The 111161-nt window shown below is 70.6% G+C and carries 109 protein-coding genes and 1 pseudogene (1 of these 110 only partly in view); 77 read left to right on the top strand and 33 right to left on the bottom strand.

Annotated elements, in window-relative coordinates:
- On the bottom strand, positions 1 to 1340 hold the 5' portion of the coding sequence (locus ABTU82_RS10485; RefSeq protein WP_407173382.1) for an HNH endonuclease signature motif containing protein. The gene continues 85 nt to the left of window position 1, outside the view; the window shows 1340 of its 1425 coding nt (coding positions 1-1340); its start codon is at positions 1338 to 1340; its stop codon lies beyond the left edge, outside the window.
- A 393-nt stretch (positions 1341 to 1733) separates the two neighbouring features.
- Here ABTU82_RS10485 and ABTU82_RS10490 point away from each other — a divergent pair, with 393 nt between their 5' ends.
- The 4 genes from ABTU82_RS10490 (at position 1734) to ABTU82_RS10505 (ending at position 5576) form a co-directional block, all read left to right on the top strand.
- Positions 1734 to 3116 (top strand): TrkH family potassium uptake protein, encoded by a 1383-nt coding sequence (locus ABTU82_RS10490; RefSeq protein WP_407173383.1) that lies wholly within the window; start codon positions 1734 to 1736, stop codon positions 3114 to 3116.
- Positions 3109 to 3807: a potassium channel family protein gene (locus ABTU82_RS10495; protein WP_205781251.1), complete on the top strand. Its 699-nt coding sequence runs from the start codon at positions 3109 to 3111 to the stop codon at positions 3805 to 3807. The genes ABTU82_RS10490 and ABTU82_RS10495 overlap by 8 nt, the downstream gene beginning before the upstream one ends.
- A gap of 63 nt (positions 3808 to 3870) precedes the next feature.
- On the top strand, positions 3871 to 4224 hold the full coding sequence (locus ABTU82_RS10500; protein WP_407173384.1) for a PadR family transcriptional regulator: 354 nt from the start codon (positions 3871 to 3873) through the stop codon (positions 4222 to 4224).
- Positions 4221 to 5576, top strand: a complete 1356-nt coding sequence (locus tag ABTU82_RS10505) for a hypothetical protein (RefSeq protein ID WP_407173385.1) — start codon at positions 4221 to 4223, stop codon at positions 5574 to 5576. The genes ABTU82_RS10500 and ABTU82_RS10505 overlap by 4 nt, the downstream gene beginning before the upstream one ends.
- 70 nt (positions 5577 to 5646) lie before the next feature.
- Here the strand turns inward: ABTU82_RS10505 and ABTU82_RS10510 are convergent, their stop codons facing one another.
- The gene (locus ABTU82_RS10510) at positions 5647 to 6087 is read right to left on the bottom strand and encodes an SRPBCC family protein (protein ID WP_407173386.1); all 441 of its coding nucleotides are present in this window, start codon (positions 6085 to 6087) and stop codon (positions 5647 to 5649) included.
- A gap of 138 nt (positions 6088 to 6225) precedes the next feature.
- Positions 6226 to 6546 (bottom strand): hypothetical protein, encoded by a 321-nt coding sequence (locus ABTU82_RS10515; protein ID WP_407173387.1) that lies wholly within the window; start codon positions 6544 to 6546, stop codon positions 6226 to 6228.
- 157 nt (positions 6547 to 6703) lie between these two features.
- Here ABTU82_RS10515 and ABTU82_RS10520 point away from each other — a divergent pair, with 157 nt between their 5' ends.
- Both ABTU82_RS10520 and ABTU82_RS10525 read left to right on the top strand, forming a co-directional pair.
- A complete protein-coding gene (locus ABTU82_RS10520) occupies positions 6704 to 7645 on the top strand; it encodes a DMT family transporter (protein ID WP_407173389.1) in 942 nt (313 codons plus the stop codon).
- 9 nt (positions 7646 to 7654) lie between these two features.
- Positions 7655 to 8098: a GNAT family N-acetyltransferase gene (locus ABTU82_RS10525; RefSeq protein WP_240606890.1), complete on the top strand. Its 444-nt coding sequence runs from the start codon at positions 7655 to 7657 to the stop codon at positions 8096 to 8098.
- 5 nt (positions 8099 to 8103) lie between these two features.
- Here the strand turns inward: ABTU82_RS10525 and ABTU82_RS10530 are convergent, their stop codons facing one another.
- The 3 genes from ABTU82_RS10530 to ABTU82_RS10540 form a co-directional block, all read right to left on the bottom strand.
- Positions 8104 to 8325, bottom strand: a complete 222-nt coding sequence (locus tag ABTU82_RS10530; RefSeq protein ID WP_116647706.1) for a hypothetical protein — start codon at positions 8323 to 8325, stop codon at positions 8104 to 8106.
- A 101-nt stretch (positions 8326 to 8426) separates the two neighbouring features.
- Positions 8427 to 9401, bottom strand: coding sequence for a DNA-3-methyladenine glycosylase family protein (locus tag ABTU82_RS10535; RefSeq protein ID WP_116647707.1), 975 nt, complete (start codon positions 9399 to 9401; stop codon positions 8427 to 8429).
- Between the two features lie 9 nt (positions 9402 to 9410).
- Entirely contained in the window at positions 9411 to 9977 is a 567-nt protein-coding gene (locus ABTU82_RS10540) for a TetR/AcrR family transcriptional regulator (RefSeq protein ID WP_407173391.1), read from the bottom strand.
- Positions 9978 to 10030: 53 nt separating this feature from the next.
- Here ABTU82_RS10540 and ABTU82_RS10545 point away from each other — a divergent pair, with 53 nt between their 5' ends.
- Entirely contained in the window at positions 10031 to 10750 is a 720-nt protein-coding gene (locus ABTU82_RS10545) for an MBL fold metallo-hydrolase (protein WP_407173393.1), read from the top strand.
- Between the two features lie 37 nt (positions 10751 to 10787).
- Here ABTU82_RS10545 and ABTU82_RS10550 read toward each other — a convergent pair whose 3' ends face one another.
- Positions 10788 to 11507 carry a winged helix-turn-helix domain-containing protein gene (locus ABTU82_RS10550; RefSeq protein ID WP_407173395.1) on the bottom strand — a complete coding sequence of 240 codons (720 nt, stop codon included), beginning with the start codon at positions 11505 to 11507 and terminating at the stop codon, positions 10788 to 10790.
- Positions 11508 to 11983: 476 nt separating this feature from the next.
- Here ABTU82_RS10550 and ABTU82_RS10555 point away from each other — a divergent pair, with 476 nt between their 5' ends.
- The 10 genes from ABTU82_RS10555 to ABTU82_RS10600 all read left to right on the top strand — a co-directional run bounded on the left by ABTU82_RS10555 (position 11984) and on the right by ABTU82_RS10600 (position 21535).
- On the top strand, positions 11984 to 12994 hold the full coding sequence (locus ABTU82_RS10555; protein ID WP_116647711.1) for a LacI family DNA-binding transcriptional regulator: 1011 nt from the start codon (positions 11984 to 11986) through the stop codon (positions 12992 to 12994).
- A gap of 116 nt (positions 12995 to 13110) precedes the next feature.
- Positions 13111 to 14424 carry an ABC transporter substrate-binding protein gene (locus ABTU82_RS10560; protein ID WP_407173398.1) on the top strand — a complete coding sequence of 438 codons (1314 nt, stop codon included), beginning with the start codon at positions 13111 to 13113 and terminating at the stop codon, positions 14422 to 14424.
- A gap of 115 nt (positions 14425 to 14539) precedes the next feature.
- Positions 14540 to 15514, top strand: coding sequence for a carbohydrate ABC transporter permease (locus tag ABTU82_RS10565; protein WP_116647713.1), 975 nt, complete (start codon positions 14540 to 14542; stop codon positions 15512 to 15514).
- Positions 15514 to 16428, top strand: coding sequence for a carbohydrate ABC transporter permease (locus ABTU82_RS10570; protein WP_116647714.1), 915 nt, complete (start codon positions 15514 to 15516; stop codon positions 16426 to 16428). The genes ABTU82_RS10565 and ABTU82_RS10570 overlap by 1 nt, the downstream gene beginning before the upstream one ends.
- A complete protein-coding gene (gene yicI / locus ABTU82_RS10575; RefSeq protein WP_116647715.1) occupies positions 16428 to 18659 on the top strand; it encodes an alpha-xylosidase in 2232 nt (743 codons plus the stop codon). The genes ABTU82_RS10570 and yicI overlap by 1 nt, the downstream gene beginning before the upstream one ends.
- Positions 18656 to 20086, top strand: a complete 1431-nt coding sequence (locus tag ABTU82_RS10580) for a GH1 family beta-glucosidase (protein ID WP_407173401.1) — start codon at positions 18656 to 18658, stop codon at positions 20084 to 20086. The genes yicI and ABTU82_RS10580 overlap by 4 nt, the downstream gene beginning before the upstream one ends.
- Positions 20087 to 20134: 48 nt before the next feature.
- Positions 20135 to 20434, top strand: coding sequence for a GNAT family N-acetyltransferase (locus tag ABTU82_RS10585; RefSeq protein WP_116647717.1), 300 nt, complete (start codon positions 20135 to 20137; stop codon positions 20432 to 20434).
- A 32-nt stretch (positions 20435 to 20466) separates the two neighbouring features.
- Entirely contained in the window at positions 20467 to 20877 is a 411-nt protein-coding gene (locus ABTU82_RS10590; RefSeq protein WP_116647718.1) for a DUF1622 domain-containing protein, read from the top strand.
- Positions 20878 to 20955: 78 nt separating this feature from the next.
- On the top strand, positions 20956 to 21192 hold the full coding sequence (locus ABTU82_RS10595) for a hypothetical protein (RefSeq protein WP_240606891.1): 237 nt from the start codon (positions 20956 to 20958) through the stop codon (positions 21190 to 21192).
- 1 nt (position 21193) lies between these two features.
- Positions 21194 to 21535, top strand: coding sequence for a hypothetical protein (locus ABTU82_RS10600; RefSeq protein WP_407173403.1), 342 nt, complete (start codon positions 21194 to 21196; stop codon positions 21533 to 21535).
- Between the two features lie 78 nt (positions 21536 to 21613).
- Here the strand turns inward: ABTU82_RS10600 and ABTU82_RS10605 are convergent, their stop codons facing one another.
- A complete protein-coding gene (locus ABTU82_RS10605; RefSeq protein ID WP_407173404.1) occupies positions 21614 to 22144 on the bottom strand; it encodes a hypothetical protein in 531 nt (176 codons plus the stop codon).
- A gap of 69 nt (positions 22145 to 22213) precedes the next feature.
- On the opposite strand from ABTU82_RS10605, the gene ABTU82_RS10610 reads away from it, so the two are divergent.
- The 5 genes from ABTU82_RS10610 to ABTU82_RS10630 all read left to right on the top strand — a co-directional run bounded on the left by ABTU82_RS10610 (position 22214) and on the right by ABTU82_RS10630 (position 28615).
- Complete coding sequence (locus ABTU82_RS10610) at positions 22214 to 22528, top strand: DUF2277 domain-containing protein (protein ID WP_407173405.1); 315 nt, start codon at positions 22214 to 22216, stop codon at positions 22526 to 22528.
- A 118-nt stretch (positions 22529 to 22646) separates the two neighbouring features.
- The gene (locus tag ABTU82_RS10615; RefSeq protein ID WP_407173406.1) at positions 22647 to 23801 is read left to right on the top strand and encodes an exonuclease SbcCD subunit D; all 1155 of its coding nucleotides are present in this window, start codon (positions 22647 to 22649) and stop codon (positions 23799 to 23801) included.
- Entirely contained in the window at positions 23798 to 26845 is a 3048-nt protein-coding gene (locus tag ABTU82_RS10620) for an AAA family ATPase (RefSeq protein WP_407173408.1), read from the top strand. Before ABTU82_RS10615 ends, ABTU82_RS10620 begins: the two co-directional genes overlap by 4 nt.
- 22 nt (positions 26846 to 26867) lie before the next feature.
- Positions 26868 to 27050, top strand: coding sequence for a hypothetical protein (locus ABTU82_RS10625; RefSeq protein ID WP_116647725.1), 183 nt, complete (start codon positions 26868 to 26870; stop codon positions 27048 to 27050).
- Positions 27051 to 27109: 59 nt separating this feature from the next.
- Entirely contained in the window at positions 27110 to 28615 is a 1506-nt protein-coding gene (locus ABTU82_RS10630; protein ID WP_407173409.1) for an MFS transporter, read from the top strand.
- On the opposite strand, the gene ABTU82_RS10635 is transcribed toward ABTU82_RS10630, so the two are convergent.
- From ABTU82_RS10635 to ABTU82_RS10645, 3 genes are read right to left on the bottom strand one after another with little or no spacing between them, the layout of a single operon-like run.
- Complete coding sequence (locus ABTU82_RS10635; protein WP_407173411.1) at positions 28603 to 29160, bottom strand: phosphorylase family protein; 558 nt, start codon at positions 29158 to 29160, stop codon at positions 28603 to 28605. The two genes, ABTU82_RS10630 and ABTU82_RS10635, sit on opposite strands and share 13 nt — an antisense overlap.
- 12 nt (positions 29161 to 29172) lie before the next feature.
- Entirely contained in the window at positions 29173 to 29304 is a 132-nt protein-coding gene (locus ABTU82_RS10640) for a hypothetical protein (protein WP_259460095.1), read from the bottom strand.
- A gap of 6 nt (positions 29305 to 29310) precedes the next feature.
- Positions 29311 to 29505: a hypothetical protein gene (locus tag ABTU82_RS10645; protein ID WP_116647728.1), complete on the bottom strand. Its 195-nt coding sequence runs from the start codon at positions 29503 to 29505 to the stop codon at positions 29311 to 29313.
- 87 nt (positions 29506 to 29592) lie between these two features.
- Between ABTU82_RS10645 and ABTU82_RS10650 the strand changes: the two genes are divergently transcribed.
- The gene (locus ABTU82_RS10650) at positions 29593 to 30087 is read left to right on the top strand and encodes a DUF427 domain-containing protein (RefSeq protein ID WP_407173413.1); all 495 of its coding nucleotides are present in this window, start codon (positions 29593 to 29595) and stop codon (positions 30085 to 30087) included.
- A gap of 19 nt (positions 30088 to 30106) precedes the next feature.
- Here the strand turns inward: ABTU82_RS10650 and ABTU82_RS10655 are convergent, their stop codons facing one another.
- Both ABTU82_RS10655 and ABTU82_RS10660 read right to left on the bottom strand, forming a co-directional pair.
- Complete coding sequence (locus ABTU82_RS10655; RefSeq protein ID WP_407173415.1) at positions 30107 to 30739, bottom strand: LysE family translocator; 633 nt, start codon at positions 30737 to 30739, stop codon at positions 30107 to 30109.
- Between the two features lie 46 nt (positions 30740 to 30785).
- Positions 30786 to 32840 carry an NAD(+) synthase gene (locus ABTU82_RS10660; RefSeq protein WP_407173417.1) on the bottom strand — a complete coding sequence of 685 codons (2055 nt, stop codon included), beginning with the start codon at positions 32838 to 32840 and terminating at the stop codon, positions 30786 to 30788.
- Between the two features lie 98 nt (positions 32841 to 32938).
- Here ABTU82_RS10660 and ABTU82_RS10665 point away from each other — a divergent pair, with 98 nt between their 5' ends.
- A complete protein-coding gene (locus tag ABTU82_RS10665; protein ID WP_407173418.1) occupies positions 32939 to 36481 on the top strand; it encodes a TM0106 family RecB-like putative nuclease in 3543 nt (1180 codons plus the stop codon).
- A gap of 37 nt (positions 36482 to 36518) precedes the next feature.
- On the opposite strand, the gene upp is transcribed toward ABTU82_RS10665, so the two are convergent.
- Positions 36519 to 37151, bottom strand: coding sequence for a uracil phosphoribosyltransferase (upp, locus tag ABTU82_RS10670; RefSeq protein ID WP_116647733.1), 633 nt, complete (start codon positions 37149 to 37151; stop codon positions 36519 to 36521).
- A 42-nt stretch (positions 37152 to 37193) separates the two neighbouring features.
- Here upp and tadA point away from each other — a divergent pair, with 42 nt between their 5' ends.
- Complete coding sequence (gene tadA, locus ABTU82_RS10675) at positions 37194 to 37658, top strand: tRNA adenosine(34) deaminase TadA (RefSeq protein ID WP_407173421.1); 465 nt, start codon at positions 37194 to 37196, stop codon at positions 37656 to 37658.
- Positions 37659 to 37671: 13 nt separating this feature from the next.
- Here tadA and ABTU82_RS10680 read toward each other — a convergent pair whose 3' ends face one another.
- From ABTU82_RS10680 to ABTU82_RS10690, 3 genes are read right to left on the bottom strand one after another with little or no spacing between them, the layout of a single operon-like run.
- Positions 37672 to 38604, bottom strand: a complete 933-nt coding sequence (locus tag ABTU82_RS10680) for an LLM class F420-dependent oxidoreductase (protein WP_407173422.1) — start codon at positions 38602 to 38604, stop codon at positions 37672 to 37674.
- Between the two features lie 4 nt (positions 38605 to 38608).
- Positions 38609 to 39544, bottom strand: a complete 936-nt coding sequence (locus tag ABTU82_RS10685) for a cation diffusion facilitator family transporter (RefSeq protein WP_407173424.1) — start codon at positions 39542 to 39544, stop codon at positions 38609 to 38611.
- Between the two features lie 23 nt (positions 39545 to 39567).
- Positions 39568 to 40680 carry an alpha/beta hydrolase gene (locus ABTU82_RS10690; protein WP_407173425.1) on the bottom strand — a complete coding sequence of 371 codons (1113 nt, stop codon included), beginning with the start codon at positions 40678 to 40680 and terminating at the stop codon, positions 39568 to 39570.
- Positions 40681 to 40814: 134 nt separating this feature from the next.
- Here ABTU82_RS10690 and proC point away from each other — a divergent pair, with 134 nt between their 5' ends.
- Positions 40815 to 41660, top strand: a complete 846-nt coding sequence (proC, locus tag ABTU82_RS10695; protein WP_407173426.1) for a pyrroline-5-carboxylate reductase — start codon at positions 40815 to 40817, stop codon at positions 41658 to 41660.
- Between the two features lie 3 nt (positions 41661 to 41663).
- Here the strand turns inward: proC and ABTU82_RS10700 are convergent, their stop codons facing one another.
- The gene (locus tag ABTU82_RS10700) at positions 41664 to 42335 is read right to left on the bottom strand and encodes a potassium channel family protein (protein ID WP_116647738.1); all 672 of its coding nucleotides are present in this window, start codon (positions 42333 to 42335) and stop codon (positions 41664 to 41666) included.
- Positions 42328 to 43770, bottom strand: a complete 1443-nt coding sequence (locus tag ABTU82_RS10705) for a TrkH family potassium uptake protein (protein ID WP_116647739.1) — start codon at positions 43768 to 43770, stop codon at positions 42328 to 42330. Before ABTU82_RS10705 ends, ABTU82_RS10700 begins: the two co-directional genes overlap by 8 nt.
- A gap of 67 nt (positions 43771 to 43837) precedes the next feature.
- Here ABTU82_RS10705 and ABTU82_RS10710 point away from each other — a divergent pair, with 67 nt between their 5' ends.
- The 6 genes from ABTU82_RS10710 to ABTU82_RS10735 all read left to right on the top strand — a co-directional run bounded on the left by ABTU82_RS10710 (position 43838) and on the right by ABTU82_RS10735 (position 45711).
- Positions 43838 to 44230 (top strand): ArsR/SmtB family transcription factor, encoded by a 393-nt coding sequence (locus ABTU82_RS10710; RefSeq protein WP_116647740.1) that lies wholly within the window; start codon positions 43838 to 43840, stop codon positions 44228 to 44230.
- 122 nt (positions 44231 to 44352) lie between these two features.
- Complete coding sequence (locus ABTU82_RS10715) at positions 44353 to 44544, top strand: helix-turn-helix domain-containing protein (protein WP_116647741.1); 192 nt, start codon at positions 44353 to 44355, stop codon at positions 44542 to 44544.
- 83 nt (positions 44545 to 44627) lie between these two features.
- Entirely contained in the window at positions 44628 to 44726 is a 99-nt protein-coding gene (locus tag ABTU82_RS10720) for a 30S ribosomal protein bS22 (RefSeq protein ID WP_003792170.1), read from the top strand.
- Between the two features lie 75 nt (positions 44727 to 44801).
- On the top strand, positions 44802 to 45095 hold the full coding sequence (locus ABTU82_RS10725) for a rhodanese-like domain-containing protein (RefSeq protein WP_116647742.1): 294 nt from the start codon (positions 44802 to 44804) through the stop codon (positions 45093 to 45095).
- Positions 45096 to 45133: 38 nt separating this feature from the next.
- Positions 45134 to 45412 (top strand): glutaredoxin family protein, encoded by a 279-nt coding sequence (locus ABTU82_RS10730; protein WP_116647743.1) that lies wholly within the window; start codon positions 45134 to 45136, stop codon positions 45410 to 45412.
- On the top strand, positions 45409 to 45711 hold the full coding sequence (locus ABTU82_RS10735; protein WP_116647744.1) for a Dabb family protein: 303 nt from the start codon (positions 45409 to 45411) through the stop codon (positions 45709 to 45711). The genes ABTU82_RS10730 and ABTU82_RS10735 overlap by 4 nt, the downstream gene beginning before the upstream one ends.
- Here the strand turns inward: ABTU82_RS10735 and ABTU82_RS10740 are convergent.
- On the bottom strand, positions 45699 to 46889 hold the full coding sequence (locus tag ABTU82_RS10740; protein ID WP_407173451.1) for a mechanosensitive ion channel family protein: 1191 nt from the start codon (positions 46887 to 46889) through the stop codon (positions 45699 to 45701). The genes ABTU82_RS10735 and ABTU82_RS10740 overlap by 13 nt on opposite strands.
- Positions 46890 to 47048: 159 nt before the next feature.
- On the opposite strand from ABTU82_RS10740, the gene ABTU82_RS10745 reads away from it, so the two are divergent.
- Positions 47049 to 47453, top strand: coding sequence for a Rho termination factor N-terminal domain-containing protein (locus ABTU82_RS10745; RefSeq protein ID WP_407173452.1), 405 nt, complete (start codon positions 47049 to 47051; stop codon positions 47451 to 47453).
- Positions 47450 to 48202, top strand: coding sequence for a ParA family protein (locus tag ABTU82_RS10750; protein ID WP_116647747.1), 753 nt, complete (start codon positions 47450 to 47452; stop codon positions 48200 to 48202). Before ABTU82_RS10745 ends, ABTU82_RS10750 begins: the two co-directional genes overlap by 4 nt.
- Positions 48203 to 48269: 67 nt before the next feature.
- Here the strand turns inward: ABTU82_RS10750 and aspS are convergent, their stop codons facing one another.
- Positions 48270 to 49613, bottom strand: a complete 1344-nt coding sequence (gene aspS, locus ABTU82_RS10755) for an aspartate--tRNA(Asn) ligase (RefSeq protein ID WP_116647748.1) — start codon at positions 49611 to 49613, stop codon at positions 48270 to 48272.
- A 119-nt stretch (positions 49614 to 49732) separates the two neighbouring features.
- On the opposite strand from aspS, the pseudogene ABTU82_RS10760 reads away from it, so the two are divergent.
- The 7 genes and pseudogenes from ABTU82_RS10760 to ccsB form a co-directional block, all read left to right on the top strand.
- Positions 49733 to 50194 (top strand): annotated as a pseudogene (locus tag ABTU82_RS10760) (DUF6264 family protein); the annotation flags it as partial.
- 123 nt (positions 50195 to 50317) lie between these two features.
- The gene (locus tag ABTU82_RS10765) at positions 50318 to 51013 is read left to right on the top strand and encodes a DedA family protein (protein ID WP_407173455.1); all 696 of its coding nucleotides are present in this window, start codon (positions 50318 to 50320) and stop codon (positions 51011 to 51013) included.
- Between the two features lie 71 nt (positions 51014 to 51084).
- Positions 51085 to 51729 carry a histidine phosphatase family protein gene (locus tag ABTU82_RS10770; RefSeq protein ID WP_116647751.1) on the top strand — a complete coding sequence of 215 codons (645 nt, stop codon included), beginning with the start codon at positions 51085 to 51087 and terminating at the stop codon, positions 51727 to 51729.
- Positions 51729 to 52319, top strand: coding sequence for a TlpA family protein disulfide reductase (locus ABTU82_RS10775; protein ID WP_116647752.1), 591 nt, complete (start codon positions 51729 to 51731; stop codon positions 52317 to 52319). The genes ABTU82_RS10770 and ABTU82_RS10775 overlap by 1 nt, the downstream gene beginning before the upstream one ends.
- Positions 52316 to 53068 carry a cytochrome c biogenesis CcdA family protein gene (locus ABTU82_RS10780; protein WP_407173456.1) on the top strand — a complete coding sequence of 251 codons (753 nt, stop codon included), beginning with the start codon at positions 52316 to 52318 and terminating at the stop codon, positions 53066 to 53068. The genes ABTU82_RS10775 and ABTU82_RS10780 overlap by 4 nt, the downstream gene beginning before the upstream one ends.
- Positions 53049 to 54785 carry a cytochrome c biogenesis protein ResB gene (gene resB / locus ABTU82_RS10785; protein ID WP_407173458.1) on the top strand — a complete coding sequence of 579 codons (1737 nt, stop codon included), beginning with the start codon at positions 53049 to 53051 and terminating at the stop codon, positions 54783 to 54785. Before ABTU82_RS10780 ends, resB begins: the two co-directional genes overlap by 20 nt.
- Entirely contained in the window at positions 54782 to 55819 is a 1038-nt protein-coding gene (gene ccsB / locus ABTU82_RS10790) for a c-type cytochrome biogenesis protein CcsB (protein ID WP_116647755.1), read from the top strand. Before resB ends, ccsB begins: the two co-directional genes overlap by 4 nt.
- Positions 55820 to 55902: 83 nt before the next feature.
- Here ccsB and ABTU82_RS10795 read toward each other — a convergent pair whose 3' ends face one another.
- From ABTU82_RS10795 to ABTU82_RS10805, 3 genes are all read right to left on the bottom strand, one after another.
- Positions 55903 to 56805 (bottom strand): endonuclease domain-containing protein, encoded by a 903-nt coding sequence (locus tag ABTU82_RS10795; RefSeq protein ID WP_407173460.1) that lies wholly within the window; start codon positions 56803 to 56805, stop codon positions 55903 to 55905.
- A gap of 158 nt (positions 56806 to 56963) precedes the next feature.
- Entirely contained in the window at positions 56964 to 58931 is a 1968-nt protein-coding gene (locus ABTU82_RS10800) for a YhgE/Pip domain-containing protein (RefSeq protein ID WP_407173461.1), read from the bottom strand.
- Positions 58928 to 61699: an MMPL family transporter gene (locus ABTU82_RS10805; RefSeq protein WP_407173463.1), complete on the bottom strand. Its 2772-nt coding sequence runs from the start codon at positions 61697 to 61699 to the stop codon at positions 58928 to 58930. The genes ABTU82_RS10800 and ABTU82_RS10805 overlap by 4 nt, the downstream gene beginning before the upstream one ends.
- Before the next feature lie 117 nt (positions 61700 to 61816).
- Here ABTU82_RS10805 and ABTU82_RS10810 point away from each other — a divergent pair, with 117 nt between their 5' ends.
- Entirely contained in the window at positions 61817 to 62455 is a 639-nt protein-coding gene (locus ABTU82_RS10810; protein WP_407173465.1) for a TetR/AcrR family transcriptional regulator, read from the top strand.
- On the opposite strand, the gene ABTU82_RS10815 is transcribed toward ABTU82_RS10810, so the two are convergent.
- Positions 62436 to 63431 (bottom strand): o-succinylbenzoate synthase, encoded by a 996-nt coding sequence (locus ABTU82_RS10815; RefSeq protein WP_407173467.1) that lies wholly within the window; start codon positions 63429 to 63431, stop codon positions 62436 to 62438. The two genes, ABTU82_RS10810 and ABTU82_RS10815, sit on opposite strands and share 20 nt — an antisense overlap.
- Positions 63432 to 63464: 33 nt before the next feature.
- Between ABTU82_RS10815 and ABTU82_RS10820 the strand changes: the two genes are divergently transcribed.
- Positions 63465 to 64265, top strand: a complete 801-nt coding sequence (locus ABTU82_RS10820) for an LLM class F420-dependent oxidoreductase (protein WP_407173469.1) — start codon at positions 63465 to 63467, stop codon at positions 64263 to 64265.
- A 9-nt stretch (positions 64266 to 64274) separates the two neighbouring features.
- Here ABTU82_RS10820 and ABTU82_RS10825 read toward each other — a convergent pair whose 3' ends face one another.
- On the bottom strand, positions 64275 to 64889 hold the full coding sequence (locus tag ABTU82_RS10825) for a Fic family protein (RefSeq protein WP_407173471.1): 615 nt from the start codon (positions 64887 to 64889) through the stop codon (positions 64275 to 64277).
- A 168-nt stretch (positions 64890 to 65057) separates the two neighbouring features.
- On the opposite strand from ABTU82_RS10825, the gene ABTU82_RS10830 reads away from it, so the two are divergent.
- The 3 genes from ABTU82_RS10830 to ABTU82_RS10840 all read left to right on the top strand — a co-directional run bounded on the left by ABTU82_RS10830 (position 65058) and on the right by ABTU82_RS10840 (position 68223).
- Positions 65058 to 65960 carry a 1,4-dihydroxy-2-naphthoyl-CoA synthase gene (locus ABTU82_RS10830; protein WP_116647763.1) on the top strand — a complete coding sequence of 301 codons (903 nt, stop codon included), beginning with the start codon at positions 65058 to 65060 and terminating at the stop codon, positions 65958 to 65960.
- A gap of 64 nt (positions 65961 to 66024) precedes the next feature.
- Entirely contained in the window at positions 66025 to 67173 is a 1149-nt protein-coding gene (locus ABTU82_RS10835; RefSeq protein ID WP_407173473.1) for an AMP-binding protein, read from the top strand.
- A 78-nt stretch (positions 67174 to 67251) separates the two neighbouring features.
- Entirely contained in the window at positions 67252 to 68223 is a 972-nt protein-coding gene (locus ABTU82_RS10840) for a 1,4-dihydroxy-2-naphthoate polyprenyltransferase (protein WP_407173474.1), read from the top strand.
- Between the two features lie 38 nt (positions 68224 to 68261).
- Here ABTU82_RS10840 and ABTU82_RS10845 read toward each other — a convergent pair whose 3' ends face one another.
- Positions 68262 to 68555, bottom strand: coding sequence for a DUF4229 domain-containing protein (locus ABTU82_RS10845; RefSeq protein ID WP_407173475.1), 294 nt, complete (start codon positions 68553 to 68555; stop codon positions 68262 to 68264).
- A 64-nt stretch (positions 68556 to 68619) separates the two neighbouring features.
- Between ABTU82_RS10845 and ABTU82_RS10850 the strand changes: the two genes are divergently transcribed.
- The 6 genes from ABTU82_RS10850 to ABTU82_RS10875 all read left to right on the top strand — a co-directional run bounded on the left by ABTU82_RS10850 (position 68620) and on the right by ABTU82_RS10875 (position 74869).
- Positions 68620 to 69039: a PLD nuclease N-terminal domain-containing protein gene (locus tag ABTU82_RS10850; protein WP_116647767.1), complete on the top strand. Its 420-nt coding sequence runs from the start codon at positions 68620 to 68622 to the stop codon at positions 69037 to 69039.
- A gap of 1 nt (position 69040) precedes the next feature.
- Positions 69041 to 70813 (top strand): 2-succinyl-5-enolpyruvyl-6-hydroxy-3-cyclohexene-1-carboxylic-acid synthase, encoded by a 1773-nt coding sequence (gene menD / locus ABTU82_RS10855; RefSeq protein ID WP_407173476.1) that lies wholly within the window; start codon positions 69041 to 69043, stop codon positions 70811 to 70813.
- A 112-nt stretch (positions 70814 to 70925) separates the two neighbouring features.
- A complete protein-coding gene (locus tag ABTU82_RS10860) occupies positions 70926 to 71963 on the top strand; it encodes a permuted SH3 domain-containing protein (protein ID WP_407173477.1) in 1038 nt (345 codons plus the stop codon).
- Positions 71960 to 72706: an ABC transporter ATP-binding protein gene (locus ABTU82_RS10865; RefSeq protein WP_407173478.1), complete on the top strand. Its 747-nt coding sequence runs from the start codon at positions 71960 to 71962 to the stop codon at positions 72704 to 72706. Before ABTU82_RS10860 ends, ABTU82_RS10865 begins: the two co-directional genes overlap by 4 nt.
- Entirely contained in the window at positions 72703 to 73956 is a 1254-nt protein-coding gene (locus tag ABTU82_RS10870) for an ABC transporter permease (RefSeq protein WP_407173479.1), read from the top strand. Before ABTU82_RS10865 ends, ABTU82_RS10870 begins: the two co-directional genes overlap by 4 nt.
- Before the next feature lie 58 nt (positions 73957 to 74014).
- Positions 74015 to 74869: a PPK2 family polyphosphate kinase gene (locus ABTU82_RS10875; protein WP_407173480.1), complete on the top strand. Its 855-nt coding sequence runs from the start codon at positions 74015 to 74017 to the stop codon at positions 74867 to 74869.
- 9 nt (positions 74870 to 74878) lie between these two features.
- Here the strand turns inward: ABTU82_RS10875 and ABTU82_RS10880 are convergent, their stop codons facing one another.
- The gene (locus ABTU82_RS10880) at positions 74879 to 76162 is read right to left on the bottom strand and encodes an isochorismate synthase (protein ID WP_407173481.1); all 1284 of its coding nucleotides are present in this window, start codon (positions 76160 to 76162) and stop codon (positions 74879 to 74881) included.
- A 102-nt stretch (positions 76163 to 76264) separates the two neighbouring features.
- Here ABTU82_RS10880 and ABTU82_RS10885 point away from each other — a divergent pair, with 102 nt between their 5' ends.
- The 6 genes from ABTU82_RS10885 to ABTU82_RS10910 all read left to right on the top strand — a co-directional run bounded on the left by ABTU82_RS10885 (position 76265) and on the right by ABTU82_RS10910 (position 82234).
- Complete coding sequence (locus tag ABTU82_RS10885; protein WP_116647774.1) at positions 76265 to 76828, top strand: DUF402 domain-containing protein; 564 nt, start codon at positions 76265 to 76267, stop codon at positions 76826 to 76828.
- A gap of 22 nt (positions 76829 to 76850) precedes the next feature.
- Positions 76851 to 77567 carry a class I SAM-dependent methyltransferase gene (locus ABTU82_RS10890; RefSeq protein WP_407173483.1) on the top strand — a complete coding sequence of 239 codons (717 nt, stop codon included), beginning with the start codon at positions 76851 to 76853 and terminating at the stop codon, positions 77565 to 77567.
- A 33-nt stretch (positions 77568 to 77600) separates the two neighbouring features.
- Entirely contained in the window at positions 77601 to 78665 is a 1065-nt protein-coding gene (locus ABTU82_RS10895) for a polyprenyl synthetase family protein (RefSeq protein WP_116647776.1), read from the top strand.
- Between the two features lie 60 nt (positions 78666 to 78725).
- Positions 78726 to 80099: an FAD-dependent oxidoreductase gene (locus tag ABTU82_RS10900; protein ID WP_116647777.1), complete on the top strand. Its 1374-nt coding sequence runs from the start codon at positions 78726 to 78728 to the stop codon at positions 80097 to 80099.
- Between the two features lie 202 nt (positions 80100 to 80301).
- A complete protein-coding gene (locus tag ABTU82_RS10905) occupies positions 80302 to 81129 on the top strand; it encodes an endonuclease domain-containing protein (protein ID WP_407173486.1) in 828 nt (275 codons plus the stop codon).
- 127 nt (positions 81130 to 81256) lie between these two features.
- On the top strand, positions 81257 to 82234 hold the full coding sequence (locus tag ABTU82_RS10910) for an alpha/beta hydrolase (RefSeq protein WP_407173488.1): 978 nt from the start codon (positions 81257 to 81259) through the stop codon (positions 82232 to 82234).
- A 10-nt stretch (positions 82235 to 82244) separates the two neighbouring features.
- Here the strand turns inward: ABTU82_RS10910 and ABTU82_RS10915 are convergent, their stop codons facing one another.
- The gene (locus ABTU82_RS10915; protein WP_407173490.1) at positions 82245 to 82880 is read right to left on the bottom strand and encodes an NADPH-dependent F420 reductase; all 636 of its coding nucleotides are present in this window, start codon (positions 82878 to 82880) and stop codon (positions 82245 to 82247) included.
- Positions 82881 to 83222: 342 nt separating this feature from the next.
- Between ABTU82_RS10915 and ABTU82_RS10920 the strand changes: the two genes are divergently transcribed.
- Genes ABTU82_RS10920 through ABTU82_RS10935 form a run of 4 tightly spaced genes read left to right on the top strand, consistent with a single transcriptional unit; the run spans position 83223 to position 86066 of the window.
- Positions 83223 to 84020 (top strand): sulfite exporter TauE/SafE family protein, encoded by a 798-nt coding sequence (locus tag ABTU82_RS10920; RefSeq protein ID WP_116647940.1) that lies wholly within the window; start codon positions 83223 to 83225, stop codon positions 84018 to 84020.
- A 56-nt stretch (positions 84021 to 84076) separates the two neighbouring features.
- Positions 84077 to 84526, top strand: coding sequence for an FAS1-like dehydratase domain-containing protein (locus ABTU82_RS10925; protein ID WP_407173492.1), 450 nt, complete (start codon positions 84077 to 84079; stop codon positions 84524 to 84526).
- On the top strand, positions 84523 to 84927 hold the full coding sequence (locus ABTU82_RS10930) for a MaoC/PaaZ C-terminal domain-containing protein (RefSeq protein ID WP_116647782.1): 405 nt from the start codon (positions 84523 to 84525) through the stop codon (positions 84925 to 84927). Before ABTU82_RS10925 ends, ABTU82_RS10930 begins: the two co-directional genes overlap by 4 nt.
- A 2-nt stretch (positions 84928 to 84929) precedes the next feature.
- The gene (locus ABTU82_RS10935) at positions 84930 to 86066 is read left to right on the top strand and encodes a UDP-N-acetylmuramate dehydrogenase (RefSeq protein WP_407173493.1); all 1137 of its coding nucleotides are present in this window, start codon (positions 84930 to 84932) and stop codon (positions 86064 to 86066) included.
- 78 nt (positions 86067 to 86144) lie between these two features.
- Here the strand turns inward: ABTU82_RS10935 and ABTU82_RS10940 are convergent, their stop codons facing one another.
- Complete coding sequence (locus ABTU82_RS10940) at positions 86145 to 87362, bottom strand: pyridoxal phosphate-dependent aminotransferase (RefSeq protein WP_407173494.1); 1218 nt, start codon at positions 87360 to 87362, stop codon at positions 86145 to 86147.
- A gap of 147 nt (positions 87363 to 87509) precedes the next feature.
- Between ABTU82_RS10940 and glsA the strand changes: the two genes are divergently transcribed.
- The 4 genes from glsA (at position 87510) to ABTU82_RS10960 (ending at position 91322) form a co-directional block, all read left to right on the top strand.
- Positions 87510 to 88448, top strand: a complete 939-nt coding sequence (gene glsA, locus ABTU82_RS10945; protein ID WP_407173495.1) for a glutaminase A — start codon at positions 87510 to 87512, stop codon at positions 88446 to 88448.
- A gap of 77 nt (positions 88449 to 88525) precedes the next feature.
- Positions 88526 to 89545, top strand: coding sequence for a hypothetical protein (locus ABTU82_RS10950; protein ID WP_407173496.1), 1020 nt, complete (start codon positions 88526 to 88528; stop codon positions 89543 to 89545).
- 50 nt (positions 89546 to 89595) lie between these two features.
- On the top strand, positions 89596 to 90174 hold the full coding sequence (locus ABTU82_RS10955; protein WP_407173497.1) for a TetR-like C-terminal domain-containing protein: 579 nt from the start codon (positions 89596 to 89598) through the stop codon (positions 90172 to 90174).
- The gene (locus ABTU82_RS10960) at positions 90171 to 91322 is read left to right on the top strand and encodes a GDSL-type esterase/lipase family protein (protein WP_116647788.1); all 1152 of its coding nucleotides are present in this window, start codon (positions 90171 to 90173) and stop codon (positions 91320 to 91322) included. Before ABTU82_RS10955 ends, ABTU82_RS10960 begins: the two co-directional genes overlap by 4 nt.
- 70 nt (positions 91323 to 91392) lie before the next feature.
- Here ABTU82_RS10960 and aceB read toward each other — a convergent pair whose 3' ends face one another.
- Together aceB and aceA are read right to left on the bottom strand one after the other, a co-directional pair.
- Positions 91393 to 93024 carry a malate synthase A gene (gene aceB / locus ABTU82_RS10965; RefSeq protein ID WP_407173498.1) on the bottom strand — a complete coding sequence of 544 codons (1632 nt, stop codon included), beginning with the start codon at positions 93022 to 93024 and terminating at the stop codon, positions 91393 to 91395.
- A gap of 87 nt (positions 93025 to 93111) precedes the next feature.
- Entirely contained in the window at positions 93112 to 94428 is a 1317-nt protein-coding gene (aceA, locus tag ABTU82_RS10970; protein ID WP_407173499.1) for an isocitrate lyase, read from the bottom strand.
- Positions 94429 to 94566: 138 nt separating this feature from the next.
- On the opposite strand from aceA, the gene ABTU82_RS10975 reads away from it, so the two are divergent.
- The 6 genes from ABTU82_RS10975 to ABTU82_RS11000 all read left to right on the top strand — a co-directional run bounded on the left by ABTU82_RS10975 (position 94567) and on the right by ABTU82_RS11000 (position 102430).
- On the top strand, positions 94567 to 96045 hold the full coding sequence (locus ABTU82_RS10975; protein ID WP_407173500.1) for a helix-turn-helix domain-containing protein: 1479 nt from the start codon (positions 94567 to 94569) through the stop codon (positions 96043 to 96045).
- A 214-nt stretch (positions 96046 to 96259) separates the two neighbouring features.
- Positions 96260 to 97522, top strand: a complete 1263-nt coding sequence (locus tag ABTU82_RS10980) for an extracellular solute-binding protein (RefSeq protein ID WP_407173501.1) — start codon at positions 96260 to 96262, stop codon at positions 97520 to 97522.
- 4 nt (positions 97523 to 97526) lie between these two features.
- Positions 97527 to 98468 carry a carbohydrate ABC transporter permease gene (locus tag ABTU82_RS10985; protein WP_116647792.1) on the top strand — a complete coding sequence of 314 codons (942 nt, stop codon included), beginning with the start codon at positions 97527 to 97529 and terminating at the stop codon, positions 98466 to 98468.
- A 13-nt stretch (positions 98469 to 98481) separates the two neighbouring features.
- Positions 98482 to 99378, top strand: coding sequence for a carbohydrate ABC transporter permease (locus ABTU82_RS10990; RefSeq protein ID WP_116647793.1), 897 nt, complete (start codon positions 98482 to 98484; stop codon positions 99376 to 99378).
- Positions 99379 to 99407: 29 nt separating this feature from the next.
- Positions 99408 to 101291, top strand: coding sequence for a glycoside hydrolase family 3 protein (locus tag ABTU82_RS10995; protein WP_407173660.1), 1884 nt, complete (start codon positions 99408 to 99410; stop codon positions 101289 to 101291).
- A complete protein-coding gene (locus ABTU82_RS11000) occupies positions 101291 to 102430 on the top strand; it encodes a LacI family DNA-binding transcriptional regulator (protein ID WP_116647794.1) in 1140 nt (379 codons plus the stop codon). The genes ABTU82_RS10995 and ABTU82_RS11000 overlap by 1 nt, the downstream gene beginning before the upstream one ends.
- Before the next feature lie 79 nt (positions 102431 to 102509).
- On the opposite strand, the gene ABTU82_RS11005 is transcribed toward ABTU82_RS11000, so the two are convergent.
- Positions 102510 to 104048, bottom strand: a complete 1539-nt coding sequence (locus ABTU82_RS11005) for a PucR family transcriptional regulator (protein WP_407173502.1) — start codon at positions 104046 to 104048, stop codon at positions 102510 to 102512.
- A gap of 133 nt (positions 104049 to 104181) precedes the next feature.
- Between ABTU82_RS11005 and gabT the strand changes: the two genes are divergently transcribed.
- The 5 genes from gabT to ABTU82_RS11030 all read left to right on the top strand — a co-directional run bounded on the left by gabT (position 104182) and on the right by ABTU82_RS11030 (position 110871).
- A complete protein-coding gene (gene gabT / locus ABTU82_RS11010) occupies positions 104182 to 105534 on the top strand; it encodes a 4-aminobutyrate--2-oxoglutarate transaminase (protein ID WP_407173503.1) in 1353 nt (450 codons plus the stop codon).
- Positions 105535 to 105645: 111 nt separating this feature from the next.
- Positions 105646 to 107049, top strand: a complete 1404-nt coding sequence (locus ABTU82_RS11015) for a flavin monoamine oxidase family protein (RefSeq protein ID WP_407173504.1) — start codon at positions 105646 to 105648, stop codon at positions 107047 to 107049.
- The gene (locus ABTU82_RS11020; RefSeq protein WP_116647798.1) at positions 107046 to 107933 is read left to right on the top strand and encodes a universal stress protein; all 888 of its coding nucleotides are present in this window, start codon (positions 107046 to 107048) and stop codon (positions 107931 to 107933) included. The genes ABTU82_RS11015 and ABTU82_RS11020 overlap by 4 nt, the downstream gene beginning before the upstream one ends.
- Positions 107930 to 109513, top strand: coding sequence for an APC family permease (locus tag ABTU82_RS11025; RefSeq protein ID WP_407173505.1), 1584 nt, complete (start codon positions 107930 to 107932; stop codon positions 109511 to 109513). Before ABTU82_RS11020 ends, ABTU82_RS11025 begins: the two co-directional genes overlap by 4 nt.
- On the top strand, positions 109510 to 110871 hold the full coding sequence (locus ABTU82_RS11030; RefSeq protein WP_407173506.1) for an NAD-dependent succinate-semialdehyde dehydrogenase: 1362 nt from the start codon (positions 109510 to 109512) through the stop codon (positions 110869 to 110871). Before ABTU82_RS11025 ends, ABTU82_RS11030 begins: the two co-directional genes overlap by 4 nt.
- Positions 110872 to 111161: the final 290 nt, after the last annotated feature.

Raw genomic sequence — 111161 nt, forward strand, 5'->3', positions numbered from 1 at the left:
AGCCATCGAGGCGCCCTGATCCATGGCACGCCGCGCACCATCCGGATCTCCCACCCGGCGGTCTCGATCGTCCGATGATGGTGCCAACACAGCAGGACGCCGTTGTCGGTATGGGTCGGGCCGCCCTGCGCGGCAGGTCTCACGTGATGCACCTCGCACCACGCGGCGGGAACGTGGCATCCGGGAATGATGCACTCCCCGTCTCGCACTCCGATGGCGCGCCGCGTGTGAGCGGGGAAGATGCGCTGCGGCGACCCGAGCTCGACGATGCGCCCGTCGGGTGCGATCACGAGGCGTTGCACCGCTCCGGCGCACCCGATGTGGCGGGCGACGGAGATCGGCACGGCGCCGGCGTCGCGCGCTCCCGAGACGAAGGCGACGCCGTCGTCGCGGGCGAGCTGTTCTTCTGACGCGGTCACGACGAGAGTCGGGGCGGCGCCGCCCAGGAGCGGCGCGTCTTTCGCTCCCGCGGCGACGTGAAGCACCCCGGACAGAGCGTCGTGGCGCCGCTGGGCCTGCGTGCGCGGGTCGATCAACGGGTCGTCGCTGTCGAACTCCGCGTCGTCGGGGACGAAGGTCGGGCCGGCCGTCACGCGAGGGTTGAGGTAGGCGTCGATCATGCGCTGGAGCTGCGCGGCGACCTCGGGCAAGAGGTCGCCCCGCATCGGAACGATCCCGTCGCGCTCGCGGCCGATCGAGAGGGATCGACGACGTTCTGCGCGATCGCGGTCGGGCAGGGCGCCGTCGGGGTCGAGGTGGAGCGCCCAGACCTTGGCCATGATCGAGACCTCGTCGGCAGAGACTGCCGGTGATGCGATCGTGCCCGCCGCCGCGTCGACGAGGGCCTGCTCGGCGGCATCGATCTCGTCCGCGGCGACACCGCGATCACGAAGCGGGATGAGCGCGTCGGCGATCGCGGCTGCTGCGTCGGTGCCGATCTCACCCGAGAGCACAGCGGCGCGCACATGGTCGAGAGGCGCCGGCAGGCCCTCGCCCGTCAGCGACGTTCGGCGGCGCAGGGGAGGCGCGGCCTTCAGGCGTCGTCGTGCCGTTGCGCTCGAAACGAGCGTCACTCGCTCGATCAATTCGGACGCCGACCGGCATCCGCGAACCCGGGAGAGGATCTCGTCACCGCGTTCAGGCCGCGATCGGTGGCCGATCTCTCCCGCGATGTCGAGCCGCAGCGCATCGATGAGTCGTCCGAGAGATTCGGCATCGGCGGCCAGGTCGAGCAGGCGGTCGTCGTCGGCCCCACGGATGCCGTCGCCCTCGAGCATCGGCGCGAGCGCGCTGCGGAGCGCATCGAGGGCCTCGCCGATCTCGGTTCGCCGGTGTGTCATGCATACATTCTGGCGGGGGCCTCCGACATCGTCAGGCCCAGATCAGAGGCACAATCACCCCTGTGGAAAACGCGGCGCACGGGCGGCCTGGGGAGGAGAGGAAGACGCGTCGCCGGGAACAAGTAAGGGCCGGTCGGAGAGGCTTCCGACCGGCCCTTGTCCCTTGCACCAAGAGTGTCCTGCAATCACATGTTCGGTAGCTGCCACAGCAAAACAACTACCGTTCCTGAACTCTATAACGGAGAGGTAACGGAAGGGAAGGGCTGCCGTTATGTTTCTGTGATTATTTCGAGATGATGCTCGTGACGTCGGGTTGCGGGCGCCACGGTGCGCGCCAGGTGCGTGATGCGCCGAACACGGAGGGAAAGCCGTGAGATCGTTGGCTGTGCGTGGATGGCAATGGCCGAAGGGGTCGCGGTAGCGCGGATGGCGGTCACTCGATTTTCCACGGCGCTGTCCCGGATCCGGCCCGGTCAGGCGATCACCATCGCGTTCGGCGCGGTTCTCGCCGTCGGAACGGCGCTTCTTCTGATGCCGATCTCGGTGCAGGGGCGCGGGGCGACCTTCATCGAGGCGCTCTTCACCGCCACCAGTGCGCTGTGCGTCACCGGACACATCATCGTGGATACGCCGCTTTTCTGGTCGCCGTTCGGGCAGGTCGTGATCCTCGCCCTCATCCAGATCGGTGGCTTCGGGGTGATGTCGCTCGCGACTCTTCTGGGGCTCCTCGTCGCGCGGCGGCTCGGGCTGCGAACACGGCTCACCGCCGTCAGCGAGACGCATACCGTCGCTGTCGGCGACGTTCGCCGCGTGCTCAGCGGTGTTGCGCTCATCACCCTCACCATCGAGGTCGTCGTCGCGCTCGTACTGACGCTGCGGTTCTGGGGCGGCTACGGCGAAGAGCCGGGGCGGGCGATCTGGCTGGGCGTCTTCCACGCCGTGTCGTCGTTCAACAACGCCGGGTTCGCACTCTTCAGCGACAACCTCATGGGGTTCGTAGCTGATCCGTGGATTTGTCTGCCGATCTGCGCCGCGGTCATCCTGGGCGGGCTCGGTTTCCCGGTCATCATGGAGCTGCGCAAGCGGCTGGTCGTGCCGCGCAAGTGGACGCTGAATACCATCACCGTCGTCATCGGCACGCTCGTGCTTCTGGTGGCCGGAGCCATCGCCCTGACGGCGCTGGAATGGGCGAACCCCGCCACTCTCGGTGCGCTCGACCCGGCAGGCCGCGTGCTCGCCGGTTTCACAGCATCCGTCATGCCCCGAACCGCCGGATTCAATTCGATCGACGTCTCGCAGATGCGCGACGAGAGCTGGTTCGTCACCGACATCCTCATGTTCATCGGCGGGGGGCCGGCGGGAACGGCGGGAGGGCTGAAGATCACCACGTTCGCGGTGCTGTTCTTCATCGTGATCGCCGAACTGCGCGGCGACACCGCCGTCAACATGTTCGGCAAACGCCTCCCGCGCTCCACCCACCGCGAGGCGTTGACCGTCGCGCTCCTGTCTCTCGCCCTCGTGGTCGCGTCGACCCTCGCGATCATGCTGATGAGCCCCTACGGATTCGATCGCGTCGTGTTCGAGGTCATCTCGGCCTTCGCGACGGTGGGCCTGTCGACCGGGATCACCGCGAGTCTTCCGCCCGCCGCGCAGCTCATCCTCATCGTGCTGATGTTCATCGGCAGGCTCGGGCCTGTTCTGCTGGGCTCGGCCTTGGCACTGTCCATTCAGAAGCGTCAGTACGAACTCCCGAAGGAGCGTCCGATCATTGGATAAGTCGACCCACCTCTTCACGCGACGCCGCGGGCGCCCCGGCTCTGCGTCCTCCGTGGTCGTGATCGGCCTCGGACGCTTCGGCGGTGCCCTGGCCACTGAATTGGCGCGGTCCGGCACCGAGGTGCTGGGCATCGACGCCGACGAAGACATCGTGCAGTCGCTCAACGGCGTGCTGACCCACGTCGTCCGCGCCGACTCCACGCGGCAGGTGGCGCTCGACCAGCTCGGTGTCGCCGACTTCGATCGAGTCGTGGTCGGTATCGGCTCCGACATCGAGGCGAGTATCCTCACCGCGTCGCTCCTCAAGCGCATGGGAGTCCGCTCCATCTGGGCGAAGGCCATCAGCGAGCAGCACGGCCTCATTCTGGAACAGCTGGGTATCGAGCACGTCATCTTCCCCGAGGCCGACATGGGCCGTCGCGTGGCGCACCTGGTGCGCGGCTCGATGCTCGACTACGTCGAGTTCGACAACGACCTCGTCGTCGCCAAGACGATCGCCCCGCAGGAGATGGTCGGGCAGACCCTCGAGCAGTCCGCCGTCCGTCGGCGCCACGGCATCACCGTCGTCAAGATCAAGTCGTCGGATGGGCAGTGGCATGCCGCGGGTGCGTCGTCGCTCGTGTCTGAGGGTGACACCCTCATCGTGATCGGGCCCGTGGAGCGCACCGAGCGTTTCGCGTCGCTCGTCTGAGCCGTCTCATCCCGCCGAAGCCTCGGATGGCAATACTCCTCCCCATGGAGTATGGTCGCTGGCATGAGCGCACCCCTGACCCCGCCGGTCTTCTGGATCCTCACCTCGTTGGCGTCTCAGCGGCGCCACGGCTACGACATTCTTCGTGCGACCGAGGAAGCGTCGGGCGGTGACGTCTCCCTGCGGGTCACGTCGTTGTACGCCGCGCTGGAGCGCATGGAACGCGAAGGTCTGATCGTCGTCGACGGCGAGGAGGTCGTCAACGGGCGCACTCGGCGATATTTCCGAATCTCGCCGACCGGCTCTTCGCGACTCGACGCGGAAGTCACGCGGATGGAGAGCGCGGCGAGAGCGGCGCGAGCGAGCATGGCGACACGCGCGCCGGCCTGGGGTGCCTCGATGGTGATGCCCGCATGACCCCGTCGACGGAAGATCGATACCGGAGCCTGCTGCGCTGGTACCCGAAAGCCTGGCGGGCAGAGAACGAAGACGTCGTGGTGGGAACGCTGCTCGATGTGGCCGATAGCCGTGGGGGCGACCGACCGTCTGCGCGCGAACGAGGGTCGGTGATCGCGCACGGTCTCGGCACGCGTATGGACGTGCGTTCCGCGCTCGGCGCCGCGCTGGCCGGGCTCCTCCTCGCGGCGGTCGCCGGCGGCCTCGCGGTCTGGGGCACGGAGCCCCTCACGGAGTCGGGTCTGTCGTGGCTTCTCCCACTCCTCACCGTGGCCGCGATCCCCCTCCTCGCCGCGTTCGGGTTGATCGCGATCGTGCGTCAGCGCGGGCTGGTCTCTCCGCCCCGCGCGATCATCGCCCTCGGCCTGGCGTTCGTCGCGTTCTCGCTCGCGTTCGTCGCGTACATCGCGTGGAGTCTCGCGTTCGACTTCGCCGACGCGGGAGAGCCCACCACGGGTCTCGCCGCCGTCTTCGTGCCGATCTTCACCGCTGCCTGGCTGGCCGGTGCGGCGGCCGTCGCCGCGCTCTTCGGCGCGATCGTCGCACGGGCCGGGATGCGGCCGGGGGTCGCTCTTCTCGTCGCCGCGGCCTGCGGCGTGGTCACCGCGCCTGCCCTGGGCGTGTCCCTCGTCTCGCCCACGGTCCCCACGATCGCGGCAGCAGGAGTCGCGATCGCGTCTCTCGCTCTCCTCCGTCCCCGACGTGGCGCCGCTCGTGCGCGACAGGCGACGTCGCCGGTGCCCGTGAGGACTCTCCGACTCGCCCGAGGTCTCGCGGTCATCAGCCTCGCGGGAAGCCTTCTCGGCATCGCCTACGCGGTGACCGGTGCGTCGTGGTCGCCCGGCGCGGCCGATGGCACGGAGGCGATGGGCCACGGCATCACGATCTCGGTCTTGTCGGGCATCCCCCTGCTCGCCGCGTTCGTGGTGATCGCCTCCGCGCGTCGGGGCAACGCTCCGGCCACCTGGGGCCCGCTGGCGCTGCTCGCAGCCTCGCTCTGCGCGATCGCCGCGGCCTATGTGCACGCGCCGTCGTGGAACGCGATGGCGCCGGCGCTCGCCGTGTCGGCCGCGCTCGGAGGGGCCGCGGTCGCGTGGTGGCTCGCCGCCCGCCTGCGCGGCCCTCTGGCCGCACGGATCGTCACCGCCGCGCTGCTCGGACTCGGGTACGCCTCGTTCCTCGGCACGATACTCGCGCCGGCGTTGGCGTTCTTCGTGCCGATCGCGGCGTTCGTCTCCGCGATCTGGGTGACGCGCACAGCGCCGCCGCGCCTTTCCGCGCCCGGTGCCGCCGAAGGCCCGATCCAAGCCTGACCCGCTGCCGCGCAGCTCCGGCAGCGGCGCGACGGGTGGCTCGAGGAGCCAGAGGCGGCGGATGGCGACGTCAGGAGCTTCCCGACTCCAGCAGTTCGCGGGCGCGGGCCAGGCCCGCGGCGAGTGTCGACGACGCGGTCTGCGCCACGATGGGCTCGACCAGCCGCAGCATGCCCGCCGGGCTGGCCTCGATCGTCGCCGTCACGCGGCACCCGTCTTCATGCTCGGCGAAGCTGAATCGAAGCGAGGTCGGCATCGTGCCGGACGTGCTCGTCGCGGCCATGGTCTGCGGCGGATGGAACGCCGTCACGCGCCAGCCGAAGGTGAGGGGCCGACCCATCACGTTCATCCGCGTGCGGATGGCGCTCCCCACCGTCACGGGTGGCGGTGTCAGCAGCTCCTCGGAGATGACCGAGGCATCCCACCGCGCCCGGTTCGCGGGGTCGGTGAGGAAGGCGAAGACCTCGCCGCGCTCGCGACCAATGTCGATGTGCTCGGTGATGGTGAACATGCGCCCCTCCCGTGATCTCAGCCTGGCAGAGATCGATACGGGCGGGGTCACCGCGTCGCAGGCCGGCGCAGCATCGGCGCAGGGCGGGTACCGCCGGTCGTCGTGATGCGTGCCGCGGGGATCGCGACCCGACCGCTCTCAGTCGGTCGTCGGGCCGTCGATGATCTCGCGCATCGTCTGCAGCGAGATGGCCTCGGGCTGTCCGTCGGTCAGCTCGTGGATCGCGATGGCGAGCCCGAGCTGCTCGAGCAGCGTGATCGTCTTCTCCAGGCGCGGCACGACGTCGATGTGGTCGGGGCCGAACAGCTCCGCGACGAACACCGGCTCTGCGACGGAGATCGCGCGGCGCAGCTCGACGGTCGAACGGCCCGTGGTGCGGTAGAGCGCCGTGAGGGCCTCGCCCGGCAGGTCGGGCGTGCCGACGATGGAGACGGACAGGGCGGTCGAGGGCTCGTTCACCCGTCCATCCCACCACGCGCGGCGGGTCGCGATGCACAGACGCCTCGCCGCAGGCGTGGGGCGCGCGCCGGGTTCGATGGCGACGAAGGCCACGGGCGCACGAGTGGCCACCTCCGTCGACGCGGTCGGCATCGCCCGCATCCGGCACACTCGGACGATGTCATCCCCACGCCCCGCATCGTCCGCGACCCTCGCGCGGGGCCTGGGGTGGGGGATGCTGGGTGTGACCGCCTTCTCGTTCACGGTGCCGCTCACGCACATCGCCGTCGAGGCGCTGCCGCCCGTATTCGTCGGTGCGGGGCGAGCGGTGGTTGCAGCGGTCCTCGCCGCCATCGCCTTGGTCGTCACACGGCAGCGTCGGCCCTCGGCCCGGCAAGGGGCCCGGCTCGCCGTGGTCGCGGCGGGCGTGGTCGTCGGCTTCCCGATGCTGACCTCCCTCGCGCTGACCTCGGCATCGGCCAGCCACGGCGCGGTCGTCATCGCCGTGCTGCCGGCGGCGACCGCCGTCGCCGCGGTCGTGCGCGGACGCGAGCGCCCCTCCCGATCGTTCTGGATCGCGGCGGCTCTGGGCGCGGTCGCCGCCATCGCGTTCGCGGCGCTCAACGGAGGGGCGTTCGCTCCTCTGCAGGGATCCGACCTGCTGCTGCTCGCCGCGGTGGTCGCCGCGGCGATCGGATACGCCGAGGGAGGGATGCTGGCGCGCGAGCTCGGATCGTGGCAGACCGTGTCGTGGGCGCTGGTGCTCGCCTCGCCGCTCATGATCGTGCTCACGGCGGGATCGGCGTGGGCCGCCGCGCCCGTCTCCGCGCCGCCGGAGGCATGGCTGTCGCTCGCCTACCTGTCGGTGGTGAGCATGTTCCTCGGTTTCTTCGCCTGGTACCGCGGGCTCGCGATCGGTCCGATGGCACAGGTCAGTCAGGTGCAGCTCGTGCAGCCCGTGCTCACCCTGGCGTGGGCGGCGCTCATCCTGCACGAGCACATCACGGCGCTCACCGTGATCGGCGGGCTGGCGGTGATCGCGTGCGCCGGCATCGCCGTGCGCACCCGCGCGCGTCCGTCGGGCGGGCGTCGCGACGAACGCCGCCCCGCCGCAGGGTAGCGTCGGAGCGTGACCGTCGACTACCTCCTCGCGCCCGTCGCCGAGATGGATCCGCTGGCCCTCTACCGCGTGCTGTGGCTGCGCGTCGGCGTCTTCGTCGTCGAGCAGGAGGCGGCCTATCCCGAGATTGACGGGCGCGACATCGAGCCCGGTGCGGAGGTGATGTGGGCCGAGGCGGACGGCGATGTCGTCTCGACGCTGCGGGTGCTCTCCGAGCCCGACGCGATGCGCATCGGTCGGGTCGCGACGGCGGCGGCGGCGCGAGGACGAGGCGTCGCGGCCGAGCTCATGCGGCGCGCGGTCGCGCGATGCGAGGAGCGGGCGCCGGGCCTGCCGATCGTGCTCGACGCGCAGGCGCAGCTCGAGGGGTGGTATGCCCGCTTCGGCTTCGCGGTCGCGGGCGAGCCGTTCTCCGAGGACGGCATCCCGCACCTCCCGATGCGTCGGGGCTAGCGTCGCTACAGCTCGATGCCGTTGCTCTCGTCGTTGACACCGGAGTTGCGGCCGCGCCAGGACTCGTAGGCGATGAGCCAGCCGATGGAGACGACGGCTGCGAGCACGAGACCGAGCCAGACGTTGCCGAAGACCATGCCGAACAGCACGCCGAGCGCGAGCACCAGCACCGTTCCGAGAAGCCAGTTCGTGCGGCCGCGGGGCCATCCGGTGCGGGGTTCGCTCATGCGCCCAGCTTAGAGCGAAGGGCGGCATCCGTTTCACCGGCTGCGGCACAGACGGCGGGTCTCACCGGCGGCGGCCCGGTGCGTTCAGGATCGAGCGGGGGTCACCGGTCGCGGTGGTCTTCGGGGTGCAGGCGCGGGCCGCGTCGGGGCTCGATCACGCCGCTCGCGTAGATGAGCCGGATCACGCGCTGACGGTGACCCGCCCACGGGGCGAGCAGCTCCAGCATCCCGTCATCATCGACCCGTGAGCCGGTGAGGGCGTATCCGACGTGATGGGCGAGGTGGTAGTCGCCGACGCTGACCGCATCGGGGTCACCGAATGCTCGGATGCGTGTCTCCGCCGAGGTCCACGGTCCGACCCCGCGCAGACTCGTCAGGACGCGCTCGCGGTCGTCGGCATCGAAGGCGGATGCTGCGGCGCGCGCGATCGCGTCGCCGCGGCGCGCGGCCTCGACGATCGTGCGGGCCTGCGGAGGTTCGAGGCCTGCGCGGTGCCAGGCCCACGACGGCACATGGCGCCAGCCTTCGACCGTCGGCGGCACGAACATGGGCTTCGGCGTGGGTCCTGGCGCGCGCTCGCCGTACCAAGTGACGATCCGACGCCACGCGGCGAAGGCCTGCATGCCGGTCACCTTCTGCTCGATGATCGCGCTGACGAGGGCGTCGAAGACGAGGTCGGTGCGCCCGATGCGCAGATCGGGATTGCGCCGATGAGCCTCGGCGACCAGCGGGTGCGAGCCGGGATCGAAGCCGGACGGCTCATCGTGCGCGCCGCAGAGCGCGGGAAGCTGGTCGAGGGCCCAGTCGGCGCCGGGCCCCCAGGCGGCGGCGCGCACGACACCGTCGGGTGCACCCCGGAGAGCCAGGGTGGCGGGGCCGTCGGGCGTGCGGCTCGTGCGCCAGATCACCGGGCCCGCGGTCGTCATCGTCGGGTCGCCGGCCCCGTGACGCTGGGGCAGTACGGCCCGGGCGAGATCGAGCGGGTGCGATGGGCGGTACTCGGTCTCGCGGGGCCGAGGATGCGTCGGTCGCCCGTCGCGGGCGCTCGACCGTGCGCGCACCCCGGTCGACCTCATGCCGACACCCTACGTCTGGTCGGCGACATCGCGGCCGGCAGTCAACGCCGCCACGATCGTGGTCACCCCGAAGTCCCATGCCTCGTCGACGTCGCCGCCGAGGTTGAATCCGCCGTTCAGCTCCATCGAGATGAAGCCGGTGGCCCAGGCTGTGAGCGTGCGCGCCGCCTCGAGGGCTCGCTCCGAGCCCGCTAGTCGCGACGAGAGGAGCAGGATCGGCTCGCTGGCGGCGGCGCCGAACTGCGGCCGCGCCACGGGCACGCCCGCGCCCGGTGACATGACGAGCCGGAACGCCGCGGGGCGCTCCGTTGCGAACTCGCGCAGGATGTCGGCCAGCCGTCTGGCGTCACCCTCGGGACCTGCCTCGAGGCGCAGGGTCAGCTCGACCAGAGCCGCCTCGGCGACGAGCTGCAGCAGATCGTCGCGGCTGGCGACCCTCTTGTAGAGGGAGGGCGCGCGCACGCCCACGCGATGCGCCACCGCCTGCATCGTGACTCCGGCGAGGCCGTCCTCTTCGAGCAGGGCGCTCGCCGCGCGCACGATCGCGTCGAGCGAGGTTCGTTCGGGAGTGGGCACACCTCGAGTATAGCTATTGACCATAGCCATGATGGCTATGTAGCGTAGCCATCATGGAACTCGAACCGGGCCTGCATCGCATCGGCAACGACATCGTCGCCGCCTACCTCGTCGTCACCCCTGCGGGGGTGACGGTCATCGACGCCGGTCTCGCCGGCCATTGGCGTGACCTGCTGTCGGAGCTGGCATCGATCGGGCGCAGCCTCGGCGACGTGAAGGGCATCATCCTCACCCATGGCGACTCCGACCACGTGGGCTTCGCCGAGCGCCTGCGGCGGGAGCACGGCGTTCCGGTGTACATCCACCCCGATGACGCCGGGCGGGCCAAGGGCGGGGACAAGCCGGCGAACGCGAAGCAGTCGATGAAGCTCGGCGCCACCGCCGGATTCGCGCTGTACTCGCTGCGCAAGGGCGGGCTCCGCACGACATGGCTGACCGAGACCGTCGACGTCCGCGACGGCGACACCCTCGACCTTCCCGGCGCCCCGCGGATCATCGGGCTCCCCGGGCACTCTGCCGGCAGCATCGCTGTCCACGTCCCCGACCTCGACGCCGTCTTCGTCGGCGACGCGCTCACGACCCGCCACGTGCTCACGGGTCGTGTCGGTGCTCAGCCGGCGCCGTTCACCGACGAGCCCGATCGGGCGATCGCGTCGCTCCGCGCGCTGCTTCCGACGCGGGCAACGTGGGTTCTTCCCGGGCACGGCGCTCCGTGGCGCGGCGGCATCGAAGCCGCGGTCGCGTCGGTCGAGAAGGCGGCCGCCGCACGCTGAGGCCTGCGCCGCAGCATCCGACGGAGAAGGGCGTTGCTCAGAAGCGGTCGGGCGAAGGCGTGCCGTGGCCGTAACGGATCGCGACGTCGGCGTGACGGTCGAAGCGGTAGCCGACCCCCCGCACGGTGCGGACGATGTCTTCGTAGGCGCCGAGCTTCGCCCGGAGGCGCCGCACGTGCACGTCGATCGTGCGCTCGCCGGGCGCCTCGTCGTCGGTCGAGCCCTCCCAGAGCGACGAGACCAGCTCGGTGCGCTCGATGGTGCGACCCTCGCGCAGCACCAGGTACTGCAAGAGCTCGAACTCCTTGAACGTGAACGCGGCCGATTCGCCGTCGATGAGCACGCGCTTGCGCGAGATGTCGACCACGACGCCGCCGGGTGCGCGATCCTCGTCGGCGGGGTCGTCCTTCGTGCGGGCGATCGCCGACGGCTCGTGCAGTGCCAGGCGCACGACGTCGACGTCGCGGCCGCCGGCACCCACGGGGGCGAGGGCGACGGTCGCATACGTCTCGGCGGCGGGGGCCAGCTCGTTCAGGGTGCGGCGCAGTGCGTCGACGAGCACACCCAGGCTGACGCCCGCGCTCGCGGCGGTCGCCTCGTCGAGGCCGACGTAGAGGGCGAAGCCGCGCGGAGTCGTTCCGGCGGGGAGGGCGGCACGCGGTGCGGGAGCGGCGGGGGCGGATGCTTCGCCGCCGGTCACCGCGCGGAGGTGACGGGTCTGAGCGGCCGGGCGTTCGAGGAGAGCGGTGTTCGACATGAGAGGTGGAGGTCCTTGCGTGGGAACCCGGGCTGAGCCTCGCGGGTTCGGAATGTGTGCGGGACGGCCGTGCGGGCCGGTGGCAAGACGGTCGGATACGCGTGATCGACGCGAGACCGATGTCTCGGTGGACGAGCGCTCGGGGATCAGATGTCGAGCGGCGTCCTGGCGGGGGTCACCGAGTCAGCGACACATTCGACAGCACATCGCAACGCGGTCGGCCATCATGCCGACGGTTCCGTTCGCCTCCACGGCGGACAGAGTGCGTGCGTTGAGAGTCATGCTGGCGATTATCGCTGAGGCGGCCGATCCGCGTCAACTTCATGGCGCCAGTCGGAGGAGGTTTATTTGTTGTCAATTGCTGCAAATGGCTTGCGTGTGGTGGAATCTGGGTCTACATTTCATGTCGAAGCGCTTCGCGGAAACGCTTCGACGGCAGATTCTCCGGAGCACGACGGTCAGACGATGGGGTCCGAATGGTGAAGATCAACGAGGTTGCGAAGGCCGCCGGCGTGTCGATCAGCACCGTTTCGTACGCGCTGAGCGGCAAGCGCCCGGTCTCGCGATCCACCAGGGAACGCATAGAGCGGGCGGTTGACGAGCTGGGCTACAGCCCGAATGCGGGCGCTCGGATGCTGGCCGGACGCCGCACGCAGATCTTCGCCCTCACCGAGCCGCTACGCACCGACACGCATGCGCCCACCCACATGTCGTTCGTGCTCGCCACCGCGATCGCCGCGCGGCGCAACGACTACGACATCCTGCTGCTGACCGACGAGCAGGCGCGCGACGGGATGAGCCGGGTCGCAGCATCCGGCCTCGTCGACGCGATCCTCGTGCTCGACGTCGCACCCGACGACGACCGGGTGCCGCTGGCGCGCGCCATCGCGACACCCACGATCTTCATCGGCGTGCCCGATGACAGCGACGGGCTGGTGTGCGTCGACCTCGATTTCGAAGCCGCCGCGCGGATGGCGGTCGACCGGGTGGCCGATGCCGGTCACCGGCGGATCGGACTCGTCGGCCAGACCGACATCGCCTACGTGAAGTCGAACTTCCCGCCGCGCGTGCGTTCGGCAGCCCGCGCGCGTGCCGCCGAGCGCGGAATGCACTTCGACTTCCGCTCGTCGGGCGCCGTCATGCCCGACCTCGTAGAGGTCGTCCGCGCAGCGCTGGAACTGGTCGACCAGGGGGCGACGGCTCTCCTGCTGCACACCACGGCCGAGGCCCACGACGCCGTGCTCGCTGCCGTCGCCGAGCGGGGGATGTCGGTACCCGGCGACCTCTCGGTGATCGCGATCGGCGCCTCGTTCGACACCGCGGTCTCGCCTACTCCCGTCGACACCATCCCGCTCGTCCCGCAGGAGTCGTGCGATCTCGCTGTCGACCTGGCCGTGCGCTCCCTCGGGGCCGAACGGCCCACCCCCGATCTCTACCTGGTCCCGCCCACCTACGTGTCGCGGGGCACGGTCGCCACGCTCGTCTGATCCCGCACCACCACAACTGCATAACCACGTCGTTTATCGAAGCGCTTCGACAGGCTCCGGCAATCACCACGAACCCTGTCCCGAAGACCAGGGTCATCACGAAAGGAGTGCCGACGATGGCACGAATGACGAAGATCACGACGCGCCGCGCAGCCGCGGCCGTCGCCACCGCCGCAGCGGCCGCCCTGACCCTGTCCGCCTGCGCCGGCGGATCGGGCGGAGAGTCCAGCGGCGACAACACGCTGACCCTCTGGCATTACGAGAGCCAGACGAGCGCCATGGGCATCGCCTGGGCCGAGGCGATCAAGGTGTTCGAAGAGGAGACCGGCGCGACGGTCGAGTTCGAGGAGAAGAGCTTCGAGCAGGTCCGCTCGACCGCGAGCCAGGTGCTCAACTCCGATGAGGCGCCCGACCTCATGGAGTTCAACAAGGGGAATGCGACGGCGGGGCTCCTGGCCAGCCAGGGCCTGCTCACCGACATCACCCCGGCCGTCGAGGAGTACGGGTGGGGCGACAAGCTCGCCCCCGCCCTGCAGACGACCGCGCGCTACAACGAAGACGGCGTCATGGGCTCGGGCGCGTGGTACGGCATCCCCAACTACGGCGAGTTCGTCACCGTCTACTACAACAAGGACATGTTCGCCGCGGCCGGGCTCGAGATCCCGACCACGTACGAGGAGTTCACCGACGTGCTCGACGCGTTCGTCGCGCAGGGCGTCACGCCGCTGGCGGAGGCCGGTCTGGAATACCCGATCGGTCAGCTCTGGTACCAGCTCGCACTGAGCCAGGCCGACCGCCAGTTCGTCAACGACTACCAGCTCTACGAGAACCCCGTCGACTGGAGCGGTGACGAGATCACCTACGCCACAGAGACGCTCAAGGAGTACGCCGACAAGGGGTACTTCTCGACCGATGTCACCGGTGTGAAGGCCGAGGATGCCGGTGTGTCGTTCATCAACGGCACCTCGCCGATCTTCGTCTCGGGCAGCTGGTGGTACGGCCGCTTCGTCGACGAGGTCGCGGACTTCGACTTCGGGCTCTTCCCGTTCCCCGGCAGCGAGATGACCTTGGGATCGTCGGGCAACCTGTGGGTGGTGCCCGAGCGCGCGCAGGACAAGGAGCTGGCCTACACGTTCATCGACATCACGATGCGACCGGAGATCCAGGCGCTTCTCGGCAACAACGGCGGCCTCCCCGTCGCCGCCGACGAGGCCGACATCGCCGATCCGAAGAGCCTCGAGCTGATCCAGGCGTTCAACGCCGTCAACGAGAACGACGGGCTGGCCTTCTACCCCGACTGGCCGACGCCCACGTTCTACGACGTGCTCGTCTCGCAGACGCAGGAACTGATCAACGGCACGAAGACGCCGGCCCAGGTGCAGGAGGACCTCGGCGCCGAGTACGACTCGTACGTCGACGACTTCCGTTGACATCTCGGGGCCCTGCCGCACCCTGGCAGGGCCCCTCCGAACCGCCGCCCCGCGGCACGCCCGTCCGAGCGCGCTCGGCGAGGCGAAGCATCCGATCACTCTCGAGGAGGCGGCGATGACCGCTGTTCCCTTCGTCCGCGCGCCGCGGGCGAAACTCCCCCCTGAAGAACCGCTGATCCCGCAGCGAGGTCGCGGCGCAAGCGCCGCCTACTGGTTGTACCTCGTCCCGGGCCTGGTGCTGGTCACGCTGATCATCGTCGTGCCACTGGTCTGGAACGTCTATCTCAGCTTCACCGAATGGCGCGGCATCAAGCCGCCCGAGTTCATCGGCCTGGACAACTGGGTCGAGCTGATGGGCGATGCGACGTTCTGGACGTCGTTCCTCAACAGCATCTGGATGATCATCGCGATGGTGATCGTGCCGACGCTGATCGGGCTCGTCCTCGCGGCGCTGCTCTTCGACGTGATCGGACGCAAGTTCGGCGGGCGGTTCGCGAGCTTCCTACGGGCGACCTACTATCTGCCGCAGATCCTCCCGGTCGCCGTCGCCGGCATCGTCATCGGATGGATCCTGCGACCGCAGGACGGTGCGCTCAACCGCATCCTCGAGAGCATCGGCCTCGGCTCCCTCGCCCACAACTGGCTGGGCTCGCCCGACACGGCGCTCATCAGCATCATGGTGGTGCTCGTCTGGATCCAGATCGGCTACCCGGTCGTCATCTTCATGGCGGCCCTCCAGCGCGTCGACCCCGAGCTCTACGAAGCGGCTGAACTCGACGGTGCGAACTGGTTCCAGCGGTTCCGCGCGATCACGGTGAGCATCATCCGCCCCGAGATCTACGTCGTCGCCCTCACCAGCACGATCGCCGCGCTCAAGGTCTTCGGTCCCGTCTACATCCTGACCCGCGGCGGCCCCGGCACCTCGACGATCGTGCCGGCCTACTACGCCTATAGCGAGTTCTTCCAGTCGCAGCAGGTCGGCTACGGCGCGACGATCGCGACGGCGCTCACCCTCGTCGTCACCATCGTCGCGGTGCTGTTCATCCGCAGCCAGAACGCCGCGGAACGAAAAGAAAGGGCGGGTCTGTGATGGTCGCCACCATGGCCGTGACCACGGCGAAGCCGGGCGCGAAGACCGGCGCGAAGCCCCCTCGTCGGGGCACGTCCCGCGGCGGCATGACCAGGCGTCGGGGCGTCGACTGGCTGATGCTCGCGTTCGTGATCGTCGCGGCGATCGTCATCGTCGCGCCGTTCTACCTGATCTTGGTCAACTCGTTCAAGTCGCCCACCGACTACTCCAACGGCGGCCCGCTGGCGCTGCCGACGGAGTTCTACTTCGACGGCATCGCGGCCTTCTGGGAGCGCGTGAACTTCCCCGAGAAGGTGTGGAACTCGATCTTCATCTCGGGCGTCGTCGCCGTGCTCGCGGTGCTGCTCTCGGTACTCAACGCCTTCGCGATCGGAATCGGGCGCGTCAAGGGCCGCTCATGGATCGTGCTGCTGTTCCTGCTCGCGAACCTGCTGCCGCAGGAGGCGCTGCTGTACCCGCTCTACTACATGTTCAAGGCCGTCGGCCTCTACAACAACATCTGGTCGGTGATCATCGTCTTCACCGTGATCCAGGCGGCGTTCGGTACCTACCTGCTCGCATCGGTCTACGGCACGTTCCCCAAGGAGGTGCTCGAGGCCGCGGCGATCGACGGCGCGAGCCGGTGGAAGATCCTGTGGCGTGTCATCTTCCCGATCAGTCGCCCGACCCTGTCGGTGCTGCTCATCTTCTTCTTCATCTGGACGTGGAACGAGTTCCTGATCCCGCTGACGTTCCTCGTCTCGAACGAGAACCAGACCGTTCCGGTGGCCATCAGCGTGCTGCAGGGCGACCGGCTCATGGACGTCACCACCACGAGCGCGTCGGCCCTGCTCGGGCTCATCCCCACCCTTCTCTTCTTCCTCATCTTCCAGCGCACCCTCACGCGCGGCATCACCGCAGGAGCAGTCAAGTAATGAAGTTCACCGATGGTTTCTGGCAGCTGCGACCCGGCGTCGCCGCGCTCTATGGCCAGGAGGCCTACGACATCTGGGAGACGGCCGACACCCCCGACGGACCCGGGCTCGTCGTCACGGCCCCCACCAAGGTCATCGCCGGACGCGGCGACACGCTCAACCGGGCGACTCTGACCGTCGCGCTCTCCTCGCCCGCCGAGGGTGTCGTGCGCGTGCGGATCGCGCACCACGTCGGCGGTGCGGCTCCTCTCTCGTTCGACCTGCCCGGGGAGTCGTCCGCCGGCGAGACCGTGGTCGACGCCACCGGCGGGGAGCTGCGCACCGGATCGCTCGTCGCGCGCGTCGAGCAGGGGGCCCCGTGGTCGCTCTCGTTCTCGTCGAACGGGCGTCGGCTGACCGGCAGTGGCGCGAAGGCGCTGGGGTACATGACCCTCGCCGACGACGCGCAGGTCGACCCGGGCATCGTCGGCAACGCCCGCGCGGGCACGCCCGTCGGGCGCCCCCGCACGTTCGTGCACGAGCAGCTCGACCTCGGCGTCGGCGAGCTCGTCTACGGTCTCGGCGAGCGGTTCGGCCCCCTCGTCAAGAACGGTCAGACGGTCGACATCTGGAACGCCGACGGCGGCACGTCGAGCGAGCAGGCCTACAAGAACGTGCCGTTCTACCTCTCGAGCCGCGGCTATGGCGTGCTCGTGAACGACCCCGGTCATGTCTCGTTCGAGATCGGCTCGGAGGCGGTGGAGCGCGTGCAGTTCTCGGTGCCCGGCGAGGTACTGGAGTACTTCGTGATCGACGGTCCGACCCCGAAGGACGTGCTCGGGCGGTACACCGCTCTCACCGGACGGCCTCCGGTCGTGCCCGCGTGGTCGTACGGGCTGTGGCTCTCGACGAGCTTCACGACCGACTACGACGAAGCGACGGTCACCTCGTTCATCGATGAGATGGCCCGTCGCGAGCTGCCCGTGTCGGTCTTCCACTTCGACTGCTTCTGGATGCGCGAGTTCAACTGGTGCGACTTCGAGTGGGATCCGCGGGTCTTCCCCGATCCCGACGGGATGCTGCAACGCCTCCACGAGCGGGACCTCCGGGTGTCGGTGTGGATCAACCCCTACATCGGGCAGCGCTCGCCGCTGTTCGCCGAGGCCGCCTCGCAGGGTTTCCTCGTGCGTCGCGCAGACGGTTCGGTGTGGCAGTGGGACCTCTGGCAGGCGGGGATGGGGCTGGTCGACTTCACCAACCCCGACGCGACGCGCTGGTACCAGGACAAGCTGCGCGACCTCATCGCGCAGGGCGTCGACTGCTTCAAGACCGACTTCGGCGAGCGCATCCCGCTCGATGTGGAGTACTTCGACGGCAGTGCACCCGACCGCATGCACAACCTCTACACGCATCTGTACAACAAGGCCGTCTACGACGTGCTGGTCCAGTCCCGCGGTCAGGGTGAGGCGGTGCTGTTCGCACGGTCGGCCACGGCCGGCGGGCAGACCATGCCCGTGCACTGGGGAGGAGATTCGACCTCGACCTTCCCGTCGATGGCGGAGACCCTGCGCGGCGGTCTCTCGCTCGCTCTGAGCGGCTTCGCGCACTGGAGCCATGACATCGGCGGCTTCGAGGGCACCCCCGACGCGACGGTGTTCAAGCGGTGGACCGCCTTCGGGATGCTGGGCACCCACAGTCGGTTCCACGGCTCGCAGTCGTACCGTGTGCCGTGGCAGTTCGACGACGAGGCCGTGGAGGTCACCCGCATCTTCACGCGGTTGAAGATGCGGCTGATGCCCTACCTCTTCCAGCAGGGGTTGGATGCGGCGGCCACCGGGGTTCCGGTGATGCGGCCCATGGTGCTGGAGTTCCCCGAAGACCCCGCGGCGGCCTATCTCGACCGGCAGTACATGCTGGGCGCCGACCTGCTCGTCGCGCCCGTCTTCTCGGAATCCGGCGAGGTGGAGTTCTACCTTCCTGCGGGGGAGTGGACGTCTCTGCTCACGGGTGAGACCGTCCATGGGGGAGGATGGCGTCGCGAGACGCACGGCTTCGACAGCATCCCGCTGTACGTGCGCCCCGGCGGGGTCATCCCGTGGGGGGCGCGCTCCGACAGGCCGGACTACGACTATCTCGACGGGCTCACCCTCCGGGTGTTCCCCGGCGGCGAGGGTGAGGCAGAAGTGATGGTGACCACTCCCGACGGGAGAAGCGAGACGTTCCACGCCGACCGCGGGGACGTGACGCGATGAGGGCGGGCAGCGACGACTACCGCGACAGCGGGCTCGTCTTCCCCGAGGGGTTCACCTTCGGATCGGCGACCGCGTCGTACCAGGTGGAGGGCGCAGCCCAGGAGGACGGGCGTCTGCCGTCGATCTGGGACACGTTCAGCAAGACGCCCGGGCGGGTGTGGAACGGCGACACCGGCGACGTGGCCTGCGACCACTACCACCGCTGGGAGTCCGACCTCGATCTGATGAAGGATCTCGGCCTCGACGCCTACCGGTTCTCGATCGCATGGCCCCGGATCGTGCCCGCCGGTACGGGCGCGGTGAACCAGGCGGGTATCGATTTCTATTCGCGGCTCGTCGACGGACTGCTCGAGCGCGGAATCCGTCCCGTCGCGACGCTGTACCACTGGGATCTGCCGCAGCCGCTCGAGGACGCCGGCGGATGGCCGGTGCGAGCCACGGCCGACGCCTTCGAGCGGTACGCCGAGATCATGGGCGCGGCGCTGGGCGATCGCATCCACACCTGGACGACCCTGAACGAGCCGTGGTGCTCGGCCTACCTCGGCTACGGTCAGGGCGGGCACGCCCCCGGGCGCGCCGAACCCGCCGCCGCGCTCGCCGCCGTGCACCACCTGAATCTTGCCCACGGGCGGGCGGTGCAGGCGCTGCGCGCCACCTCGACGGGCGATCCCGACTACTCCGTGACCCTCAACTTCCACGTCGCTCGCGGTCGCGGTCCGCAGGCCGCGGAGGCGGTGCGCCGCGTCGAGGCGCTCGCGAACCGCGCGTTCACGGGGCCGATGCTGCGCGGGGAGTACCCCGCCGACCTGCTGGAGGACACCGCATCCGTCACCGACTGGTCGTTCGTGCAGGACGGCGACCTGGAGGCGATCCATCAGCCGATCGACGTGCTCGGGGTCAACTACTACTCGACCGTGACGGCGCAGCTGTGGGACGGCGTCTCGCCGCGTCAGATGAACGACGGGCACAAGGCCGTCGCCGGCGGCACCGCGTGGCCCGGCAGCGATGGTGTGCTCGAATTCCTCGAGCAGCCCGGCCCGTACACGGCGATGGGGTGGAACATCGCCCCCGAGGGACTTGAGGAGCTGTTGCTGTCGCTGCGCGAGCAGTTTCCCGACCAGGCGCTCATGGTGACCGAGAACGGCGCCGCATTCGACGATGAGGTCGCCGACGACGGCTCCGTTCCCGACCCCGAGCGACTCGACTACCTGCGTCGCCACTTCACGGCCGCGCACCGGGCCATGCAGCAGGGTGTAGACCTGCGCGGGTACTTCGTCTGGTCGCTGCTCGACAACTTCGAGTGGGGCTACGGGTACGCCAAGCGGTTCGGCATCGTGCGGGTCGACTTCGACACCCTCGAGCGCACCGTCAAGCAGAGCGGTGAATGGTACGCACGACTGGCGAAGACAGGCACCCTTCCGGAGTAGGTCGTCGCCGCAGCATCCGCTCGTTCCGGTCGGGCGTAGCCTGGAGTGATGGCTGATCTGCGATTCACCGATGAGAAAGACGCCTCGCGGTACACACTGCACAACGGCGACGACCTCGTCTCGGTGCTCGACTATCGTGACGACGGGCGCACGGTCGCGATGACCCGTGCCTACACGATCCCCACCTTCCGCGGGCACGGTTACGCCGGCGAGCTCGTCGAGCGTGCGGTCGCCGAGCTCGAGCGCGACGGCTCGCGTCAGGTGAGCCCGGTGTGCTGGTACGTGAGCGACTGGTTCGGCGCCCACCCCGAGCGCGCCGGCATCCTCGAAACCCGCGCCGGAGTGTAGACGGGCCGTCGCCCTACACTGGCGACGTGCACATGGAGGATGCCTTCACCGCCGTCGCGGTCGGATTCGAGTCGATCGGCGCGCTCGCCATGACGGCGGGCTTCGTGGTCGCGGTGGTGCTCGGCATCCGTTCCCTCCGCCGCGGCGAGGGCGGGTCGCGGGCCTTCACCGTGCTGCGCACGACTCTCGGCGGGGCGATCCTCCTCGGTCTCGAGGTGCTCGTGGCTGCCGACCTCATCCGCACCATCACGTCTAAGCCGTCGGTCGAGGACGCCCTCATCCTGGGCCTCATCGTGCTCATCCGCACCGTGCTGTCGATGTCGATCCAGATCGAGATCGACGGGGTGCTGCCGTGGCGGCGCGCCCTCCTCACCAGCGGCGGGCAGGTGGTCGCCGGTGCAGTGGCCCGTGACCGGGCCGCCGGCAGGGCCGCCGACGACTGACCCCCCGCACCCGGGGCGTCAAGCCCCCTCGCCTCCGGCGCCGCTGCGGCCAGAGTGGAACAAACGAGAGGAGCGGTGATGAGCGATCAGAACCTGCCCGAGGGTGTCATCAACGCCAACCCGCCCGGCGGCTACGAGAGCGGCGATGTCGCCGACGGCGAGACGGCGGAGCAGAACCGGGATGCTGCGGGCTCGCCCGGGCTCTCGGAGTCGGGGCTGTCCCCGCAGGGCGGCGATGAGCCGTCCGACCCCATCGAGTCCCCCGACGCCAGCCAAGGCGCCGACCCCGATCTCGCCGCCGACGAGGAGAGCTGACATGTCCGAGAACCACGACACCGACCGCAACGAGGGCGTCGCCGCGAACGCCGACCAGGTTCCCGGTGCGGGCGCCTCGGCGTCCGACTCCTACGGCGGAGCGGTCTCCGACGACCCGACTCCCGTGACCGAGCCCGGCACGCAGAACGAGCCCGTGCAGGACATGCACGACACGACCGACGAGGACAAGATCATCGGCATCGTCGCCCAGACCCGCCAGGACGTCGGCGGCAAGGGCGAGCGTCGCATCGCCGAGGTGCTGCGCCAGCGCTTCCGCGAGACCGGCGTCGACGTCGCCGACGATCGCATCGCCGCCCTGGTCGCCGAGGTCGCCCGGGGCTGACGCGGTCTCCCCGCGAAGTCTCGCGGCGTTCCCTTCGTCTCGACGGGGTTTGCCCGGCGCTTGCGCCGGCCGGTGCGGCTAGCGGGTCGATGCTCGCCATACTGCGGCTGCGGCAGTGATGCGCGTCGCACGGAGCCCGCGCAGACCCCCTTGCGCAGAGAGGACGGCGAGAGAGTCTGCGAGGAGGTCGTCCCACACGGCTCCAGCAAGAGCTCCGATGTCGCGCCAGCCTCGTGACTGCCGGTGGCTCGTCTCGGCGATGACGATCGAGGCGACTCGCGTGCGCTGGTCGGGTGTGAAGTGCGCGCGCGCAAGTCGGCGCATGAGTTGCTCGGCGAGGTAGCCGGACCGAAAGCAGCGCGGCGCGGTCTCGAGGTAGCTGAGAGCCACCTCGATCGCTTCTGGGTCGCCGACTCGAACCTGTTCCGGCAACTGTTCCACTGGCGTGAAGAACGCCTCGAGCGCCTGCACGAACCAGCCGAGGACGATCTCGTACTCTCGCGTTCGCAGCGAGGGATCCACCCAACCGCGGCGCCACTGGGCCCGCACGTTGTCGCTCGCCTCAGCCACAGCATCCGCTCGTGCACGCAGTTCCGGATCGACCCCCATGAGCACAACGTACTGTTTCGCCGTTCCCGGGTCTGGAAGCGGGCGAGGGGCGGGCGTATCGTGTGGCGCATGTGCCGCAACATCGTTCCGCTCCACAACTTCGAGCCCGCTGCGACCGACGCGGAATGCCATGACGCCGCGCTCCAGTTCGTCCGCAAGATCGCCGGGACCACCAAGCCGTCCCGCGCCAACCAGGCGGTGTTCGACGAGGCCGTCGAGCAAATCGCTCACGCCACCCGTCATCTCGTCGACGGTCTCGTCACCACCGCCGCGCCGAAGACCCGCGAGCACGAGGCGGCCAAACGCCAGGCGCGTTCGGCCGAACGCTACGAGGCCATCCGCGTGTACCAGCAGGAGAAGCGGGCCGCCCGGGCCGCATCCTGATCCCTTCGTCGGGGGAGGAGGCGCCGGGCGGGCGACTTCCGGCCGCCTCCCGGCCTCGCGTGGGTGCTGCGCGGGGAGTCTGAACGCCCGTGTCGGTGGCGGCACGTACCGTGTCGGTATGCGCATCCTGCACACGTCCGACTGGCACATCGGCCGGTCGTTCCACGGCCACAGCACGCTCGACGCGCTGCGTGGCGTGCTCGACGTGCTCGTCGCCCAGGTGAGCGAGCACGGCGTCGATGTCGTGGTGCTCGCCGGCGATGTCTTCGACTCCGCGGCGCCGGCGCCGGCGTGCTACTCGCTCCTCACCGACACCCTCGTGCAGCTCTCCGACGCGGGCGCCCGGGTGATCGTCACGAGCGGCAACCACGACTCCGCCGCGCGCCTCGGGTTCCAGTCGGCGCTCCTCCGGTCGGGCATCAGCGTGCTCACCGATCCTGCCGCCATCGGCACCCCCGTCACCATCGACGATGTCGACGGCCCCGTGCACTTCTACGGCATACCCTACCTCGAACCGGCGATCGTGCGCCATCGGTGGGAGGGCGTCGAGCTGCGAAACCAGGCCCAAACCCTCGGTCACGTCATGGGTATCGTGCGCGACGACCACGCTGAGCGCGGCGGTCGGTCGGTCGTCATCTCCCACTGCTTCACCGCGGGCGTCGAAGCGACGCCGGGGGTCGAACGCGAGATCCGCCAGGGTGGTCTCGACGTCGTGCCCCTATCGGTCTTCGACGGCCCCGACTACGTCGCACTCGGGCACATCCACGGCCGCCAGACCCTCTCCGACCGCGTGCGCTACGCCGGAGCGCCCCTGCACTACAGCTTCGGCGAGGGCGACAAGCCCCGGGGGTCGTGGCTCGTCGACCTGGATGCTGCGGGCCTGGCATCCGTCGTGTGGCTCGGCCTGCCGGTGCCGCGCCCTCTCGTGACGCTCCGCGGCACGCTCGACGAGCTGCTCGGCGACCCCCGGTTCGCCGAGCACGAGCAGTCGTGGGTGTGCGCGCAGTACACCGATCCCACACCGCAGCTCGACCCGATGCGCCGCCTGCAGCAGCGGTTCACCCATTGCGCGACGGTCGTGCACGCGCCCATCGGCGCGGTCGCCGACGACGGGCGAGACTACGCCGGGCGCGTCCGGGCGGCGCGTGACGACGTCGAACTGGTCGACGCCTTCCTCGCCCACGTCCGCGCCGGCGAGGGTGCCTCCGCCGACGAAGTGGCGCTCATGAGAGAGGTCGTCGACGCCCGCACCCTGACCGAGGCGACGGCGTGAAGCTCCACCGGCTCGAGCTGGCCGGGTTCGGTCCGTTCCTCGCGCGCCAGAGCGTCGACTTCGACGCGTTCGCCGACGACGGCATCTTCCTGATCGCCGGTCGCACCGGAGCCGGCAAGTCGAGCGTGCTCGACGGGGTGTGCTTCGCCCTCTATGGCAGCGTGCCGCGATACGAGTCGGGCGAGAAGAGACTGCGCAGCGATCATTGCGGCCCCGAAGACCCCACCGAGGTCGCGCTCGAGTTCACCGCCGAGGGCAGCCGATGGCGGGTCACCCGCTCGCCGGAGTACGAACGCCCGAAGAAGAATGGCGGCGGATTCACCACGCAGGCACCCCAGGCGCTTCTGGAGGAGTTCTCCTCGGGCTCATGGACCGGCGTCGCCGCCCGACCTCGCGACGTCGCCGCGCGGCTCGACGAGATCCTCGGACTCACGCAGCAGCAGTTCCTGCAGGTCATCCTGCTCGCGCAGAACCGCTTCGCACGGTTCCTCCTCGCGCGAAACGACGAGCGGCAGGCGCTCCTGCGCACCCTGTTCGCCACGCGCACCTACGAAGACTACGAACGCGACCTCGAGAGCCGTCGCAAAGAGGCGGAGCGCGCCGTGGCCGCCGAAGGCGACACCGCCCGCGTGCTGATCGACGAGGGCGAGCTCCTCGCGCGGGAGTCCGACCTCGACCGCGCGGCGCACGGCACGACAGACGGCGCAGAGCCGACGGATGCTGCCACGCCACCCGACAGCGACGCCGCGGCCCGGCCCCTCGCCGACCGGGTCGCGGCGCTCGTGCGCGCTGTCGAGCGCGCCGAGTACCGCGTCGATACGCTCGCCCGCGCGCGCGACGCTGCCGACGCCGAACTCGCGGCAGCGACCGAGCGCGAACGGGCCGCGGCGGCGTTGCGGGCGGCACAGGAGCAGCGCCTCACCGCACGGGCCGCCCTCGACGCACTCGACGCGCGTGCCGCCCGGGTGGCCGAGCAGCGCGCCGAGCTGGCGCTCGCGAACGCGGCCGAAGCCCTCCGCTCGCCGATCGAGAGCGTGGAGCGTGCCGAAGTATCGGCGCAGCGAGCCGCCGACGCCGAACGCGACGCGCTCGCGCAGTGCTCGGCGCTGGGCGAGGCGTCGCTGACGAACGCCTCCCTCCGCGACCGCGAAGACGAATTGGCCGCGACCATCGCGGCGAGTGACGCCGCCCTCGCGGCCGAGGGGGAGCGCGCCGCGCTCGACGTGTCGCTCCGCGAGGCGCGTGACAGCGAGCAGGCGATGCTGCGCGAGATGACCGAGCTCGACGACCGCCGCCGCCCCGTCCCCGTCCTCCTGGCGCAGCTGTCCGAGCGCCTCACCGCCGTGGCGGGTGCCGCCCGGGGTGCCGAGTCGGCGCGGGCGATCCTCGTCGACACCGAACGCAGGCGCGCCGCCGCGCACGAGGCCGTCGCGCTCGAGGCGACCGTTCGCGCGGCCGAACGCGAGGCGCTCGAGCGCGCAACGGCCGTGACGACGACGGCCGCGCGCCTGACGGCGCTGCTCCAGCGCCGGCTCGACGGCGCGGCGGGCGATCTCGCCGCCACCCTCGTCGACGGCGAGCCGTGCCCCGTCTGCGGCGCCGTCGACCACCCGCACCCCGCGCCCGGGTCGGACGACCCCGTCGGCGACGATGAGATCGCCGCCGCCGAGGCCGAGAAAGACGCCGCTATCGACGCCGACCGGGTAGCGGCCATCGCGTGGCGTGCGGCCCGCGACGCCCATGCCCTCGTCGCGGCTCGGGCAGGGGGCGACGACGTCGCCACGCTCGACGCGGCCGTGGAATCGGCGACGGTCGCGCTCGCCCGCGCCGAGGCCGACGTAGCCGAGGCGGGGGCGCTGACCGCCGAGCATGCGGAGCTCTCGGCGCTCGCCGAGGCGGCCGCGCTCGAGCACGCGAGACTGACCGACGCGCTGACCGAGGTGCGCCAGCGGGTCGCCCTCGACGAGCAGCGCGCGACGGCCGCCGCCACGATCGTCGAGGCCGCCCGCGGCGAGTTCGCCACGGTAGCCGAGCGCCGAGCCGACGCGATCGGTCGACGTGACGCGGTGCGCGCCCTCGCCGAGGCCGGGGCAGAGCTCGCGCTGCGGACGCAGGTTCTCGCCGATGCTCGCGCCGACCGCGACGCCCGTCTCGCCGCGTCCACGTTCGACGGTCCGTCCGCCGTCGAGGCCGCGCTTCGCGACCCCGCCGTGCGGGCGCGGCTCGACGATGCCGTGCGCGAGCATGAGAGCGCCGCCCGCGCGGCGAAGGAGCGCCTGCTCGAACTCGAACTCGCCCTCGTCGACGCCCCCGACGAACTCGTCGACCTCGACGGGCCGGCGAGGGCCGTCGCCGACGCGCGCGACGCCTTCACGTCGGCGATCTCCGTGTTGACGGCCGCGACGGGGGTCGCCGAACGCCTCCGCGATCTCACCCAGCGCGCCGATGCCGCCGCCGAGGGCATCGCCGCCCTCGCCGACCGGCACGCGGTGATCGCCCGACTGGCCAACACGGTCGCCGGGCGCGCGCCCAACACGCACCGCATGACGCTCGAGACGTTCGTCCTGGCCGCCGAGCTCGAAGAGATCGTCGGCGCGGCCAACCTGCGCCTCGCCGAGATGTCGTCGGGGAGATACCGCCTGCAGCATTCCGACGCTCTCGCGGCCCGCGGCGCAGCATCCGGTCTCGGTCTCGAGATCATGGATGCCTTCACCGGCCAGGCGCGTCCGCCCCAGTCGCTCTCGGGCGGCGAGTCGTTCCTCGCGTCCCTCGCGCTCGCCCTCGGCCTCGCCGAGATCGTCACGGCGCGCGCCGGCGGCCTGCGGCTCGACACGCTCTTTATCGACGAGGGCTTCGGGTCGCTCGACGACGACACCCTCGACCTCGCGATGCGCACGCTCGACGAACTGCGCCAGGGCGGCCGTACGGTCGGAGTGATCAGTCACGTCGCGTCGATGAAGGAGCAGGTTCCCGCTCAGCTGCTCGTCGAGGCGACGCCGCAGGGGCCGAGCGTGATCCGGCAGCAGTCCACCGTCGCCGTCTGAGACGCACGGGTAGGCTGGGGGTATGAACAAGTCGACGATCTGGTCCATCCTCGGAGTCATCGTCGCGATCGTCATCGCGTGGTTCCTCGTGAACATCCTGTTCTCGGTGCTCGCGTTCGTCTTCAAGCTGCTCATCGTCGCGGTGGTCGCCGCTGTCGTGTACTTCGCACTGCGGGCGCTCTTCGCCCGCGACCGCGAGGTCTGATTTCCACGGAGTGAGCAAGAGGGCCGCTCGTGTGCGATCCGTGGCTACTCTGAAGGGTGATGTCTGACGCGCCCTCCACCCAGAACCGGAAGGGCGCACACCCTCCCACCCAAGACATTCAGCTGAGCCCGAGCCATCGGTGGCGGGCCTACTGGATCGCCGTGTCGGTCGCCGCCCTCACGATCCTCGACCTCAGCAAGGTCAACGTCGCTCTTCCTTCGATCGAGTCGGCGCTGGGCGCGGGGCCGACCGAGCTGCAGCTCATCGTCTCGGGCTACATCCTCACTTTCGGTCTCGTGCTCGTGCCCGCCGGGCGTCTCGGCGACCAGCGATCACGCCGAGCGCTCTTCCTTATCGGCCTCTCGCTCTTCCTGGTCACCAGCCTCGCCTGCGCGCTCGCCCCCACGGGGCCCATCCTGCTCGTGTCGCGCCTGGCGCAGGGCATCGCCGCGGGAATCCAGATGCCGCAGGTGCTCGGTCTCATCCAGCAGCTGTTCCAGGGCAAGGAGCGAGGCCGCGCGTTCGGACTCTTCGGGGCCACCATCGGCATCGCGACCGCGTTCGGCCCGACCCTCGGCGGTTTGATGATCGCCCTCGGCGGCGACACCGACGGGTGGCGGCTCATCTTCTGGATCAACGTGCCCCTCACGCTCATCGTGATCGTGCTCGCGGCCTTCTTCTTGCCGAGCACGCGCACGAAGTCTCACCGCAAGGTGCAGCTCGACCCCGTCGGCGTGCTGCTCTTCGGGCTGTCGGTCGCCGGTCTCATGCTGCCGTTCCTGCTCACGACGGGCTCGCCCGACGACAACCCTGCGCGGTGGTGGCTCATCGTCGGCGGAGCCGTGTTCGTCGCGGCCTTCATCGCGTGGGAGCGACGCTATTCCGCGCGTGGGCGCGTGCCGCTCATTCCGTTCGAGGTCTTCGCGCACGCTTCGTACCGCAACGGCGTGCTCATCTCGACGACGTATTTCGCCGCGCTCCCGGCGACGTTCATCCTCACGACGCTGTTCCTGCAGAGCGGGCTCGGTCTCGAGCCGGTGTTCGCCGGCATGGTGACGATCGGTTTCGCCATCGCCTCGGCCATCTCGTCGTGGATCGGCGGGAACCTGGTCACCCGTCTCGGGCGACCTCTCGTGGTCTGGGGCGTCGCGGGGCTGCTCGTGAGCATCGTGGGCATGGTCTCCGCCGCGATCTTCCTCCCGCCGGAATGGGCACTTCTCGGAATGGGATCGATCCTGGCCGTCGGCGGGTTCGCGGGAGGGCTGGTCATCTCTCCGAACCAGACGCTCATGCTCGCCGACATCCCCGTCGCGCAGGGCGGGCTCGCCGGTTCCGTCGGTCAGCTCAGTCAGCGCATCGGAACGGCCATCGGCACGGCCGTCGCGCTCGCGCTGTTCTACTCGACGGTCTACGCCGAGCAGGGCACGCGCACGACCCTCGACGTCTACCACGACGCGTACCTCTACGGCATGATCTCGGTCGCGATCTTCCTGGCGCTCTCGCTCATCGTCGGCGTCGTCGACCTCGCGGGCCGACGTCACCGCGGCGAGCCTCAGACCCCGTAGAACTCGCGGATGCTGGCGCGCAGCCATTCGCTGCAGACCAGCGCGGCGTCGTCCCACTCCTCGGTTGCGCCGTCCTGCGCCCGGTCGCTGACCGCACGCAGGATGCGGATCGGCACGTCGAACTGCTGGGCGACCCAGACGAGGGCGTAGGACTCCATGTCGACCATGCGGGCGCCGAGGGAGCGGATCGCGACGACCGCGTCGGCGTCGTCGATGAAGTGGTCGCCGGTGGCGATGACGATGCCGTCTGCGGCCAGGTCGACCCGCTCGGGCAGCCAGACGTGGTGTCCGATGACGCCGTCGAGCCCCTTCACGTCGTGCTGGAGGGCTCCGCCGATCTCGTGCACGCCCGATTCGAGGTCGGGGTCGATCGCGCCGGCGGTACCGACGACGACGATCTCGTCGTAGCTGTTCGTTGCGAGTGCGCGGGTGAGGGCGTACGCGGCCGGGACCTTTCCGATGCCGGTGAGCAGCCGGTCGAAACCGGGCAGTTCAGGCTCGAAGGCGACGAGCTCGGACGGGTGGGCGGCAACGAGAAGCTTCACCCGCCCATTCTCTCAGCCGCCGTTGACGATGCCGATGATCCCCGAGATGAGGAAGTAGGCGCCGACGCCCGCCACGGCGATCCAGATGCCGATGCGGGTCGGCGACGGCTTCTTCGGGTCGTTGTCGGAGTTCAGGGGCAGCATCCGGTATTACGACCTCACCATGTCGACGATGGAGACGATGACGGCGAGGGTGCCGCCGATCGCAGCGATGGCGGCGACGAACGGGCCACCGCCGGCGAAGAAGGCGACGACGCCGAGGGCGACGAGCGCGAGCCCGACGACGATGCCGATGATCTGGTACGCGAGGTACCGGCCACGGCCGAGTCGTTGTTCGTCTTCCACGCTTGCAGGTTACCGGGTTGCCCCCGCGATCCCCCTTTCTGCAGGGTGGGGGTTGCTGCCGAGGCGGCGTTTCGCCAGGCTTCGGGGATGACAATCCCACGTCCGGATGACATCCGCCCCGGCCAGGAATCGGTCTGGGACTATCCTCGCCCGCCCCGGCTCGAGCACGTCGACGTGCGGGTGCAGATCGATTTCGGCGGTGAACGCATCGTCGACACCGACGACGTCGTGCGCGTGCTCGAGACGAGCCATCCCCCCGTCTACTACCTGCCGATCGCGGCGTTCGGCGAGGCGCTCGTGCCGACCGACGGTGCCTCGTTCTGCGAGTTCAAGGGAGCCGCGCGCTACTTCGACGTGCACGGCGGGGGTGAGCGCGCCGACCACGCCGCGTGGAACTACCCGAGGCCGATGCCCGGGTACGAGGATCTCGACGACCGCGTCGCGGTGTACGCCGCACCCATGGACCGATGCATCGTCGACGGGGAGGTCGTCGTGCCTCAGCCCGGCGGGTTCTACGGCGGCTGGGTGACGTCGGCTCTCGCGGGTCCGTTCAAGGGCAGCCCCGGCTCGCACGGCTGGTAGCGTCCGCGAGGGCTCGACGTCAGCTCTTCGCGCCCGAGAGGGCGAGAGTGCCGCCGAGCCCGATCATCATCACCCCGCCGGTGCCCGACAGGGTGGCGATGCGGCGCGGCGACCGCGCGAACCACGCGCGGGCGGTGCCGGCGGCGAGGGCCCAGACGCTGTCGCACGCCAGAGCGAGCACCTGGAACGTGAGCCCGAGAACGAGCAGCTGCGCCCAGACGGCCGGTGCGGTGGGATCGACGAACTGCGGCAGAACGGCGACGAAGAAGGCGATCGTCTTGGGGTTCGTGAGGCCGACGATGAAACCCTGTCGCAGCAGAGTCGACGCCGACCGTGGCCCGCCGGTCGCTCCCTGCACGTGCGCGTTCCGGTGACGGATCGCCTGGACGCCGAGCCACACGAGGTAGATGGCCCCCACGATCTTGATGACCGTGAACGCGACGACCGAGGATGCGACGATCGCGCCGACCCCGAACGCCACCGCGAGCACCGCCGGCACGGTGCCGAGGGCGTTTCCCACGACGCTGAGCACGCCGGCCCGGCGACCGAGCGCGATCGATCGTCCGACCACGAAGAGCACGCTGGGGCCCGGGATCACGATGATCACGACCGATGCGACGAGGAAGGCCAGGAGGTTCTCGAGCGGCGGCATGAACGAACGGTACCGCGTCCGCCGCGATCGGGGACGTCGGTGGAGCTCAGCCGAAGTGGTCGGGGAGAGCGGCGTGCAGCTCGTCGAGCCAGACACGCGCATTGCCGTCCGACGGCGCACGCCAGTCGCCGCGGGGCGACAGCGAACCGGCGGGTGAGACCTTCGGCCCGTTGGGGATCGCCGAACGCTTGAACTGCGCGAATCCGAAGTAGCGCTGCAGGAACACCTCGAGCCAGCGCGCGACGGTCGCCAGATCGTACGCGGGCCGATCGTCGACCGGAAATCCCGGAGGCCAGGCGCCGGCGTCGGGGTCCGACCATGCGCGCTCCGCGAGGAAGGCGATCTTCGACGGGCGCAGGCCGTAGCGCAGCACGTGGAACAGCGTGAAGTCGTGGAGGTTGTAGGGCCCGATGCGGTCTTCGGTCGACTGGGTGCGGCCGTCCTGCCCGGCGGGCACGAGCTCCGGGCTGATCTCGGTGTCGAGGACGGCCTGCAGCACTCCCGCGGTCGATGCATCCATCTCCCCGGACGAGACGACCCAGCGGATCACGTGCTGGATGAGCGTCTTGGGGATGCCGGGGTTCACCGCATAGTGGCTCATCTGGTCGCCGACACCGTAGGTCGCCCAGCCCAGCGCGAGCTCGGACAGATCGGAGGTGCCGACCACGATGCCCCCGCGCTGGTTCGCGAGGCGGAAGAGGTAGTCGGTGCGCAGACCCGCCTGTACGTTCTCGAACGTGACGTCGTGCACGGGCTGGCCGTCGGCGAAAGGGTGGCCGATGCGGGCGAGCATTTCGGATGCGGCGGGCCTGATGTCGATCGTCTCGATCGAGGCGCCGACGGCCTCGGCCAGGGCGATGGCATTGGCCTTCGTGCCCTCGCTGGTCGCGAATCCGGGGAGCGTGTAGGCGAGGATGTCGCTGCGCGGGCGGCCCATGCGATCCATCGCCCGGGCGATCACGAGCAACGCGTGCGTGGAGTCGAGACCGCCGCTGACCCCGATCACCGGCTGGGGCTGACCGATCGCCCGCAGGCGCTGCTCGAGGCCCGACACCTGGATGTTGAAGGCCTCGTAGCAGTCCTGCGCCAGGCGTGCGGGGTCGTCGGGCACGAACGGGAAGCGGTCGAGAGCGCGTTTCAGGCCGACGTCGGTCGCCGGAGGGCTCAGCTCGAAGCGCACCGTGCGGAAGGCGTCGGAGTGCGCGCGACGGTTGTCGTCGAACGTGCCTTGACGCGCGCGATCCTGGCGGAGGCGGTCGAGGTCGACATCCGCGACGCTCGAGCGGGGCCCGTCGGGAAAGCGCTCGGTCTCGACGAGCAGCTGCCCGCCCTCGTAGATCATCGTCTGGCCGTCCCACGACAGGTCGTTCGACGACTCGCCCATGCCGGCGGCGGCATACGCGTACGCGGCGAGGCAGCGCAGCGATTGCGACTGGGCCAGGATCTTGCGATCGTCGGCCCGCGCGATGGTGATGGGACTGCCCGAGAGGTTCAGCAGCACGGTCGCGCCGGCGAGGGCCGCGGTCGACGACGGCGGCACCGGAACCCACATGTCCTCGCAGACCTCCGCGTGGATCACGAGCCCGGGGATGTCGGTGGCCTCGAAGAGCAGGTCGGGGCCAAAGGGCACGTCGAATCCGGCGACGCGGATGGTCTCGCCGACGCGGTCGTCGCCGGGGGCGTACCAGCGTCGTTCGTAGAACTCGCGGTACGTCGGCAGGTACGACTTCGGTGCGACGCCCAGGAGAGCGCCGCGGTGGAGCACGACGGCGCAGTTGTACAGGCGGTTTCCGTGGCGCAGGGGCGCTCCGACGACGAGCACGGGGAGTAGATCGACGGATGCGGCGACCAGGCGCGCGATCGCGGTCTCGACGGCGTCGAGCACGGGGTCCTGCAGGACGAGGTCGTCGATGGCGTACCCGGTGAGGCACAGCTCGGGGAAGACGGCGACGGCGACGGCGTCGGCGTCGGCCCGATGCGCCGCCGCCATTACGGTCTCGGCGTTCGTCGCCGGGTCGGCGATCGAGATCGGGATCGTGCAGGCGGCGACGCGCGCGAACCCGTGGCGGTAGGCGCTCGAGAAGGGGAGAGCGGTGCTCATGGCCCCAGTCTCTCAGGTGCAGCCCGATCGCGGACGGGGGCGGCTTCTGGCGCCGTCCTGTCGGTGCCCCCGGCTAGCCTCGACAGCGGAAGGGCGACATGCGATACATCGAGAACACGGGCCGTCTGGTCTGGAGTGCCAGTGACCTCAAGGCGGCGGCCGAGTGCGAGTTCGCGTGGCTGCGCGCCATCGACGCGAAGCTCGGTCGGGTGGCCGCGGTCGAAGACCCCGGAGACGCGACCCTCGAGCGGGCGGGCCGACTGGGCACCGCGCACGAGCTGCGCGTCCTCGACGACTACCGCGCGCGCTACGGCGATCGCGTGGTCGAGATCGCCGAGACCCGCTCGTCGAACGCCGAAGGGATGGCCGCGGCGGTCGCCGCGACGAACGCCGCCCTCGCCTCCGACGCCGCGGTGATCTACCAGGCCGCGTTCGCGACCGACGAATTCGTGGGGTTCGCCGACTTCCTCGTCCGCGACGACGCAGAGGCGGCGCCGCGCTGGATCGTGCAGGACACGAAGCTCGCTCGCCGCGCTCGGGTGACGGCCCTCATGCAGCTCGCCGCATACGTCGACCAGCTCGACCGGCTCGGTGTCGCTCGCGCCGACACGGTCGAACTGCTGCTCGGCGACGCGACGACGAGCGTGCACCGGGTCGACGACATCCTCCCCGTGTTCGACCTGCGCCGGGCACGTCTGAGGGCGCTGATCGCCGATCGCGACCTGTCCAGCGGCCCCGCCGGTGCGCCGATCGCCTGGGGCGACGGGCGCGGCGCGCTCGAGGTCGTCGCCTGCGGGCGATGCGCCACCTGCGAGCAGGAGGTCATCGCCTCCCGCGACCTGCTGCTCGTCGCGGGTATGCGGCCGCTGCAGCGAGAGCGCCTGCGTGCGGCGGGCATCGGAACCATCGACGCCCTGGCCACCGCATCCGAGGTTCCTGCCGGAATGAACCCGGAGGTGTTCGCGATGCTGCGCACCCAGGCCCGGCTGCAGCTCGTCAGTCCGGCCGGCGTGCCGTCAGTCGAGCCATCGGCCGACGCCGATCCGCACCCCGTCCCGCTCTACGAGGTGGTGCTCCCACCGGCCCTCGCCACACTCCCGCGGCCCGACCGCGGCGACATGTTCTTCGACTTCGAGGGCGACCCCCTCTACACGGAGGGCGACGCGACATGGGGTGATAAGACACAGTGGGGCATCGACTACCTCTTCGGGTGGGTCGACCTCGGCGACACGTACTCCTCGATCTGGGCGCACAGCTTCGCCGATGAGAAGCAGGCGCTCGAACGCTTCCTCGATATCGTCGCGCTGCGCCGTCGGCAGCACCCCGACATGCACATCTACCACTACGCCCCCTACGAGCCCACCCACCTGCTGGCCATGGCCGCGCGCTACGGGGTGCGCGAGGGCGATGTCGACCGGTTGCTGCGCGACGGCGTGTTCGTCGACCTCTACCCGGTCGTGCGCCGGGCTCTGCGGGTGGGTTCGCGGTCGTATTCGATCAAGAAGCTCGAGCCGCTCTACATGGGCGACGAGGTGCGCACGAGCGACGTGCAGCGCGGCGACGATTCGATCGTGCGCTACGTCGAGGCGCGGGCGCTGGCCGCCGACGGCGACGCGGCCGCGTCCGAGGCGGTACTCGCCGACCTCGCCGACTACAACCGCTACGACTGCGTCTCGACCCGGCGCCTGCGCGATTGGCTCGTCGACCGGGCGCGCGAGGCGGGGCTTCGCCCGGCCGGCAACCCCGAGCCCGAAGAGGTCGGCTACGAGCCGTCGCCGCGGGCCACGGCGCTGCAGCGGCTGTCGCTGGGTGCCGACGCGGTCGACGGTCAGGCGCTGCGCCTCGCCGCAGCGGCCATCGACTACTACCCGCGCGAGGCGAAGGCCTTCTGGGCCGCGCACTTCCTGAGGCTCCGCGAACCGCTGTCGTTGTGGAACGACGATCGCGACGTGGTCATCGTCGACACCGCACGGTCGCGCGTGATCGACGACTGGCACTTCCCCGAGTCCGGCCGCGGCAATGAACGCCGCCTCGTCGAGGTGCGCGGCGAGCTCGCCCCGGGCACCCGACTCAGCGCGGGCGGCTCTCCCTTCGCCGTCTACGAGCTCCCCGCCCCGTTCCCGATGGAGGAGCGCCCCCGCTGGATCCACGGCGCCCGGAGCGTCCGGGTGGTCGACGTGCTCGACGACGGCGCGATCATCGAAGAGACCGCCGTCGACGGCAACACCTGGGAGCGCCTTCCGCTGGCGCTGACGCCCGACTCGCCGCCGCGTGCCGGCAATCAGCAGTCGGCGATCGACGCGTGGGCCGACGCCCTGATCGAGGCCGCGCCGAAGCTCCCTGCCGACCCCGCGACCGACATCCTGCGCAGGCGACCCCCGCGCTCCCGGTCGGGGGCGCTCGCCCCGCAGGGGGGCGATGACGTCGACGCGATCGTGCGCAGCGTCCTCGACCTCGACCGCAGCTACCTGGCCGTGCAGGGCCCCCCGGGAACGGGAAAGACCTATGTCGGCTCGCACGCGATCGCACGACTCGTGCGTGAGCACGGCTACAAGGTGGGCGTCGTCGCGCAGTCGCACGCGGTGGTCGAGAACATGCTCGATCGCGTGGTCGCAGCCGGTGTGCCGCCGCAGCAGGTGGGCAAGGCGCCGAAAGATCCGAACGCGGGCGGGCTGAGTTTCACGCCCATCCCCAAGAACGGCGTGGCCGCCTTCGCCGCCGAGAACGCCGCCGCGGGCTTCGTCGTGGGGGGCACGGCGTGGGACTTCAGCCACGAGGGCCGCATCCCGCGCGGGAGCCTCGATCTGCTCGTGATCGACGAGGCGGGGCAGTTCTCGCTCGCCTCAACGATCGCCGTCTCGCTCGCCTCCCCGCGGCTGCTGCTGCTCGGCGACCCGCAGCAGCTGCCGCAGGTCAGCCAGGGTGCGCACCCCGAGCCCGTCGATACCTCCGCGCTCGGATGGGTGATGGACGGCGCCGAGGTCGTGCCGCCCGAGGTCGGGTACTTCCTCTCGCGCACGTGGCGCATGCATCCGGCGGTGGCCGATCCCGTCTCGCGTCTGTCGTACGAGGGCCGGCTGGCCGCGCACCCGCTCACCGCGCTGCGCTCGCTCGACGGGGTGGCCCCCGGGCTCCACGTCGTACCGGTGCACCACGCCGGCAACGCCACCCGCTCGCCGGAAGAGGCGCAGGCGGTCGTCGGGATCGTCGCGGGCCTCGTCGGCCGGGCGTGGACCTCGAGCGAGATCGATGCCGCCGGGGCACCGGTGACACGCGACCCCCGACCGTTGGCCGCCGCCGACGTCATCGTCGTCACCCCCTACAACGCCCAGCAGGTGCTGGTCGAGGAGGCCCTCGCCGCGGCCGGCTTCTCGGAGGTGCGTGTCGGCACGGTCGACCGGTTCCAGGGGCAGGAGGCGGTGGTCGCGATCGTGTCGCTCGCGGCGTCTTCGGGGCGCGAGGCGCCGCGCGGTCTGGAGTTCCTGCTGCTGCGTAACCGGCTGAACGTGGGCCTCTCCCGGGCGATGCAGGCGGCCTACCTCATCTACTCGCCGGGCGTGCTCGACGACCTGCCTCGCACGCCGGAGGGCGTCGCGCGACTCAGCGGCTTCGCCCGCCTGGTGCGGGCCGTGCCGGCGTGACGAGCCCGGCCGGGGGAGCCGAGCGGATGCGCCCGGGTCAGACCGTGCCGTAGAGGCGGTCGCCGGCGTCGCCGAGACCGGGCACGATGTAGCCCTTCTCGTTCAGGCGCTCGTCGAGCGCGCCCAGCACGAGGGTCACGTCGCGGCCGGCGATCTGCTTCTCGATCGCGGCGACCCCCTCGGGAGCGCCGAGCAGGCAGATCGCGGTGACGTCCTGCGCGCCGCGCGCGAAGAGGAACTCGATCGCCGCGCCCAGCGAGCCGCCGGTGGCGAGCATCGGGTCGAGCACGAAGCACTGGCGGTCGCTGAGATCGTCGGGGAGGCGCTCGGCGTACGTGGACGGCTCGAGGGTCTCCTCGTTGCGCACCATGCCGAGGAAGCCGACCTCTGCCGTCGGCAGCAACTTCACCATTCCCTCGAGCATGCCGAGACCGGCCCGGAGGATCGGCACGACGAGCGGCCGGGGCTCGCTGATGCGCACGCCCGTGGTCGTGGTGACCGGCGTCTGGATCTCGTAGGGCTCGACGCGCACACCGCGGGTCGCCTCGTAGGCGAGCAGGGTGACGAGCTCTTCCGTCAGCTGACGGAAGACCGGCGACGGGGTGCGCTTGTCGCGCAGCACCGTGAGCTTGTGGGTGATGAGGGGGTGGTCCGCGACGTGCACACGCATAGGGTGAATCTACCCGTCCCGCGCCCCGATCACGGAGTCCGCATGAACCCCGCGTCCGCAGACCTCGCCGCGATGCGCCGTGCTCTCGTGCTGGCACAGGCCGCGGGGGCCGGCGGAGACGTCCCGGTCGGGGCGGTGGTGACGGATGCTGCGGGCACCGTCATCGGCGAAGGACGCAACCTCCGCGAGGTCGATCACGACCCCACCGCGCACGCCGAGGTGGTTGCGATGCGGCGTGCCGCCGCATCCCGGGGCTCGTGGAACCTCGCCGGCTGCACGCTCACCGTCACCCTCGAGCCGTGCGTCATGTGCGCGGGCGCGATGCTGCAGGCCCACGTGTCGCGGCTGGTCTTCGGGGCCTGGGACGACAAGGCGGGCGCGGCGGGTTCGGTGTACGACGTGGTGCGCGATCGACGGCTGCCGTCGCGGGCCGAGGTCGTCGCGGGCGTGCTCGGTGACGAAGCATCCGCTCTGCTGCGCGAGTTCTTCGCCGCCCGGCGCGGCTGATCGCGCGCCGTCGTCAGCGCGGCAGGTGGGGGAGCACCTCGGAGCCGAGGAACTCCACCTGCTCGAGGTCGCGGATGTCGAGCAGCTGGAGGTACACGCGCTCCGCGCCGAGGGCGCGCAGACGCTCGACTTTCGCCATGATCTCGTCGCGGCCGCCGACGATGCCGCCGGGCGCGTCGCGGAACCCCTCGAGCGGACGCCCCAGGTTCGCGGCGCGCCGCTCGAGGTCGGCCTCGGTCGCCCCCGCGAGCGTCGGCATGGCGACCGAGAGCTTCAGCGTCTCGGGGTCGCGGCCTATGCTCTCGCACGCGGCACGGACGCCGGCGAACTTCTCGGCGACGACGTCCTCCGCGACGAATCCGATGTTGAACTCGGTCGCGAAGCGGGCGGCGATCGCCGGGGTGCGGGTCGGGCCGCCGCCGCCCACGATCACGGGGACACGCGACTGCACCGGCTTGGGCAGGGCGGGGGAGTCCTCGACCGTGTAGTGCCGCCCGGAGAAGTCGAAACGCTCGCCGACAGGGGTCTGCCACAGGCCGGTGATGATCTCGAGCTGCTCTTCGAGGATGCCGAACCGCTTCGCGGGGAACGGGATGCCGTAGGCGTGGTGCTCTCGTTCGAACCAGCCCGTGCCGAGGCCGAACTCGACGCGCCCGCCCGACATGCGGTCGACCTGTGCGACCTGCACCGCGAGCACGCCCGGGATGCGGTGGGTGGCCGACGAGACGAGCGTTCCGAGGCGGATCGTGCTCGTCTCGCGAGCGAGTCCGGCCAGCGTCGTCCAGGCGTCCGTGCCGCCGGGGCCGGGGTCGCCGGGGGCCATCCGCAGGTAGTGGTCGGAGCGGAAATAGGCGTCGAAGCCCAGGCGCTCGGCCGCGAGGGCGAAGGCGAGCTGGTCGTCGTAGTCGAAGCCCTCCTGGGGCTCGGTGAAGAGGCAGTACTCCATCGCCTCAGTCTGGCAGTCGCGACGCCGGTGTCCGGTCGAGATCGGGCTCGAGGTAGATCACGCGGGCGACGGGCACTGCGCTGCGGATGCGGCTCTCCACCGCATCGATGGCGGCCGCGACCTCCGGGAGGCCCCGGTCGTCGGCGACGGCGATCTTGGCGGCGACGAGCAGCTCGTCGGGGCCGAGGTAGAGCGTCTTGATGTGGATGAGGCGGGAGACCTCGGGGCCGTCGATGATCGCCGCGACGATGCGGTCGTAGTCGCCCTCGGTCGCGCCCTCTCCGACCAGGAGGCTCTTCGTCTCGATGCCGAGCACGATGGCCACGACGATCAGCAGTGTGCCGATCATCAGCGTGCCGATGGCATCGAAGACGGAGTTGCCGGTGATCACGGTCAGCCCGACGCCGAGCATCGCGAAGACGAGGCCGATGAGGGCGGCGACGTCTTCGAGCAGCACCACCGGGAGTTCGGGGGCCTTCGCGCGGCGGACGAACGAGACCCACGACTGCCCCTTCTCGCGGGAGTGGTTGCTCTCTCTGACGGCGGTGCGCAGCGAGAACGACTCCAGGCCGATGGCGATGAGCAGCACCACGATCGGGATCCAGACGTTCTCCAGCTCGTGCGGGTTCGTGAGCTTCTCCACGCCCTCGTAGATCGAGAAGAGCCCGCCGACCGAGAACAGGATGATCGCCACGACGAACGCGTAGACATACCTTTCGCGACCGTGCCCGAAGGGATGCTCGCGATCGGCCGCGCGGCGCGCGCGCTTGCCGCCGAGGAGCAGGAGCAGCTGATTGCCCGAGTCGGCGACGGAGTGGATGCCCTCGGCGAGCATCGACGCCGACCCGGAGAAGATCCACGCGGTGAACTTCGCGAGCGCGATTCCGAGGTTCGCCGCGAACGCGGCGATGATGGCGCGGTTGCCGCCGGAGGCGCTCATGTCATCGGTGCTCTCGGTGCGGGTCAGTCGGCGGAACGGATGATGATGGCCTCGGTCGGCGGCGCGGGGTCGAACGGGGTTCCGATATAGCCGATCCCCGCGAGGAGCGCCTGGCGGAACTGCGCAGGACGCTCGAGGTGCGGCGTGTGGCCGACCCCCTCCAGCACGATCTGGGTGACCGCGCCGCCGGCCGCCGCGTACGCCTCCAGCACGTCGCGCGTCTGCGACACCATCGGCTGCGCGGGTGCGGTGTCTTCGCCGGGCCAGTCGGCGACGATGCCCAGCGCGCCCAGGTGGTTCACGTCGGAGAACGAGGTGTCGGAGATCACCGCGTCGACACTGCCGCGCACCCACAGCACGGGGGGCTTGTCGGCGAGGTCGACGATCGGCGACACGTCGAAGTATCGGGGCGCGACGGTGTTGAGCACGCCGAGGGGTCCTGCGGCGTAGCCCGGCCAGTTGCCGCTGGGCACGCCCTCGCCGGGGTAGTTGCCCACCGCGGTAGAGGTGGAGAGCATGCTCTGCACCCAGAGGTCCTCGTGATCCGAGGAGTAGTCGGATGCGACGTAGCTCGCGCGGAAGACGCTCCGGGGCGAGGTGGTCGCATCATCGCTCGCGTCGCCGTCCGTCAGGCGCCGCACGAAGTCGGGGTTCGCGGCGGCCCCGCCGCATCCGGCGTCGTCGTCGGTCAGCCGCGAGCCGTCGCGCCGCGTACCGCCGAAGCCGTACGGCGAGACCGGGGCCTCGAGGGTGAGAGAGAGGGCAGGGTGATCCAGCGCGTACTGCAGCACGACAGCACCCCCCAGCCCCCAGCCGACGAGGTGGGCGGTGTCGATGCCGACGGCCTGGAGAGTGGCGAAGAGATCGTCGCTGAAGTCGCGGACGCCGCGTGTGGCATCGATCGGCATGTGCTCCGTGCCGCCGAATCCACGGAGGTCGACCGCGATCGCACGCAGCTCGGCGGGGAGGTCCTGCATGATCTCCTGCCAGAACAGCGACGACGAGACGGTGTCGTGGATGAACACCACGGTGCGCTCGGCGGGGGTCCCGGTGTCGTCGTGCTCCCGCTCGAGGATGTTCACCGAAAGGCGGGCCGTCTCGATCGATCGAGAGACGATGCCGTCGAACAGGTTCATGCGGTCTTCTCCGTTCTCGCGGGAATACACCCTCGAAGGCCGATGATAGACCTCGCGGCTCTCCGCCCGCCGAGTGCGCACCGCTCGCCGGGGGCCGCCGGGAGAACCCGCGGGGCCCTCCGTAGGATGACGGCATGACGACCCCCGACTCGCCCTCGCTTCCGCCCGTCGCGTTCCTGGGAGCGGGGTCGATGGGCGGGGCCGTCCTGCGAGGACTCGTCGCCTCCGGCATCGCGCCGCGACTGCTCGCGACGAACCGCTCGGCGTCGAAGGCCGCCGAGCTCGCCGACCTCGCCGGCGTCGAGAGCATCGCGCTGGAGCAGCGGCCCGACGGCAACGCGGTGGCCGCCGCATCCGCCGACATCCTGCTCATCGGTGTGAAACCGGCGATGGTGCCCGACCTGCTGCGCGAGATCGCCCCGCACGTGCGTCCGGGCGCGGTCGTGGTGAGTCTCGCCGCCGGGGTGACCCTCGCGACGTTCGCCGAGATCCTCGGGGCGGATGCTGCGGTGTTCCGCTCGATGCCGAATACGCCCGCGCTCGTGGGCGAGGCGGTCACCGGGCTCGCCGCGGGGGCGGCGACCACGCCGGAGCAGGCAGCTCTCGTGCGGGCGCTGTTCGAGACCGTCGGCGCCGTCGTCGAAGTGCCCGAAGACCGCATCGACGCCCTGTCGACGATCTCGGGCTCGGGCCCCGCCTACGTCTTCCTGCTCGTGGAGGAGCTCACGAAGGCCGCGCGCGAGAAGGGCTTCGACGACGACCAGGCGCGTCTCCTGGCCGAGCAGACGTTCATCGGCGCCGCGGCGCTGCTGGCAGCATCCGATGTCGACCCGGCGGAACTGCGCCGACGCGTCACGAGCCCGAAGGGCACCACCGAGCGCGCGATCGCCGTGCTGCAGGAGGGCCGCCTCGCCGAGCTCTTCGGCCGTGCCACCGACGCCGCCCTCGCCCGCGCGAAAGAGCTCGCCGCGGGGTCGTAGATCTCAGCGGTCGAGTGCGGCGAAGCGTTCGATGTCGGAGTTCGTGCCCGAGACGATGATGAGGTCGTGGTTCGTGACGACCGTGTTCGCCTCGGCATAGCGGAAGGCGCGGCCGGGGCTTTTCACTCCGACGACGGTGACGTTGTACTTCGAGCGCACGCCCGACTCGTTCAAGCCGATGCCGCGGATGAGCTTCGGCGGATACATCTTGGCGAGCACGAAGTCGTCGTCGAAGCGGATGAAGTCGAGCATCCGACCGCTCACGAGGTGCGCGACGCGCTCGCCGGCCTCGCGCTCGGGGTAGATGACGTGGTTCGCACCGACGCGGGCGAGGATCTTGCCGTGCGACTGCGAGACGGCTTTCGCCCAGATCTGCGGCACCTTGAGGTCGACGAGATTGGCGGTGATGAGCACGGATGCTTCGATCAGCGACCCCACGGCGACGACCGCGACCTGGAAGTCCTGCGCGCCGATCTGCTTCAGCGCGTCGATGTTGCGAGCGTCGGCCTGCACCGTGTGGGTGACTCGCTCCGACCACTTCTGCACGAGCTCGAGGTTGCCGTCGATGGCCAGCACTTCGCGCTCGAGCCGGTCGAGTTCTCCGGCGCAGGCGGCTCCGAAGCGCCCGAGACCGATCACGAGGACGGGGGCGTCGCCCCTGAAGCGATCAACCAACGATGGGCCTTTCGACGGGTCGTGAGTACAACTGCGACCGGGAGCTCGCGGCGACCGCCGCGGCGAGTGTCACTGTACCAATGCGCCCCATGAACATCGTCACGGCCAGCACGTACACCGCGGGATCGGGCAGCTCGGCTGTCAGGCCCGTCGACAGTCCGACCGTCGCGAAGCCCGAGATCACGTCGAAGAGCACTTTCTCGATCGGTGCCTGGGTGATCTGGCCGATCGTGATCGTCGACAGGGCGACGATCGTGGCGCCCCACGCGACGACCGACAGCGCGACCCGCTGCACGTCGCTGGGGATGCGGCGACCGAACGCCTCGACCGACTGGCGGCCCTTCGCCTCGGAGAACACCGCCAGGGCGAGGACGGCGAGCGTGGTGACCTTGATGCCCCCGGCGGTGGAAGCCGATCCTCCGCCGACGAACATGAGCATGGATCCGACAACGAGGGTCGAGCCGTGCAGGTCGCCGATGTCGATGATCGAGAAGCCGCCCGAGCGCGTCATCGCGGAGAGGAAGAACGCCTGGAAGGTCGTGTCCCACGCGTCGGAGCGTCCGAAGGTGAGCGGATTGTTGAACTCCAGCAGCAGGATCGCCCCGGCCCCCGCGAAGAACAGGATCACGGTGGTGATGATGGTGAGCTTCGCGTGCAGCGACCAGCGGCGGAAGTGCCACGCGTGCCGCCAGAGCGTGAAGATCACGGGGAAGCCGATCGAGCCGAGGAAGACGCCCGCCATGAGCACGGTGAGGAGGAAGTAGTCGTCGCCGAAGGGCACCAGACCGTTGGCGTTCGGGACGAACCCGGTGTTCGTGAAGGCCATCGCTGCGTAGTACGGCGCTTCCCAGAGGGCGCTGATGGGGTCGATTCCCGCCATGATCAGCGAGGGGTACAGCAGGACGGTGAGACCCGCCTCGATGACGAGCGTGGAGAGGGCGACGGTGGCGAGCAGCTGGCCGACTTCGCCCAGCCGCACCGTCTGCCCCTCGTTGATCGGGCCGCCGTGCGCGCGCAGCGGATTGCTGTCGCCGGCGGCGATGAGCTTCGCGCGCAGCCCGAGCCGTTTGGAGATGACCAGACCGAGGATCGAGGCGAGGGTCAACACGCCGAGCGCGCCCACGTTCACCCCGATGTAGGTGATGACGTGCCCGAACGGGGACCAGTGCGAGTACATGTCGACGGTCGACAGGCCGGTGACGCAGATGGTGGACACCGCGGTGAACAGCGCGTCGGCGAGCGGTGTGCGTTGGCCGTCGGCGGCGGCGGCGGGCAGCGAGAAGAGCGCGGTGAACAGCAGGATCAGCGTCACGAACACCAACACGGCGAACCGGGCCGGAGACGCCGTCGTCAGGTCGCGCAGGGTGTCGAACCGACGCCGGAGCGATCGCCCGAGATCGCGCTGGGCGCGGGGCCTCGCCGGCGATGCCGCCATGCGCCGCCCCCTTCGATCCCGACCGGGAATCATGGTATCCCGGTCGGGGCGCGGCTAACCTAAACCCATGGCGGACATCTTCGACGTGATCGCGGACGGCACCCGTCGCGACATCCTCCAGTTGCTGCTCGACCGTTCCACGCGCGGCGACAACGGCACGAGCGTCTCGCAGATCGTCCACGAGCTGGGTGTGAGCCAGCCCACCGTCTCCAAGCACCTCAAGGTGCTGCGCGACGCCGAGCTGGTGTCGGTGCGCGAAGAGGGCCAGCACCGCTACTACAGCCTCGCCACCGCCCCGCTCGACGAGGTCGACGACTGGCTGGTGCCGTTCTTCTCGGTCGACCCGGTCGCCGCCACCCTGCCGGAGCCCGCGGTGCACGCGGCCGAGGCGGTCGGGCGCGCGGCGGCACAGGCGAAGTACGCCGTCGCGAACGCGTTCCGCAAGCTCCCCGGGCGCTGACCCGCGCGTTCCGGGGCGGATGCGGCGCCGTGCGCCCCACGCGTCACAGCGGCCTCTCGGGTTTACACGCGTCGCAGGGGAGCCCTAGAGTGTCTGCAGCGCCACAGGACGAAGGGGAATCCATGGCAGAACTGCCGGATGTGCGTTTCCTCACCGTCGCTGAGGTCGCCGAGGTGATGCGAGTGTCGAAGATGACGGTTTACCGTCTCGTGCACGCGGGCGAGCTGCCCGCGGTGCGTTTCGGACGCAGCTACCGAGTGCCCGAGTCTGCCGTCGTGGATGCCCTGCAACGACCGGTCTCCGACGTCGGCTAGACTGATCCGAGGCATTTTTTTGCATCTGCCTCTACCCGGGCGCCGCAACCGGCACCCAGACCCCTGACGTAGTGAGGTTTTCCGTGGGTTCAGTCATCAAGAAGCGCCGCAAGCGCATGGCGAAGAAGAAGCACCGCAAGCTGCTTCGCAAGACTCGCCACCAGCGCCGCAACAAGAAGTAGCGGCCGCCGCACCGAGCGCCTGCCCTCCGTGGCGGGCGCTTCGTGTATCCGTCGCGCCCAGATGAGGAGTTCGCCGTGCAATCCATCACCGTTCACCAGCTCCGCGAACGCGAAGGCACGCCGCTGATCGACGTGCGCGAGGTCGACGAATTCGCCGCCGGCCACGTTCCCGGCGCCGTCAACCTGCCCATGTCGACGATCGGCGACCACCTCGACGAGCTGCCCGATGGCCCGTTCGACGTGATCTGTCAGGCCGGCGGACGCTCGGCCCGCGTCGTCGAGGCGCTCACTGCGCGTGGCCACGACGCGACGAACGTCGAGGGCGGCACCGGGGAATGGATCCAGGCGGGCTTCGACGTCGAGAAGTGACGCGGCGACGTCGTGTCGCGGCCCCCTAAGCTGGAGACGTGACGACCCTCACACTGATCGGTAAGCCCGATTGCCATCTGTGCGACGTCGCAGATGAGATCGTCGACCTCGTGGTCGGAGACCTTCCCCCGCGCGTCGCCGACGGCATCGTGATCGAGCGCTCGTCGATCCTCGAAGATCCCGCCCTGTACGACCTCTGGTGGGAAAAGGTTCCCGTCGTGCTCGTCGACGGGGAGCTGCACGCGCACTGGCGCCTGTCGGCCGATCGCCTCCGCGCCGCCCTTCTCGCGGCCGACACCGAAGGAGCCCCCTCGTGAGCATCCGGCACATCGTCCTGTGGAAACTGGCCGCCGAAGACGCCGACACGCGCGCGCTGCACGCGGAGCAGATCGCCGAGCACCTCACCGCGCTCATTCCCGTCATCGACGACATCCAGAGCCTCGAGGTCGGACGCAACGTCGCGTACCCCGCGACGAACTGGGACGTCGCGCTCGTGTCGGAGTTCGCCGACACCGATGCGCTCGAGCGCTACCAGGTGCACCCCGCGCACCAGGAAGCCGCGGCTTTCGTGCGCTCGGTCGTCACCGAGCGCGCTGTCGTCGACTACCCCTTCTGAGCGCGCTCCGGGGCGCCGTCTTCGGGGGCGATCACCGGGATCGACTGGGTGAAGTGAGCCGCGCGCTCCTCCGCTTCGACGCTGCCGGTGAACAGACCGGTCGCCTCGGGGGTCTCGTGCTTCACGGCAGGGGCGGCAGCATCCTGCTCGGTCATCATGACCCGCTGCACCGGGAGGGCGTCGGGTGCGACGCTCTGGATCCAGCCCACCATCGCTTCGCGTACGAAGCAGCGCAGGTCGAACAGGGTCGGGGCATCGGCGGCGGTCACCAGAATGCGGATGCGGACGAGCCCACCCACCGCGTCGGTGACCTGCAGCACCGAGGCCCGGCCGTCCCACAGGTTCGTCTCGCCGAGCACCCAGGCGAGGTGCGTGCGCATGAGACTGGGGGAGACGCGCCAGTCGACGTCGAGCTCGACCGCGCCGAGCAGCTCACTGCCCTCGCGCGTCCAGTTCTCGAAGGGCTTCGTGGTGAAGTACGTGCACGGAAGCACCAGGCGACGGTCGTCCCAGAGATCGACGACCACGTAGCTCAGGGTGATCTCGCCGATGCGACCCCACTCACCTTCGACCACGACCACGTCGTCGACCCGCAGCGCATCGCTGAAGACGAGCTGCACGCCGGCGAACACGTTCGCCAGCACCGACTGGGCGGCCAGGCCCGCGACGATCGACGCGATACCGGCCGAAGCCAGGATGCTGGCGCCGAAGGCCTGGACGGCGGGGAAGGTGAGCAGCATCGCCGCGATCGCGATGATGGCGATGAGCACGATCGCGAGGCGGCGCACGATGAGGGTCTGGGTGCGGATGCGGCGGGCGACGCGGTTGTCGGGGATGTCGATGCGGTAGCGCCCCAGCGTGACGTCGGTCGCGAACGCGACGAGCCCGCCCAGGAGCCAGGCGGTCGCGCCGATGAGCACGATCGTGAACGCGTGGTCGATCAGCTCTCCCCAGTCGGTGTCGAGGTCGAGGGGGAGTGCGAGGGTCACGGCGATCCACAGCGCGATCACGAGCACGACGACGCGGAAGGGCCTGCGGGCGTGGCGGACGAGGCCGCGCGGCCAGTCCTTCTTCTTCGCCGCGAGCCGGACGCCGAAGGTGACCAGCGACGTGAGGACGACGGCGATGACGAGCGCGACGACGATGGCGATGGCGAACTGCAGCCAGGAATCGATCATTGTTCTCCTCGGGTCGAGGTGCCCACGCTAGCCACCTCACATTTCCGTTGACTGCATCCGGGCGTCCGGTTCGGCAGAAACGCCCTCTCCTGGCTCGTTCGGGGGCGATTGTTCTTAGGGTGGGGAGGCGGGCCGCCCGGCCTTGCACGAGGGAGAACGATGACGCAGACGAAGAAGAAGGCAACGAAGTCCGGCAAGAAGGTCGCCGAGGCCAAGGCGGCGAAGGCCCTGGCGCGGGCGGAGAAGTCGGTACGCAAGGCACGCAAGGCCGTCAAGCACTCCAGCAAGAAGCTGCGCGCGAAGGCTTCCGAGCTGAGGTCCAAGACCGAACGGCTGAGCGCCACCCACGCGGAGGCGGCACGAGAGCTCCAGTCGGCGAAGGCTTCGGTCGCCGTCACAGAGCCTGCAGCCGTGCTGGCCGCCCCGCCGCTGCCGACCGCGGAGGCCGCAGCACCCACCCTCATCGAACTGCGCGGCCGCGCCAAGGAGCTCGGCGTCGCCGGATACTCCCGCATGAACAAGGCGGCGCTGATCGAAGCGGTCGAATCGGCCCCGACGCGATGAAGGTCGTCGCCGTCTACAGCACCAAAGGTGGCGTCGGAAAGACCACCGCCGCGGTGAACGTCGCGTGGGAGGCGGCGAAGCTTCATCGGGTGCTGCTCTGGGACCTCGACCCCCAGGGGGCGGCGACGTTTCTCCTGCAGGTGAAGCCGAAGGTCAAGGGCGGTGTCGGGGCCCTCGTCTCGGGCGACAAGAAGACATCAGCGGCGATCCGCTCGACCGATGTCGACCATCTCGACGTGCTGCCGGCCGATGCCAGCTACCGAGACCTCGACCTCGTCTTGGACTCCGCGAAGAAGTCGGAGCGGAGGGTCTCGAAGATCCTCGAGCAGGTGGCGGGCGACTACGACCTCGTGATCCTCGACTGTCCGCCGGGCTCCTCCCTGGTCGCTGAGAACGCGGCGTTCTCGGCCGATGCTGTGGTGGTGCCGCTCGTCCCCTCGCCGTTGTCGATGAGGGCGCTGGATCAGGTCCTGGCTTTCGTCGCAGCATCCGCCTCGACGGCGAAGGTCGTCGCTTTCCTGTCGATGGTGGATCGGCGCAAGACCCTGCACCGCGACGCGATCGCGACCCTGCCCGGTCACGCGGCCGTCATCGACGTCGTGGTGCCCTCGACCGTGGTCGTCGAGCGCATGGGCGCCGAACGCGCACCGCTGGGGCGCTACGCTCCGTCGTCGGAAGCCGCTCGCGCGTACGCGGCGCTCTGGGCCCACCTGCAGTCCTCGCTGAAACCCCGCAAGCGCAAGCGCTGAACCGCGTTCAGTTGCCGCAAGAAGGGGCCCCGCCGAACGGCGAGACCCCTTGCTGCGGCAACTCAGATCACGGCGCGAGGCGCGTGGGTCCTCGGAACAAGTAGGTGACCTCGCGGATCGAGCTCTCGCCGAGCATCAGCATCAGCACGCGGGCCAGGCCCATACCGAACCCGCCGTGCGGCGGGGCGCCGAAGCGGAAGAAGTCGAGGTAGAAGTCGAGGTGCTCGGGGTCGAGCCCCTTCTCCTTCGCCTGCTCGACGAGCACGTCGACGCGGTGCTCGCGCTGCGCGCCGGTGGTGATCTCCACCCCGTTGAACAGGAGGTCGTAGCTCTTGGTGAGCCCGGTCTCCTCGTCGCGCATGTGGTAGAACGCCCGGATCGCCGGGTGGTAGTCGGTGATGAAGACGAACTGGTGCCCGTAGGTCTCCTGCACGTACGCGGCGATCTGGCGCTCGCCCTCGGGATCGAGGTCGCCGTCGGTGCGGGGCACCTCGTAGCCGCGGCTCTTGACGATCTCGAGCGCCTCGGCGAGGGGGATGCGCGGGAACGGGATCGCCGGCACCTGCACCTCGACGTCGAACAGCTCCTTCACTTCGGCGCCGTGCTTGTCGGCGACCGCCTGGAAGGCGAACTGCAGGAGCTCCTCCTGCATGCGCGCAACGTCTTCGTGCGAATCGATCCAGCTGATCTCGGCGTCGATCGAGGTGAACTCGGTCGCGTGGCGCGAGGTGAAGGAGGGATCGGCGCGGAACGCGGGCGCGATCTCGAAGATCTTGCCGAAGCCGGCGACCTGCGCCATCTGCTTGAAGAACTGCGGGCTCTGCGCGAGGTAGGCGGTCTGGTCGTTGAAGTACTCCAGCGCGAACAGCTCGGCGTTGGACTCCGACGGGCTCGCCATGAGCTTCGGCGTGTGCACCTCGATGTAGTCGCGCTCGATCCAGTACGTGCGCAGCGCGTGCTCGAACGTGGTCTGCACGCGGAAGATGAGGTTGTTGCGGCGCTGGCGCAGGTCGATGAAGCGCCAGTCCATGCGCTTGTCGGCGCTGCTGTCGGCCGCGATCGGCGTCTCGGGGTTGGCGGCGGCGGCGATCTCGAGGGCGCCCACCTTGATCTCCACGCCGCCGAGCTTCACGCGCTCGTCGTGCTTGAGCTCGCCCGTCACGGTGAGGAAGGTGCCGGTCGCCAGCGCCGAGATCGTCTCGGTCAGGGCGAGGGCGGCTTCGCGCGCAGCATCCGCGTCTTCTCCGAGCTCGCGCGTGGCCGGGTTCACGAGCTGCACGGCGCCGGTCTCATCGCGGAGGATGACGAACTGCACCTTCTTCTGATCACGCACCGTCTCGACCCATCCCGACACCGAAACCGGGCCGTCGGGGGCGGACTGGAGCTGCTTGACCAAGACGCGTTCGTTCACGAGAGGTCAGTCTACGTGCGGGCCGGTGTCCGCAATGCCCGCGGGCCAGGGCTTTCTCGACCGCACGCGAGGATCGGCCGACCGGGCGTCGACGGGCAGCGCCGCGGGGCCCGCGGCCGCCGTTCGGCGTCTCACGTGGTCAGCGAGGCCGCCGCGCAGCATCCGACGACCTCGTCCCTACAATGTCGCACGTGACGTTCTCCATGCCCCCGTCGTCGTACCGCACGCTCTCGCCCGAGCGCGTGTCGCGGCGGGCGCCCCGCGTGTGGGACGTCGCCCTGACCGTCGCGCTTCTCGTGCTGCTCACCCTTTTCGCGCTCGCCGCCTCGTACGCGGGATTTCTGCTCGCGATGGCCTCCGACGCCTGCGCGACGGTCTCGTGCGACGTCGAGATGATGAACGTCGGTCTGTGGTTCGGTGTCATCTCGCCGTGGGCGGTGCTGCTCCTCTCGGTCGTCGCCGCCGTCGTGCTGCTGGTGAGGCAGCGTCTCGCGTTCTGGGTGCCGCTGGCGGGTGCGGCCCTGATGGTCGCGCTGTGGTTCGTCGCTGCGGCGATCGTGGGCTCCGCCGTTCGTCAGTGAGCGGATGCTTCGGGGTGACCCGATCGCGCACGGGGGCCCGTACCCAGGATTCCCCGATCCGGCCCGCTTAGGCTGGGCGAGGCGCCCGGTCGGGCAGCCGATCACCGAGCGCGAAGGCACCCGATGACCGACACCACTGTTCTTGTGACCGCTGCCGCGCAATCCGGCGGCGATGGTTCATGGCTGTCCGCCCTCGCCGACTGGACCGTCTCGCTCATGGAGATCATCGGTCCGGCGGGAGCCGGTGCGGCGATCGCCCTCGAGAACCTCTTCCCCCCGCTTCCGAGTGAAGTCGTGCTGCCCATGGCCGGTCTCACCGCCAGCCGCGGATCGTTCACCCTCGCCGAAGCTCTCATCTGGACGACGCTCGGCTCGGTCGTCGGGGCGTTCGTGCTCTACGGCATCGGAGCGTGGCTCGGAGCCGCGCGCCTGCGCCGTATCGCCGAGTGGATGCCGTTGATGAAGGGCGACGACGTCGACCGCACGGTCGCGTGGTTCCACAAGCACGGCTGGGCGGCGGTGTTCTTCGGCCGGATGATCCCGATCTTCCGCAGCCTCATCTCCATCCCGGCCGGCGTCTCGCGCATGCCGCTGTGGAAGTTCGGCCTTCTCACGGCCGCGGGAAGCGCCGTCTGGAACACCATCTTCGTCATGGCCGGGTTCCTCCTCGGAGAGAACTGGCATGTCATCGAGCAGTACGCCGACATCCTCCAGTACGTCGTCATCGCCGTCGCCGTCGCGGCCGTGGTCTGGTTCCTCGTCGTGCGCGTGCGCACGATCGTGCGCGATCGCCGCGAGCGCCAGCTCGACGGGGTCTGAGACCGTTCGGCGTCGAGCGATCTGTCCCGCCCTCAGCGGGCTCGCAGAACCCGCCGCCGTAGACTGGGCGGGTGCCTGCCGACCGTCTCCACCTCGTCCGTCATGGCGAGGTGCACAATCCGCGTCGCGTGCTCTACGGCCGTCTCCCCGGTTTCGGGTTGAGCGTCGACGGGCGTCGCATGGCGCGTCAGGCCGCCGAATACGTCCACGGGCTCGAGCGGCCGATCGGTGCGCTCGTCGTCTCGCCCCTCCAGCGCACTCGGGAGTCGGCCGAGCCGTTCGAGGAGACCTTCGGCGTCGACCCCTACATCGACGAGCGCGTCATCGAGCCGACCAACGTCTTCGAGGGGCGACGGATGCGGCGCGCCCTCGCCAATCCGCTGAACTGGCGGCACCTCACCCGCCCCGCCGTACCGAGCTGGGGAGAACCCTACGACCGGGTCGCCGGGCGGATGCTGCAGGCCATGGACGATGCGTGGAACCGCACCGACCGCGGTGACGTCGTCGTCGTCTCGCACCAGCTCCCCATCTGGGTCACGCACCTCGCCGTCGCGGGACTCCCGATGAAGCACGATCCCCGCAACCGCCGGTGCGCGCTCTCGAGCGTCACCACCTTCGAGCGACGCGGTGACCCCGCGACCGGACAGCGCTGGGTCGAGGTCGCTTACGCCGAGCCGGCGACCACCGCCGGCGCCATCGATGTCGGAGCCGTGTGATGCGCCGTCTTCTCGCGGCCGCCGCGGCCGCCGCCCTCGTCGTGGGCCTCGCGGCCTGCACCAACGACCCCCTCGCCTCGCAGTACCGGGAGGGTGACAACAAGGGGTTCATCGCCGGAGACTTCCGCGTCGACGAGATCCCCGCCGCCGAGCGCGGCGAGCCGGTCGACTTCGCCGGTACGACCGAGCACGGCGACGAGGTGACCAGTGCCGACTACGCCGGCGACGTGCTCGTCGTCAACTTCTGGTACGCGGCCTGCGGCCCCTGCATCGTCGAGGCGCCGCGGCTGGAGGCGGCCTACACGTCGTTCGAGGGTCAGGACGTGTCGTTCCTCGGCGTGAACACCTACGACCAGGCCGAGACGGCCGCCTCGTTCGCCCGCGACAACAACGTGTCGTATCCGAGCGTCATCGACGTGAACTCCGGATCGGTCAAGCTCGCCTTCGCCGACAAGACGCCCATCAACGCGACTCCCACGACACTCGTGCTCGACAAGCAGGGGCGCGTGGCCGCCCGCATCATCGGCGAGCTGGAGGAGTCGTCCATCCTCGAGACCCTCGTGCGCGACGCGCTGGCGGAGACCACGTGAATCCGGGCGCGATCGTCTTCGACGGCGCCCTCTGGCTCGCGGTCCCCATCGCCCTGGCCGCGGGCCTCGTCTCGTTCCTCTCCCCGTGCGTGCTGCCGCTCGTCCCGGGCTACCTCGGCTTCATCGGCGGCACCGTCGCACCCCGTCGGGGCGCAGCATCCGCATCTCCCGGGAGGGGGCGCCTCGTCGGAGGCGTGCTGCTGTTCATCGCCGGGTTCACGCTCGTCTTCATGACGGTGAACGTGCTGGGCGGCACGGTCGGGCGATTCTTCCTGCAGTACGCCGACGTGATCACGCGCATCATGGGCGTCGTCGTCATCCTCATGGGGCTCGTCTTCATCGGTCTGTTCGGGCTCGCCCAGCGCACCATGCGCCTGCAGGCCAAGAGCGGTGTCGGTCTCGTCGGTGCGCCGCTCCTGGGCATCGCGCTCGGCATCGGGTGGACCCCGTGCATCGGCCCGACCCTGGCCGCGATCTTCTCGGTGTCGTACAACCTCGGCGACCCGTGGCGAGCGGCGCTGCTGGGCCTGGCGTATTCACTGGGTCTCGGCATCCCGTTCCTCCTGCTCGCCCTCGGCTTCGGCTGGGCGACGAGGTCGACATCGTTCCTGCGGAAGCACATCCGCGCCGTCAACATCGTCGGCGGTCTCTTCCTGATCGCGCTCGGCCTGCTCATGGTCACGGGCGTCTGGGGTTCTCTCATGTCGCAGCTGCAGGGGGTGATGGGAAGTGTCCCGCTCCCGCTCTGACTCGTCCGTTCCCGACGACGGGCGCGACGACGGATCCGGTTCCGCCGATCCGCTGCGTCCGTCCGACCACGCCGACGGCGACGCGATCACCTCGCCCTCGCTCGGATTCGTCGGGTGGCTGCGGTGGGGGTGGCGTCAGCTCACGAGCATGCGCACCGCGCTGGTGCTCCTGCTCCTTCTCGCGATCGCCGCGGTGCCCGGGTCGATCGTCCCCCAGCGCAGCGCCGACCCGAACGGCGTCACGCAGTACTTCGCCGACAACCCCGACCTCGCACCGATCCTCGACAACCTGAGCCTGTTCGACGTCTACACCTCGCCCTGGTTCTCGGCGATCTACCTGCTGCTGTTCATCTCACTCGTCGGCTGCGTGCTGCCGCGCACCAAGCACCACTGGAAGGCGCTGCGCACCCGGCCGCCGCGCACTCCCGCGCGTCTTGCCCGCCTCGACGACTACCGCGAGACGCGTGTCGAGCTGCGCGACGGCGAGGACGCCGCATCCGTCGCCTCCGCCGCCGTCGAGGCGGCGCAGGAGCAGCTGCGAAAGAGCGGCTACCGCGTCGAACGGTACGACGCGCGTGGAGCGCTGTCGGTGTCGGCCGAGCGGGGCTACCTCCGCGAGACGGGCAACCTGGTCTTCCACGCGGCGCTCGTCGGCGTGCTCATCGCGGTCGGGGTCGGCGGCGGGTTCACCTACACCGGGCAGCGCGTCATCGTGCAGGGCACGACCTTCACCAACACGCTGCTCGACTACTCCTCGTTCAACCCCGGTCGTTTCGTCAATGCCGACAATCTCGTTCCGTACTCGATGACGCTCGACCGGTTCGACATCTCGTACGTGCCCTTCGGGCAGCAGGGGGCCGGGCAGGCCGGTGACTTCGTGGCGCACATGACCACCCGTCTCGCGGGCGAGGAGCCGAAGGAGGGCGAGGTGCGCGTCAACCACCCTCTCGATGTCGCCGGCGATCGCGTGTACCTGCTCGGCAACGGATACGCCCCCACGATCACGATCCGCGACGCGGAGGGGACCGCGATCTACACCGACTCGGTGCCGTTCCTTCCCCAGGACAGCAATATGACCTCGCTCGGCGTCGTCAAGGTGCCCGACGGCTTCCCCGAGCAGCTCGGACTCATCGGTTTCTTCTACCCGACGCAGGCCCCGCTCGAGTCGGGCGCGTTCACCTCGGCCTACCCGTCGCTGGCCAACCCGGTGCTGACCCTCAACGTCTACAGCGGTGACCTCGGTATCGACGGGGGGACCCCTCGCTCGGTGTACACGCTCGACGTCAACGACATGGAGCAGCTCACCGGCGGAGACACCGGCGTCGACTCCATCGAACTCGCCCCCGGCGAGACGCAGGCCCTCCCGAACGGTCTCGGCACCATCACCTTCGAAGATGCCTCGCCGGAGGGAGCGGCGAACCTCGACCAGTCGGTGAAGAGGTTCGTATCGCTGTCGATCCACCGCGACATCGCCGCCCCCTGGGTGCTCGGCTTCGCGCTCCTCGCGCTGGCGGGTCTGCTCGCCGCGCTGTTCGTTCCCCGGCGCCGCATGTGGGTCAAGGTCACCCCCGACGGTGACGCCGTCCGCATCGAGTACGCAGGCCTCGCCCGCGGCGAGGACCCCACCCTGGCCGAAGCCGTCTCCGCTCTCGAGGCCCGTCACTCCCTCGCCTTCGAAGCCCGCCGCCACACCCCCGGAAGTAGAATCACCCCATGACCGGAACCGAAGACGCGCTCTCGTTCGACGCGGTCTCGCTGCTGCTCGTCTGGACGTCGATCGCGATCTACGTGCTCGCGTTCATCGCGTACGCCGTCGACCTCGCGCGCCGCTCCGACCTCGCCGTGAAGGCACAGGATGCCGCGGAGGCACGCGAACTCGTCGCCGCGGGCGGTGGGTCGGTCTCTGGCTCGGCCGCCGGCTCCCGGCAGGGTGCCGAGCTGCCTGCCAAGCCCCGGTTCGTCTGGGCGCGCATCGGTACGACGCTGACGGTGCTCGCGTTCCTGTTCCACTTCGCCGGTACGGTGCTGCGCGGCCTCGCCGCCGAGCGCGTGCCGTGGTCGAACATGTACGAGTTCGCCCTGACCGGCACGCTCATCATCGTGTCGGTCTACCTCGTGACACTGTTCCGCTACGACCTGCGCTTCCTCGGGTCGTTCATCACCGGCATGACCGTGGTGCTCCTCGGCGGCACCCTCCTCAGCTTCTACGTCGAGGTCACCCCTCTGGCCGACCCGCTGAAGTCGGTCTGGCTCGTGGTGCACGTCTTCGTCGCCGCCTTCGCCACGGGGCTGTTCGCGCTCGCCTTCGGGCTCTCGGTGCTCCAGCTGCTGCAGGCCCGCCGAGAGGCTCGCGTCGCAGCATCCGCCGAGCTCGTGGCAACCGAGGGCACCGCGGCCCCGAAGCGGATCGGACTGCCGTTCCTGCGGACGATCCCCACCGCCGACGCGCTGGAGTCGCTCGCGTACCGCTTCGCGATCGTCGGGTTCATCTTCTGGACCTTCACCCTCATCGCCGGGTCGATCTGGGCCAACGACGCGTGGGGTCGCTACTGGGGCTTCGACACGAAGGAAGTCTGGACCTTCGTGATCTGGGTGCTCTACGCCGGATACATCCACGCCCGCGCGACGCGCGGCTGGCGCGGAACCCGCTCGGCATGGCTGTCGATCATCGGTTTCACCGCGGTGCTGTTCAACTTCACCATCGTGAACATGTTCTTCAAGGGCCTGCACGTTTACTCCGGCCTGTCGTAAACCCCGCGGCTCGCTCGCTCTCTCTTTCTGAGAGTCCACAACACCCGGACGCACGAGGTCGGTCGCCCGGGTGTTGTGGACTCTCAGTTAGCCCGTGACCATCCGCGCGAGCGCAGCGCGCGTTCGACGCGGGCGACGAGGGAGGGCGGATCGGCGAGGTGGTGCGCGATCACCCGCACGATGATCCACCCCTCGGCCTCGATGTCCGCCCAGCGATCGGCGTCGCGGGCGAACTGCGCGTGCTCGGCGTGCTGGCGTCCGTCGTACTCGACGCACACGCGGTAGCGCCGATACGCGATGTCGAGTCGTGCGATGAATCGACCGTCCGCCGAGCGCAGGTCTTGGTTCAGCTCCGGCTCGGGGAGCCCGGCGCGCGAGAGCACGAGGCGGGTTCGCGTCTCGGGCCGCGATTCCGAGCCGGTGCGCATCTCCGACAGGGCCCGAGCGAGGTCGCGTGCTCCTCTCCTTCGCAGCCGCACGACGGCTGCTGCGAGATCTTCGGCCGAGGCCGAGCCCGCCGTCAGGATGCCGTCTGCCGCGGCGACGAGGTCGTCGAGGGTGAGGATGCTGCCGAGCTGGGCCCATGTCTCGGCGACCGAGGGCACCGGCAAGCCCTGGGCGAGAGTGAGCATCTCGGCGGTGAGGTCGGTGCGATGGCCGATCACTCCCGTCGTCCGCGGCGCCCGCGCGGGCGGGCAGGCGGCCACGTGCAGCGGCCCCATCTCGGCGGAGCGGGGGAGCAGCATCTGCCAGAGCGCGGCGGCGGTGCTGTGGCTGAAGAACTGCAGGCCATCGAGCCGTGGCAGGAGCAGCCGGCACCGGTCGAGGACGGAGTCGCGGAGCGCATCGGCCGGCGCGCGCACGCCGTGGAACGGCGCGAACAGATCCGCGGCGTCGAGCCGGTCGCGAGCCACGCCCGCTGCCCTCGCCGCGTTGGTTCGGAAGGAGGCGCCCTGCAACGAGGGCGGGAGCTCGGCGCGTTTCATCCGCCCAGGGTGCGCGCCTCCCCGCACCCGCTCCTGCGCCCGAGGAGATCTGTGCACAGTTCGCTCCCTCCGGCGCCCTGGGGAGGAACGCCGAAAGTCCAAGACACCCGGGCCGCCCGTGGGCGGCGTCCGGGTGTCTTGGACTCTCGAGGCCGGCGCTAGGCGGGCGACGCCGCCAGGAGGGCGCGGGTCGAGACCGAGCGGCGACGGGCGACCGCGAGGGTCGTCGCGATGAAGGCGAGTACCGCCCAGATCGCCAGGCCCGCGATCGCGGCGCCGAGGTTGCCGCTCGAGGTGAGCGCGTCGACGGCGCCCTGGTACGCCGGCGCCGTGGGCAGGAGGCCCGCGACCGACTTCAGCACCCCCGGGACGGTCGAGACGATCCCGGTCGCGACGGCGATCACGCCGATGAGCGCCGCGATCCAGCGCCCGGCCCCGCCGAACACCGCGACGAGCGCCTGGTTCACCGCGGCGAACGCGATACCGGTGAGCACCGACACCACCGCGAACAGCGACCACTGGCCCCCGTCATACGAGGCGGCCAGCTGCACGACGCCCGCGACGAGCAGACCCTGCACGGCGCCGATGATCGCGGCCGGGAGCAGCGCCCGGCCGGCGAGGAGGGCCGACGGGCGACGCGAGCTGATCGTGCGCGCGGTGACGGCGCGGAGCGCGACGAACGTGCCGAGCCCACCGAACCAGAGCGCGACGCTCGCCAGCAGCGGGATCGCGGTCGAGCCGAACAGGTTCGAGCCGATGCCCTCCGCGGCCACCGGATCTGCCACGACCGAGGCGAGATCCTTCGCCTGCGTCTCGGTGTAGGTCGGAACCTGCTCCACGGCGGTGGTCAACCCGTTGGCGAGGTCGTCGGTGCCGGTGGCGAGCTGCGCAACCCCGTCAGCGAGGGTCTGAGACCCGGTCGCCAGTTCCCCGGCGCCGTCCGACACCTGCGTCGCCCCCGTGGAGAGCCCTCGCGCACCGGTGGCCGACTGGGCGGTCCCGGCGGCGAGCTGGTTGAGGCCGGATTGCAGCGTGCGCGTCTGCGCGGCCGCCTCGCTCAGCCCGGCCGACGACTGCGACGTCAGCTGCGCGATCCCGTCGGCGGTCGGGGCGGTGTAGCCCGCGGCGTAGCCTGCGCTGGTCGCCGCCTCCACCGCACTCTGGGCCGCCCCGCCGACCTGCGCGCAGAGGGCGGGATCGAGGGTTCCCGTCGCGCACTGCTGAGCCAGGGCGCCGAGGGTGGCCGCCAGCTGCGCCGTCTGCGTGGCGGTGGTCTGGGCGTAGCCGTTCGCGGAGGCGGCGGCGCCCACGAGCTGCTGGTTGTTCACGCCGGCCGCCGCCGCATCGAGCCCGGCGGCGAGCTGCCCGGCGCCGTCGGCGGATTGCCCGATGCCGCCCGCGATCTGGTCGAGGCCCCCGGCGAGCTGGGTCGCCCCCGAGGCCAGCTGCCCGGCCCCGTCGCCCAGCGCGGTCGCACCGGACGGCAGCTGGGCGGCCCCGTCGGCGGCCTGCTGAGCGCCGTCTGCGAGCTGGTGCGCGCCGTCGGCCGCGGTGCCCAGCTGGTCGCCGAGGGTGGTGAATCCGAGGAAGACGTTCTGCAGGTAGGTCTCGCTCAGCATGGTGCCGGTGAGGGATGCGGCGGCCTGGGTCACCTGCGCCGAGATGGCGTCGTCGACCACGAGGCTGTCGGGCGGCGTGCTCACGCTGATCGTCGCCTGCTCGGGAGTCGAGCCGGGCGCCGTCGACGTCGCGGCGGCCGAGAAGTTCGAGGGGATCGTCACGACGGCGGCGTAGGTGCCGTCGGCGAGCCCGTCCGCCGCATCCTGCTCGTTCGTGATCGTCCAGTCGAAGTTGCTCTCCACCTCGTCGGAACCGTCGACGAGACCGGCGGTGAGCTGGCGTCCGAGCGGTACGAGCTGTCCGTCGATCGTGACGGCCTGATCGTCGTTCACGATGGCGGCCGTCACCGAATCGAGGCGTTCGGCGGGGTTGTACAGCGCAGCCACGAGGATGCCGCCGATCACGGCGGGCAGGAGCAGCGCCCCGATGATCGTGAGCCAGGTGATCGGGCGGCGGGAGTTCGCGCGCTCGATCGCCCGCCCCGGAAGAGACGTGGAAGTGGTCATGCGTTCACCTCGGGAAGTTCGGCGGAACGGGAGGAGTGGCTCTCGACGCGCACGGTCTGCGCGTCGCGCCAGCCGGCGTCGTCGAGCACCCCGCGGGCGGCGTGGGGATCGGCCGCCGAGATCGCGAGCGTCCACCTGCCCTCGGCGGCGGCGTCGCGGAGCATCGCCGCGGCCTGATCGCGCAGGGCCCCGTGGGCGAGGGCGTCGAGCCCCTGCAGGGCGACGAGCCCGGGGCTCCCCGCGAGGACGCCTCGGAGTTCGGCGAGCGGGTCGGCCGCGTCGTCGAGGAGGGCGACGGCCACGTGCCCGCGCACCCACGCGGCCCGGCCGGGGAGCAGATGCCCCGCGACGCGCAGTCGCCCCGACGTGGTCGACACGCGACCTGCGATCGCGAGCAGCGCCACCCGCGACGCGCGGACGTCGGAGGAGGTCAGCACGATCGCGCCACCCGGTTCGACCGTGGCGGTGAACCCGGCGAAGACGTCGACGCCGCGAGCCTCGAGCCCGGCGCCGTCGGCGGCGATGACCGCGGTCGACCCCGGCGCGGGCCAGTCGCGCAGCGCCAGTTCGCGTTCGACGGCTTCGCCTTCGACGTCGAACGACGGCAGGAGCCGGTCGAGCCACCGGGGGATCCACCACGCCCGGGCGCCCAGAAGCGTCATGAGCGCGGGGATGAGGGTCATGCGCACGAGGAACGCGTCGACGGCGATGCCGACGGCCAGGCCCAGCGCGATCGGTTTGATCGACGAGTCGCCCTCGGGCACGAACGCGGCGAAGACGGCGAACATGATGAGCGCGGCCGCGGTGACCACGCGGGCGGTGGCCGAAAAGCCCGTGCGCACCGCCTCGATGGCGGTCGCCCGCGCGTCGGCAGCGGCGCCGCCCCGGGCGCGGGCGTGCACGTAGTCCTCCCGCATCCGCGTGACGAGGAACACCTGATAGTCCATCGCGAGTCCGAACAGCACGCCCATCAGCACGATCGGCATGAAGCTGATCACCGGTCCCACGCGGGTCACGTGCAGGAGGTCGGCGAACCACCCCCACTCGAACACGGCGGCGACCACGCCGAAGGCGGCCGCCACCGACAGGAGGTAGCCGAGAGCGGCGGTCAGCGGCACCGCGATCGAGCGGAAGACGATCATCAGCAGGATGAACGACAGACCGACGACGAAGATCGCGAACGGCACGAGGGCGCCGGAGAGTCGGTCGGAGATGTCGATCGCCACCGCCGTGTAGCCGGTCACCTTGAGGTCGATCCCGTACTCGTCGAGCAGCCTGTCGTGCTGGGCGCGCAGCTCGCGCACGAGGTCGGCGGTTGCCGGGTCGTCGGGGGCCGTGGACGGCACGATCTGCACGATGCCGGTGTCGGCCGTCTCGTTCGGGGTGGCCAGCGCGATCCGCTCGACGCCGGGCAGGTCGTCGATCTCACCCGCGATGTCGTTCATCAGCGTGACGGGGTCGTTCGAGGTGACGATGGTGCCCGTCATCACGAGCGGGCCGTTGACGCCGGGGCCGAAATACTCGGCGGCGAGGTCGTAGTTCTGCCGCGCCTGGTTCGACTCGGGCAGCATGCCCGCGTTCGGCAGCGCGAGGGCGAGGCTCGACGCGGGGATCGCGAGCACGCCGAGCACGGCGACCACCGAGACGGTCGCGGCGATCGGATGCTTCGACACGACCCGCACCCACGCGTTGATCCGCTTCGGGGCGTGCGTCGCCGCATCCGCCCCCTTCTTCTGCCGCCGCGGGCGCCCCACGATCCGGCCCTTGACGAGGCCGAGCATCGCGGGGGTCAGGGTGACGGCGACGAGCACGGCGATCGCCACGGCGACGGATGCGGCGATGCCCATCGTCGTGAGGAACGGGATACCCGCGAACGACAGGCCGATGAGGGCGATCAGCACCGTCACCCCGGCGAAGACGACGGCCGAACCGGCGGTGCCGGTGGCGCGGGCGGCGGATTCCTCGGGGTCGACGCCCTCGCGCACCTGATCCTGATGTCGCGCGGCGATGAACAGCGCGTAGTCGATGCCGACCGCAAGGCCCAGCATGAGCGCCAGGAGCGGGGTCGTCGACGAGATCGACGCGAAGGCGGTCGCGACGAAGATGAGCGCCATCGAGAGCCCGACGCCGATCACCGCGGTCAGGAGGGGGAGGCCGGCGACGACGAACGAGCGGAACGTGACGATGAGCACGAGCAGGGCGATGATGAGCCCGACCGCCTCGGTGATCGTCACCCCGGGGATCGAGGTGCCGAAGAGGTCGCCGCCGAGGGCGACCTGCGAGCCCTCGGGGAGCTCGGCACCGAGGGAGTTCGACACGTCGGTGAGCGAGGCCTTCGCCTCGGGCGAGACGTCGCCGGCCTGCCCGTTGAACTGCAAGCGGATGATGGCGGCGTCGCCGTCGTCGCTGACCAGGCCCGACACGGTCTGGTCGAACGGGTCGGTCACGGCCAGCACGCCGTCGACCGCGCGCAGCTCGCCGATCGTGGTGGCGATGTCGGTCGAGTACGGCGCTTCGTCGACCCGGTCGCCGGGAGCCGCGACGACGATGATCTGCGCGCTCGTGCCGCTCACCTGAGGGAACGTGCGCGAGAGCTGCTGCAGTCCCTCCTGCGACTCGGTTCCGGGGATCGAGAACGAGTTGTCGGTGCCCTGGCTGAACAGTGCCGCGCCGCCGCCGGCGGCTACCAGGACGATGATCCAGGCCAGCAGTACGCGAACGCCGTGCCGGTACGACCAGCGTCCGAGCGAGTACAGCAGTGTGGACACGGAGGCTCCGTTTCGATCAAGGAAGTTCGATACGTCACTGTATCCAATACACAGATGTATCGTAGAGCGCGATCGGCCGGCCGAGGCTGAGCGATCCGTGTGAACCGGAGGACCATCATGACCGACACCGAGGGCGCCGTTCCGCGCCGACGCGAGAACACCCGCCAGCGCCTGCTCGACGCCGCGGCACAGGTCTTCGCCGAGGTGGGTCTCGACGCGGCTTCGGTCGAGGCGGTCTGCGAGGCCGCCGGCTACACGCGCGGCGCGTTCTACTCGAACTTCGAGAGCAAGGAGCAGCTCTTCCTCGAGCTGTGTGCGCGCGCGGCTGCCCACCAGATCGCGGCCGTCCGCGCGAAGGTCGCCGACCTCGAGACGGTCGGGTTCGCGGGCGCACCCGCCGATTCGCTGACCCTCGTGCAGCAGGTGCTGGAGGCGTCGGGAGCAGACCGGACCGCGGTGCTGCTCATGGGCGAGACCCGCATCCGGGCGCTCCGCGATCCGATCGTCGCGGCGGCCTACCGCTCGCAGGAGGCGCAGCTGCGCACCGAGGTCGCGCAGATCATCACCGACATCGCTCGCGCGCAGCACATCTCACTGCGTCTTGCGCCCGCCCACGCGTCGGATCTCTTCATGACGGCCTGGTCGGCCGCCGCCGAAGACGCCGTCATGGACGACGCGGATCAGGCCGGTATCACCCGGCGCATCGGCGAGGCGCTCGCGATCGTCGCCGACCTCGTCATCGATCGCCCGCGCTGAGGACCGCATGGCAGCGGGCGAGCCGCTCGCGCCACCATCCGTCGCGCTCCGGCGAGACCCGCAGCGCGTCGAGGCGCTCCGCTGACGGCGACACGCGCCCGACCTGCAGCACACCGCCGCGCGGTGAGAGCGCGGGATCGCACACGTCGCTCGTGAACAGGGCCGAGGTGCCGAGCCCGCAGTCATAGTCGTGGTCGGGGAGGGCGGCGGCCAGCGCGGTTCCCATCGAGAGCCCGACCGACGTGTCGAGGGCGCTCGAGACGACGGCGGGGAGCCCCGCTTGCGCGACGATCTCGAGCGCACGGTGCACGCCGCCGAGCGGCTGCGCCTTCACGATCAGGATGTCGGCGGCCCCCGCCCGGGCCACCCGCAGCGGGTCGTCGGCCTTTCGTACGCTCTCGTCGGCGGCGATCGGAATGCCCATGTACTTCACGCGCCCGCGCAGCTCGGCCAGCTCGTCGATGCTCGCGCACGGCTGCTCGGCGTACTCCAGGTCGAACTCGGCCAGCGCGTGGATCGCGTGCTCGGCCTCGTCGACGTTCCACGCACCGTTGGCGTCGACCCGGATGCGCCCCTCGGCGCCGAGGGCCGCGCGCACCGCGGCGACCCGGGCGACGTCGTCGGCGAGCGTCTGTCCGGGCTCGGCGACCTTGACCTTCGCCGTCCGGCAGCCGTCGAACCGCGCGAGCACCCCCGCGACGGCGTCGGCGGCGACGGCGGGCACCGTCGCGTTGACCCGCACCTCGCCGCGGCGTGCGGGCGCAGCATCCGCCCAGCCGAAGTCGACGGCGCCGGCGAGCCACACGGATGCTTCGGCATCGCCGTACTCGGTGAACGGCGAGAACTCGCTCCACCCGTTCGGGCCCTCGATGAGCATCGCCTCGCGGACGTCGATGCCGCGGAACCGTGTGGCCAGGGGTAGCGCCACGACGCGCGCGGTCGTGAGGAGTTCGTCGAGAGACGGCAGTGTGCTCATCCCCTCATCATGACGCCGGAATAGGCTGACGGCATGCTTCTCGACACTCCCGTTCGCCTCGGCGTGCAGATCGAACCCCAGCACGCGACCTACCCCCAGATCCGTGAGGCCGCCGCGCGCCTGGAAGACCTCGGTGTCGACATCCTGTTCAACTGGGACCACTTCTTCCCGCTGCACGGCGACCCGGACGGCCCCCACTTCGAGTCGTGGACCATGCTGGCCGCGTGGGCGGAGCAGACGGAGCGCGTCGAGTTCGGCGCGCTGGTCAACTGCAACAGCTACCGCAATGCCGACCTGCAGGCAGACATGGCCCGCACGATCGACCACATCAGCGCCCGTGGCGGCGACACCGGCCGGTTCATCTTCGGCACCGGTTCGGGGTGGTTCGAGCGCGACTACGACGAGTACGGGTACGAGTTCGGCACCGCCGGATCGCGCCTGACGGCGCTCGGGCAGGATCTCGACCGCGTCGTCTCGCGGTGGGGGAAGCTCAACCCGCCGCCCACGCGCCGCATCCCGATCATGATCGGCGGAGCGGGCGAGCAGAAGACGCTGCGCTTCGTCGCTCGGCATGCCGACATCTGGCACAGCTTCGTGCCGGCCGAGGGTCTCGCGCACAAGATCTCCGTCATCGAGAACTGGGCCGAGACCGAGGGGCGCGACCTCTCGGGCCTCATCGTCTCGAACGAGCTGAAGAACCGCGGCGAGAGCGACGCCGACGCCCTCTTCGATGCGGGCACACGGCTGTTCACGCTCGGATGGGCCCCGGGGTCGCCCGACTACGACGTCGTGACGCGGTGGCTGCGCTGGCGCGACGGCAAGAACGCCGTCTGAGCGACGGACTCAGTCGTTCGCCAACATCCGGGGGAGATAGCCGAGGGCGTCGAGCCGACGGATCAATCGGGGCGCGAGGGGGCCGCGAGACAGGGAGAGGCGGTAGAAGCGCGGTCCTTCTTCAGCCTGCTGCAGGAGTGACCGCTCCCGCAGACTGCGGATGAATCGAGAGCGACGTGCAGGGGAGCCGGGAACGATGGGCTCCAGGTCGCCCGCTTTGATGACTCCGGTCGTCAGGGCGATGCGCAGGGCGGCGCTTTCGTCCGGGTCGACCAGCCCGTCGCGCTGCAGCATCTGCTCGTGCAGCGGCTTCGAGGCGTTCGCGAAGTCCAACAGGGTCGTGATCTCCGGGTGCACGGTCACCCAGGAGGGCGGGACGTGCGCGGAGTTCGTGATCGCGACCTCTTGCTCGCGGTAGGAGCCGGGAGTGGGGTCTCCTTCACGGATGAGCCCGTCGACGACTCGGCGATGGATCTCGCGGATGAGGTTGTGCGTCAACGGAGCTTCCGGGTCGAGCTGATCGATGAATCGAGCCGTCTCGGCGATGTTCCTGATCTCGCGGAGTTGGTCGGCGCCGGACGTCGTCGTGGTCTCGAGCTGTTGGACATCGGCTCTCTTTTTCATCGCAGCGACGAAACTACTTGCACTCACACTAGGGATTGGGCTGATTTTTCGCATGCACCTGTGAGTGTCGATCGTTAACTAATTGCGAAGCGGAGTGGGAAGTATTTGCGCTGACGCGGAAGAGATTGTTGCCCATCTGCCGACCGTGGCGAGCCGTAGGCTGGACAGGTGAGCGTTTCCGATCTGTTCGACCCCGCGGTGTGGCAGCCGACCGCCGCCGACGAGCGCTACACCGACATCACGGCTCACACGAGCCTCGACGGGCGCATCGCGCGCATCGCGTTCGACCGGCCGGAGGTGCGCAACGCCTTCCGCCCCCACACGGTCGACGAGCTGCACCATGCGCTCGACGTCGCGCGGCAGGACCCCCGCATCGGCGTGGTGCTGCTCACCGGCAACGGGCCGAGCGCGAAGGACGGCGGCTGGGCGTTCTGCTCGGGCGGCGATCAGCGCATCCGCGGTCGCGACGGCTACACCTACGCCACCGACGATGCGACAGCGCCCGACCCTGCTCGCAGCGGGCGGCTGCACATCCTCGAGGTGCAGCGGCTGATCCGCTTCATGCCCAAGGTCGTCATCGCGGTCGTCCCGGGGTGGGCGGCCGGCGGCGGGCACTCGCTCAATGTGGTGTGCGACCTGTCGATCGCGAGCCGCGAGCACGGTCGCTTCAAGCAGACGGATGCCGACGTCGGATCGTTCGACGCCGGGTACGGCTCGGCCTACTTCGCCCGGCAGATCGGGCAGAAGCTCGCGCGCGAGGTGTTCTTCCTCGCCGAGGAGTACTCCGCCGACCGCGCGTACGAGATGGGGGCGGTCAACCGCGTCGTGCCGCACGCCGAGCTCGAGGTCGAAGCGATCGCGATGGCTCGCACGATCCTCACGAAGAGCCCGACCGCGATCCGCATGCTGAAGTTCGCGTTCAATGCGGTCGACGACGGCCTGGTCGGGCAGCAGGTCTTCGCCGGCGAGGCCACGCGTCTGGCCTACGGCACCGATGAGGCGGTGGAGGGGCGTGATGCGTTCCTCGAGAAGCGCGATCCCGACTGGTCGGACTACCCCTACCACTACTGAGGTGCCGCGAACCGGGCCTACCGGCGTAGGCGAAGCCCCGGTGTGCGGCATCTGACGAGGAGACATGCGGCTCGAAGCGATCAACGGTGACGAACCCCGGGAGGTTCTGCGGGCGGTCCGGGGCGCGGTGCTCGGAGCCGGGCCCGCGATCTCGCTCGGGGCGGCGGATGCGGCGCTCCCGGGCGAGGTGCCGGCGGGGACGGCGGTCGTCGTCACCACCTCCGGCTCGACGGGCGTGCCGAAGTCGGTGGCGCTCAGCCGCAGCGCCCTCACCGCCAGCGCGCTGGCGACCGCGGCGCGCCTGGGGGAGGGCGCATGGCTGCTCGCCCTGCCGGCCGGCTACGTGGCGGGACTGCAGGTGCTCGTGCGCTCCCTCGTGTCGGGGCGCGAACCCGCGATCCTCGCCGGGCGCTTCTCGCCCGAGGCTTTCGCCGCGGCGGCCCGCTCGATGGCGTCGAGCGTCGGGGGAGTGCGCGTGCCCACCTACACCTCGCTCGTACCGGCCCAGGTGCAGCGACTGCTCGACGCGGCCGACCACGATCCCGATGTGCTCGGGGCGGTGCGCTCGTTCGAGCGCATCCTCGTCGGCGGCCAGGCGCTGCCGCCGGCCGTGCGCGCGCGGGCGGAGGGCATGGGGGTGCGGCTGGCCCGCACCTACGGCTCGACCGAGACCAGCGGCGGCTGCGTGTACGACGGGGTCGCCCTCGACGGCGTAGCGCTGCGGGTCGAGGGCGGCGAGGTGCAGGTGTCGGGCCCGACGCTCGCCGACGGCTATCTCGGCGATCCCGAGAGGACGGATGCGGCGTTCCTGCGCGACCCCGATGGCACCCGCTGGTATCGCACGGGCGACGCCGGACGCATCGACGACGGCGTGCTGAGCATCCACGGCCGGATCGACAACGTGCTCGTCTCGGGTGGCGTCAACATCTCGCTCGACCGCGTCGAGCGGGCGGTGCGCAGCATCCGGGGCCTCGAGTCGGCCGTCGTCGTCGCGGTTCCCGACCAGAGGTGGGGCGAAGCATCCGTCATCGTCGCGGCCCGCGACGCCGACACCGACGGCGTGCTGCGACGCGCGCGCGACGTCGTCGAGGCGGAGGTCGGCCGCCCCGCCCGTCCGTCGAGGGTGTGCTTCGTCGACGAGATCCCGATGCTCCCCTCGGGAAAGCCCGACCGCGCGGCGGCTCGACGACTCGCGCTGGCCTCGGCCACGTAGCGTCCGTCGCGTGCCGTCGGAACCCGCGGCTCGCGGCGAGACGGCCGCCGCCTCCTCGCCGCCGTAGGATCTCTCCTCATGGCAGGCAAGACGCGAAAGACCCGAACGAGCACCGCCAAGCGACAGCAGCCGCGCGGGAACCCGCGCAAGGCACAGGGTGCGCCGCCGCCGCCCCCGAAGGCGACGGCCCGCGACTGGATCGGCGCGGCACGCCTGCGCACGCTGCCCCTGGCGATCACCCCGGTGCTCATCGGAACCGGTGCCGCCCGGCTCGTCGACAACCAGTTCCACTGGGTCATCGCCCTCACCTGCCTCGCGGTGGCGGTCCTCCTGCAGATCGGCGTGAACTTCGCCAACGACTACAGCGACGGCATCCGCGGCACCGACGACGTCCGCGTCGGCCCCGCCCGCCTCACGGCTTCGCGCCGCGCGAAGCCGCGCACCGTGCTCATCGTGGCGCTGGTGTTCTTCGCCCTGGCCGGACTCGCGGGCATCGCTCTGGTGATCCGCAGCCAGCAGTGGTGGCTGCTCCTGGTGGGGGCCGCCTGCATCGCCGCGGCCTGGTTCTACACCGGTGGCAAGCGGCCCTACGGCTACGCCGGTCTCGGTGAGCTGTTCGTCTTCGTGTTCTTCGGGCTCGTCGCCACCGTCGGCACCACGTGGGTGCAGGTGCTGTCGATCCCGCAGGAGGCCTGGTTCGGAGCGGTCGCGGCGGGGTTCCTCGCCGTCGCGGTGCTGCTGGCCAACAACCTGCGCGACATCGATCAGGACAAGGTGGCGGGCAAGAAGACCCTCAGCGTCCGCATCGGCAGGCGGGCCACACAGGCGCTGTTCACCGCACTGGTACTGCTGCCCTTCGCGATCGCGGTGTTCCTCGCGCCGTTCTACCCCGGCGCGTGGCTGACCCTCATGGCGCTCCTGGCGGCGCTCCCGGCGATCCTCATCGTCTGGACCTACCGGGCCCCGCGCGAACTGGTCACCGCCCTCGCGCTGACGTCGCTCACGTCGGTCGCGTACGGCGCCTTCCTCTTCTGGGCCTTCATCGGCTGACGAGGCGTCCGCGATCGGGCGGATGCGGCGGGCCGCCGTCAGGCGTCGGAGTCGCGGCGCGCCTCGTCGGCGGCGTCTTCGCTGTCGGCGTCGACCTGCGCGCCGCGGGCCTCGGCGCGCGCGGCGCGGCGCTCGGCGAGGCCCCCCGAGACGGACTCGAGCGGGCGACGCAGGAACAGCAGCGACAGGCTGAGACCGATCAGCGCCGCGAAGATCGCGGCGAGCCAGTACAGCCCGTTCTGGAAGGCCGGGAACAGCATCAGCACCGAGAACGGCACGAGGAACGCGAGCAACCGCAGCACGGTGTAGAGGAAAGCGGAGCGGACGCGCATCGGGCCATTCTAGATCCGCCCCGGCGCAAGGCCGACGTTCAGGCGGCGCACCTAGGATGGGGGGATGACAAGGGTGCTGCTCATCGGGGCGCTCGTGGCGACCGCATTCTGGGTGTACACGATCGTCGACTGCGCCCTCCAGCCTCCGCAGCGTCACCGCGGCGTGAGCAAGGGCGTCTGGATCGTCATCACCATCCTCGTCCCCGTTCTCGGCGGCGTTCTCTGGTTCGCCGTGGGCCGCGGGCGGGCCTCGTCGTCGCGCACGCACCGTGCACCCGACGACGATCCCGAGTTCCTCGGCAGCATCGGCACGATCAGCGACCAGGACGAACGCATCCGCCGTCTCGAAGAAGAGCTCGCGATGCTCGATTCCGAGGCCGACGACCCCCAGGCACCGCCGGCCGCGCCCGGCAGCATCCCTCCCGCTGAGAAGCCGACCGACGACGGCGACGACTCGCGCGGTCAGCGCGGCGCCGTCGGCTGACGTGGACGCACCCGTGCACGGGGCGGCCTCGCCCGCGACGGATGCCGCCGCCGCTCTCCTCGGCGCGCTGATCGCCCGTGGCGTGGAGCACGTGGTGCTCAGCCCGGGCTCGCGCTCGCAGGCGCTCGCCCTCGTGGCCGCCGACCTCGAACGCGCGGGTCTTCTTCGGCTCCACGTGCGGATCGACGAACGCGTCGCCGGGTTCACCGCCCTGGGCATCGCGCGTGAGACCGGAATGCCCGCCGCGGTCATCTGCACCTCGGGCACGGCCGTGGCGAACCTCCTCCCGGCGGTGCTCGAAGCGCACCACTCCGGCGTGCCGCTTCTGCTCCTCACCGCCGACCGGCCGCCGGAGCTCCGTGGCATCGGCGCCAACCAGACGACGCGGCAGCCCGGCATGTTCGCGCAGGCGGTGCGTCTCGAGCTCGACGTCGCCGTGCCCGACGAGACCGACGCCGACGGCACCGGCGAGGGCACGCGGATGCTGCGCGACGTCGCCGCGGAGGCGCTCGCCGCCGCCCTCGGCGACGGCCGGCCCGCCGGCCCCGTGCACCTGAACCTGCCCTACCGCGAGCCCCTCGGGGGCCCCGTGCCCGCGTGGATCGCCGCGCCGACCCCGCCCGTTCCCGACGCCGTCGACGAGACGCCCGACACCTTCGGCGCGCTGTACCAGGGCGGGGGCGGCATCGGAGACGCGGATGCTTCGCCCGCGCAAGAGGCGCCGCTGGTGCTCGCCCGCGGGCCGCGCACCGTCGTCGTCGCGGGAGCCGATGCGGGTCCGGCGGCGGAGGACCTCGCGCACCTGGGAGGCTGGCCGCTCATCGCCGAGATCGTCAGCGGTGCCCGGTTCGGCCGGTACCTCGTGCACGGGTACCGCGGGCTCCTCCGCGATCCCGACCTGGGAGGCGCGATCGAGCGGGTGGTGGTGTTCGGTCACCCGACGCTCAGTCGCGAGGTGACGCAGCTGCTCTCCCGCACCGACGTCGAGGTCGTCGCCCTACGCGGGCCCGGTGAGCCCCTCAACCTCAACGGCGCGACGGTCACGGTCGACGCCGTGGGCGTCGATGCCGGCGCCGCGGATCGCGAGTGGCTCGGACTGTGGATGCGCGCTTCCCGCGACGCATCCGTCGATCTCTCCCCGGCCGCCCCCGACGCCGATGCGCTCGCCTCCACCGTGCCGAGCGAACGGCGCGGCGCCCTCGCCTCGGAGGTCGCGGCGCTGCGCGCTCCCCTCGACCGGGAGGCTCTCGTCGATGCGGTGTGGCGGGCGACCTGGCCCCACGACCGCGTGATGTTCGGCTCGTCGCGGCTCGTGCGGGTCGCCGACGCGGTGCTCGGCGGCAAGAAGGTGCCGGTGCATTCGAATCGCGGGCTTGCGGGGATCGACGGCACGATCGCGACGGCGACGGGGATCGCGGTGGCCAGCCAGACGGACGGGCGACCCGGGGTCACGCGCGTGCTCCTGGGTGATCTGGCGTTGCTCCACGACGTCGGTGCGCTGCTCCTCCCTGCCGGCGAGACGGAGCCGCGGGTGCAGGTCGTCGTCGGCAACGACGGCGGGGGCACGATCTTCGACGGGCTCGAGGTGGCCGGGGTCGCGGGTGCCGAGGCGATGCAGCGCGTGCTGTACACGCCGCAGTCGGTGCGTCTCGAGCATCTCGCCCGTGCATACGGGTGGGAGTACCACCGGGTGACGACCCGCTCCGCGCTCGATCAGCTGCTCACCGCGCCGGCCGGCGGGCGGCAACTGATCGAGGTTCCGCTCGCGCGCTGACGAGGCGCTCGAACACTCCGCGTTCTCGTGTTGCGCAGTACTCTCCATTACGCGGTAGCATCGACTGCGCGTTAGGTAGCGTGCAAGAAGCGACCGGTCCGAGGGGGACGACATGGGTGTTGCCAGGCGATGGGTGTTTCCCATCCTCCGAATCGTGCTGATCGCGGTCATCGCGATCGCCCTCGCGAAGCTCGCGTTCTTCCCCGACCGCGCTGTCGAAGCAGATCCCGCCCTCCCGACCGGTGCCGTCATCGAGCCGACGATCCCCGTCGCGGTCGGCACGATCACGAACGACGTCGTGCTCGACGCGACGGTATCGGCCGATCCCGCCGTCGCGGTGAAGTCGACGGCGGACGGCACCGTCAACCGGATCTACTCCGAGGTCGGGGCCACCGTGAACGCCGAGCAGGCGATCTTCGACGTCAAGGTCGAGATCGTCCGCGACCCGTCGAAGTCGGTCGACGCCGAGGGCAACCCCCTGCCGCCGATCTACCGGTACGTCGAGGTGACCGCCCCGACGTCGGGGACGCTCAGCTCCCTCGACGTCATCGCCGGGCAGGCCGTGTCGATCGGCCAGGCCGCAGGGCAGATCGCCCCGCCCACCTCCTCCGTGACGGGCTCGCTGCAGCCCGCTCAGCAGTACCGGCTGCTGAATCAGCCGACCGAAGCATCCGTCGCCATCACCGGGGGGCCCGCGCCCTTCACCTGCACGGGATTGCGCATCGTCACACCGCTCGCCGGCGCGAACGCCGACGCCTCGACGGCGACGGGCGGTGCGGCCGATCCGGGCAGCGGCACCACGACGACCGTCAGCTGCCCGGTGCCCGAGGGTGTCACGGTCTTCCCCGGCCTCGCCGCCGAGATGACGATCGCGGGAGGCCGCGCCGAGGGCGTGCTCGTGGTGCCGACCACCGCGGTGCGCGGAGCGGCGCAGACCGGGGCGGTGTGGGTGGTCGCCGCCGACGGAAGCGTGGAGGAGCGCGCGGTGGGGCTGGGACTCAGCGATGGCCGCCAAGTCGAGATCACGGGCGGTCTCGCCGACGGCGACGTCGTGCGCGAGTTCGCCCCCGGCGCCGATGCTCTCCTCCCCGGGCCCGACGGGTGCACGACGATGCCCGACGGCTCCACGGTCTGCGGGGACACCCCGTGACGCTGCTGCACCTGGAGGCGGTGACCCGCACGGTGCTGCCGCCCGATCAGCCCGCGCTGACGATCCTCAACGGTGTCGACCTGGCCGTCGCCGAGAACGACCGCATCTCGATCGTCGGGCGTTCCGGATCGGGCAAGTCGACCCTCCTGAACATCCTCGGGCTGCTCGATCTGCCCACCAGCGGCATCGTCGAGTTCGCCGGGCGCCCGGTGAAGGACTACTCCTCGCCCGAGCGGGATCGCGTGCGCGGCCGCGAGATCGGCTTCGTGTTCCAGCAGTTCAACCTGCTTCCCGGGCGCACCGCCCTCGAGAACGTCATGATGCCGCTCTACTACGCCGAGGGCCGACAGTTCTGGCGACGGCGCGCGCTCGCGGCCGAGATGCTCGACGAGGTCGGGCTCGGCCACCGCCTCGAGAGCCTCCCCGACCGGCTGTCGGGCGGAGAGCAGCAGCGGGTCGCGATCGCGCGCTCCCTCGTGCGCGGGCCGCGCCTGATCCTCGCCGACGAGCCGACGGGCGCCCTCGATCTGGACACCGGGCAGTCGGTCATGGAGCTCATCGACACCGTCGCCGCGCGCACCGAGGCGGCGCTCGTCGTGATCACCCACGACCCGGCCATCGCTGCGCGATCGCGCGATCACTACCGCCTCGAAGCGGGAGTGCTGACCCGGGCCGCCGACGCCTCCGCGTCTGCCGCCGTCGAGTCGCAGCACCTCCTCGCCGCCGCGGAGCAGACGTCGTGAACCGGTGGTTCACCGGCTTCGTCGGCGCGCTCGCCGAGGCCTGGCAGGAGGTGCGCATCCACCGCACCCGTGTCTTGCTGTCGCTCGTGGGGGTCGCGGTGGCGGTCTGCTCGCTGACGACCGTCGTGGCGCTGGGCGGCATCATGCAGCAGGCCACCACCGAGCTCAGCGAGAGGCAGAGCGGACGCCCGGCGAGCGTGTGGCTCAACGCTTATCGCACCGACTCCCAGGCGGTCGACACCGCGACGCTCGATGCCGCGTGGGAGACGGCGACCGCCCGATACGGCATCTCGTACGCCAGTCGCAACACGAGCACGCAGATGCCCGTCGATTCGCCCGCCGGGGTCGTGCAGGTCGGAACCCAGGGGGTCGACCAGCCCTACGGCGAGATGCATCGCGTGCGGATGCTGGAGGGGGAGTGGTTCTCGGCCGAGACCGCCGCGATGCTGGCGCCCCGGGTGATCGTCAACGAGTACTTCTGGAACACGCTCGGTCGTCCCGACCTCGCGCAGCATCCGACCCTCTCGCTCGGCGGCTTCGAGGGTACGGTCGCGGTGATCGTCGGGGTCACGCCGTCGCCAGACTGGGACACGTTCCCGTCGATGTACATGCTCGCCGATCAGCTCGGCGCCTATCAGGCGGCCGACGCCGTCGCCGGTGCGGGCGCTGCCCCCGTCGATCCTTACGCGGGCGCCTCCGTGCAGTACGAGATGTGGTTGCCTCCCGAGAACTGGGAGGAGCTGTCGGATCTCGTGACCCGCGACGTCTCCTCCGACCTCGGGGAGGGGACGAACGTCGACGTGTACCGGCAGGACGCCGCGTACTACGGCAACGACTCGTTCGTGGTGGTGCAACTCGTGGTGTCGGGGATCGCCGTGCTCGTGCTGCTGCTCGGCGCGCTCGGACTCGTCAACATCGCGCTGGTCACCGTGAAGCAGCGGGTGCGCGAGATCGGCATCCGCCGCAGCTTCGGCGCGACCGCGGGGCGGGTGTTCTTCGCGGTGATGATGGAGAGCGTCGTGGCGACCGTCGTCGCCGGCGTCGTCGGCGTCGCCGCGGCGATCCTCATCGTGCAGAGCCCCTGGGTGCGCGACCTCATCGGCCAGGGGCTGGTCGAGGACTTCCCGCCCTTCCCGGTCGACGCCGCCGTGCTCGGACTCGTCGCCGCCTGCGCGGTGGGCGCTCTCGCCGGGCTCCTTCCGGCGCTGGTGGCCGTGCGGGTGAAGGTGATCGACGCGATCCGTTACTGATGCGCCGTCGAGCGGGCAAGGGATGGCGCCGCGAGGACGGCGGGCGGAAAATGATCCGATGAGCGCACACGGATGGACCACTCCCGCCCGCGAGGCCCTGCGCGTCGGCGCCGGGTTCCGGCTGGCCGACCTCGACCCCCGGGAGACGCCGGGGTACGAAGGGTCGAAGGCGACGGGCTCGGCCGACCTCGCCGACGGCGTGCCGTCGCTCGGTGATCTGCAGGAGCGCCTGTTCGCGCAGAGTGTCGCGGGCACCGCTGCGGGCTCGGTGCTCCTCGTCCTGCAGGGAATGGACACCTCGGGCAAGGGCGGGATCGTCCGCCACGTCGTCGGCGCCGTCGACCCGCAGGGTGTCGAGCTGGCGTCGTTCAAGAAGCCGACCGCCGAGGAGCTGCAGCATGATTTCCTCTGGCGCATCGCGAAGCGTCTCCCCGCGCGCGGCAAGATCGGCGTCTTCGACCGGTCGCACTACGAGGACGTGCTGATCGGGCGTGTGCGCAACCTCGCGCCCGCCGAAGAGATCGAACGGCGTTACGGAGCGATCGAGCGGTTCGAGGCGGATGCGGCGGACCGCGGCATCCGGGTGGTGAAGGCCATGCTGCACATCTCGAAGGACGAGCAGAAGGAGCGCCTGGCCGAGAGGCTGGACCGCCCGGAGAAGCACTGGAAGTACAACCCCGGCGACGTGGACGAGCGCGAGCTCTGGGACGACTACATGGCCGCGTACCAGGTCATGCTCGAGCGCACATCGACCGATGTCGCGCCCTGGTTCGTGGTGCCGGCAGACCGCAAGTGGTTCGCCCGCCTCGCCGTGCAGCGCTTGCTGCTGGCGGCGCTCGACGACATCGATCCGGCGTGGCCGGTGGCCGACTACGACGTGGAGCGGGAGAAGGTGCGGCTCGCCGCCTCGTGATTCCCGCCCTCAGGCGAGGGCTTCGACGATCGGGCGGAACTTCACGCGCGTCTCGAGCAGCTCCGACTCCGGGTCGCTGCCGGCGACGATCCCCGCCCCCGCGTACGCGGTCAGCGGGATCGCGTCGCGCGAGCCGGCGGGCACGGCGTCGAACTGCGCGCAGCGCAGGGCGATCGCCCACTCGCCGTCGCCCGATCCGTCGACCCAGCCGACGGCGCCCGCGTAACGGCCGCGGTCGAACGGCTCGAGCCGGCGGATCAGCTCCACCGCATCGCGCGTCGGGGTACCGGCGACGGCCGCCGTCGGGTGCAGGGCCTCGAGCAGATCAAGCGATGACGCCGCATCCGACAGCACGCCTTCGACGTCGGTCGCGAGGTGCCAGACGTTCGGCAGCCGCAGCGTGAAGGGCTGCTCGGCGGCCGCGAGCGCGCTCGTGTGCGGTCGGAGCGAGGAGAGCACGCTCTGCACGGCGAACCGGTGCTCGTCCTGATCCTTCGGACTCGTGGCGAGGGCGACGGATGCGGCGGCATCGGCGTCGACGTCGGCCCCCCGCGCCGTGGTGCCGGCCAGCACGCGCGCGGTGACGGTGCCGGCCGAGACGGTGACCAGCGTCTCGGGGCTCGCGCCGATGAGGCCGTCGACGGCGAAGATCCAGCAGTCGGGGTAGCCGGAGGCCAGCGACCGCACCAGTCGGCGCAGGTCGGCGCCGACGGGTGCGGTGCCGACGAGGTCGCGGGCGAGCACGACCTTGTCGACCTCGTGCCGTTCGATGGCGCCCAGGGCGGCTCGCACCGCGTCCTGGTAGGCGTCGGGATCCATCGCGCCGGGGCCGAGCGTGGCCGACCAGTGCGGACCGTAGGGCACGCGGGCGGGGAGCCCGAGCAGTTCGTCGTCGACCATCGAGTCGGCGTGACTGATGCGGGTCACCCAGGAGCGCCCTCCGCGGCGGCCGACCACGATCCACGGCACGGTGAGCGTGCTGGTCTTCGTCGATCGAGGGTCGAAGGCGAAGGAACCCAGCGCGATCAGCCCCGTGCCGGGAAGACCCACGGGGTCGTCGATCTCGGCTGCGGCGGCGATGGCGCGCCACCTCTCGGCGACGAAGCGCGCGGGCGACTCGACGCCGCCCGCCGCGCGGAGCTCGTGAATCGACCCGAACGCCGCGAGGGAGGCGTCGCGCCTGCTCCAGAAGGCCGGGGCGTAGGAGGGGGTGTACGACAGCACGTCTTCGACGGGGTCGATCTCCCGCGTCACCACGCGCAGGCGGGGGAGGGGGAGCGTGTCGTGCGTCACAGCATCCAGCCTACGACCGGGTTCTGCCGCCGGAGCGGCGAACGATCGGCGTCGAGACGACGCGCGGACTGAGCGGTGCGGGTGCCGATCTAGACTTCGGGCATGACGACTCGTCCCGCACCCGGCACCCGTCTCGTCTTCCGCTGGCGCAAGTGGGACGCCTCGACCCACTGGGTGCACGACTGCGTCTACCTGGGATCGGACGAGTTCGGCGACTGGTTCGGGCAGTTCGCCGGATGGCGCAGCCACCGACCGGGGCGCGACGTGGTCGCGAGCACCGACAACGTGACCCTTCTGCCCCCGAGCGGCGAGTGGGTCTTCACCGCGAACGCCCCGGCCCACCGCACGCGGGTGTACATCGATCTCGCCTGGGATGCCCGCTGGGACGCGGGCGTGCCGACCGGCATCGACATGGACCTCGACGTGGTCGAGCAGGCGGATCGCGGCGTCTGGATCGACGACCGCGACGAGTGGGAGGAGCACCGCGTGAAATACGGGTATCCCCTCGACATCGTCGACCGGCTCGAGGCCGTCACGCTCGAGCTGGAGGCGCGCGTGAGCCGTCGCGAGGCGCCCTTCGACGACGCCACGATCGACCGGTGGTTGGGCCGCATGACGCAGCTCCGCGGATCGTTCGACGCCGAGGCACCACAGGCTGACCACTGACCGCGCGGCCTAGACTCGCCGTATGACCCCCGAGCCCAACCGCGCCGATCTCGCGAAGGATCCGGCCCGCGTGAGCGGCATGTTCGACCAGGTCGCCGCGAAGTACGACCGCACGAACACGGTGCTCAGCCTCGGCAACGACCGCTTCTGGCGCGTGGCGACCACCCGCGCCGTGGCGCCGCGGGCAGGACAGCGCATCCTCGATCTCGCCGCCGGCACGGGGGCCTCGAGCGTGGCGCTCGCGCGCAGCGGCGCCGAGGTGGTGGCCGCCGACTTCTCTCCCGGCATGATCGCCGAGGGTGCCCGGCGCTACGCCGACCTTTCGAACCTGTCGTTCGTCGAGGCCAACGCCACCGATCTGCCGTTCGCCGACGACGAGTTCGACACGGTGACCATGTCTTTCGGGCTGCGCAACGTGGATCAGCCCAAGAAGGCGCTCCGCGAACTGCGACGGGTCACCAAGCCCGGCGGCCGCATCGTCGTCTGCGAGTTCTCCACCCCGCCGTCGGCGCTGTTCGGCAGCCTGTACCGCTTCTACAACGGCCGCGTGCTTCCCCGGGTGGCGCGCGTGGTCAGCTCCAACTCCGAGGCTTACGACTACCTCAACGAGTCGATCCGCCACTGGCCCGACCAGCCGACGCTCTCGGCATGGATGCGCGAGGAAGGGTGGGTCGACGTGGCCTACCGCAATCTGTCGTTGGGCATCGTAGCGCTGCACCGGGGGACCAACCCCTCATGAAGCTCCTCCACCCCCGCACGGTAGGCTGACACGGTGACCCCGAGACCTTCTGCCGCGGGCTCCCGACTCATCGCGGGCAAGCTGGGGCTCGCCGACCGCATCTTCGCGGGCGCGCGCTCCCGCCGGCTGTTGTCGACGGTCGAAGAGGGTCTCGCCCGCGTCGAGACGAGCCTCGCCCACGAGCTGAGCATCGCCGACACCCTCGCCGATGCGACCAGCCGTTACCTGTACGAGGCGGGCGGCAAGCGCATCCGCCCCATGCTCACGATCCTCACCGCCCAGCTCGGCGACGGGATCACCGACGACGTGGTCGAGGCCGCCGTCGCGCTCGAGATGACGCACCTCGGTTCGCTCTACCACGACGACGTCATGGACGGCGCGGACGTACGCCGGGGCGTGCCCAGTGCGCAGACGGTGTGGGGCAACAACATCGCCATCCTCACCGGTGACCTCCTCTTCTCCCGCGCGAGCCAGATCATGGCCAGGCAGGGCGAGCGGGCCATCCGCCTGCAGGCCGACACCTTCGAGCGCCTCGTGCTCGGCCAGATGCACGAGACCGTCGGACCCGGCGAGGGCGATGACCCGGTCGCGTTCTACCTCGACGTGCTCGGAGACAAGACCGGCTCGCTCATCGCCACCGCCGCCGAGGCCGGCGTGATCTTCGCCCACGGTCCCGTCGAGCTCGAAGTGGCCATGCGCACCTTCGGCGAGAAGGCCGGTGTCGCCTTCCAGCTGCTCGACGACGTCATCGACCTCTCGGCCGACCCCGACGAGACCGGCAAGGTGCCCGGCACCGATCTGCGCGCCGGCGTGCCGACGATGCCGTATCTCCTGCTCGGCGAGCGCACCGACGCCGCATCGCGCGCGCTCCGCGGCACGATCGACGACGGTGTCTCCCGCATCGCCGAGGGTGCCGATCCCGCGCTCCTCGACGGTCCTCTCGCCCAGCTCCGCGACCACGATGCCACGCGCGACACGCTGCGTCTGGCCCATCAGTGGTCGCAGGACGCCATCGACGCGCTCGCTCCCGTCCCCGACGGAGCCGTGCGGGAGGCGCTGACGCGCTTCGCGCAGGCCGTCGCCGACCGCTCCAGCTGACCCCGCCGGCGGATCCTCAGCCTCGGGGCCGCCGACCCGCACCCAGAACGAGGGATTCCCATGACGAAGCTCAGGCTCGCCATCGTGGGCGCCGGCCCCGCCGGCATCTACGCCGCCGACATCCTCCTGAAGACCGAGCGCGCGTTCGACGTGTCGATCGACCTCTTCGAGCAGCTCCCCGCGCCGTACGGTCTCGTGCGCTACGGCGTCGCCCCCGACCACCCGCGCATCAAGGGCATCATCACGGCGCTGCGCGAGGTGCTCGACAGCGGCGACATCCGCCTGTTCGGCAACGTGCGCTTCGGCGAGGACATCACCCTCGACGATCTGAAGAAGCACTACAACGCCGTCATCTTCTCCACGGGCGCGATCCGCGACACCGCGCTGGAGATCCCCGGCATCGACGCCGAAGGGTCGTACGGGGCCGCCGACTTCGTCAGCTGGTTCGACGGACACCCGGATGTACCCCGCGAATGGCCGCTGGACGCCGCATCCGTCGCCGTCATCGGCAACGGCAACGTGGCGCTCGACATCACGCGCATGCTCGCCAAGCACGCCGACGACCTGCTGCCCACCGAGATCCCCGAGAACGTCTACGAGGGGCTGAAGGCCTCGCCCGTCACCGACGTGCACGTGTTCGGTCGCCGCGGACCCGCGCAGGTGAAGTTCACCCCGCTCGAGCTTCGCGAGCTCGGCGAGCTGCGCGACGTCGACATGGTCGTCTACGACGAGGACTTCGACTACGACGAGGCGTCGAAGGCCGCGATCGCGAGCAACAAGCAGGTCATGGTCATCGACCGTGTGCTGCAGTCGTGGCGCAAGCGCCCGGGCGTGAACAACGCCGGCGGCGAAGCCTCGCGACGCCTGCACCTGCACTTCTGGGCGAAGCCCGTCGAGCTGAAGACGGATGCCGACGGTCGGGTCTCGTCGTTCGTGTACGAGCGCACGCGGCCGAACGCCGAGGGCGGCGTCGAGGGCACGGGCGAGCTCCGCGAGGTGCCGATCCAGGCGCTGTACCGCGCGGTCGGCTACTTCGGGTCGCCGCTTCCCGGCGTGCCGTTCGACGAGCGCCACGGCGTCATCCCGAACCGGGAGGGCCAGGTGCTGCACCCCGACTCGAACGAGCCCGTCCCCGGCGTCTACGCCACGGGCTGGATCAAGCGCGGGCCGGTCGGCCTCATCGGCCACACGAAGTCCGACGCGATGGAGACCGTTCGCCACCTCGTCAACGACGCCGGCCAGTGGTGGCAGCCCGAAGATCCGTCCGAGGACGCGGTCGTCGCCCTCCTCGCCGAGCGAGGCGTGCGGTGGACCGACCTCGACGGCTGGCACCGACTCGACGAGCACGAGATCGCCCTCGGCGCCCCGCACGAGCGCGCCCGCGTCAAGGTCGTCCCCCGCGACGAGATGGTGCGGGTCTCGCGCGGCGAGTAGTCCCGAACGCCGCCGTGCCTACGGGAGGAGATGTGCAATCCGGAGGTCAGCCTGCGCTCCAGGTTCCTCCCGTGTGCACATCACCTCCCGTCCGAACGTGCGGGACTCGCTCTGTCCCTCCCCAACGCGCTCGTTGACGGGAGTTCGCACAAGCGCCGCCCTCGGGAGCGGGCGGCTCGGTCCACCCGTTCACCATGGGGGGATGTCGCGTCCCGAAGAACTCGTCCGCTGGCTGGGGGGAGTTGCGCGCACGTCTCGGCTCATCGACCGGGGCATCCGGCGTCGGGCGATCGGTGAGGCCGTGACATCCGGCGCGCTCCTCCGCGTGCGCAAGGGATGGGTCGCTGTCCCCGAGGCGGACGCCGACCTGATGGCGGCGGCTCGGGCCGGCGTCGTCCTGACCTGCGTCACGCAAGCGCGTCGTATCGGGCTCTGGGTGCTCGGGGACGACGCGCCCCATCTCGCGGCACCCGCCCACGCGGGCCACGTGGGCGTCGCGGGTGCCGTCCTCCATTGGGGACGACCGCTCGTTCCCCGCCATCCCGACAGCCTGACGGACGAGATCGAAAACGTTCTGGCGATCGTCGCCGCGTGCCAGCCGTACGAGGTCGCCCTCGCGATATGGGAGTCCGCCCTCCGGCAGCGGCTCGTCGACAGCCGTGCGCTGGCGCGCCTCGATTTCGGTCCGGAGGCGCGTCGGATCCGCGAGGAGGCCGATCCGTTCGCCGATTCCGGACTCGAAACGTTCGTCGTTCCGCGGTTGAGATGGATGCGACTGCCGCTGCGCCGTCAGATCTGGATCGCTGGACGACCGGTCGACCTCCTCATCGGCGACCGACTCGTGCTGCAGATCGATGGAGGCCACCACGTCGGCGCGCAGCGCGAGGCCGACATCGCTCATGACGCCGAACTCGCACTGCTCGGCTATCACGTCATCCGCGTCGGCTACGGCGCGGTCGTCAACGATTGGCCCGCGGTGCAGGCGCGCCTCATGAGGGCCGTAGCCCAGGGGATCCACCTGGCGCCGTGACGCTCGTGCCTGCGGGAGGAGATGTGCAATCCGGAGGTCAGCCTGCGCTCCAGGCTCCTCCCGTGTGCACATCACCTCCCGTCTGAACACTCCTCGCACCTCCCGTCCGGCGCTCTAGGCTGGGCGCATGAGCGAGGCCTGGGCGCCCGACATCCTCGGGGCGGGTTTCGAACGGCTGACGCTGCCGCTCGGGGCCGACGACGACGGCGCCGAGCTCGTCGCGACGCTGGTGCGCAGCATCCCCCACCCGTTCGCCCGCCTCGGCGGGGTGCTGCGCGATGTCGACGTGCTCTATGTGCACGGCTGGTCGGACTACTTCTTCCAGACCGAGCTCGCCCGCTTCTGGACCGAGCGCGGCGCGCGCTTCCACGCCCTCGACCTGCGCGGTTACGGACGCAGTCTGCGACCCGGTCAGGTGCCGGGCGACATGCGTTCGCTCGCGGACTACGACGCCGACATCGGTGCGGCGCTCGAGGCGATGGGGTGGGATGCGGCGCGCCGCCGCAGGCTCGTGCTGCTCGGCCATTCGACGGGCGGACTCGTGCTGACCCTCTGGGCCGCGCGGCACCCGGGAGTCGCGGACGCGGTGGTGCTCAACAGCCCCTGGCTCGAGTTCCAGGTCGGTGCCGTGGGCCGGCAGGCGCTCGCTCCGATCGTGAACGCCCGGGCGCGTTTCGACCCGTACGGCTCCCACCCGGTGGTCGACCTGGGCTTCTACACGCGCGCGCAGCGCGAGGTGGGCTCGCTCCCGGACTCCCCGAAGGGGTGGCGTCCGCCGCAGGGCTTCCCGACGCATCCGGCGTGGTTGGCCGCGATCCTCGAGGGCCACCGTCGTGTCGCACTCGGGGTGGACGTCGGAGCGCCCGCCCTGGTGCTGCTGTCGGCGCGATCGATCCTGGCGGCGTCGTGGCATCCCGACATGACGGACGTCGACTCGGTGCTCGTCGTCGACGACATCGCCCGTCGGGCCACGCGCATCGCAGAGACCGTGACGATCGCGCGCATCGACGGAGCCCTGCACGACGTGTTCCTCTCGCGACCCCGGCCGCGCGAGCGCGCCTACGCCGAGCTGGAGAGGTTCGTGCGCAGCGTCGTCGAACGGTGAGGGTGCGCGCTCAGCGTGTGGCGCGGGCGAGGTTCGCCTCGAGCTCCTCGCGGTTCTGCGCGACGACGTAGGCGGGCTGGTCGCGCTCCACGCGCCAACTCTCGGACAGCGGGCCGATGTTCACGGTGTCGTAGCCGAACTCGTCGTAGATCGAGGCGACGAGATCGGATGCTTCGGGGTGGTCGCTCGCGGTGGCCAGCGCCCTGCGGCCGGGTGTGCCCGCGGCGGAGCCGTCGGTGAGGATCGTGCCGCTCGTGATGTGGTTGAACGCCTTCGCGACCTTCGAGGTGGGGAGGTGCTCCTGCAGCATCTGCGAGGTCGTGGTCTGCTTCTCTTCGAGCGCGGGAATGCGGCCGTCGCGCTCCCAGTAGTAGTTGTTCGTGTCGAGAACGATCTTGCCGGAGAGCGGCTCGACCGGCACCTGGTCGAGCGCCTTGAGGGGCACGGTCACCACGACGACCTCGCCGAACGCGGCTGCTTCTTCTGCCGTGCCGGCGGTGGCGCGATCGCCGAGATCGGAGACGAGGTCCGCCAGGGTCTCGGGGCCTCGGGAGTTCGCGATCTTCACGTCGTAGCCGCGCTCGACGAAGCCGCGTGCCAGGGTCGATCCGATGTGTCCTGCGCCGATGATTCCTACCTGTGTCATCTTCGGGACAACACGGCCCCCGACCTCGTATTCCCGGCCGGCCGTCCCCGACGACGCAGAGCGGTCGTGGACGCATAGCAGTCGTGCCGACGCGGCGTCAATGGTCTCGGAGCGCTCGCTTTCCAGCGCTAACTTCATGAGTGCTCCACCCCCGCGATTCAACGGCTCATCGGTCGGTGTTCGGGTCACCGACCTTCTGGCCGCGCGGGGATGACGACCCCCGGCGGAGAGGCTCTCCCGTCGGGGGTCGTATTCTTCCCAGGCCTCTCGCGTTCTCGGCCGCTGAAGCACGACGGTAGTGTGGACGCGGCCCAGCCCGGGGCCGCGATCGAAGCGAGACGCATGACCTCTTCCCCTGAGCCGCGGCGCGGCACCCGGTTCGTGATGACGTGCATCGGGGTGGGCCTGCTCGCGGGCCTGCTCTCGGGGCTGTTCGGGGTCGGCGGCGGAACGGTCATCGTGCCGCTCCTCGTGCTGATCCTCCGCTTCGATCAGCGCCTCGCCGCGGGCACGTCGCTCGCCGCCATCGTTCCGACCGCGTCGGTGGGAGTGATCTCGTACGCCGTCCACGGTTCGGTGGCCTGGATCCCCGCGATCATCCTCGCGATCGGCGCCGTGATCGGCGCGCAGATCGGCACCTGGCTGCTGCCGAAGGTGTCGCAGACGGCGCTGCGGTGGGCGTTCGTGGCGTTCCTCGTGATCGTCATCGCGAGCCTCTTCTTCATCATCCCCTCGCGCGACGCCGAGCTGGAGCTCACCTGGCTCAGCGGAGCGGGGCTCGCCACGCTCGGCGTGATCACCGGCGTCTTGGCGGGGCTCCTCGGCGTCGGAGGCGGCATCATCGTCGTGCCGGCGCTGATGCTGCTCTTCGGCACGAGCGACCTCATCGCCAAGGGCACGTCGCTGCTCATGATGATCCCCACGGCCATCTCGGGCACCGTCGGCAACCTCCGCCGCAAGAACGTCGACCTGCGCGCCGCCGCCATGATCGGTCTCGCCGCGTGCACGACGACGGCCCTCGGCGCGTGGATCGCGACGCTGGTCGACCCGTTCGTGGGCAACGTGCTGTTCGCGGCGTTCCTGGTCTTCATCTCCGTGCAGATGGCGATGAAGGCGATCCGCGGACGCCACCAGCGCTGACGTCGCGCGCGGTCGGCGGCCGGAGGAGTTCGGATCCGGCTCGGTAGGATGGTGCCGTGCCCGTGAATCCCGATCTGGTCGGCCGTGTCTTCCCGCCGACCCCTCCCTACCTGGTCGGGCGAGAGAAGGTGCGCGAGTTCGCGCGCGCCGTCTTCGCCGAGGCCCCTCAGTACAGCGATCCCGAGGCCGCCCGGGCCCTGGGCTACGCCGACGTCGTCGCGCCCCCGACGTTCGCGATGGTCGTGCAGGACATCACTCTCCAGCAGCTGCTCGCCGAGCCCGAATCGGGCATCGAGCTCTCGCGCCTCGTGCACGCCGAGCAGCGCTTCCGCTACAGCCGTCCGATCGTCGCGGGCGACGAGTTGACCGCGACCCTGACCGTGGGCGGCATCCGCACGCTCGGTGGCAACGCGATGGTCACCAGCGACGCCGAGATCGTCGACGCGGCCGGTGCCCACGTCGTCACAGCCACGAGCGTGCTGCTCGTGGGGGAGGGGGAGGCATGACCGACCTCGCCGTCGGCGACGTGATCGCCGAGCGCTCCGTGCACCTGACCCGCGAATCGCTGGTGCGGTACGCGGGGGCCTCGGGCGACTTCAACCCCATCCACTACCGCGACGACGTCGCCGTGGCCGTCGGGCTCCCGGGCGTGCTCGCCCACGGCATGCTGACCATGGGGATCGCGATCGGCACCGTCGAGGAATGGCTCGGCGACCCGGCGCGCGTCCTCGAGTACGGCGTGCGTTTCACCCGTCCGGTGCTGGTCGACCCCGAGGCGGGCGCCGACGTGCACGTCTCGGCGAAGATCGGCGCGCTCGACGACGACACCGCTCGCATCGATCTCACGGTCACCGCCGCGTCGACCACCGTCCTGGGCAAGGCCCAGGTGCGGGTGCGTCGGGCCTGACCATGCCCGAGACCGAACCCGTCGCGCTCGCCCGTCTGACGACGCTGCGCACGGGCGCCGCGCCCGCCCGCATGTTCGAGGCCGGAACGACCGACGAGCTCGTGACGGAGCTGCGCGAACTCTGGGCGGCGGGCGAGCCGTGGCTCGTGATCGGGGGCGGGTCGAACCTGTTCGTCGGAGACGAGCCGTTCGAGGGCACCGTCGTGCGGGTGCGCACGTCGGGCATCGAACCGCTCCCCGGTTCGCGCCCCGGAACGCTGCGGCTGCGCGTTCAGGCCGGGCACGACTGGGACGCCCTCGTCGCGTACACCGTGGCGCACGGCCTCGCCGGAATCGAGGCCATGTCGGGCATCCCCGGCACCGCCGGTGCCGCGCCCGTGCAGAACGTCGGCGCCTACGGTCAGGAGATCGTGCAGACCCTCGTCGAGGTCGAGCTGATCGACGAGGCCACCGGCGACGTCTCGGTCGTCGCTGCGGCCGACCTCGGACTCGGGTTCCGCACGTCGGTGCTCAAGCACCACTACGGTTCGGTGCCGGAGCGTCCGGCCGTCGTGCTGTCGATCACCCTCGAACTCGCCGTCGTCGGTGCGGGGGAGATTCCGGTGGCGGGCGAGCAGCTGCGCACGGCGCTCGGGCTCGAGCCCGACGCATCCGTCTCGCTCTCGTGGATCCGCGATCACGTGCTGGCGACGCGCGCCCGGAAGGGCATGGTTCTCGACGACGCCGATCCCGACACGTGGAGCGCCGGGTCGTTCTTCCAGAATGCGATCGTCTCGGAGGCCTTCGCCCGCACGCTTCCCGCGGAGTGCCCGCGCTGGCCGCTCGCGCCGTACGTCGACCCGGTGACGGTGATCCCCCTCGCCGCCTTCGACGGCGTGGTGCCGCCGCCGGTCACGGTCACGACCGAGGTGAAGGTGAGCGCGGCGTGGCTGATCGAGCACGCCGGGCTGGGCAAGGGGTTCTCGCTGCCACGATCGCGTGCGGGGCTCTCGACGAAGCACACCCTCGCCGTCACCAACCGGGGCGGCGCGAGCGCCGGCGAGATCGCGCAGCTCGCGCGCTTCACGCAGCAGCGCGTGCAGGCCGAGTTCGGCCTGCTGCTGCAGCCCGAACCGGTGCTCGTCGGCGTCGACCTCTAGCGAGGGTCCCGGGCCCGCCGACAGGAGCGGCGGTCGTGACGTCGCCGGACGCTCTCGCCGTCGATGTGCCGGCGGATGCTACGCGAACAGGCGCTGGAGGCGGCGGACGCCCTCGAGCAGCTGGGCGTCGCCGAGAGCGTAGGACAGGCGCAGGTAGCCGCTGGGTCCGAAAGCCTCGCCGGGGACGACGGCGACCTCGGCCTCGTCGAGGATGAGGTCGGCGAGCTCGAGGGTCGTGGTGGGGGTCTTGCCCGCCCACTCGCGTCCGAGGAGGCCCGTGACGTCGGGGTACACGTAGAAGGCGCCGAGGGGGTTCGGAACCGTGACGCCGTCGATCTTCGAGAGCTCCTCGACGATGAGCCGGCGGCGACGGTCGAAGGCGAGGCGGAACTCCTCGGCCTCGTCCTGCGGGCCGGTGAGAGCGGCCAGGGCGGCGCGCTGGGCGACGTTGTTGACGTTCGACGACAGGTGCGACTGCAGGTTGGCGGCGAGCTTCATCGCGCCGGCGGGGCCGACCATCCAGCCCACGCGCCACCCGGTCATCGCGTAGGTCTTCGCGACGCCGTTGACGAGGATCGTCTGCGCGGTGAGGGCGGGCACCGCCTCGACGATCGACACCGCGCGAGCGCCGTCGTAGACGAGGTTCTGGTAGATCTCGTCGCTGATGACCCACAGGCCGTGCTCGAGAGCCCATTCGCCGATGGCCGTGGTCTCTTCGGGCGTGTAGACGGCACCGGTGGGGTTCGAGGGAGAGACGAACACGAGCACGGTCGTGCGGTCGGTGCGAGCCGCCTCGAGCTGTTCGACGGTGACCTTGTAGTCCTGGTCGGCGCCGGCGAACACCTCGACGGGAATACCGTCGGCGAGCGCGATGGCCTCGGGGTAGGTCGTCCAGTACGGCGCGGGCAGCAGCACCTCGTCGCCCGGGTTCACCACGGTCTGGAAGGCCTGGTAGACGGCCTGCTTTCCGCCGTTGGTGACGATCACCTGCGAGGGAGAGACCTCCCAGCCCGAGTCGCGCAGGGTCTTCGCCGCGATCGCCTCGCGCAGCACGGGGAGACCGGCCGCGGGGGTGTAGCGGTAGTTGGCAGGGTCGGAGAGCGCCTCGGCCGCAGCATCCACGATGAACGACGGGGTCTGGAAGTCGGGCTCGCCCGCGGCGTACGAGATGACGTCGCGGCCTGCGGCCTGCAGTGCCTTCGCCTTGGCGTCGACCTTGAGCGTCGCCGACTCGGCGATCGCGCTCAGCTTGTTCGACAGGGCGGGTGTGCGGGAGGAGGGGGCGCTGGTCGTCACGCCCCGAGCTTATCCGGCGACCCGTGCGGTTACGTAGGCTCAGCCGGTGTTCGACGGGGTGCCGGGCACGTCTCGATCCTCGAGCGTCTGCCCGAGGCGCTCGAGCGGGTGGCCCGCAGCATCCCGAGACCCTGACAGGCTGGGGGGATGAGTCCCGCCGACCCCCGCGCGTACGACCTCGAGGCGCTCCGCGAGCGCGTCCTGCCCGAGACGGGAGGAGCGGTCGACGAGAGCATCCCGCAGCTCGCCGACGCCGACCCCGACCTGTGCGGCATCGCCGTGGTGCTCGACGACGGCACGGTGCGCGCGAGCGCGCAGGCCGATGTCGCGTTCGGCGTGCAGTCGGCGGTGAAGCCCTTCCTCTTCGCGCTCGCGCTGCTCGACACCGACGGTGAGGCGCTCGATCGCATCGGCATCGAGCCGACCGGCGAGGCGTTCGACGCGATCAAGCTCGAGAGTCACACCGGGCGTCCGCCGAACCCGATGGTCAACGCCGGCGCGCTCCTGACGGCGGCCCTGGTCGACGGCGACGATCCCGACGCTCGCACCGAACGGATCGTGCGCGGCCTCTCGGCCTTCGCCGGTCGCGATCTCGAGATCGACGACGAGGTCGCGCGCTCCGAGCACCTGCTGGGCGACCGCAACCACGCCCTTGCGCACCTCATGCGGGCCGAAGGCACCCTCGAGGTCGGAGCCGACGATGCGGTCGCCGTCTACGCCCGGGCCTGCGCGGTGCTGGTCGACGCGCAGACGCTCGCCGTCATGGGCGCAACCCTCGCGCTCGGCGGGGTCAACCCCGTCACGGGCGAGAGGGTCGTCCCGACGCGTGTCGCCCGCGACGTGGTGTCGGTGATGGCCACGTGCGGGGTCTACGACGGCTCGGGGCGGTGGATGCGCGCCGTCGGCGTGCCCGCGAAATCGAGTGTGTCGGGGGCGATCGTGCTGTCGGTGCCCGGGCTGCTGGGGGCCGCGGTCGTGAGCCCGCCGCTCGATGAGCAGGGCACCAGCGTGCGGGGCCGCGTCGTCAGCGAACGGCTGTCGGCCGACCTCGGGCTGCACGTCTTCGGGTTTCCGGCCGGCGGCTGATCGCCCGGAGCATCGTTATCGCTCTGTTGCGTGGGGGCCCGTGCGGCCCGTTTAGCGTGGAACGAGGGGGTGCGCTGATGCGTCGAGGATCGGTCATCGCGGCGGTCTGTGGCGTCGCGGGGATGCTGCTGCTGAGCGGATGCGGGGGAGCGCCGGGAATCGTGCCCGAGCCGCGGGGCGAGGCGAGCATCGTCGACGAGATGGTCTGCGCCGACCCTCTGGGCGAGGCCGAGGGGTCTGCGACGGCCGGCACCGTGCCCGCCGGATTCGCCCCCGTCGCCGTCTACCGCTGCGGTCCGTTCGCGACGCGCGAGCTCGACGGCGGCGCCGTGTGGTCGGGCACCCTCGTCGAGCGCTTCGAGGGAGACCTCGCACCGCTCCTCTCGGCGCTCGACGCGCCGAGCGACCCGCGCTGGTTCGGCGCGTGCGCGGCGAACATGGTCATCGCGCCGGACCTGTGGGCCGAAGACGCCGCCGGCCGGTTCGTGCGTCTGTCGTACCCGTCGACCGGGTGCAGCCAGCCGAAGCTCGACGCCGTCGACGAGCAGCTCGCGCGGCTCGTCGTCGCCGACGAGGTCTTCACTCCCCTGTCGATCTTCTCGACGCCTGAGGCCGTTGCGGCCGGGTGCGAGACGCGGGCGAGCGTCACGGTGCTGAACGTTCTGACCTCCGACCTCGAGACCCCTCGGGCCGCGCCGGCCGACGAGGGGAGCGGCGAGAGCGTCGCGACGATCCCCTACGACCCTCCGGCCCTCCCTGACGCGGCGGACGTCGAGGGCATGCGCGTGTGCGTCTACGCCTCCGACACGACGCAGGGCGGCGTGCGCATGATCGGTGACGAGGGGATCTTCGCGGGCGTTCTCCAGCTGGATGCGGCGGATGCGGCGGCCGCGCTCGCCGAGGTCTCGGGTGCCGCGGAGGTGAGCGCCCACTGCCCGGAGGTCGCGTCGCGGTTCGTCGTCGCGCAGCCGCTCGGAGCGCGCAGCGGCGCCGAGGGGTTCACGGTCGAGCTGGACGGCTGCCGCCGGGTGGTCGATCCCGCGTTCCGTACCCTCGCAGCATCCGAGATACTCATCTCGCTCATGACACCCTCGTGACGGCAACCTACAGGTTATAGGTTGCAGCCTTAGGGGTGTAGGTTCGACGCATGCCCCGAGCCCACCTCACGACCGCATCGGTGATCGCCGACGCCGCCGCGCTCGCCGACAGCGACGGTCTCGCCGCCGTCACGGTCTCGGCGGTCGCCCGCCGGCTCGGGGTGAAGCCCGCGAGCCTCTACGAACACGTGGACGGGCTCGGCCCGCTTCTCGACGGAGTGCAGGTTCTGGCGCTCGGCGAGGTGGCAGAGCGCACCGCAGCGGCGGTGGCCGGGCGTTCGGGGCGTGAGGCGCTCCGCGGCCTCGCCGACGCCCACCGCGACTACGCGATCGCGCGGCCCGGGGCATGGGCGGCGTTGCAGCGACCCGCCTCGCCCGCCGTCGCCGGGTCGCCTGAGGCGGCCCGGGTCGCTGGTCTCCTCCTCGCCGTCGTGCGGGGTTACCGCGTTCCCGACGACGACGTCGTCCACGCCGCGCGGCTGGTCGGAGCGACCGTCAACGGCTTTCTCGCCCTCACCCGTGCCGAGGCGTTCGCGCACCGTCCCGACTCCGAGGACGCCTCGTGGACGGCGGCCGTCGACGCCCTCGACCGCGCCCTCGATTCGTGGCCCGAAGGAAGCGACTCATGATCTCCACACCGTTCACCCCCGACCTCGTTCGCGGGGCGGCCGAACTCGAGACCGTCGCGCGGGGTGTGACCCCGCACCGTCTGCCGGCGTGGGTGGGGCGGCAGTTCCCCGACCCGCAGCTGCGCTCCATGGAGGCCCAGCCCTCCGGGGTGTGCCTGACGTTCGAGACCGCGGCGACGGTGATCGAACTCGTCACCCATCCGTCGCGCGTCGCCTACCGGGGCTTCGATCGGCCCCGGGGGCGCATCGACGTCGTCGTCGACGGTGTGCTGCGGCGGCGCGACGAACTGGCCGGGGGCGACAGCGTCGAGGTCGACCTGCAGACCGGCGGCTCGACAGCGCGCCCGGGCGGGACGCACACGACGCGGGTCGACGACCTGGGAGAGGGATCGAAGGTCGTCGAGATCTGGCTGCCCCACAACGAGGCGCTCGACCTCGTCGACCTGCGCACCGACGCGCCGATCGCGCCGCTCACCGACCGTCGGAGACGGTGGGTGCACCACGGCAGTTCGATCAGCCAGGGCTCCAACGCCGTCGCACCGACCGAGATCTGGCCTGTGGCCGCGGCCCGGGCTGCGGGCGGCATCGAGCTGCGCAACCTCGGGCTCGGGGGCAGCGCTCAGGTGGATCCTTTCCTCGCGCGGGTGATCCGTGATGCTCCGGCCGATCTGATCAGCGTGAAGCTCGGCATCAACGTCGTGAACCTCGACGGATTCCGCCTGCGCACCTTCGTGCCGGCCGTGCACGGATTCCTCGACACGATCCGCGACGGCCACCCCGACACGCCCCTTCTCGTGGTCTCGCCGATCTTCTGCGGCATCCACGAGTCCACTCCCGGCCCCGGTGCGTTCGATCCGACGAGCTTCACGACGGGCCGGGTGCGGTTCGTCGCCACCGGCTCCCCCGCCGACGTCGCGCGGGGGAGTCTGACGCTCGAGGTGATCCGCGACGCCCTGCGCGCAGTCGTCGAGACGCGCTCCGACGATCCGCACCTGCACTACCTCGACGGGCTCGATCTCTACGGCGCGGCCGACGCGGAGGCTCTGCCGCTCCCCGATGCGCTGCACCCCGACGCCGAGGCGCATTCCCTCATCGCGCGGCGCTTCGTCGAGCGCGCCTTCGGCCGCGGCGCTCCGTTCGCCCGCTGAAAGCCCGAAACACCCGGAGCGCGCGGGCGCAGCATCCGGGTGTCTCGGGCTCTCAAGCGACGCCGGGCCGCTACAGGTACTTCGTGTAGGCGGGCACCGTCAGGAACGCGGGAAACTCCTCGCGCAGCGCGACCTCCCGGAAGAGCGCGGCCGCGTCGTCGAAACGATCGCCGGGCGTGCGTGCCGCTTCGGCGAGCTCCTCGGCGATGAGCGACTCGACGTAGTCCCGCGTGATCGGGGTGCCGTCGTCGGTGGTGCGGTCCTGGTGGATCCACTGCCACACCTGCGAGCGCGAGATCTCGGCCGTCGCCGCATCCTCCATGAGGTTGTCGATCGCGACGGCTCCCTGACCGCGCAGCCACGCCTCGAGGTAGCGGATGGCCACGGCGACGTTGCCGCGCACCCCGGCCGCCGTGATCGGCAGTCCGATGTGCACGTCGAGCAGGCGCTTCGCCGTCGCCTCTTCGCGCGCACGGTCGACCGTCGCCGGGGCGCTGCGCCGACCGACCTGGTTCGGCCGGTCGCCGAGCACCGCGTCGAACTCGGCGCGCGCCACTGGGATGAGGTCGGGGTGCGCGACCCACGTGCCGTCGAAGCCGTCGCCGGCCTCGCGCTTCTTGTCGGCCGCCACCTTCTCGAACGCGCGGGCGGTCACCTCGGGGTCGCGGCGATTCGGGATGAAAGCGCTCATGCCGCCGATCGCGTAGGCTCCGCGGCGGTGGCAGGTCGTCACGAGCAGCTCGGTGTAGGCCCTCATGAACGGCACGGTCATCGTCACGTCGCTGCGGTCGGGCAGCACGAACCGGGCTCCGCGGCCCCGGTAGTTCTTGATGATCGAGAAGATGTAGTCCCAGCGGCCCGCGTTGAGTCCCGCGCAGTGGTCGCGGAGGGCGTAGAGGATCTCCTCCATCTCGAATGCCGCCGGCAGCGTCTCGATCAGCACGGTCGCGCGGATCGTGCCGTGCGCGATGCCGAGCGCGCGCTCGCTGAACGAGAAGACGTCGTCCCACAGCCGCGCCTCCTGTGCCGACTCGAGCTTGGCGAGGTAGAAGTACGGACCCCGGCCCGCGTCGATGAGCGCCTGCGCGTTGTGGAAGACGTACAGCCCGAAGTCGACGAGCGAGCCGGATGCGGCGAGCTCGCGCCCCTCGCGGTCGGTGAACCGCAGGTGCTTCTCGGGCAGATGCCAGCCGCGCGGGCGCATGACGATCGTCGGCGTACGCTCGGCCGTCACCGCGTAGTGCTTGCCCTCCGCGCTGGTGAACTGCAGCTGCCCGCGGATCGCGTCGCGGAGCGTCAGCTGCCCCTCGATGACGTTCTTCCAGGTCGGCGAGGTCGCGTCCTCCTGGTCGGCGAGCCAGACCCGGGCGCCGGAGTTCAGCGCGTTGATCGCCATCTTCGGGTCGGTCGGTCCGGTGATCTCCACCCGGCGGTCTTCGAGACCCGGACCCGCACCCGCCACCCGCCACGTCGTGTCGGCCCGGATGTAGGCGGTGTCGTCGCGGAAGCTCGGGTCGTGCCCGATGCCGATCTGGAAGTGGCGGCGGAGGCGGTCGGCGAGCCGGTCGAGGCGCCGGCCGCCGAATCGCGCGTGCAGAGCCGAGACGAAGGCGATCGCCTCGGGCGTGAGGATCTCGTCATAGCGGTCGCCGAGAGGGCCGGCGATCTCGAGGGTGGGTGGGGGTTCGGTGAGCAGGGTCATGATCGTGTCCTGTCTGTGAGGTGAGAGTCCGAGACACCCGGGAGCGGGCGATGCGTCGTCCGGGTGTCGTGGACTCTCGAGGGATGCTCAGTGGAATTGGGATGCTTCGGTGGATCCCGCCAGCGCGAGGGTGGCGCTGTCGGGATTGAGCGCGGTCGAGACGGCGTCGAAGTAGCCCGTGCCGACCTCGCGCTGGTGCTTGGTCGCGGTGTAGCCGCGCGCTTCGGAGGCGAACTCAGCCTCCTGCAGTTCGACGTACGCGCTCATGGCGCGCTCGGCGTATCCCTTGGCGAGGTCGAACATCGCGTGGTTCACGGCGTGGAACCCGGCCAGGGTGATGAACTGGAACTTGTAGCCGAGGTCGGCGAGCTCGGCCTGGAACGAGGCGATCTGCGCGTCGTCGAGGTGGCGTTTCCAGTTGAAGCTCGGCGAGCAGTTGTAGGCGAGGAGCTTGCCCGGGAATCGTTCGTGGATCGCCGCGGCGAACGCGCGGGCCAGCTCGATGTCGGGTTCGCCGGTCTCGACCCAGAGCAGATCGGCGTAGGGGGCGAAGGCGAGTCCTCGGCTGATGACGGAGTCGAGACCGGGCCGCACGCGGTAGAAGCCCTCGCTGGTGCGCTCGCCGGTGGTGAACTCCCGGTCGCGCTCGTCGACGTCGCTGGTGAGCAGGTCGGCGGCCAGGGCGTCGGTGCGGGCGATGATGACCGTCGGCACGCCCGCGACGTCCGCAGCCAGGCGCGCGGCGTTGAGGGTGCGGATGTGCTGTCGCGTGGGCACCAGCACCTTGCCGCCGAGGTGCCCGCACTTCTTCTCACTCGCGAGCTGGTCCTCCCAGTGGATGCCGGCGGCCCCGGCCTCGATGAGCGACTGCGCGAGCTCATAGGCGTTGAGCGGTCCGCCGAAGCCCGCCTCGGCGTCGGCGACGATGGGGGCGAGCCAGTCGGCGCTGGTCGTGCCCTCGGCGTGCTCGATCTGGTCCTGCCGGATCAGGGCGTTGTTGATGCGCCGCACGACCGCGGGCACGGAGTTGGCCGGGTACAGGCTCTGGTCGGGGTAGGTCTGCCCCGAAAGGTTGCCGTCCGCGGCGACCTGCCATCCCGAGAGGTAGATGGCTTTCAGGCCCGCCCGCACCTGCTGCACGGCCTGGCCGCCGGTGTAGGCGCCGAGGGCGCGGACGTACTGCTCGGTGTGCAGGAGGTTCCAGAGGTTCTCCGCGCCGCGCCGGGCAAGGGTGTTCTCCTCCCGCACGCTTCCTCGAATGCGTACGACGTCGTCGGCGGAGTAGGTGCGTTCGACGCCGTCCCAGCGGGGATCGGTGTCCCACAGCTCGCGCAGTTCGGCAGCGGTCTGGGTCTGGTCGCCGGGGCGGAGGGGCGCCCTGCCGGGCGTGGCCTGGATCGTCATCGTCGTCTCCTCGGGATGGGGCGGATGCTGCGATGCATCGCCGGTTCTTCCCCCACCATCCGTGAAGAGTGAGGGGTCCTGCGGAGGAAAGTCAGCAGAAGAATCTCGAGAATTCTGTTTTCGTGACAGAATCCCGGGATGAACGACGTCGTTCGTCTCCCCGCAGCATCCGATCCTTCCGACGATGGAGGAGTGGACGCACTCACCATCGGTCGCCGTATCCGTCAGCTCCGCTCCGAGCGGGGGATGACCCTCGACGAGCTCGCTGCCGCGGTCGGTCGCGCGCCGAGCCAGCTGTCGGTCATCGAGAACGGGCGGCGCGAGCCCAAGCTCACCCTGCTGCAGTCGATCGCCCGCGCGCTCGGCACCTCACTCGACGCGATCCTCGCGTCGGAGACCCTCGATGAGCGCTCGACGCTCGAGATCGCCGTGGAGCGGGCGATGCGCGGGCAGACCTTCACCGCGCTCGGCATCGAGCCGTTCCGGGTGGGCAAGACCGTGCCCGACGAGGTGCTGCGGGCGATGCTCGCGCTGCAGGGCGAGATCGACCGTCTGCGCGACGAGCGCGCGGCGACCCCCGAGGAGGCGCGGCGGGCCAACGTGGCGCTGCGCCGCCTGATGCGCACGCAGGACAACTACTTCCCCGAGCTCGAGCGGCGGGCCGAGGAGATCCTCGACGCCGTCGACCACCCCGGTGGTCCTCTGACGCAGCGCACGGCGAACGACATCGCCGGGCACCTCGGTTTCACGCTGCACTACGTGCCCGATCTCCCGCAGACCACCCGCAGCGTCGCCGATATCGCCCACGGACGCCTGTACCTCTCGAGCCGCCTCACGGCGAAGGGCGATCCGCGCACCGCCGTGCTGCAGGCGCTGTCGAGTCGCATCCTCGGGCACAGCGAGCCCACGAGCTACGCGGAGTTCCTGCGCCAGCGCGTCGAGACGAACTACCTCACCGGAGCGCTGCTGGTTCCGCAGTCCCACGCCGTGCCGTTCCTGCGCGACGCGAAACAGGCCCGCGCCATCAGCATCGAGGATCTCCGCGACGCCTACTCGGTGTCGTACGAGACGGCGGCGCACCGCTTCACCAACCTCGCCACGACGCACCTCGGCATACCCGTGCACTTCCTGAAGGTGCACGAGTCGGGCACGATCACGAAGGCCTACGAGAACGACGACGTGAACTTCCCCACCGACCGGCTGGGGGCCATCGAGGGGCAGATGTGCTGCCGTCGCTGGACGAGCCGCGTGGTCTTCGACGTCGACGACAGATTCAACCCGTATTACCAGTACACCGACACGGGCAACGGCACGTACTGGTGCACGGCCCGGGTCGAAGCATCCAGCGAGGGGGAGCACTCGGTGAGCGTGGGGGTGCGGTTCGACGACACGAAATGGTTCCTCGGGCGCGACACGCCCAACCGCGGGGTGTCGAAGCACTCGGTCGACGTGTGCTGCCGTCGTGCTCCCGCCGAGTTGGAGGCCGCGTGGCGGGAGAATTCCTGGCCCACCGTGCGGACGCCCCGGACGCTGCTAGCGACCCTGCCGACCGGGGCCTTCCCGGGGGTCGACGCGACCGACGTGTACGAGTTCCTCAAGGCCCACGCCCCGCGGTGAACGCCCGCCGCCGGTCTGGGGCGTACTTCTCAGCTCGGGGCACGAGATTCCGCGCCCCGAGCGGTAAAACGCGCCCCGAAGCGCTGTCGCGCCGCCGCCGGTTGCGTTCGTCGCCGCCGCGACCTACTCTGTTGAACGCGCTGTTTAAGCGCATAAACGATTCGAAGACGAAGCACGGGCCCCACCGGGGCGCGCACGTTCGAGGAGGAACATGATGAAACACCCACGACTGAGCGCGGTCGCCCTCATCGCCGCCGCAGCCCTCGCCCTCACCGGGTGCGGTCGCAGCGCCGACGAAGCCGCCGGCCCCGCCGAAGCATCCACCATCGGTGATGCCGAAGCCACCGGCACGATCACGATGTGGGCCATGGGTGCCGAGGGCGAGGCCCTGCCCGGCTTCGTCTCCGAGTTCGAAGAGGCGAACCCCGGCGTCGACGTCGAGGTCACCGCCATTCCCTGGGACGCCGCCTACAGCAAGTTCCAGACGGCGATCGCCGGCGGCAACACCCCCGACATCGCGATGGTCGGGTCGACGTGGATGGCCGACTTCGAGAGCGCGTTCCAGACGGTTCCGACCGATCTCGACACCGACGGCGTCTTCCCGGGAGCGGTCGACTCGACGATGATCGGCGACCGGGCCACCGGCATGCCCTGGTACGTCGACACCCGCGTGCTCTACTACCGCACCGACATCGCCGCCCAGGCCGGCTGGACCACGGCCCCCACGTCGTGGGACGAGCTGAAGCAGATGGCCTCCGACATGCAGGCCAAGGGCGGCGCCGAGTACGGCCTCCGCTTCCCCGCCGGCAACGACTCGTTCCAGGGAACCCTCTGGATGCCGTGGTCCAACGGCGTCGAGCTCGAGAACGGCTCGGAGTGGACGCTCGACAGCCCCGAGGCCGTCGAGGCGTACGAGTACTACCAGAGCTACTTCACCGACGGTGTCTCGAACCCGGCCGCAGACCGTTCGGCGGGTGCGCAGGAAGCCGACTTCATCTCCGGCGCGACCCCGATGCTCATCGACGGCCCCTTCCTGATCGGTCAGCTCGAGCAGCTGGGCGGCGAGGGCTTCTCCGAGAAGTTCAGCACCGCGGTCCTTCCCACCCGGGAGTCTTCGACGTCGTTCAGTGGCGGTGCGAACCTCGCCGTGTTCGACAACTCCGACAACGCCGCGAGTGCCTGGAAGCTCGCGCAGTGGCTGTCGCAGCCCGAGACGCAGGTCAAGTGGTACGAGGCGACCGGCGATCTCCCGGCGGTGCAGGCAGCCTGGGACGACGACGCCCTCGGTGGGTCGGCGACCCTCGCGGCTTTCGGCACGCAGCTGGAGACGGCGAAGTCGGTTCCGGTGACCACCACGTGGGTGCAGGTCGCAGCGGCCGGTGACGCGATGCTCGAGAAGATCCGCCTGGGCCAGCTGAGCCCGGCCGACGGTCTCGCCGAGCTCCAGGCCACCGCCGACTCCCTCGGACTGGACTGACGTCATGACGCAGGCACTCGCGGGTGCGACCGGGCTCCGGTCGGGTCGCACCCCGGTGCGCGGCGGCGTGAGCCGTCGGCGCCGTCAGGGATGGATCGCGTGGGGCTTCGCCCTGCCCTTCGTCATCGTCTTCGCGCTGTTCATGGTCGTGCCGATCGTCGGATCGTTCGCGATGTCGTTCACCGACTTCCGCGCCGCCGACATCCGTTCGCCCTTCTCCGTGAACTTCGTCGGGCTCGAGCAGTACGCGGCCGTGCTCGGCGACCCGGTGTTCCTGACCTCCCTCACCGTCACCGGCACCTTCGTGATCGTCGGCATCCCCGTCACGATGGCGCTGGCGCTCGCCCTCGCACTCGCGCTGAATTCCGGCCGAGGCCGGGTCGTCTCGGTGCTGCGCGTCGGTTTCTACGCCCCCGTCGTGACGAGCATCGTCGCCGTCTCGGTGGTCTGGCGCTACATCCTTCAGCCCGAGGGCCTGCTCAACGCCGCCCTCGCGGTGGTCGGCATCCAGGGTCCCGACTGGCTCAACGACACCACGTGGGCACTCCCGTCGCTGATCGCGATGGCAGTGTGGCGCAACGTCGGAACCCTCATGGTGATCTTCCTCGCCGGCCTCCAGGCGATCCCCGTCGACGTGAAGGAGGCCGCCCTGATGGACGGCGCCTCCGCATGGCGGCGTCTGACCTCCATCACCCTGCCGCTGCTGCGTCCGACGCTGCTGCTGGGCGCGGTGCTCATCTCCGTCGGGTTCCTGCAGTTCTTCGAAGAAGCGTTCGTGATGACGCAGGGCGGCCCGCTCAACTCCACCCTCTCGGTGGCCTACTACACGTTCAAGCAGTTCGGCTTCGGAGAATACGGCGCCGCGTCCGCGGCCAGCTACATCCTGTTCCTGGCCATCGCGCTGCTGAGCCTCGTGCAGTTCCGCCTGCTGCGCTCGAAGGACTGACGAGGAGATCGACATGGCTCTCACCACTGCGGCGGCGCCCGCCGCACTCACGCCCGAAGAACGCGCTCGTCCGCCCCGCCGTCCCCAGCGGCGCGGGATGTCGGGTCGCGTGCTCACCTACACCGTGCTCGTCGTCGGCCTGCTGGTCTGGTTGGTGCCGTTCGCCTGGATGCTGCTGGGGTCGGTCAAGACGCAACGCGAGATCCTGCAGCGCCCGCCCACATGGTGGCCGCAGGAGTTCACCTGGGACAACTTCACCGCCTGGTTCGGCGAGCTCAACTTCGGACAGTTCTTCGGCAACAGCGTGCTGGTGGCGCTGTTCACCGTGCTCGGCAACCTGGTGTTCTGCTCGATGGTCGGCTACGCGCTGGCCAAGATGGACTTCCCCGGGAAGAGGGCGCTGTTCCTCGTCGTCATGCTGACTCTCATGGTGCCGGGTGTCGTCACTTTCGTGCCGCTGTTCGTCATGGTGTCCTCGCTCGGACTGGTCAACAGCTACGCCGCGCTCATCCTGCCGTTCGTCACCACCCCGCTGGGCGTCTTCCTCATGAGGCAGTTCATGCTCGGAATCCCCGACTCTCTCCTCGAGGCCGCGCGCATCGACGGGGCGGGGGAGTTGCGCGTGTTCGCCCGCATCGTGATGCCGCTGTGCGGGCCGCCGCTGGCGACCCTCGGCATCCTCACGTTCCTGGCGTCGTGGAACAACTTCCTGTGGCCGCTGGTCGCCGCGCAGAGCGAGGGCATGTACACCCTGCCCGTTGCGCTGTCGCTGTACTCGACCGGGCAGAACGCGACCGATTACGGGCTTCTCCTGGCCGGCTCCGTGCTGGTGATCGCCCCGATCATCGTGCTGTTCGTGTTCCTCCAGCGCTACTTCATCCAGGGCATCGCCTCGACGGGCCTGAAATGACCACTCCCGATCCGGTCGGAAAGGACCCGATGACTCCCGCCTCCTTCCTCCACGCCCCCGACGGCACGCGCTTCCGCGATCTCAACGGCAACGGCGTGATGGACCCGTACGAAGACCCCCGCCTGAGCGCCGAGGAGCGCACCTCCGACCTCCTCGGGCGACTCAGTCTCGCGGAGAAGTGCGGTCTGCTCTTCCAGACCGTCATCGAGGTCGGTGACGAGGGCGAGCTGCTCGAGACACCGGGTCGTATCTCGAAGTCGGCGACCACCGAGGTCGTCGTCGGCAAGAACATGACCCACTTCAACGTGCACGCCATCCGCACCGCGCGGCAGGCGGCCGAGTGGAACAACCGGTTGCAGGCGCTCGCCGAGACGACCCCGCACGGCGTCCCCGTGACGATCAGCACCGATCCGCGGCACGCGTTCGTCGAGAACACCGGCGTCGCCTTCTCGGCGGGCCCGTTCTCGCAGTGGCCCGAAGGGCTGGGGCTGGCCGCTCTCGACGACGTCGAGACCGTTCGCGAGTTCGCCGAGATCGCCCGCCGTGAGTACCGGGCCGTCGGCATCCGCGCGGCTCTCCACCCGCAGATCGACCTGGCCACCGAGCCGCGCTGGGGTCGGCAGGCGCAGACGTTCGGACAGGATGCTGCGCGGGTGTCGGAATTCACCGCGGCCTACCTCGCCGGCTTCCAGGGTGACCGCCTCGGCCCCGACAGTGTGGCGTGCACCACCAAGCACTTCCCCGGCGGCGGGCCCCAGCTGGACGGCGAGGACGCGCACTTCCCGTACGGCCGCGAGCAGGTCTACCCCGGCGGCATGTTCGACTACCACCTCGAGCCGTTCCGCGAGGCGATCCGCCGCGGCACCGCGGCGATGATGCCCTACTACGGCATGCCCGTGGGGCTCGAGCGCGGCGGCGTCGCGATCGAGGAGGTCGGCTTCGGGTACAACCGCCAGATCATCACCGGTCTCCTGCGCGAAGAGCTGGGCTACGACGGTGTCGTGGTCACCGACTGGGAGCTCGTCAACGACAACCACGTCGGCGACCAGGTGCTGCCGGCGCGTGCGTGGGGGGTCGAGCAGTTGTCGGCGCCCGAGCGCATGGAGAAGATCCTCGACGCCGGAGCCGACCAGTTCGGCGGCGAGGAGTGCGTCGAGATGCTCGTCGACCTCGTGCGCGCGGGGCGCGTCACCGAGGCCCGCGTCGATGCGTCGGCGCGCCGCATCCTGCTGGTGAAGTTCCAGCTCGGGCTCTTCGACGACCCGTACGTCGACGTCGACGAGGCCGAGCGCATCGTCGGCAACCCCGAGTTCCGCGCGCGCGGCGAGGAGGCACAGTCGCGATCGCTGACGATCCTCGTCAACGATGCGCGCGAAGGCGAGCCGGTCCTGCCGCTTCGGCCGGTCTCGACCGTGTACGTCGAGGGGTTCCGCGACGACGACGTGGCCGAGCTCGGCCGTGTCGTCGCCGATCCGGCCGACGCCGATGTGGCGCTCGTGCGGATCGCCGCGCCCTCCGAGCCTCGCGACGACCTCTTCCTCGAGGCGTGGTTCCACCAGGGGTCGCTCGACTTCGCGCCCGGGCTCGTCTACCGGCTGCGGCGAATCGCGGCCGCGTGCCCGCTCGTGCTCGTCGTCACCCTCGACCGCCCGGCGATCCTCACGCCGTTCGTGGGCCACGCGGCCGCGCTCGTCGCCGACTACGGCAGCTCGTCGGCCGCGGTGATCGACGCGCTGACGGGCCGTGTGCCACCGCGCGGACGGCTGCCGATCGAGATCCCCCGATCGATGGATGCCGTGCGCCACTCCCGCGAGGATGTACCGTCGGACACCGGTGACCCTGTCTTCCCCGTCCACTTCGGGCTGGATCTGACGGTGTCGCGCGTCGTCGACCTGAAGGAGAACGCCCGCTGATGAGCGATGGGGAGGCGAGCCGCCGGCCGACGGTGTACGACGTGGCCGAGGCGGCTCAGGTCTCCATCGCCTCGGTCTCGTTCGCCTTCCGTCGCCCCGACAAGCTCAGCGACGGAACACGCCAGCGCGTTCTGGATGCCGCCCGCAGGTTGGGCTACGCCCCGAGTGCGGCGGCGCGCGGCCTCGCGCGCGGCCGCACCGGGACGCTCGGCCTCCACGCGTTCGACCTGTTGCTGGAGCGCGCCGACCCGCTCTCCGAGACGAGACCGCTGGTGGGGCTGCAGAGTCCTCGCCTCGACACCGACCGCGTGATCGAGTGGGGCGAGACCGACGACGACGTGCTCGCCGACCCTCGGGCCTTCCCGCTCTACGTCGACGAGGTGCAGCGCGGTTTCGAGCTCGAATGCTGGTCGCTCGGGCGCCCGGTGATGCTCAGCAGCGGCTCGAGCAGCGACGTCTCGGTCGCCGACACCGCCGGGCGCGTCGACGGCCTGGCGATCTTCCCCTCGCCCCAGACGGCGCCCACCCTCGCCCGGTACGCCCCGACGATCCCGATCGTTCTCTTCAGCGTCGCCCCCGCCGACGATCCGCACCACCGGGTGCGCGTCGACAACGCCCGGGGGATGAGCGACATCGTCGACCACCTCGTCGACGTGCACGGTGTCGACGACGTGGCGTTCGTGGGGCGCCCCGAGGCCTCCGACACCGTCGAGCGCTTCGCGGGCCTCATCGCGGCCGCGCAGGCCCGCGGCATCCGTCCCCGTCTCGACCCGGTCGACGCGACGGTGCGCGGCGACGACGAGCTCGTGCCGCACCTGCGCGCGCTGATCGAGCGGGGCCGGATGCCGCGCGCCCTGGTGTGCGCGACCGACCAGCACGCCTTCGCCACGATGGACGCACTCGCCGCGGAGGGCCTGCGCGTGCCCGACGACGTCATCGTGACCGGCTTCGACGGCACGCTCGCCGCCCGTCTCGCCGACCCGCCGTTGACGACCGTGCGTCAACCCATGGAAGCCATGGGTCGCGCCGCCGCACGCATCTTGGCGGGAACGGCCGGCGCCGCCCCCGCCGACGGTCGCCCGTTCGATGTCGTCTTCGCCCCGCGTCTCGTCGTGCGCGGGTCGTGCGGCTGCCCGTAGCCCCCCGCTGAAAGTCCACGACACCCGGAACGCGCGAGGGTGTCGTCCGGGTGTTGTGGACTCTCGACGGGTACCGGCGTCAGCGCTGCGCGACCTGCAGCGCCGCCCACAGCTCGGCGCGGGCCGGGAACGCGGTGAGGTCGACGCCGAGGGTGCGCTCGACCAGCCCGATGCGCGCGCGCACCGTGTGGCGGTGCACCCCCAGGGCGGTCGCGGTCGCATCCAGTCTCGCGTCGTTCTCGAGCCACGCGCGGGCGGTGGCGACCAGCTCCGTGCCGTGCGCGCGGTCGTGGTCGACGAGGGGTGCGAGAGCGGATGCGGCGACCAGGCGGGCGACGTCGGTATCGAGGGCGCCGAGGATGCCGGATGCGGCGACATCGCCGAACGTCGACACACCGGCCCCGCCGCGCCGCAGCGCCGACCAGGCCTCGTCGTGCCCCTGCGCGAAGCCCGCGTACGACACGGCGCTGGACAGACCGACGCGTGCGCCGAAGCGGTCGGCGAGCCCGTCGGCGAGGCTTTCGGCCGACTCGGCCATCGCGAAGACGAGCCCGTGCGGACCGCGGCCGAACAGCACCGTTCCCGGCGCTTCGGCCGCGCGTCCTTCGAGCCACTCGGCGGCGGCGTCGGCGGCCGCCGACGCGGCGTCGGCGATCCCGACGACGACGGGGGTCGAGGGCAGCCCGCCCCACAGCTCCCGACCGAAGCGCCGCGCGAGCACGACATCGCCGGCGAGCAGCGCGTGGACCACCCCTCCGCGCAGCAGAGCCCGCGCTCGGGCGACCCCGTCGTTCTGCTCGAGCGCGAGACCCGCGAGGGCGATGACGGAGGTCACGACGGCGCGCCCCTCGGCATCGAGCGCTCCGCCGGCGATCGCGATGACGCCGCGGAGGTGCCCGCCGCGGCCGAGGGTCTGCAGCGAGAAGGGTGTGCCACCGATCTGCAGCGACGAGCCCGCGCGTGCTCCGCGGCGCAGCACCGCCCCGACCTCCGACTCGAGTGCGCGGCGCGTCTCGGCGTCGAGGGCGTCGGCCGGGTGCTCGCGGCGCAGCGACCCCGACGGGTCGAAGAGCCCGACCCAGGCGTCGAGCTGGCGGGCGAGCTCCGCCAGCGTCGCCGAGAGGCCGTCGGGGCGGAGGGCGGCCAACGACACCGCGCGCTGCGCCGCGAGCGCCCAGCTGCGGCGGGCGAAGTCGCCGGCGGCGATGGTCTCGGCGTTCGCGCGCGCCACGGCGATGAACGGCGTGCGGTAGGGCACCTCGAACAGCGGCATCCCCTCACGGCGACAGGCGGCGGTGAGGAGCGGGGGGATGCCGTCGCGCACGACCTCGGTGCCGAAACCGAGCGCGGCCACGCCCCGATCGCGCAGGCGCCGGACGTACCCGTCGTACAGGGCCGCGTCATCGGGGGCGGCGACGAACTGGGTGCCCGTGGTCAGCAGCACGAGCCCCTCCGAGAGGAACGGCGTCGGATCGAGCAGGTCGGTGCTGTGCACCCACTGCACGGGGCGGTCGAGGGCGTCGGGCCCGAGATCGTCCGCTGCCGTCGCGAGGGTCAGCCGCAGGTCGGTCCGCGCCAGCAGGGCGCGCAGCGTCGGCCGGTCGATCGCTCGGTCCACGGGGTCCTCCTCGACGGTCTGTTCTACAAGCGCCTGTTGCACCGTGCCGTTTCGACAGCGCGTACACAACGACGCTGACGAATGTACACGGAGGCGATTCAGCGGTGCGCGGCCCGGTCCGTAGCATCCGACCATGAGCCTCACCGATCACGCCCCCCTCGTCGGCGGCCCGTCGCTTCCGCAGGAGCGCCGGCTCGTCACCCCCATCCCCGGACCCGCCTCGCAAGAGCTGCTGGCTCGCAAGGCCGCGGCCGTGGCATCCGGGGTCGGCCACACGGTGCCGATCCATGCCGTGGCAGCCGGCGGCGGCGTGGTGGTCGACGCCGACGGCAACTCGCTCATCGATCTGGGGTCGGGCATCGCGGTCACCACGGTCGGCAACGCGCACCCCGCGGTCGTCGCGGCCGTGCAGGCGCAGGTCGCGCAGTTCACCCACACCTGCTTCATGATCTCGCCCTACGAGTCGTACGTGGCCGTCGCCGAGGCGCTGAACCGCCTCACCCCCGGCGACCACGAGAAGAAGAGCGCCCTGTTCAACTCCGGTGCGGAGGCCGTCGAGAACGCGGTGAAGATCGCCCGCAAGGCCACCGGGCGACAGGCTGTCGTCGCCTTCGATCACGCCTACCACGGGCGCACGAACCTCACGATGGCGCTGACGGCGAAGAGCATGCCCTACAAGAGCGGCTTCGGCCCCTTCGCCTCCGAGGTGTACCGCGCCCCGATGTCGTACCCGTTCCGCGACGGACTGAGCGGGGCGGATGCGGCGGCCAAGGCCATCTCGCTCATCGAGAAGCAGATCGGCGCCGACAACCTCGCTGCCGTCCTCATCGAGCCGATCCAGGGCGAGGGGGGCTTCATCGTGCCCGCTGACGGGTTCCTCCCGGCCATCGTCGACTGGTGCCGCGCGAACGGCGTCGTCTTCATCGCCGACGAGGTGCAGTCCGGCTTCGCCCGCACCGGCGCGATGTTCGCCAGCGACCTGTTCGGCATCGTGCCCGACCTGGTCACCACCGCGAAGGGCATCGCCGGCGGTCTGCCGCTGGCCGCGGTGACGGGGCGCGCCGAGCTGATGGACGCCGCCCACGCCGGGGGCCTCGGCGGCACCTACGGCGGCAACCCGATCGCCTGCGCCGCCGCGCTCGCCGCCATCCAGGCGTTCGAGGACGAAGACCTCTCGGCCCGGGCGCGCGAGGTGGGCGAGGTGCTCGTCGGGCGTCTGCGCAGCATCCAGTCGTCCGATCCCCGTGTCGGCGACGTGCGCGGGCGCGGGGCCATGATCGCCGCGGAGTTCGTCGATCCGACCACAGGCCAGCCCGACGCGGCGCTCGCCGGGGCGGTGGCGAAGGCGTGCATCGCCGAGGGCGTGATCGTGCTCACCTGCGGCACGTACGGCAACGTGATCCGCTTCCTCCCGCCCCTGTCGATCCCCGACCACCTGCTCGACGAGGGCCTCGACGTCGTCGCGGCAGCCCTCGCCGCCGCATAGCAGGACCAATGTCCCGCTGCCCGTAAGGAATGCGGCGAATCCTTGCAGGAATCGGGACATGCCCGGGGCAGCGCCCCGACCGACACCGTTCAGCGAAGAAAGGCACAGCCCATGACCGAGATCACCAGAGACGTCGTCATCGTCGGCGCGGGGGCCGCGGGCCTCACCGCCGCGAACGAGCTGCGCAAGGCCGGGCTGTCGGTCGCCGTGCTCGAGGCGCGCGACCGCGTCGGCGGGCGGCTGTGGACCGACGTCATCGACGGCGCGATGCTCGAGCTCGGCGGGCAGTGGGTCTCGCCCGATCAGGACGCCCTCATCGAGACCGTCGCCGACCTCGGGCTCGAGACCTTCAGCCGGTACCGCGAGGGGGAGAGCGTCTACGTCGGCCCCGACGGTGTGGCGCACCGCTTCACCGGAGAGATGTTCCCGGTCAGCGCCGACACCGAGCGCACCATCGCCGAGATCACCGAGCGCCTCGACGCGATGGTCGCCCAGATCGACCCGGATCGGCCGTGGGCGCACGAGAAGGCGGCGGAGTGGGACGCCGTGTCGTGGGACGCGTGGCTGCGCGCGCAGACCGACGACGACGAGGCGGTGCGCAACCTCGCGTTCGCGACCGGATCGGCCATGCTGACCAAGCCGACGCACTCCTTCTCGCTGCTGGCGTCGCTGCTCATGGCGGCCTCTGCCGGGTCGTACTCCCACCTCGTCGACGCCGACTTCATCCTCGACAAGCGGGTCGTCGGCGGGCTCCAGCAGGTGCCGCTCCTCCTCGCGGAGCGCCTGGGCGACGACGTCTTCCTCGGGCAGCCGGTTCGCTCCCTCGAGTGGGACGCTTCGACGAGCTCAGCGACCGGGGGAGGCGTCATCGCCATCGCCGACGGTATGACCGTGCGGGCCCGCCACGCGATCCTCGCGCTCGCGCCGGTGCTCTACCCGCGCATCTCGTTCGTGCCGCCGCTTCCGCGGCTGCAGCACCAGATGCACCAGCACATCTCGATGGGGTTCGTCATCAAGGTGCACGCGGTGTACGAGACCCCGTTCTGGCGCGACAAGGGCCTGTCGGGCACCGCGTTCAGCCCCTACGAGCTCTCGCACGAGGCCTACGACAACAGCAACCACGGCGACGAGCGCGGCACGCTCGTCGGCTTCGTCTCGGATCGCACCGCCGATGACCTGTTCCGCCTGTCGGCCGAGGAGCGCAAGGAGCGCATCCTCGAATCCCTCTCGCACTACTACGGCGAAGAGGCCAAGAACCCGGTCGTCTACTACGAGAGCGACTGGGGCACCGAGGAGTGGACCCGCGGGGCCTACGCCGCGAGCTTCGACATCGGCGGACTCGCCCGCTACGGCCGATACCTGCGCGAGCCGGTCGGTCCGATCCATTTCGCGTGCAGCGACATCGCCGGTCCCGGTTACCAGCACGTCGACGGGGCGATTCGCATGGGGCGGCACGCCGCATCCGAGATCCTGACCTCGCGCTCCGACGCCGCCGAGAGCGAGGCGGGCGCATGAGCGCGCCGATCGTCGTCGGCTACACCGCCACCGACGCCGGGGACGACGCCCTCGCCCTCGGTGCCCGCCTCGCCCGTGCCTCGGGTGCGCCCCTCGAGGTCGTGCTCGTCCTGCCCGACGAGTCGCGGAACGCCATCGTGCCGCCCGACGCCGGGTACGTCCGGCACCTCCGCGAGCAGGCGGAGACGTGGTTGGCGGGGGCGGTCGAGAAGATCGCGGATGCCGCGCGCCACCGCACGCACCTGAGGTACGCCGAGTCGTTCGCCGAGGGCCTCATCACCGCAGCCGACGAGCTCGGTGCCCGGTGCATCGTCGTGGGGGCGGCCAACGGGGGGATCCGGGGCCGACACCGGCTCGGAAGCGTCGCGAGCGAGCTGTTGCACTCCTCCGACGTGCCGGTGGCGCTGGCCCCGGAGGGGTCGCGGCTGCTCGATCCGGCGACCGCGCTCACCCGCGTCACCACGTTCGTCGGCACCCGGCCGGGCGCCGACGTGCTGCTGGAGGAGAGCGTCTCGCTCGCGACGGCGGCATCCGTCCCGCTGAGGCTCATCTCGATCGAGACGATCGACCTGCCCGCCGGCCTCGATACCGCCGCCATCCGCGTCGCCGGCTCCGAGCATGCCGAAGGCGTGCTGGGCCGGGCGCGAGAAGCACTGCCCGAGGGGCTGGCCGCCGACGCCGTCGTCGCCCGCGGAGAGAGCATCGAAGACGCCGTCGGCGCGGCGGCCTGGGACCCGGGCGAGATCGCCGTCGTGGGTTCGTCGCGCCTCGCGCAGCCGCGACGGCTGTTCCTCGGATCCACCGCGGCGAAGATGCTGCACGAACTCCCCGTGCCGCTCCTGGTCGTGCCCCGTACCCGCGCCACCGAAGGAGATCGACGATGACCGCTCCAGAAGGCACCCCGCTCGCCCCCACCGCCGGCGCCGAGGCCGGCGGCCTCTCCGGCAAGGGGCTCTCGGCCGGGACGGTGGGCCTCATCGGCGCCATCGTGATCGGCATCTCGTGCATCGCGCCGGCCTACACGCTGACCGCAGCGCTCGGCCCCACGGCCTCGGAGGTCGGCGTGCAGGTGCCCGCGATCATCCTCGTGGGCTTCATCCCGATGCTGCTCGTCGCCTTCGGCTACCGCGAGCTGAACAACCGCATGCCCGACTCGGGCACGTCGTTCACCTGGGCCTCGCGCGCCTTCGGGCCGTGGATCGGCTGGATGGCGGGGTGGGGCCTGATCGCGGCGACGGTGATCGTCCTGTCGAATCTCGCCGGCATCGCGGTCGACTTCCTCTTCCTCCTCATCGCGCAGATCACGAACAACCCGGGCATCGCCGAGATCGCGGCCGACCCGCTCGTCAACGTCATCGTCTGTCTGCTGTTCGTGCTGGGCGCGACCTATGTCTCCTACCGGGACATGCAGACGACGCAGAAGCTGCAGTACGTTCTCGTCGGCTTCCAGGTGCTCGTGCTCGTCGTCTTCGCCATCGCCGCGATCGTGCACGTCGCCTCGGGCAACGCGTTCGACGCCACGCCCGTCGACTGGAGTTGGTTCAACCCGTTCGCGGTGTCGTCGTTCAGCGCGTTCGCCGCCGGGCTCTCGCTGTCGATCTTCATCTTCTGGGGGTGGGACGTCACCCTCACGATGAACGAGGAGACGAAGGATCCCGACAAGACGCCGGGGCGCGCGGCGACCATCACGGTCATCACGATCGTGGTGCTCTACCTGCTCCTGTCGATCTCGCTCATCATGTTCGCGGGTGTCGGCACGGGCGAGCTCGGACTCGGCAACTCCGACATCAGCGACAACGTGTTCTTCCACCTCTCGGGACCGATCATGGGGCCGCTGGCGTTCCTCGTCTCGCTCGCGGTGCTGACGAGCTCGGCGGCGTCGCTCCAGTCGACGTTCGTCTCGCCGGCCCGCACGCTCCTCGCGATGGGGCACTACGGAGCGCTTCCGCCGCAGTTCGCCACGGTCAGCCCGCGGTTCTTCACGCCGGGGTACGCCACGATCGCGGCGGCCATCGTCGCATCCGTCTTCTATGCGGTCATGCGGTTCGTCTCGGTCAGCGTCTTGACCGACACGATCCTGACCCTCGGCATGATGATCTGCTTCTACTACGGCCTGACCGCGTTCGCGTGCGTCTGGTACTTCCGCAAGCAATGGTTCGACTCGGTGCGAAACGTCTTCTTCACGTTCCTCTTCCCGCTCATCGGCGGGGTGATTCTCGCCGTGCTGTTCGTGACGACCCTCATCGACAGCATGGACCCCGAGTACGGCAGCGGCTCGTCGGTCTTCGGCGTCGGGCTCGTGTTCGTGCTCGGCGTGACCATCATCGTGCTCGGGATCGTCATCATGGTGTGGCAGGCGATCCGTCGCCCCGCCTTCTTCCGGGGCGAGACCCTGTCGCTCGACGCCCCGCCGAGCGCTCGTCGCCGGCGCCAGACCGCAGCCAACCGATCGGAGAAGCCATGACCGACTACGCCGTCGTGAACCCCGCCACCGGCGAGACCCTCGCCACCTACGACACCTTCGACGACGCGGCCGTCGACGACGCGGTGCGGCGGGCGGATGCTGCGGCCCGCACCTGGGCCGCCACCGCACCCGCCGAGCGGGCGGAGCTGCTGCGCCGGGCCGCTCAGCTGCACCGCGATCGCGCCGACGATCTCGCCGCGATCATCGTGCGCGAGATGGGCAAGGTGCACGCGGCCGCGCTCGAGGAGGTCGGCTTCGCCGCCGACATCACCGAGTTCTACGCCGACCAGATGGATCGGATCACCGCCGACCAGCCGATCGACATCCTCGGTGAGGGCACCGCGGTCATCCGGCGGTCTCCGTTGGGGGCGTTGCTGGGCATCATGCCGTGGAACTTCCCGTACTACCAGGTGGCCCGCTTCGCCGCGCCGAACCTGGCGATCGGCAACACGATCCTGCTCAAGCACGCGCCCCAGTGCCCGGAGTCGGCCCTCGCGATCGAGGCGATCTACCGCGACGCGGGCTTCCCCGACGGCGCCTACGTCGACCTGCGCGTCACGAACGAGCAGGCCGCCGACATCATCGCCGATCCCCGCGTGCACGGTGTCTCGGTCACGGGATCGGAGCGCGCCGGAGCCGCCGTCGCCGAGGTCGCCGGGCGCAACCTCAAGAAGGTCGCGCTCGAGCTCGGCGGATCCGACCCCTTCATCCTGCTGTCCACCGACGACCTGGACGCGGCGGTGGAGGCCGCCGTCGGCGCGCGCCTGGACAACACCGGGCAGTCGTGCAACGGCGCGAAGCGCTTCATCGTGGTCGACGACCTGTACGACGCGTTCCTGGAGAAGTTCACCGCCCAGATGAGCGGCGCGAAGGTCGGAGACCCCGACGCCGACGACACGGTGCTCGGTCCGCTGTCGTCGCTGGTGGCCGCCGAACGCCTCGCCGAGCAGGTCGACCGCGCCGTCGCGCAGGGGGCCACGGTGGTGACCGGCGGCACGCGTGACGGGGCGTTCTTCGCACCGACCGTGCTCACCGGGGTCACGCGCGACATGGACGCCTACAGCGAGGAGTTCTTCGGCCCCGTCGGCGCGGTGTACCGCGTCGCCGACGAGGATGCGGCGGTGGAGCTCGCGAACGACACCCCGTTCGGGCTCGGGTCGTACGTCTTCACCACCGACGCCGAGCAGGCCGAGCGCGTGGCCGACCGTCTCGACGCCGGCATGGTCTACGTCAACCTCGTGCTCGCCGATTCGCCCGAGCTGCCCTTCGGCGGCGTGAAGCGCAGCGGCACGTCCCGCGAGCTGGGCCTGCTGGCCGCGGACGAGTTCGTGAACAAGAAGCTCATCCGCATCGGCTGAGCCCCGCAGCATCCTGAGTCGGCACCTCGCGCGACGCGCGGGCTTTCGGTCCGCACGCGGGCATATGCACCCGCATTGCCCGCGTGCGGCCCGATTGCCCGCGTCTCGGGAAGGGCTCGCCGGAGCGACTCGGATGCGGCGACTCGACGATCTGGGCGCCCGGTTCGCCACCGCCGGGGGCATGGCATAGACTGGATGGAGCAGTTGAAGTCTGCATTCTTTCGCCGTGCCCGCGGGTCGGGACGACAATTCCCGGTCAGGTCAGGGTGGAAGACTGTGGGCATCCCGGG

The organism is Microbacterium deferens, assembly GCF_045517775.1.
Classification (GTDB): Bacteria; Actinomycetota; Actinomycetes; order Actinomycetales; family Microbacteriaceae; genus Microbacterium.

Bases quoted from the DNA above. Each gene is read 5' to 3' on its own strand.
- ABTU82_RS10490 (WP_407173383.1), top strand. From the start codon at position 1,734: ATGGCAATGGCCGAAGGGGTCGCGGTAGCGCGGATGGCGGTCACTCGA.
- ABTU82_RS10500 (WP_407173384.1), top strand. From the start codon at position 3,871: ATGAGCGCACCCCTGACCCCGCCGGTCTTCTGGATCCTCACCTCGTTG.
- ABTU82_RS10505 (WP_407173385.1), top strand. From the start codon at position 4,221: ATGACCCCGTCGACGGAAGATCGATACCGGAGCCTGCTGCGCTGGTAC.
- ABTU82_RS10510 (WP_407173386.1), bottom strand. From the start codon at position 6,087: ATGTTCACCATCACCGAGCACATCGACATTGGTCGCGAGCGCGGCGAG.
- ABTU82_RS10520 (WP_407173389.1), top strand. From the start codon at position 6,704: ATGTCATCCCCACGCCCCGCATCGTCCGCGACCCTCGCGCGGGGCCTG.
- ABTU82_RS10530 (WP_116647706.1), bottom strand. From the start codon at position 8,325: ATGAGCGAACCCCGCACCGGATGGCCCCGCGGCCGCACGAACTGGCTT.
- ABTU82_RS10535 (WP_116647707.1), bottom strand. From the start codon at position 9,401: ATGAGGTCGACCGGGGTGCGCGCACGGTCGAGCGCCCGCGACGGGCGA.
- ABTU82_RS10545 (WP_407173393.1), top strand. From the start codon at position 10,031: ATGGAACTCGAACCGGGCCTGCATCGCATCGGCAACGACATCGTCGCC.
- ABTU82_RS10550 (WP_407173395.1), bottom strand. From the start codon at position 11,507: ATGTCGAACACCGCTCTCCTCGAACGCCCGGCCGCTCAGACCCGTCAC.
- ABTU82_RS10555 (WP_116647711.1), top strand. From the start codon at position 11,984: ATGGTGAAGATCAACGAGGTTGCGAAGGCCGCCGGCGTGTCGATCAGC.
- ABTU82_RS10560 (WP_407173398.1), top strand. From the start codon at position 13,111: ATGGCACGAATGACGAAGATCACGACGCGCCGCGCAGCCGCGGCCGTC.
- ABTU82_RS10565 (WP_116647713.1), top strand. From the start codon at position 14,540: ATGACCGCTGTTCCCTTCGTCCGCGCGCCGCGGGCGAAACTCCCCCCT.
- ABTU82_RS10570 (WP_116647714.1), top strand. From the start codon at position 15,514: ATGGTCGCCACCATGGCCGTGACCACGGCGAAGCCGGGCGCGAAGACC.
- yicI (WP_116647715.1), top strand. From the start codon at position 16,428: ATGAAGTTCACCGATGGTTTCTGGCAGCTGCGACCCGGCGTCGCCGCG.
- ABTU82_RS10580 (WP_407173401.1), top strand. From the start codon at position 18,656: ATGAGGGCGGGCAGCGACGACTACCGCGACAGCGGGCTCGTCTTCCCC.
- ABTU82_RS10585 (WP_116647717.1), top strand. From the start codon at position 20,135: ATGGCTGATCTGCGATTCACCGATGAGAAAGACGCCTCGCGGTACACA.
- ABTU82_RS10590 (WP_116647718.1), top strand. From the start codon at position 20,467: ATGGAGGATGCCTTCACCGCCGTCGCGGTCGGATTCGAGTCGATCGGC.
- ABTU82_RS10595 (WP_240606891.1), top strand. From the start codon at position 20,956: ATGAGCGATCAGAACCTGCCCGAGGGTGTCATCAACGCCAACCCGCCC.
- ABTU82_RS10600 (WP_407173403.1), top strand. From the start codon at position 21,194: ATGTCCGAGAACCACGACACCGACCGCAACGAGGGCGTCGCCGCGAAC.
- ABTU82_RS10605 (WP_407173404.1), bottom strand. From the start codon at position 22,144: ATGGGGGTCGATCCGGAACTGCGTGCACGAGCGGATGCTGTGGCTGAG.
- ABTU82_RS10610 (WP_407173405.1), top strand. From the start codon at position 22,214: ATGTGCCGCAACATCGTTCCGCTCCACAACTTCGAGCCCGCTGCGACC.
- ABTU82_RS10615 (WP_407173406.1), top strand. From the start codon at position 22,647: ATGCGCATCCTGCACACGTCCGACTGGCACATCGGCCGGTCGTTCCAC.
- ABTU82_RS10625 (WP_116647725.1), top strand. From the start codon at position 26,868: ATGAACAAGTCGACGATCTGGTCCATCCTCGGAGTCATCGTCGCGATC.
- ABTU82_RS10630 (WP_407173409.1), top strand. From the start codon at position 27,110: ATGTCTGACGCGCCCTCCACCCAGAACCGGAAGGGCGCACACCCTCCC.
- ABTU82_RS10640 (WP_259460095.1), bottom strand. From the start codon at position 29,304: ATGCTGCCCCTGAACTCCGACAACGACCCGAAGAAGCCGTCGCCGACC.
- ABTU82_RS10650 (WP_407173413.1), top strand. From the start codon at position 29,593: ATGACAATCCCACGTCCGGATGACATCCGCCCCGGCCAGGAATCGGTC.
- ABTU82_RS10655 (WP_407173415.1), bottom strand. From the start codon at position 30,739: ATGCCGCCGCTCGAGAACCTCCTGGCCTTCCTCGTCGCATCGGTCGTG.
- ABTU82_RS10660 (WP_407173417.1), bottom strand. From the start codon at position 32,840: ATGAGCACCGCTCTCCCCTTCTCGAGCGCCTACCGCCACGGGTTCGCG.
- ABTU82_RS10665 (WP_407173418.1), top strand. From the start codon at position 32,939: ATGCGATACATCGAGAACACGGGCCGTCTGGTCTGGAGTGCCAGTGAC.
- upp (WP_116647733.1), bottom strand. From the start codon at position 37,151: ATGCGTGTGCACGTCGCGGACCACCCCCTCATCACCCACAAGCTCACG.
- tadA (WP_407173421.1), top strand. From the start codon at position 37,194: ATGAACCCCGCGTCCGCAGACCTCGCCGCGATGCGCCGTGCTCTCGTG.
- ABTU82_RS10680 (WP_407173422.1), bottom strand. From the start codon at position 38,604: ATGGAGTACTGCCTCTTCACCGAGCCCCAGGAGGGCTTCGACTACGAC.
- ABTU82_RS10685 (WP_407173424.1), bottom strand. From the start codon at position 39,544: ATGAGCGCCTCCGGCGGCAACCGCGCCATCATCGCCGCGTTCGCGGCG.
- ABTU82_RS10690 (WP_407173425.1), bottom strand. From the start codon at position 40,680: ATGAACCTGTTCGACGGCATCGTCTCTCGATCGATCGAGACGGCCCGC.
- proC (WP_407173426.1), top strand. From the start codon at position 40,815: ATGACGACCCCCGACTCGCCCTCGCTTCCGCCCGTCGCGTTCCTGGGA.
- ABTU82_RS10705 (WP_116647739.1), bottom strand. From the start codon at position 43,770: ATGGCGGCATCGCCGGCGAGGCCCCGCGCCCAGCGCGATCTCGGGCGA.
- ABTU82_RS10710 (WP_116647740.1), top strand. From the start codon at position 43,838: ATGGCGGACATCTTCGACGTGATCGCGGACGGCACCCGTCGCGACATC.
- ABTU82_RS10715 (WP_116647741.1), top strand. From the start codon at position 44,353: ATGGCAGAACTGCCGGATGTGCGTTTCCTCACCGTCGCTGAGGTCGCC.
- ABTU82_RS10740 (WP_407173451.1), bottom strand. From the start codon at position 46,889: ATGATCGATTCCTGGCTGCAGTTCGCCATCGCCATCGTCGTCGCGCTC.
- ABTU82_RS10745 (WP_407173452.1), top strand. From the start codon at position 47,049: ATGACGCAGACGAAGAAGAAGGCAACGAAGTCCGGCAAGAAGGTCGCC.
- ABTU82_RS10750 (WP_116647747.1), top strand. From the start codon at position 47,450: ATGAAGGTCGTCGCCGTCTACAGCACCAAAGGTGGCGTCGGAAAGACC.
- ABTU82_RS10765 (WP_407173455.1), top strand. From the start codon at position 50,318: ATGACCGACACCACTGTTCTTGTGACCGCTGCCGCGCAATCCGGCGGC.
- ABTU82_RS10775 (WP_116647752.1), top strand. From the start codon at position 51,729: ATGCGCCGTCTTCTCGCGGCCGCCGCGGCCGCCGCCCTCGTCGTGGGC.
- ccsB (WP_116647755.1), top strand. From the start codon at position 54,782: ATGACCGGAACCGAAGACGCGCTCTCGTTCGACGCGGTCTCGCTGCTG.
- ABTU82_RS10795 (WP_407173460.1), bottom strand. From the start codon at position 56,805: ATGAAACGCGCCGAGCTCCCGCCCTCGTTGCAGGGCGCCTCCTTCCGA.
- ABTU82_RS10800 (WP_407173461.1), bottom strand. From the start codon at position 58,931: ATGACCACTTCCACGTCTCTTCCGGGGCGGGCGATCGAGCGCGCGAAC.
- ABTU82_RS10810 (WP_407173465.1), top strand. From the start codon at position 61,817: ATGACCGACACCGAGGGCGCCGTTCCGCGCCGACGCGAGAACACCCGC.
- ABTU82_RS10815 (WP_407173467.1), bottom strand. From the start codon at position 63,431: ATGAGCACACTGCCGTCTCTCGACGAACTCCTCACGACCGCGCGCGTC.
- ABTU82_RS10820 (WP_407173469.1), top strand. From the start codon at position 63,465: ATGCTTCTCGACACTCCCGTTCGCCTCGGCGTGCAGATCGAACCCCAG.
- ABTU82_RS10825 (WP_407173471.1), bottom strand. From the start codon at position 64,889: ATGAAAAAGAGAGCCGATGTCCAACAGCTCGAGACCACGACGACGTCC.
- ABTU82_RS10835 (WP_407173473.1), top strand. From the start codon at position 66,025: ATGCGGCTCGAAGCGATCAACGGTGACGAACCCCGGGAGGTTCTGCGG.
- ABTU82_RS10840 (WP_407173474.1), top strand. From the start codon at position 67,252: ATGGCAGGCAAGACGCGAAAGACCCGAACGAGCACCGCCAAGCGACAG.
- ABTU82_RS10845 (WP_407173475.1), bottom strand. From the start codon at position 68,555: ATGCGCGTCCGCTCCGCTTTCCTCTACACCGTGCTGCGGTTGCTCGCG.
- ABTU82_RS10850 (WP_116647767.1), top strand. From the start codon at position 68,620: ATGACAAGGGTGCTGCTCATCGGGGCGCTCGTGGCGACCGCATTCTGG.
- ABTU82_RS10860 (WP_407173477.1), top strand. From the start codon at position 70,926: ATGGGTGTTGCCAGGCGATGGGTGTTTCCCATCCTCCGAATCGTGCTG.
- ABTU82_RS10875 (WP_407173480.1), top strand. From the start codon at position 74,015: ATGAGCGCACACGGATGGACCACTCCCGCCCGCGAGGCCCTGCGCGTC.
- ABTU82_RS10885 (WP_116647774.1), top strand. From the start codon at position 76,265: ATGACGACTCGTCCCGCACCCGGCACCCGTCTCGTCTTCCGCTGGCGC.
- ABTU82_RS10890 (WP_407173483.1), top strand. From the start codon at position 76,851: ATGACCCCCGAGCCCAACCGCGCCGATCTCGCGAAGGATCCGGCCCGC.
- ABTU82_RS10900 (WP_116647777.1), top strand. From the start codon at position 78,726: ATGACGAAGCTCAGGCTCGCCATCGTGGGCGCCGGCCCCGCCGGCATC.
- ABTU82_RS10905 (WP_407173486.1), top strand. From the start codon at position 80,302: ATGTCGCGTCCCGAAGAACTCGTCCGCTGGCTGGGGGGAGTTGCGCGC.
- ABTU82_RS10910 (WP_407173488.1), top strand. From the start codon at position 81,257: ATGAGCGAGGCCTGGGCGCCCGACATCCTCGGGGCGGGTTTCGAACGG.
- ABTU82_RS10915 (WP_407173490.1), bottom strand. From the start codon at position 82,880: ATGACACAGGTAGGAATCATCGGCGCAGGACACATCGGATCGACCCTG.
- ABTU82_RS10920 (WP_116647940.1), top strand. From the start codon at position 83,223: ATGACCTCTTCCCCTGAGCCGCGGCGCGGCACCCGGTTCGTGATGACG.
- ABTU82_RS10930 (WP_116647782.1), top strand. From the start codon at position 84,523: ATGACCGACCTCGCCGTCGGCGACGTGATCGCCGAGCGCTCCGTGCAC.
- ABTU82_RS10935 (WP_407173493.1), top strand. From the start codon at position 84,930: ATGCCCGAGACCGAACCCGTCGCGCTCGCCCGTCTGACGACGCTGCGC.
- glsA (WP_407173495.1), top strand. From the start codon at position 87,510: ATGAGTCCCGCCGACCCCCGCGCGTACGACCTCGAGGCGCTCCGCGAG.
- ABTU82_RS10950 (WP_407173496.1), top strand. From the start codon at position 88,526: ATGCGTCGAGGATCGGTCATCGCGGCGGTCTGTGGCGTCGCGGGGATG.
- ABTU82_RS10955 (WP_407173497.1), top strand. From the start codon at position 89,596: ATGCCCCGAGCCCACCTCACGACCGCATCGGTGATCGCCGACGCCGCC.
- ABTU82_RS10960 (WP_116647788.1), top strand. From the start codon at position 90,171: ATGATCTCCACACCGTTCACCCCCGACCTCGTTCGCGGGGCGGCCGAA.
- aceB (WP_407173498.1), bottom strand. From the start codon at position 93,024: ATGACCCTGCTCACCGAACCCCCACCCACCCTCGAGATCGCCGGCCCT.
- aceA (WP_407173499.1), bottom strand. From the start codon at position 94,428: ATGACGATCCAGGCCACGCCCGGCAGGGCGCCCCTCCGCCCCGGCGAC.
- ABTU82_RS10975 (WP_407173500.1), top strand. From the start codon at position 94,567: ATGAACGACGTCGTTCGTCTCCCCGCAGCATCCGATCCTTCCGACGAT.
- ABTU82_RS10980 (WP_407173501.1), top strand. From the start codon at position 96,260: ATGAAACACCCACGACTGAGCGCGGTCGCCCTCATCGCCGCCGCAGCC.
- ABTU82_RS10985 (WP_116647792.1), top strand. From the start codon at position 97,527: ATGACGCAGGCACTCGCGGGTGCGACCGGGCTCCGGTCGGGTCGCACC.
- ABTU82_RS10990 (WP_116647793.1), top strand. From the start codon at position 98,482: ATGGCTCTCACCACTGCGGCGGCGCCCGCCGCACTCACGCCCGAAGAA.
- ABTU82_RS10995 (WP_407173660.1), top strand. From the start codon at position 99,408: ATGACTCCCGCCTCCTTCCTCCACGCCCCCGACGGCACGCGCTTCCGC.
- ABTU82_RS11000 (WP_116647794.1), top strand. From the start codon at position 101,291: ATGAGCGATGGGGAGGCGAGCCGCCGGCCGACGGTGTACGACGTGGCC.
- gabT (WP_407173503.1), top strand. From the start codon at position 104,182: ATGAGCCTCACCGATCACGCCCCCCTCGTCGGCGGCCCGTCGCTTCCG.
- ABTU82_RS11015 (WP_407173504.1), top strand. From the start codon at position 105,646: ATGACCGAGATCACCAGAGACGTCGTCATCGTCGGCGCGGGGGCCGCG.
- ABTU82_RS11020 (WP_116647798.1), top strand. From the start codon at position 107,046: ATGAGCGCGCCGATCGTCGTCGGCTACACCGCCACCGACGCCGGGGAC.
- ABTU82_RS11025 (WP_407173505.1), top strand. From the start codon at position 107,930: ATGACCGCTCCAGAAGGCACCCCGCTCGCCCCCACCGCCGGCGCCGAG.
- ABTU82_RS11030 (WP_407173506.1), top strand. From the start codon at position 109,510: ATGACCGACTACGCCGTCGTGAACCCCGCCACCGGCGAGACCCTCGCC.